Source organism: Aquimarina sp. TRL1 (genome assembly GCF_013365535.1).
GTDB lineage: Bacteria > Bacteroidota > Bacteroidia > Flavobacteriales > Flavobacteriaceae > Aquimarina > Aquimarina hainanensis.
The window spans coordinates 1076200-1191542 of sequence record NZ_CP053590.1 but is presented as its reverse complement, the minus strand read 5'-3'; the positions used below and the strand labels follow the sequence as shown (position 1 = coordinate 1191542).

The window sequence follows — 115343 nt, the reverse complement described above, 5'->3', positions numbered from 1 at the left end:
TTAAATAAAGGCGATTATTACTTCTATTATCATTGGCTTCCTGCATTAACTCTTTGACTCTGCCCCATTTTCGATCTTTGTTTGCATCACAATTTGTAAAGGGCCACGATAAACAAGAATCGATACCCAAATCATAATAATTATTAACTTTAATATAAGGATTATATATAGGTTTTGCTCCTTTTGGGTATGGAAACTTGCGTGTATTTGCGACCGAAGTAACATTATCTTCATGCTTATAATGAATACCTGGTACATGATTAAGTTTTTTTGTAATTAATAATATTTTACCTCTTAATTCTTTAAGTTTAGGAAGTCTATTGTCCGTGAAAAACAAATTACTATATATAGGGTCTTTAATTATATTTTTGAGTTCAGTTGCAAGTTTACTTGCACTTCCTTGATCGCTTTGGATAGTCATAATAAGTGCTTCGTTTTTATTTTCATTAAAAAACCTTTTGATAGCACTTAGTACATCTCTTTTAAATCTAGTATGAAATTTTATGATACCATGAACAATTATAGGATCTCCAGGTATATGAGAGTCGCTTTCTTTCAATCGAATGTCAAAAAAACGTATTCCGTTATTTAATTGCTCATAAAACGATAAATTTTGGGTAATGTAAGTTGAGTGATGAATGATATTCTGAACCCCTGTTAAATCGGCTTTTCCATAGGCTCCAGTATCATGTGTACCCGGAATTGTTATGTTAGAAACATTAGTTTCTGGATGTAAATAACTCATCCAGTCATTTCCTTGTTGGCTAAAAATTGATAAAGATTGACAGAACAGAATAATGGTTAAAACTTGTTTGAAAATTAATTGTTTCATGTTCTAAAATTTTATAATTAATAAATGACCTCCTTTAGAGTTGGTGTTTTAAGCGTTTCATACATATTGTATTGAAAAGTTTCTTCCCGTAATTGAACTGAAAAGCGTTTTAAATCATCTATTACGCCTCTATTTAGTCAAGAAATTAAAATCTTCTTCCACTAGGTTTAAAAGGGATTGAATTTTTTTTCTTAATGAAATTGATTATTGCAACAATTATAAGTTAATATTAAAAGTAAAAAGCTTTTAAAAACCGTCACAACAAAACCAGGTATTCCAATCTTGGGATTTGATATGTTTTTAATGATTATGAGTTGAAAAGATGTCTTCGAATCTCACGATTTATGGTTAATAAAATTAGTGTCAATAATTAATCTATTTTTACTTTCTTCTGCAAAATCCATTAAGATCGATCCATATCTGCCACGTGGACTATGACGGAAATAACTTGTTAGTTCTTGGTTAATTTCATTGGCGACACTGGGGATATTGGGAATAAGACCGGAATACCCACTGGTAAAGTTAATGTACATTACGTGGCGATTGCGGTCATTTAGAGCTTCAGAAAATAAGCCTATTATATCACTCCATTTTTGGTGAGTATCTGATACCTCGTATTCATCCTGAACTCGTAAAATTTGGGAACCATTAAATATGAAAAAAGAGGAGTTGTTTTCCCAAAGAGAAGGGTTAGCGTCTATACCTTTAGGTGTTCTAGCCGCATGAAATCTTCTTACTAATACAATTCGTCCTCTTGCAATCTCTAATATGGGGATATCTTTTCCTAAATACCACATTGTAGGGTTTTTATTAATATAAGAATCAAAAATAGCTTCAAATGACATATTGCTATTACTAGGAGTGTGCTCTTCTTTTAAAGACATAATAATGGTCTCTGAAGGGTTTTTGTTTAAAAAATCATAGCAATAGTCTAGTACATCTGTAAAATTAATTTTTTGATAAACAGGTCCATGATGTATAGTAAAACGATTATTAATACGTCTACATCTGATATCTAGAAATCGGGTGCCTTGCTTTAATTGTTCTCCGATTGTTAAATCTTGGCATTTTGCTGTACCAGAATAATATGGAGAATCGTATCTTGCTCCAGAATCATGTGTTCCAGGAATACTCAGTCCAGAAAGTTTCATGTGTCCAGGCATCTCATCCATCCATCTTGATAAAGAATAATGAGGTTTGTTTTTTTTGATATTATTAGTTTTAAGTGAGGAATTAGAAATAATGGAGTCTACTTCATCATCCTTTTCACAGGATTGAGATAATAAGAATACTATTATCACCAAAATTGCCTTAGTGATAAAATTGGTTTTCATAAATTGTTTTTTTAAGGTTTTATTTTTGTGTGATCATGAGATCGAATGTAATTATAAAAAGGATATTCTTCCTTTTTTAGATCTTATTTCATATTTTTTTAACTATTGTTTGTGTTTTTTAACTTTTTCTTTATTGTTTTTTACAAATAATCTATTTTATGGCTTTTGTTTGATTTTTGTGTTAATTAAATAGCTTTTTATTGTTTTTTTATTGTTTTTTTGTTGCTTTGTTTTGATTTTGTTTTGAAGGTAAGCTTGTTTCGTTTAATATGTAAGAAGTGATTTTACCCCCTCGATATATTCTGGTTTTATAATGTAACTTTTTTAAAACGCCTTAGATAGGTGCTTTTTTGTTTAGTCTGATTTGTCTGTTTTGAAGATTTTTGAATTAAAGAATTGTATGGTTTATATTAACTGAGTAGACTTGTCAATTTTTCTTTTTATTGATGCTTAGAATCTGTTGTGACAATAAATCTCTTTTTACTAACTGCTTTAATCCCATATTTTCTCATCAATCGACTACTCTGTGTCTAGATACCTTAAACCCTTTTGCTTTGAGTTCCTCTGTAATTCTAGGACTACCTAAGTAGATTTACTTCGCTTACAAATACGGTGAATATCAGAAAGTAACATACCTTTTTCTCCATCTCTATCTGATGGAATATAATTCTTACTCCAGTAAGAACTATTCTTGCTAATTTTAAAAAACGTTACACATCTTCCCAATCAGATATTTTCTATTGTGATCTTTGATAAATTTCAATACTTCCGATCGCTCTTGGAGAAGATGCTCACGGCCTTTTTTAAGATATCTCTTGCCATGGTGACATCCTTGAGTTGTTTACGTAATTGCTCTAACTCTTTTTGATCTTCTGTTAATTGTTTAACTCCGTTATCACTAAATACTAAATCAGGATGAAGTTCTAACTCTCTACGCCACCTGTAAATGAGATCTGAACTGATGCTCAGCTCCATGGCAATCTCTTTGGTGTTACCTTGAACATTGCTCAATTCTACTGCTTTAATTTTAAACTCTTTACTGAGTTTTCTTCGTTTCATTTTGCTAAGTTATTTAAGATAAAAATGAGCTTAACTTATTGTGCCAGTAAATCTAACAACTTCAAAATGGTCATGTTATCTTATTTGGTTTTAGATAGCTTTGTTTTATCTTTTTATTTTACAAATTAGTGGTGCTAAAATCATTTAGAGTGCAGTATTATTGTATACCTATAACGACATAGTTTTTAAAATTAAAAGAAGATTCCTTTTAGATCTTTAGGTGGGGCTTTTTTTACATGTTTTTACAATTTTTAAAAATACGAAACATTGATAATTATGGTATTTAAGGGTGTGATTTTCGCCCTCATAACCCGAAGGTCACAGGTTCGAGTCCTGTTCCCGCTACTTTCAGGGTGTTTTTTTCTCGAGCGAGACAATTTTGTCTGATTTTTATTTTATGAGGTTAATTACCCCCAAGGTTTGTCTCGCAGAAACAATTTAAAGTGGTTTCCTCTGATCGCAATAGTAAGATTGGAGATGATAGTTAATAAATTAGATTTTCTTCTATTTCCTTCATAATGTGATTGTTCTTACATGTCTTTTTTTAAATAGTAAATTCTCTCTAATCTAAAATTTACGAAACCGTTCAAAAGGCTAGATAAATTAAGATTTTATTACCAAAATTTTAATAGAATTTAATCAGGGTCAGATATGTATTTTCAGTCATTATATGAAATTCTTAAAATCAAAAATATTGAAAAACGAAATACACCTTGCGCAGCAAGAAATATACTACGGACAAATAATAAATAATAAAAGTTCTTTATATAATGTAGGAGGTTATATCTCTCTAAAGGGAGGTATTGAAACTAAATTATTAATAAAAATTATTCAAGAATTACCTCATAAATTTGACGTTTTTAACTTCGAATTTGATTTAGATAAAGAAATTCCTCAGTTTCAATTAAAAGAAAAAGTTGATAAAATTCATGTAAATGAGCTAAACTTTTCAAGAGAAAAAAATCCTGAAAAAACAGCAAAAAATTGGATGCAAAATCAATTTAACGCAGCATTTAATATATATACTGATGATTTATATAGGTACACTCTTATAGAAATTGCTGAAGATGAACATTGGTTGTTTATGTGCTTTCACCACTTATTGGTTGATGGATACAGTTTTATGATTAAAAATAATTATATAGTTCAGGAATATGATAGGCAAAAAATAGGGGAAGAGAAAATTGAAGATAAGCAGATACCCTTATACTATGATGCAGTTATAAGAAGTTCGAATTATCATAAATCAGAGGACTATATAAACGATAAGAACTTTTGGAAGACAAAGTATGAGAACATCCCGAATTCACTTCTAAATCATTCAAAAAAGAGAAAAAATAATGGAGGAAATCGCATTTCTTTTTCTATTCCAGAATCTGATAGATCTCTATATGAAAAATTAGTAAAGAGTACAAAAGTTAGTTTACAACAATTTACTTTGGCTTCATTAATTATATACTTTGGTAAAAGTACTAAAAATGATGTTTTTTGTTTTGGGGTACCAATACATAACAGAGGAAGCAGAGAGGAACGGAAAACGGTAGGTATGTTTTCTTCTGTACTTCCATTCAAAGGAGAATATGATGAAACTCAAACATTATTAGAGTTAATAACAACAATAAAACAAGCTCAACGAAAAGACTATAGGCATCGTAGGTACCCTATTTCTCATTTAAATCGAGAACTTGGTTTAATGAAGCAAAATAGGCATCAATTATATGATATTGTTGTGAATTACGAACCTTTTGATTTTCTGGAAGAGCTTTCTTCTGGGGTGACTGTTGTTACTAAACACTTGACTAGTGTATCTAATTTAGAAGCGCCAATATCGATCCGCTGGTGTGATTATGGAAAAAATCACCCTTTAGAATTACAAGTGGATTATCAGGAGGCATATTTTAATCAAGAAGATATTGAAGGATTAATTAATAGTTTGTTCCATGTCTTGAGACAGTTTGAGGGTAATTTAAATGAATTATTGACTAGTGTTTCAATTGTACCAAAAAATCAGGAAAAGCTGTTATTAGAAAAGTTTAATAACAGGGAAGTATCATACCCTAGCGATAAGACAGTTATAGACTTGTTTAGAGATCAGATTAAAGCATTTCCAGAGGCTATTGCTTTAGAGTTTGAAGGAGCTACAATGAGCTATAGGGAGTTAGAAGAGAGGTCGAATCAGCTAGCGCATTATTTAATAGAACAAGGAATTGGAAAAGAGACATTAGTTCCTATATGTATTGATAGGTCATTAGCCATGGTAGTTGGTATCTTAGGAATTATTAAGGCAGGAGGGGCTTATGTTCCAATAGATCCTTCATACCCACAGGAGCGTATTGATTTTATTTTACAGGATACAAATGCGAGTTTGGTTGTCACACATTCTGATGTATTACACCTCTTCAAAGAAAACAAGCTGGTAAAGACCTCTGTTTTACTGGATCAAGGAGAACAAATATTACAAGGACAAAGTGTATCGATTCCAGAGGTTAAAATAAGTCCAGATCAGTTGGTGTATATAATATACACTTCTGGAACTACAGGAACGCCTAAAGGGGTGATGATAGCGCATAAGTCATTAAACTCATTTTTGTGTAATATACAAGATGTTTACCCAATTAATAAAGGAGATAAAATTCTGCTAAAAACCAATTATACTTTTGATGTGTCTGTCCATGAGTTATTTGGTTGGATAAAAGGAGGAGGGAATTTGGTAATTCTTCCAAATGGAGTAGAAAAAGAAAGGCATGGAATCTTAAATAGGATAGAAAAGCATAAAATAACACATGTAAATGTTGTTCCTTCCATGTTTTCAATTCTTTTAGAAGAGCTTAGTACATATAAAGAACTAAAATTACCCTCTTTAAAGTATTTTCATGTAGCAGGAGAAGTATTACCTGCTAATATGGTAAAAAAATACAATAAATTAAATATAAGTGCGCTTGTAGAAAATGTTTATGGACCAACAGAAGCGACAATATACAGTACGCATTACAGTACAACTAATTTTGAAGAAAAAGTAGATAATATTTCTATAGGTTCTCCACTTCCTAATACTTCTGTTTATGTTTTATCGGAAGACTTATCACTATTACCGATTGGAGTCACAGGAGAATTATATATAGGAGGTACTCAATTAGCTAGAGGATATTTAAATCGTCCGGATTTAACGGCAGAACGATTTGTAGCCCATCCTTTTAAGAAAGGAGAACGGGTTTATAAATCGGGAGACTTAGCCAGATGGCTACCTGATGGCACCTTAGAGTTTATAGGAAGGAAAGATAATCAGGTAAAGATTCGAGGTTACCGAATCGAATTAGGAGAGATAGAATCAATCATAGCCACCAAAGAAAGTATCCAGCAATCTATAGTAGTAGCTATACCTGATAATAGTGGTCATAAGCGATTAGTTGCTTATATCAAAACAGTTTTATCGGACGATATTGAACATCAGGAGTTAAAGCGTTATTTATCAGAAAAGCTTCCTGATTATATGGTTCCCGGGGTTTATGTTTTCTTAGAGGACTTTCCTTTGACACATAATGGGAAGATAGATAAGAAAGCATTACCAGCACCAGAAACTTCTTTTAGTAGGATTAATAACTATGTAGCTCCAACCACGGAAGAAGAAAAAGAATTAGTATCAGTTTGGGAAGAGCTTTTAGGTATAGCAAAGATAGGAGTTGAGGATAATTTCTTTGAATTAGGAGGGGACTCTATAAAAGCGATTCAGTTAGTTAGTAAAAGTAAATCATTAGACATACACTATCAGGTTAAAGATATTTTTGATTATCAGACAATATCCGGTATTTGTTCGAATTTACAGTTGGCTTTTGATACGGTAACAGAAGAGGGGCTTTTATCAGGAGAGGTACCTTTGCATCCTATCCAACATTACTTTTTTGAACAAGATTATAAGGCATCGAATCATTATAACCAATCACTTATTCTTACAATTCCTAAGTCTATATCTATTGATAGGTTAGCAGTATGTTTTCTTCAATTATTTCATCATCATGATGCCTTACGTTTAAAGTATGATTTCTCCTTAGAAGGGGTAGAACAGCGTTATAGTAATTTTATAGGAAAGCCATCAGCATGTAGTGTTGCATCATTATCCGAAATACCTGATTTGTGTAATAGCTATCAATCAGAATTAAATATCAAAGAAGGGGATCTTTTACGAGCATTACTGATTCATACGCCACATACAGAAAAGAAGAATAGATTATTTTTAACCATTCATCACCTAGCCATAGATGGTATTTCGTGGCGAGTTTTACTTGAAGATTTAGAGGTTTTATTATCTAAAGAGGCTATAGAGGGTTCAACTATTTTACCGGCAAAAGGGACTTCTTATCGTCAGTGGACAGAAAAATTACAAGAGTATGCCGTTTTACCATCCACACAATTAGAATATAGTTATTGGAAAGAAGTGCTGTCTAAGTATAGACCTTTACCTGTTGACTTTTCTAGTGATATAGAGACAACTTATGAGCAAACGCATACAATTCAAACACGATTATCTAGAGCAGATACAACGTCTTTAACACAAGAGATTCACCATGCCTATGGGACAGAGATTAATGATATCTTATTAAGTGCTTTGTCAAAAACCATGGAAGGATGGATTTCATCATCTGAGTTTGTTATAGGTTTAGAGGGGCATGGACGGGAAGAGTTATTCAGAGATGTTGATTTGAGCAGAACAATAGGTTGGTTTACTAGTTTGTACCCTGTTTGTTTATCGGTTCCTTCATCAGGCACGGTTAGTTATGAAGATCTTATTTCAAGAACAAAAGATAGCCTTAGAGAAATCCCTAAGAAAGGGATCAATTATCCAATATTGCGATACCTGTCAGAGGAAGAAATAAGAGAAGAATTGTCATTGCAGTATGAAGATCTTATTTTTAACTATTTAGGTGATTTTGATCATTATAATGCATCTGAGAACTCTGTACTATCGATATCCAACGAAAATACAGGAGAAGTAGTTGGTTTAAAAAATCAGAATCCTAATAAAATTGCAATCAATAGTATTATAGTTCAGGGGCAGTTAGAGATAAACTGGAGTTATGATAGTCATCGATACGAGGAAAATACAATAAAAACGTTGTCCGATAAATTTGATAAGATTCTACGATCAATTATACATCATTGTAAAGGTCTTTCGGACAGAGAAAAAACACCAGGAGATTATGGGTTACCTTCAAAAATTTCCTATACGAATCTGGTAAACTTTAAACTGGGTAGAGAAAGGTTACTTAATTCTAAAATAGAGGATATTTATCCGTTGACGGCTTTACAACAAGGGATGCTATTTCATAGTTTATACAATCCTGAGGATACGGCTTATTTGGTTCAACTTCACTGTGATCTAGTAGGTAATTTTTCAAAAGATTCTTTTCTGAAAAGTTGGAAGGTCTTAATGGACGGACACAGTACTTTAAGAAGTTGTATTTATGCCAATGAATTAGCTATTCCCGTACAATGTGTATATGAGTCAATGGAACTACCTGTTCAGATGTATGATTATACGTCCTATTCAGCAGGGGAGAAAGAAGTAGCGATTCAATCATTTTTGGAAAAAGACAAACAGACAAATTTTGATTTTGAGAAGGAACCTCTTTTCAGAATAACACTATTTAAGGTAGATTCCGATACAGTTCGTATGGTTTTTACTAATCACCATATATTATGGGATGGTTGGTCATTTGCCAAGTTGATGAGCAATTTTATAGAAGTTTACCAGCAAATGGTAAATGGTACAGAGTTGACAGTATTGAGTACGGATAATTATCGTTCTCATATAGATTATATAAATAGTCAAAATAGAACTGAAGGGCTAGCTTATTGGAGAGGATATCTTTCGGGTATAGAGCAAGCTACTTATCTTCCTTTTACTGGGAATGTTTCAGAAAGAAATAAAACATTTGGGAACTCAGAGAGGACTTTGTTAATTTCTAAAGAAGTTAGTAATCAGATAAATAGTTTTGCAGAACAGAACCATATTACCACTAGCACGGTATTGCAGGGGACATGGAGTTATTTGTTATCTAAGTATACAGGGATTTCAGCTGTTACTTTTGGAGCAACAATATCAGGTAGGAATTCTGATGTAGAAGGAATTGCAGACAAAGTAGGATTATATATAAATACTATTCCAGTATGTAGTCATATAGAAAGTCAGGCAAATATTGTAGATTGGTTACAAGAATTACAGCGAGGTCACACAATAGGAAGAGAGGATCATGGTTATTTATCATTGCTAGAGATAGAAAAGCAGTCTGTTGTATCGAGTCCTTGTTTTGATACCCTTATGGTTTTTGAAAATTATCCGATAGAAAATTTGGATAATACTTCTTTTGATTTAACCATAAAAAACATAGAAAGTAAAGGAAACACAAATTATACATTATCGCTCTGTGTTTTTGATACAGAAGAAGGAATATCAATAAAGCTGACTTATAATAATACGATACTACCCGATGATGTGGTAGTAATGATTGAAAAACACATTTATCAATTATTAAGTAGTATTACAAGTGGAGTAAAAACTTTAGGAGAGTTAACCTATTTAGGTAAAGAAGAAAAAGAGGAATTACTAACTCTTTTTAATAACACGGAAGTATCATACCCTAGTGATAAGACAGTTGTAGACTTGTTTAGAGATCAGGTTAAAGCATTTCCAGAGGCTATTGCTTTAGAGTTTGAAGGAGCTACAATGAGCTATAGGGAGTTAGAAGAGAGGTCGAATCAGCTAGCGCATTATTTAATAGAACAAGGAATTGGAAAAGAGACATTAGTTCCTATATGTATTGATAGGTCATTAGCCATGGTAGTTGGTATCTTAGGAATTATTAAGGCAGGAGGGGCTTATGTTCCAATAGATCCTTCATACCCACAGGAGCGTATTGATTTTATTTTACAAGATACAAATGCGAGTTTGGTTGTTACACATTCTGATGTATTACACCTCTTCAAAGAAAACAAGCTGGTAAAGACCTCTGTTTTACTGGATCAAGGAGAACAAATATTACAAGGACAAAGTGTATCGATTCCAGAGGTTAAAATAAGTCCAGATCAGTTGGTGTATATAATATACACTTCTGGAACTACAGGAACGCCTAAAGGGGTGATGATAGCGCATAAGTCATTAAACTCATTTTTGTGTAATATACAAGATGTTTACCCAATTAATAAAGGAGATAAAATTCTGCTAAAAACCAATTATACTTTTGATGTGTCTGTCCATGAGTTATTTGGTTGGATAAAAGGAGGAGGGAATTTGGTAATTCTTCCAAATGGAGTAGAAAAAGAAAGGCATGGAATCTTAAATAGGATAGAAAAGCATAAAATAACACATGTAAATGTTGTTCCTTCCATGTTTTCAATTCTTTTAGAAGAGCTTAGTACATATAAAGAACTAAAATTACCCTCTTTAAAGTATTTTCATGTAGCAGGAGAAGTATTACCTGCTAATATGGTAAAAAAATACAATAAATTAAATATAAGTGCGCTTGTAGAAAATGTTTATGGACCAACAGAAGCGACAATATACAGTACGCATTACAGTACAACTAATTTTGAAGAAAAAGTAGATAATATTTCTATAGGTTCTCCACTTCCTAATACTTCTGTTTATGTTTTATCGGAAGACTTATCACTATTACCGATTGGAGTCACAGGAGAATTATATATAGGAGGTACTCAATTAGCTAGAGGATATTTAAATCGTCCGGATTTAACGGCAGAACGATTTGTAGCCCATCCTTTTAAGAAAGGAGAACGGGTTTATAAATCGGGAGACTTAGCCAGATGGCTACCTGATGGCACCTTAGAGTTTATAGGAAGGAAAGATAATCAGGTAAAGATTCGAGGTTACCGAATCGAATTAGGAGAGATAGAATCAATCATAGCCACCAAAGAAAGTATCCAGCAATCTATAGTAGTAGCTATACCTGATAATAGTGGTCATAAGCGATTAGTTGCTTATATCAAAACAGTTTTATCGGACGATATTGAACATCAGGAGTTAAAGCGTTATTTATCAGAAAAGCTTCCTGATTATATGGTTCCCGGGGTTTATGTTTTCTTAGAGGACTTTCCTTTGACACATAATGGGAAGATAGATAAGAAAGCATTACCAGCACCAGAAACTTCTTTTAGTAGGATTAATAACTATGTAGCTCCAACCACGGAAGAAGAAAAAGAATTAGTATCAGTTTGGGAAGAGCTTTTAGGTATAGCAAAGATAGGAGTTGAGGATAATTTCTTTGAATTAGGAGGGGACTCTATAAAAGCGATTCAGTTAGTTAGTAAAAGTAAATCATTAGACATACACTATCAGGTTAAAGATATTTTTGATTATCAGACAATATCCGGTATTTGTTCGAATTTACAGTTGGCTTTTGATACGGTAACAGAAGAGGGGCTTTTATCAGGAGAGGTACCTTTGCATCCTATCCAACATTACTTTTTTGAACAAGATTATAAGGCATCGAATCATTATAACCAATCACTTATTCTTACAATTCCTAAGTCTATATCTATTGATAGGTTAGCAGTATGTTTTCTTCAATTATTTCATCATCATGATGCCTTACGTTTAAAGTATGATTTCTCCTTAGAAGGGGTAGAACAGCGTTATAGTAATTTTATAGGAAAGCCATCAGCATGTAGTGTTGCATCATTATCCGAAATACCTGATTTGTGTAATAGCTATCAATCAGAATTAAATATCAAAGAAGGGGATCTTTTACGAGCATTACTGATTCATACGCCACATACAGAAAAGAAGAATAGATTATTTTTAACCATTCATCACCTAGCCATAGATGGTATTTCGTGGCGAGTTTTACTTGAAGATTTAGAGGTTTTATTATCTAAAGAGGCTATAGAGGGTTCAACTATTTTACCGGCAAAAGGGACTTCTTATCGTCAGTGGACAGAAAAATTACAAGAGTATGCCGTTTTACCATCCACACAATTAGAATATAGTTATTGGAAAGAAGTGCTGTCTAAGTATAGACCTTTACCTGTTGACTTTTCTAGTGATATAGAGACAACTTATGAGCAAACGCATACAATTCAAACACGATTATCTAGAGCAGATACAACGTCTTTAACACAAGAGATTCACCATGCCTATGGGACAGAGATTAATGATATCTTATTAAGTGCTTTGTCAAAAACCATGGAAGGATGGATTTCATCATCTGAGTTTGTTATAGGTTTAGAGGGGCATGGACGGGAAGAGTTATTCAGAGATGTTGATTTGAGCAGAACAATAGGTTGGTTTACTAGTTTGTACCCTGTTTGTTTATCGGTTCCTTCATCAGGCACGGTTAGTTATGAAGATCTTATTTCAAGAACAAAAGATAGCCTTAGAGAAATCCCTAAGAAAGGGATCAATTATCCAATATTGCGATACCTGTCAGAGGAAGAAATAAGAGAAGAATTGTCATTGCAGTATGAAGATCTTATTTTTAACTATTTAGGTGATTTTGATCATTATAATGCATCTGAGAACTCTGTACTATCGATATCCAACGAAAATACAGGAGAAGTAGTTGGTTTAAAAAATCAGAATCCTAATAAAATTGCAATCAATAGTATTATAGTTCAGGGGCAGTTAGAGATAAACTGGAGTTATGATAGTCATCGATACGAGGAAAATACAATAAAAACGTTGTCCGATAAATTTGATAAGATTCTACGATCAATTATACATCATTGTAAAGGTCTTTCGGACAGAGAAAAAACACCAGGAGATTATGGGTTACCTTCAAAAATTTCCTATACGAATCTGGTAAACTTTAAACTGGGTAGAGAAAGGTTACTTAATTCTAAAATAGAGGATATTTATCCGTTGACGGCTTTACAACAAGGGATGCTATTTCATAGTTTATACAATCCTGAGGATACGGCTTATTTGGTTCAACTTCACTGTGATCTAGTAGGTAATTTTTCAAAAGATTCTTTTCTGAAAAGTTGGAAGGTCTTAATGGACGGACACAGTACTTTAAGAAGTTGTATTTATGCCAATGAATTAGCTATTCCCGTACAATGTGTATATGAGTCAATGGAACTACCTGTTCAGATGTATGATTATACGTCCTATTCAGCAGGGGAGAAAGAAGTAGCGATTCAATCATTTTTGGAAAAAGACAAACAGACAAATTTTGATTTTGAGAAGGAACCTCTTTTCAGAATAACACTATTTAAGGTAGATTCCGATACAGTTCGTATGGTTTTTACTAATCACCATATATTATGGGATGGTTGGTCATTTGCCAAGTTGATGAGCAATTTTATAGAAGTTTACCAGCAAATGGTAAATGGTACAGAGTTGACAGTATTGAGTACGGATAATTATCGTTCTCATATAGATTATATAAATAGTCAAAATAGAACTGAAGGGCTAGCTTATTGGAGAGGATATCTTTCGGGTATAGAGCAAGCTACTTATCTTCCTTTTACTGGGAATGTTTCAGAAAGAAATAAAACATTTGGGAACTCAGAGAGGACTTTGTTAATTTCTAAAGAAGTTAGTAATCAGATAAATAGTTTTGCAGAACAGAACCATATTACCACTAGCACGGTATTGCAGGGGACATGGAGTTATTTGTTATCTAAGTATACAGGGATTTCAGCTGTTACTTTTGGAGCAACAATATCAGGTAGGAATTCTGATGTAGAAGGAATTGCAGACAAAGTAGGATTATATATAAATACTATTCCAGTATGTAGTCATATAGAAAGTCAGGCAAATATTGTAGATTGGTTACAAGAATTACAGCGAGGTCACACAATAGGAAGAGAGGATCATGGTTATTTATCATTGCTAGAGATAGAAAAGCAGTCTGTTGTATCGAGTCCTTGTTTTGATACCCTTATGGTTTTTGAAAATTATCCGATAGAAAATTTGGATAGTACTTCTTTTGATTTAACCATAAAAAACATAGAAAGTAAAGAAAACACAAATTATACATTATCGCTCTGTGTTTTTGATACAGAAGAAGGAATATCAATAAAGCTGACTTATAATAATACGATACTACCCGATGATGTGGTAGTAATGATTGAAAAACACATTTATCAATTATTAAGTAGTATTACAAGTGGAGTAAAAACTTTAGGAGAGTTAACCTATTTAGGTAAAGAAGAAAAAGAGGAATTACTAACTCTTTTTAATAACACGGAAGTATCATACCCTAGTGATAAGACAGTTATAGACTTGTTTAGAGATCAGGTTAAAGCATTTCCAGAGGCTATTGCTTTAGAGTTTGAAGGAGCTACAATGAGCTATAAGGAGTTAGAAGAGAGGTCGAATCAGCTAGCGCATTATTTAATAGAACAAGGAATTGGAAAAGAGACGTTAGTTCCTATATGTATTGATAGGTCATTAGCCATGGTAGTTGGTATCTTAGGAATTATCAAGGCAGGAGGGGCTTATGTTCCGATAGATCCTTCATACCCACAGGAGCGTATTGATTTTATTTTACAAGATACAAATGCGAGTTTGGTTGTCACACATTCTGATGTATTACACCTCTTCAAAGAAAACAAGCTGGTAAAGACCTCTGTTTTACTGGATCAAGGAGAACAAATATTACAAGAACAAAGTGTATCGATTCCAGAGGTTAAAATAAGTCCAGATCAGTTGATATATGTGATATACACTTCTGGAACTACAGGAACGCCTAAAGGGGTGTTATGTGAGCATAAGGGGATTATGAACTTAGCTGTAAGCCAAATTACAGAGATTGGATTAAATTCGGAAGATCGTATTTTACAATTTGCTTCAATATCATTCGATGCTTTTGGTTTCGAGTTATATCCCTGTTTACTCTCTGGAGCAAAACTTATTATTGTTAATAAAGATACTGTTCATTCTAAAGATGATATAGGAAAAGTGATTAGTGAACAAAAAATTACTGTAGCGACTCTTCCTCCAACATATCAAGAAATTTTACAAGATCACCTATTTTCTCTTAAAACTATTATTTCTGCTGGGGAGGCTATTATAATTTCTTTGGTTGAAAAATTTCAGGCTCAAGGAATAAAAGTAATAAATGAATATGGTCCAACAGAAAATAGTGTTGCTACATCTATGTCTAGTAGTCCTTTATATAAGGGGACAATAGCCACTATAGGTTCTCCACTTCCTAATACTTCTGTTTATGTTTTATCGGAAGACTTATCACTATTACCGATTGGAGTCACAGGAGAATTATATATAGGAGGTACTCAATTAGCTAGAGGATATTTAAACCGTCCGGATTTAACGGCAGAACGATTTGTAGCCCATCCTTTTAAGAAAGGAGAACGGGTTTATAAATCGGGAGACTTAGCCAGATGGCTACCTGATGGCACCTTAGAGTTTATAGGAAGGAAAGATAATCAGGTAAAGATTCGAGGTTACCGAATCGAATTAGGAGAGATAGAATCAATCATAGCCACCAAAGAAAGTATCCAGCAATCTATAGTAGTAGCTATACCTGATAATAGTGGTCATAAGCGATTAGTTGCTTATATCAAAACAGTTTTATCGGACGATATTGAACATCAGGAGTTAAAGCGTTATTTATCAGAAAAGCTTCCTGATTATATGGTTCCCGGGGTTTATGTTTTCTTAGAGGACTTTCCTTTGACACATAATGGGAAGATAGATAAGAAAGCATTACCAGCACCAGAAACTTCTTTTAGTAGGATTAATAACTATGTAGCTCCAACCACGGAAGAAGAAAAAGAATTAGTATCAGTTTGGGAAGAGCTTTTAGGTATAGCAAAGATAGGAGTTGAGGATAATTTCTTTGAATTAGGAGGGGACTCTATAAAAGCGATTCAGTTAGTTAGTAAAAGTAAATCATTAGACATACACTATCAGGTTAAAGATATTTTTGATTATCAGACAATATCCGGTATTTGTTCGAATTTACAGTTGGCTTTTGATACGGTAACAGAAGAGGGGCTTTTATCAGGAGAGGTACCTTTGCATCCTATCCAACATTACTTTTTTGAACAAGATTATAAGGCATCGAATCATTATAACCAATCACTTATTCTTACAATTCCTAAGTCTATATCTATTGATAGGTTAGCAGTATGTTTTCTTCAATTATTTCATCATCATGATGCCTTACGTTTAAAGTATGATTTCTCCTTAGAAGGGGTAGAACAGCGTTATAGTAATTTTATAGGAAAGCCATCAGCATGTAGTGTTGCATCATTATCCGAAATACCTGATTTGTGTAATAGCTATCAATCAGAATTAAATATCAAAGAAGGGGATCTTTTACGAGCATTACTGATTCATACGCCACATACAGAAAAGAAGAATAGATTATTTTTAACCATTCATCACCTAGCCATAGATGGTATTTCGTGGCGAGTTTTACTTGAAGATTTAGAGGTTTTATTATCTAAAGAGGCTATAGAGGGTTCAACTATTTTACCGGCAAAAGGGACTTCTTATCGTCAGTGGACAGAAAAATTACAAGAGTATGCCGTTTTACCATCCACACAATTAGAATATAGTTATTGGAAAGAAGTGCTGTCTAAGTATAGACCTTTACCTGTTGACTTTTCTAGTGATATAGAGACAACTTATGAGCAAACGCATACAATTCAAACACGATTATCTAGAGCAGATACAACGTCTTTAACACAAGAGATTCACCATGCCTATGGGACAGAGATTAATGATATCTTATTAAGTGCTTTGTCAAAAACCATGGAAGGATGGATTTCATCATCTGAGTTTGTTATAGGTTTAGAGGGGCATGGACGGGAAGAGTTATTCAGAGATGTTGATTTGAGCAGAACAATAGGTTGGTTTACTAGTTTGTACCCTGTTTGTTTATCGGTTCCTTCATCAGGCACGGTTAGTTATGAAGATCTTATTTCAAGAACAAAAGATAGCCTTAGAGAAATCCCTAAGAAAGGGATCAATTATCCAATATTGCGATACCTGTCAGAGGAAGAAATAAGAGAAGAATTGTCATTGCAGTATGAAGATCTTATTTTTAACTATTTAGGTGATTTTGATCATTATAATGCATCTGAGAACTCTGTACTATCGATATCCAACGAAAATACAGGAGAAGTAGTTGGTTTAAAAAATCAGAATCCTAATAAAATTGCAATCAATAGTATTATAGTTCAGGGGCAGTTAGAGATAAACTGGAGTTATGATAGTCATCGATACGAGGAAAATACAATAAAAACGTTGTCCGATAAATTTGATAAGATTCTACGATCAATTATACATCATTGTAAAGGTCTTTCGGACAGAGAAAAAACACCAGGAGATTATGGGTTACCTTCAAAAATTTCCTATACGAATCTGGTAAACTTTAAACTGGGTAGAGAAAGGTTACTTAATTCTAAAATAGAGGATATTTATCCGTTGACGGCTTTACAACAAGGGATGCTATTTCATAGTTTATACAATCCTGAGGATACGGCTTATTTGGTTCAACTTCACTGTGATCTAGTAGGTAATTTTTCAAAAGATTCTTTTCTGAAAAGTTGGAAGGTCTTAATGGACGGACACAGTACTTTAAGAAGTTGTATTTATGCCAATGAATTAGCTATTCCCGTACAATGTGTATATGAGTCAATGGAACTACCTGTTCAGATGTATGATTATACGTCCTATTCAGCAGGGGAGAAAGAAGTAGCGATTCAATCATTTTTGGAAAAAGACAAACAGACAAATTTTGATTTTGAGAAGGAACCTCTTTTCAGAATAACACTATTTAAGGTAGATTCCGATACAGTTCGTATGGTTTTTACTAATCACCATATATTATGGGATGGTTGGTCATTTGCCAAGTTGATGAGCAATTTTATAGAAGTTTACCAGCAAATGGTAAATGGTACAGAGTTGACAGTATTGAGTACGGATAATTATCGTTCTCATATAGATTATATAAATAGTCAAAATAGAACTGAAGGGCTAGCTTATTGGAGAGGATATCTTTCGGGTATAGAGCAAGCTACTTATCTTCCTTTTACTGGGAATGTTTCAGAAAGAAATAAAACATTTGGGAACTCAGAGAGGACTTTGTTAATTTCTAAAGAAGTTAGTAATCAGATAAATAGTTTTGCAGAACAGAACCATATTACCACTAGCACGGTATTGCAGGGGACATGGAGTTATTTGTTATCTAAGTATACAGGGATTTCAGCTGTTACTTTTGGAGCAACAATATCAGGTAGGAATTCTGATGTAGAAGGAATTGCAGACAAAGTAGGATTATATATAAATACTATTCCAGTATGTAGTCATATAGAAAGTCAGGCAAATATTGTAGATTGGTTACAAGAATTACAGCGAGGTCACACAATAGGAAGAGAGGATCATGGTTATTTATCATTGCTAGAGATAGAAAAGCAGTCTGTTGTATCGAGTCCTTGTTTTGATACCCTTATGGTTTTTGAAAATTATCCGATAGAAAATTTGGATAGTACTTCTTTTGATTTAACCATAAAAAACATAGAAAGTAAAGAAAACACAAATTATACATTATCGCTCTGTGTTTTTGATACAGAAGAAGGAATATCAATAAAGCTGACTTATAATAATACGATACTACCCGATGATGTGGTAGTAATGATTGAAAAACACATTTATCAATTATTAAGTAGTATTACAAGTGGAGTAAAAACTTTAGGAGAGTTAACCTATTTAGGTAAAGAAGAAAAAGAGGAATTACTAACTCTTTTTAATAACACGGAAGTATCATACCCTAGTGATAAGACAGTTATAGACTTGTTTAGAGATCAGGTTAAAGCATTTCCAGAGGCTATTGCTTTAGAGTTTGAAGGAGCTACAATGAGCTATAAGGAGTTAGAAGAGAGGTCGAATCAGCTAGCGCATTATTTAATAGAACAAGGAATTGGAAAAGAGACGTTAGTTCCTATATGTATTGATAGGTCATTAGCCATGGTAGTTGGTATCTTAGGAATTATCAAGGCAGGAGGGGCTTATGTTCCGATAGATCCTTCATACCCACAGGAGCGTATTGATTTTATTTTACAAGATACAAATGCGAGTTTGGTTGTCACACATTCTGATGTATTACACCTCTTCAAAGAAAACAAGCTGGTAAAGACCTCTGTTTTACTGGATCAAGGAGAACAAATGTTACAAGGGCAAAGTGTATCGATTCCAGAGGTTAAAATAAGTCCAGATCAGTTGATATATGTGATATACACTTCTGGAACTACAGGAACGCCTAAAGGGGTATTGTTAACCCATACTAATGTGGTTCGTTTATTTTATAATGAAACTTCATTATTTGATTTTGATCATAATGATGTTTGGACCTTATTCCATTCTTTCACTTTTGATTTCTCGGTCTGGGAAATTTATGGAGCACTTCTTTTTGGAGGAAGACTAATTATTGTACCGACTCAACACACTAAAGATCCTGAATTATTTAGTAAGTTAATTGAGGAAGGCGGAGTTACTGTCTTAAACCAAACCCCAACTAATTTTAATGGTTTACAGGAGTATATTCTCAATAAGAAAAATATTTCTACAATCAAATATGTCATTTTTGGAGGTGAAGCTTTACATCCAATCCACCTAAAAAGATGGAAGGAAAACTATCCTCTTTGTAAATTAGTAAATATGTACGGAATTACAGAAACAACTGTACATGTTACCTATAAAGAAATTGGGGATGAAGAAATAAATAAAAACCAGAGTAATATTGGCGTTCCGATTCCAACGTTAGGAGTAGTTGTGTTAGATGATGATTTGCAGCCAGTTCCTAAAGGAGTTACAGGTGAATTACACGTAATGGGAGCAGGGGTAGCAAAAGGATATTTGAATAGAACAGCTCTGACTAAAGAGAAATTCATAGATCTTGATTTGGTTTCAGGAAACAAACATAGGTTTTATAGAAGTGGTGATTTAGCAAGAATAACGCATTCTGGAGAATTAGAATACCACGGGAGAAAAGATCATCAAGTGAAGATACGAGGATACCGTATTGAATTAGGAGAGATTGAATCTTTACTTGAAAAAATAACCGAAATAAAACAAGCACTTGTTTTGGCCAAAGAAACAAATGGTACTAATAAACAACTTGTAGCTTATATAGTAACAGAAACAGCTATAGATGAGCAAGAAGTTAAAAGTTGCTTAAGTGAATGCTTACCAGGGTATATGGTTCCTAATTTTTACGTTTTCCTTGAAAAGTTTCCTTTGACAAGCAACGGGAAAATCGATAGAAAAAAACTGTTATCGTATACAATTAATAATTTGTCACAAGAAGAAAAGATTGAGCCTAGAAACAAAATTGAAAAAGCAATAGCTGAAATATTTAAGGAATCATTATCTATTAACACGATTGGGATTAATGATGATTTTTTTGCTTTAGGAGGAGACTCAATAAAGGTAATACAACTTATTAGTGCCTTAAATTCAAAATTTGATACCATATTTTCTATCTCTGAGTTTTATAAAAAGCCTACAATAGAAATGCTCGCTAATTTGATTTCTGAAAAAGACTCAAGCTCTGATTCGGTTCAGGAGTTAGAGGAATTGGCGTTAAAAGAAATTGAAGAGATCACTTCAATGGTATTGAATAAACATAATTCGCCGAATGTGATTTCAGGAATATATCCAATGACAGATATTCAATTTGGGATGGTATATACTGCTAATTTGATGCATGAGAAAGGTACACCGGGAATATATCACGATCAAATGGTTGTTCAAGTTGGTACATTAGATATTGACTTAATGCAACAAGCATTGGATTTATTAATCGAAAAGCATGAAATTTTACGGACATCACTTCATTTGTATACTTATGAAAAACCAGTTCAAATTGTACACAAAAAGTCATCTTCTAAAATAGGATATGAAAATATTGAGGGATTAAATAAAAAAGAACAAAAAAAATATATAAATGATTTCTTGATCCATGAAAGAGAAAATAAGCCTTTCACCGCAAATCAATCTTCACTGTGGAGAATGAATATTTTTAAGATAGGAGCAGATGATTCGATTTTTGTTTTTCAATGTCACCATGCAATTATCGATGGATGGTCAGATAAAAGTTTTAGGTTAGAATTACTCGAAACATATTTTACGCTTAAAAAAGATAAAGAATATAAGCCCAAAAAACTGCTAATAGGCACTAAAGAAAGTGTTATTTCAGATTTTATTGAACAAAATAACCAAAGCCATAAGAGATTTTGGGTAGAAGAATTAAAAGGATTCCAGCGACTAGATGTACTGGGTAATACACCGTATTATAGTAATAAAAATAAAGTTTATTCTAGACAATTTTCAGAGAGAATTCTTGAGAAATGTAAACAAGATAATATTACTCCAAAAGCACTGTTTATTTCTGGGTACCTATATATCCTAAAGCTATTATCTCCGGAAGAAGATATAACAATTGGATTGGTTGCTCACCGACGCCCTATGATTGAAGATGGAGACAAGTTATTAGGATGTTTTTTAAATACAGTACCATTCCGGGTTCAGATGAATGAATGTTTAGGAGAGTCTTGGCTGAGTTTTATCACTGCAATGGAGTCTAAATTGAATGCGATAAAAGGTAAAGATAGATTTTCGTTGCTTGAAATTTCTAAACTTCATGGAGAGAATTCTGCTAATCCTTTTTTCGATATCATCTTTAATTATGTTGATTTTCAAATAATAAATGCATACGCTCAAGATAAAGATATGAGCGAAACTTTAGAGAAGATCAAAGAAAACGATTTTTCTGATCAAAGTCATGCAGAGACAAATACTTTTCTCGACTTAACGGTAAGTTTAACAGGAGGAAGTGTTGAAGTTTCAATAACTCAAAACAGAGAATTAAAATCGGAACGTTCGATTTCAGATTTATTGACATATTTCGACGCGTTTTTGAATACTTATTTGGAAAGTGATAACGAAAAAACAAATAGTGTACATATTCTAACAAAGGAAGAACAACAGAAAATTGTATATGATTTTAATGATGGGGACTTGTTATCCAATAGTAAAACAGGTACAATTTTAAACTTGTTTGAAAATCAAGTTCAAGAAACTCCAGAAGCGCTTGCTGTTTTCTTTGATGAAGAAACAATAACATACAGAGAACTTGATGAAAAAACAAATCAATTAGCAAGGTATCTTCAAAATCACGGAGTAGGAAAAAATACTTTGGTACCTATTTGCATAGAACGGTCTGTTGAAATGATAATCGCAATTATAGGGGTATTAAAATCAGGAGGAGCTTATGTTCCAATAGCCCCTAAATATCCACAATCCAGAATTAAATTTATTCTAGAAGATATTGATGCAAGCATTGTTTTAACACAAGAAATACATCACTTAAAATTTACGAGTAATGAAGTAACAATCCCTACTGTATTCTTGGATAAATGGTCAGATGAGATAGCTGAGATTTCTTCAGAGAAATTAGAGACAATAGTAAAAGAAGATCAACTAGCATATATTATTTATACTTCTGGAACTACAGGTGTGCCAAAAGGAGTAAAGGTACTTCATGGATCTCTTTATAATTTAATTGTCCATCAATCAGCTTATTATTCAATTAATGAAAAAGAACGAATCCTTTTATTTTCTAATTATGTTTTTGATGCATCTATAGAACAAATATTTATTAGCCTAGCGAATGGAGCATCATTATTTATTGCCAATGATTCCTCTATTTTAGATCCCCAAAAATTAGAGTCTTTTATAATAGAAAATCAGTTAACTCATGTAGATACAACACCTAGCTTTTTAGAATTATTAGATACCACAAAACTGAAAAGTGTAAAAAGATTTGTGTCAGGAGGGGAGTCATGCTCGTTACAATTAGCCAAAAAGGTAGCTGAAACACATGACTTCTATAATGCATATGGTCCAACAGAAACCACTATTACCTCCATAATACATAAATACAACAATGAAGATGTTATGTATATTGGAAAGCCAATAGCAAATACCCAAATATATATTTTATCAGAAGATCTCAATATAGTGCCTATAGGAGCCGTTGGAGAATTATTTATCGAAGGTACAGGGGTTTCAAATGGGTATTTGAATCAAGCAGAACTAACACAAAAAAGTTTTATTCAAAGTCCTTTTAATGAGCATCGTCTTTTATACAGAACGGGAGATTTGGCTAAGTGGTCTTCGGATGGAGTAATAGAATACATAGGGAGAAAAGATGATCAAGTAAAAGTCAGAGGGTATCGTATTGAGTTAAAAGAGATAGAATATGCGTTAAATCAGATAGAACAAATTAACCAATCTATTGTTTTAACACATGAAAAGGAAAAGACAGGAAAACAAATAATAGCATATTTTACAACTAATGAAAACATAAGTTCCAAAAAAATTCAAAAAATATTATCAGATAAATTGCCTGATTATATGATTCCAAGAACCTACATAGAATTGGATTCAATTCCGGTGACAATTAATGGAAAAGTTGATAAAAAGGCATTACCAAAACCAAACATATCAAATTCTTTAAAAGAAGATTATGCAGCCCCATCAAGTGATATGGAGCAGCAGTTAGCAGAAATATGGAAAGATTTATTAGAGGTAGAAAAGGTAGGAGTTCATGATAATTTCTTTGAATTAGGAGGTCACTCATTATTAACGGTTAAATTAAAGAATGAAGTAAATTCTAGATTAGGAATAGAGGTTAGTATTCAGCAAATATTTAATACTCCCACATTAGAAGCCTATAGCAATACAATTTTTAATGATATAAATGAAGAAGATTATCAAATTTCCCTTGATACAGAAGCTGTTTTTTCAACTCCATTAAGGATTGAAAAGAAGGAAAATATATTATTAACTGGAGGAACTGGTTTTGTAGGGATACATCTGTTAAAATCATTATTAGAAACTACTAATAAAAAGATTTTTTGTCTAGTTCGTTGTGAAACAAAAGAAAAAGGGTTTACGCGAATTAAAGAAAAAATGATAAATAATAAGATATGGCAGATTTATTATGAACAAAGAATTGAAATCGTTCAGGGAGATTTAGCTAAACCTATGTTAGGTATTGAACTCCAGGAATATTTAAAGTTGTTAGAAAATATAGATATGGTAGTTCATAACGCAACTTATATGAACCACCTGACAACCTATAAAGATTCAAAAAACATTAATGTTGAAGGGGTTGAAAATGTGCTGCATTTTTGCACCTTAGGTGTTGTGAAACCATTGCACTTCATCTCAACAATTGATGTCTTTAGTTCTCATAATCTAAATAAAGATAGGGTTATTACAGAATTAACATCAATTGATAATGAAGTTCATTATAATTCGGAAGGGTACTCTTCAAGTAAATGGATTGGAGAGAAATTAGTAAAAAAAGCATCCGAATTAGGATTGCCTACAACAGTCCATCGTTTAGGGCTAGTGCTTTGGGATACAATCCATCATCAATACGATTCTAATCAATGGCTTTATCAACTTGCAGAAAGCTGTATACAATTAGGGGCATACCCGTTTGCTTTTGGTGATAAATCAGACTATTATACCATTCATGTAGATGAACTTTCTGACAATTTATGTACGTATATTAATAATCCTTCTTTAGAAAAAAAGAAAAATTATAATGTGTTGCATCATTTTTCTGAAGGGTCAAAGAGATTGTCTGATTTATTAGAGATGTATTTTGATACCCAGAAGATAAGCCTAAAAAAAATAGGTCTTAAAGAATGGTTAAAGCTCGCTATTAACAAAGAACTGCCGATTTCCTGGAGGTTGTCTGAAATAAGAGAAGAACGGATAGATGATATAATAGAATCGGATCAGAATAAACAACATTATTCATTGAAATATTCTAATGGAAAAACAAATGAAGTGTTGAATAAAAAAACAATCATTTTACAAGATTAATCAATAGAAAATGAAATTAATAAAATTTTTATTTCAAAATTCCAGTACTGTAAAAATAGGAGCCTTATTTATCTTAGGCTCCTGTACTGGTGTAATAAGCACATCAATAATATATTTAATTAACGACTTTATTGATGATGTTCAAAGCGTAACTATAGAAAATAGTATTCTATACTTTTCTCTAATTATATTATATGTAGCCGTCAGTGTTGCATTTTTTAGAGGACTGATCAAAATTTCTGAAAGAATGATAAAAGAGATTAAAGAAAAAATTTTCCAAAAAATTCTTAATTCAGATTATCTCAATCTTATGAAACACAAAGATTTGGTGTATACAACCTTATCAAGTGATATTAATTTGATTGCAGAAAGCTTAATACATATGGTATATATCGTTGTTTCATTATCAACTATAATCTGTTGTTTTATTTATATGAGTATCTTATCGTGGAAACTACTGTTAGCAACAATATTAGTTTTTTTGTCAGCAGTGTTAGTATTTGCATTAATATTAAGAGTAGCGCATCCTAAATTAAAAAAGTCTAGGGATATTCAGGATGATATTATTTCTGTTTTGAACGAAATCTTAAACGGATATAAGGAACTTCTAATGTATCCTTTAAAAAGAAGAGCATTAAAAGAAATGACCCATAAGTATTTGGATGATTCGTATGACAATAGGGTAAGTGCTTATTCAGGTTTGTCTGTAGCAGGTATTTTGGGGGAAAGCTTTAGCTTTGTCTTTTTAGGAGTGTTACTGTTATTTTTTCCGATTTATTTCCCAGAAGAAAGGGGAGTAGTTATAAATTTTGCTTTAACATTTTTGTTCGTATTAAAACCTATTGAAGTTCTCAGTAGTCTTATTGGTAATTTATCTAATGCAGAAATATCAACCCAGAAAATATCGAAGATTCTAACCTCTTTTGTCGTAAATAAAAAAGAGGAAACCAAACAATTGAGCAGTGTTGTTAATTTTGATACAATCTCTATTAAAGAATTGACATATGAGTATGACTCAGACTCTAGTTTTAAAATTGGACCTATTGATATCGATATTAAAAAAAATGAAATTATATTCATACATGGAGGGAATGGAAGTGGAAAAACAACATTTGTTAATACACTTTTAGGAATTTATTCTCCAAAAAATATTAATGTAACTATTCTTGATCGTTTATATAAAACTATTGAATGGTCGAATCTTTCAAAAAGCCTTTTTGCTCCTGTGTTTAGTGATTTTCATTTATTTGAAAAAAATTATGGAATACAAAAGAATAAAGAAAATAAGGTAAGTAACTTATTAAAGTTATTTGAAATTGACCATAAAGTAGTGTATGATGATGCTGTTGGGTTTTCTACAATAGATCTGTCTTTGGGACAACGTAAAAGATTAGCTCTAATATATGCAATATTAGAAGATAGACCTATTTTAGTATTAGATGAATGGGCTGCTGACCAAGATCCTGTATTTAGAAAAAAATTCTATTTAGAAATTCTTCCTTTTTTAGTAAAAAATGAAGATAAAACGATTATTGCGATTACCCATGATGATAGTTATTATGAATATTGTGATAATTTATATAAAATGGATTACGGGAGTCTTAAAATAAATAAAGGCTTTCCTAAAACAGAGGAGACAACACTTTTCAATCTTGAAGAAAGCTAGAAAAATAGCACTAAATTTATAAGATATTCGACTTGGGTTACCTACTATATTTAGTATTACTACTTTTTAAGATGGATATTCTATTAATATTATTAATAAATAAGAGTATAGCCCATATGAAGCAGTTAATAATGTAGAATGGGTTTTTATAAATACAGGATTTTCAAATAAATCGTGATATTTCGATCTCTTTCATGACAACAAGCCGGATGTATTCATCTGGCTTTTTTATTTCAAGACTTAAGTATGAGACTAAATAATATGATATTGACATAAAAAGTTCACGTTATTCATAGAAAAGCCTAATCTTCTATAGTATGTACTGCTTTAATTTTACATTCTGTTTCGAAAGAATACGTTCTATTTTCTCTTAATACAGGGAGTCGATTATCAATACACATATAGCGATACTCACAAGTCTTACATTCTGTTATTAGATCTTTATTAATCTCCCAATATTTTTGAAATGAAGGGGATTTTATGATATCATAAAGTTCGTCATTGGAAACGTCAGTGATTTTTCCAAATGTTTCCTTTGTTTCAGGGGCATTTTTTATTGTACCTTCTTGATCGATATATAGTTTTCGGTTAAAATACACATTGTGTCCCTGAGCTTCTGTAAATAAAGAAATATTAACTCGAAAGAAGCGTTCTTTTCTGGTAATGAAATCCTTAGGCGTAGAGAATATTATTTTTTTAGAATTCGTTTTTTTGATTTCATTAGTTAATAAAAAAAGAGTGTCTACACGATTATTATTATCAATTAGCGTTTCATAATTTTTTATTTTTTGATGAACTCCTAACTCCACTTCAAATACAATTGAATATACAGGAGCGGTTTCTAAAAGATGTAAAATTGTTCGGAGTACTTCTATGGGGTCTTCCATCCTGATCCTGATATATAAATGCTCACAACCTAAAGATATAATACCCTCAACAATTTTGTTTAAAACAGGGAATGTTAGGTCGCTTATTTCTAAAATCATATTTGTGATCTGAGAAGGATAATCCCATATCATGTCTAATGTCGGAAATAATTTTTGCTGACCTTTATCCACCAGAAAAGCCACTTCTTCCTCGATTAAAAACTGTATGTATTCATGTACTGTTTCATAATTTTCTGCCCCTCCCAGTTCATACAATTCCGATACATTATGCGTATCAAAAAAATGAGTGAAGTCATATAAATCATTAGGAATATCTATAATCTTATTTCGTTGCAGATCATAAATTGCAGATTTACTTTGTCCCTTAACAGGGATGCAATTAGCGTATAATATTATGTGTTGTTCATTCATTATTTGTATCTAGGATGTTGAAGAGAAATCGCTTTATAAAATGTTCTTTTAGAGGCATACCTGTCACGGTATTGAGCAATATGTATTCTATTGGTTGTTTTTTTTAATGAAAAAGCACTAATAGACGTCATTTCTGACAAATGTAATATGACAGGAATTTTTTTATTCTTATTATTTTTAATGCTTTCTAAAATATCTTCTGCTTCTTTTTTAGGTATCATATTGTATAAGTTTTTGGGCTACTTTTTTTTCTAAATTGTAATTACATGGGTATGAAACCATCCCAAATTGACCAATGGGATTGACCTCGAGAAAAACATATTCTTTTGAAGTTGTATATATTAGATCAAAAGAACAACTGTTTAAACCTAATTTTTTGGCTAGCTTTTTAAGCTTTGATGCTATTTCTTCCGGTAATTGGTATGGGACTGTTCGATTAGGTTTTTCATGATTGTATTGCCTAAAGTCTGTTTCTGTTTTTTGATCTGCTTGTGAGAAAATTGCCATGGAATAGAATTCTTCTTCTAATAGGTAACTACGTATCTCGAAAGTTTTACGTATGTTTCTCTGGAACTGACTTATCCCAAAGGTCTTATCCAGAGAAGCAACCACTTTTTTATTAATTATGGTAGTGTAATTAGGTAACCAATACGTATCTCCATAAATCCCTATTGGGTTATTAATTGCCTTTGTAATAAGTTCCCTTTTCTGTAACTGCTCGTTTAACTCTTTTTTCTGATTGGTAATTATAGTTTCGGGAATATTCAATCCCAGATGTTTAGCCATTGTTAGTACAATGAGTTTATTAACTTTTTTACCATTATAATTGTTAAGAGAGAATTTTTGATCTAATAGAAAGTGTAAATATTCAAAAAGTTCTCTTTGCTCTTTTTGTACAAAAACTTCAATTTTATCTGAGACAAAGTTACTTTCCCAATCGTTTTTTTTGATTTTAAAGTTTCCTCTTCTATACCAGATTGATGAAATTTCATTAAAATTAATTGTTGTTCCAGAACAATTAAGAAACACCTCTGCTGTAGTAACATTAACAGTAATATGGTCGATGATATCATTGTTATTGAATACAATGTATTTTTTTCCTAAATGGTTTAACCATTTGATGATGTTTATGGTACTTTCGTCTTGTTCTATGGATATAATGAGTATCATAAATACATATTATTATACCCACTCAACAGATATAAATTGAGTGGGTAAGTTTTAATTAGTTATGATCCTCATACGCATCTGTCCCTTCTCTCATACCATCTACATAAGTACCAACATCTCCACTACCAGTACCTTCATCTATTTGCCATAGTGTTATTCCCCAACCATAATAGAGACCCCCAGTTGTGCTTTCCATTTGTTTTTTAGATACTTCAAAGTTTTTTAACGATTGCATTTTTTTAGTGCTCATAATTTTAATAATTTGTTTTGCTTACTCTTTTTTTATTGGATTTTTAGCTTCCTCCTATTTAGACCGATCTATACTCTAGTGCATCTGATTAAAATTCATTACCCGTTTCGGGATACTACTTTTTCTATATAGAGAATAATTCTTGTCATTTTTAGGAAAGTTTTTATGGAGGAGTATAAAAAAAACGAGCATTTTGTTTTCAAAATTGAAAAGTTTGAAAACTCCATTGTTTATAGGCTTTCGCATTGATTTTTGTTTTTTTTAGAGAAACTTTTTACTGCAAAGACAGGAAAAAAAAGTAAAAAATAGAGGCTAATTTTATACGGATACTACCTTTGATACGCTAGATAATATCGAACGAGATATAGAAGGCAAAAAAGCAATTAATCATTGCAAAATCACACAATAGAGAATCAGTTTATGATGCATTCGAGCTAGACAGTTGTTTTATAGTTCAGTGCCGAACACATATTCTCTGAAGGCAAAATTATACGTAACTAAAATTATAACGACCCACTATGATTCACTCCATACGGACTAGTAAATTTTCAAAGGTACTAGCTAGTTATCTCTCAATACAATTGTTTATCAGTACCATTCAGCCATCTAATTTATTCGCACTTACGGGGGGACCCTCTCAACCCGAATTTACAGCTTTTACACCAATAGGTACCAGTGATATGGTAAACCTATCCTCAGGAAACTTTAATTATAATATTCCTGTAATGGATGTAGGGGGATATCCGTTAAACTTAGCCTATGACTCGGGGATAACAATGGATCAGGAAGCTTCTTGGGTAGGATTAGGATGGAACCTCAATGTAGGGCAAATTAATCGACAGGTACGAGGACTTCCAGATGATTTCAAAGGAGATGAGATGATATATGAAAGTTCTATGAAGCCTAATGTAACTGTAGGGGTAAGAGCAGAAGTAGATTTTCAGCTTTTTGGGTATGAAACAGTAGATGAAGTTAATAAACTTACAGGAGGTGTTGGAGGAAATGCATCTTTAGGAGTAAACTTAAAGTATAACAACTATACAGGAATATCATTTGCTCCTTCATATGGAATTTCTTTTAACCTGGCAGATGTTGTTACGGTAGGGATGGATGTAGAGACCTCAGCAACAGAAGGAATTTCTGTGTCTCCTAAAGTTGGAGCCAGTGCATTATTAGGTAAAACAGGGAATATGGGAGTAACAGGTTCCCTTAATGCAGGGATATCTTATAACTCTAATCGGGGATTATCAAATTTTAATGTTTCCAGTTCATTAGGACTAACAGGAATAAAGGATGCAAGTAATAAAAAATATAATAGTGTAAAAGGGGTAAAATCTCAAACTGCTTTGGTAGGGCAGGGGAGTGGCTCTATTTCATTTAACAATATTGCAATGACTCCCCGAAAGAGAACCGCATTCATCAATAATAATGGTACGGTAGCAGTATCCCTTGGAGGAGATATTTTTGGAGCTGATGTAGAAGGAGAAGTTTCAGCAATGGGAGCTGTACAAAAAGTAAAAGAAACCATAAAAAAAGAAAAAGCGTATGGATATGAATTTACAGGCTATGCTACTCCAGATGATATAAAGGATTATAACAGGGAAAAAGACAATATCATCAGTAAAACAACACTGATGCTTCCTGTAGCTAATTATACGTATGATCTATACTCCGTACAAGGACAGGGAGTTGGGGGGATGTTTCGCCCTTTTCGTAGCCAAGTAGGGCAGATTAATGACGATCTGGTAGAAGATGAGAGTTCTAGTCTTAGTCTGGGAGTAGAAATAGAACCGGGAACTGGATACCATTTTGGAGCCAATTTTACAAATGCCCCTTCTGTTAGTAGAACCGGAATCTGGAAAACGAAAGCATTACAGCATTTCAAACAAGAAAGAGAAAATACCAGATCTTCTGATGAGAAAATAGATTATGAACCTGTATATTTTAAGTATATAGGGGAGCCAAGGGTAGATCATGATCAGCAAATGTTTAAGGGTTTAGGAGAATATGCTCCTATAGCATTAGAAATTGGAGGGAGTAAAAGCAGTTTTAATAAATATGCTAATAATAACTTTAGAATCAAAGAGTATGATGCAAACAAAAAACCTACCTACCGAAGTTTACCCGGATTTAATACTAAGTTCAAAAGAAGTAAAAGAGATGTACGAAATCAAAACGTACAAAAGATAAAAGTAAATGAACTTGCCAAGTTTTATAATGAAACCTACGCGAATAGCCGGATTAACCCGAAGGCGGCACCTCATCATACCGCAGAAATAAGAATACAAAAAGCAGATGGGGCTACCTATGTTTTTGGAGAAACAGCTTATAATACAAGAAAAAGAGAAGTCACTTTTGCTACCAATAGCAGCTCTTATAACTGTGCAGAAGGTGTAGTAACATATCTAAGTGGAGAAAATTCCATAAACAATAAAAGTGGGATTGATCATTTTTATGATGCTGTAGAAACTCCGGCATATGCACATAGCTATTTGTTATCTACAGTATTATCATCAGATTATGAAGACCTAGAAGGAGATGGACCAACAGATGATGACTTAGGAGCGTATACTAATTTTATTTATAAAAATAGAGGAGGTATTTATAATTGGAGAGTACCATACAGTAAAACACCAAGGCAGGCATCTTATAATGAGGGATTAAATACCGATAGATATGACCAAAAGGGAAGTTATATCTATGGAGAGAAAGAAATTAAATACTTAGATAGGATTGTAACTAAAACGCATGTGGCATTATTTGACCTTTCCCCTCGTAAAGATGGTCGGGGTGCAGCAGGAGAAAATGGAGGAGCGCTTTCATCCGGACAACAAATGTATAAAATCGATAAAATCAGATTATATTCCAAACCAGAAGCCCTGAAAGCAAACATACTAGATAATGATCCTACAAATGATTTGCCAATTAGCACTATAAAAACAGCTCATTTTATATATGATTACTCTCAATGTAAGGGAATAGAAAATAACCTAAGAGGGGCAGCCAGTGCCAATGAATTAAACAATCAGGGAGGAAAATTGACCTTAAAAAAGGTCTACTTTACTTATAGAAACTCTAACATGGGGAAATATACTCCTTATGAGTTTAACTATGAAGGAAGCAACCCTAACTATAATTTAAAATCATATAATATTTGGGGCAGCTACAAACCAAATACCTGTAATACGCCAGATTCATTAACGACTCCAGAATTTCCTTACGTAGCCCAGAATGATAAAACTATAGAAGACTCTTATGCTGCAGCCTGGTCGTTGACATCCGTTAACCTTCCTTCCGGGGGGAAAGTAGAACTCACATATGAGAGTGATGATTATCAATATGTACAAGACCGAAAAGCGATGCAAATGTTCAAGGTGATTGGAGCAGGAGAGAGAGAGATTCCCGGGAATCCCAGGGAAAATCAAAAACTCTATAAGTCAAATGCACTGAATGTTTTTGATGGGGATGCGGATTATTTATATGTTCAATTACCATCTGATGAAACCATTACAACAGAAGCTGCTTTTCGATCAAAATACTTACAGGGAATAGGAGATAAACCGATCTATTTTAGGTTTTTAATGAATATGACTAAGAAAGGAGCAAAAAATACTGCAAGCGCAGATTATGATTATGTAACAGGGTATTTCGAAATATCAAAAAACAAACCCATTAAAGTGTTTAAAACACAAGATGGGAAGGTATATGCATCTATCCCTATGAAGATGACAGATTTAGAAGGAGGGATTGCTGGAACAAAAAAAGTAAATCCGATTACTAAAGCCGGATGGTACTTTGGAAGGAAATACCTTAATAGCCTGATATATGGGTTAAATGCTAATTATAGAACTGAAAATATACAGTCAATAGCAAAAAAAGTACTGAGTAGCTTTAAGGCTAATGTTGATATCCTTACAGGACCCAATGGAAAGTTGAGAAGTAACAGCATTTTATGTGCACAGCGATTTATTCCAGAAAAATCATGGATCCGATTATCAACCCCTAAAAATTATAAGTTGGGAGGAGGTGCCAGAGTTAAAAAATTAGTGATGAAAGATCAATGGAATAAGATGGTGGATGCTACAATTCCTGATACAAATACCAAATACCTCAAAGAATATGGGCAAACCTATCAATATACATTAGAAGATGGTAGTTCTAGCGGAGTTGCTACTTATGAGCCAAATCAGAGTAAAGAAAACCCATTGGTAGAACCATTTTATAATAACTCCGAGCGTTTGATTGCTCCTCGAGAAGTTAATTATGTAGAGAAACCATTCGGTGAATCTTTTTTCCCATCAGCCAATGTTACCTATAGCAAGGTAACCGTTCTTAATCTTGCAAGAGAAGGGATTACCAAACATGCTACAGGAAAAGTTGTATCAGAGTTTTTTACTTCTAAGGATTATCCGACTCAAGTGGATTATACTGATATAGATCATCCTAATAATTATGCGACGAATCAGAATCAGTTTTTAGAGAATATGCTTAAAGGGCTTTTTGGAGGAGAAGTAAAATCCAGGAACGAATATGCCTTGTCACAAGGGTTTGTAATACATACCAATGATATGAATGGGAAAATGAAATCCCAAAAAGTATATGGAGAAGGACAGGAGAAACCAGTGTCGTCTGTGACGTATAAATACAGTACCAAAGAAGGGGATGAAACACGATTAAAAAATAAAGTTGTAGTAATAAATAAGGATGGTACGGTACGTAAAGACCAGCAAATAGGAGTGGATTATGACGTAGTTACGGATTTTAGAGAAAGTTATTCGAATTCTAAAACAGAAGGCGTCAAAGCCAATGTTGTTGCCTTGGTATTTGGGATAGTAGTAATACCTATTCCGACAATAGTACCCTCTCGAACGGAACTTGAAAATGTAGCATATTCTACAACAACGACAAAAGTAATTCATACGACTGCCATACTAAAAGAAAAAATAGCGACAGATTTGGGGGCGAAAGTTTCAACTATCAATGAAGCCTGGGATGCGGAGACGGGACAAGTATTATTGACTCGTACCATTAATGAATTTGATGATGAATACTACAATTTTAATTTTCCTGCTTATTGGAGCTATGACAATATGGGGCAAGCATCCCGTAATATTGGATTAACAGGGACACTACAAAAATCAGGAAACTTCTTTACGATGCCAGAGGCTAACAGATATTTTACTTTAGGAGATGAAATGATTGCTACCTATGGAAGAGCAAAATTAAATGAACGTCTATGGGTTGTTGGGTTTAACCCTGCCGGAGATGGAGTGATGCTCATGAAGCGTAATGGAGTAGTAATTAATGTTTCTAACGGAGCAGAAATTAACGATACGATCAAATTTAAAATTATAAGATCAGGGTATAGAAATCAGCAAATGGCAAATATGGCAGCTATTACAATGATGAAGAATCCAATTTTGAAGAGTGATGGAAACCATGTTACAAAAATAGATGCTGCTACATTTTCCTTAGGACAGCAGACTCCATTGGCTAATAACCCTAGGATTATAAATGCAAGTGCAGTTGCGTATAATGATTTTTGGAATTGCCAATGTGAGAGTAATTTAGAGTTTGCTCCCGAACCTTTAAGTGGAGGAAAGTTAACAGATATCTCTCAAGAAGATTACCCATTCGAAAACCCTTTTAACCCGTATGTATACAATGCCAAAGGCGAATGGAGAGCTAAAAAATCGTATGCCTATTTAACAGAGCGTACTAATGTGAATGAAGGAGTCCCTACTAGAGTACACACACGTAGAGAAGGATATTTTAAGAAGTTTACACCTTATTACAGTCCGACGCAAAATGGATGGCAGAAAGCTACAACAGCAGATACAGACTGGACCTTTGCTAGTGAAGTTACTCAATACAGTCCTTTTGGGGCAGAATTAGAAAATCAAGATGCTTTAGGAAGATACTCTGCTGCTCAATATGGTTACAATTACACATTACCTACAGCTGTAGGCTCTAATAGTAGATATAGTGATATGGGAATGGATGGGTTCGAAGAATATGCATTTATGAATGTAGATAGTGCGCATTTTAATTTCAAACACTCTGTAGATAAAGATGGTTTTGAAGGGATTCGTATTACCGATCAGGTAGCACATACGGGTAGCAATAGTATTCTGATTCCTGCCAATGACAAAGCAACTTTGGAACGTCACTTAATAGGAGAAACACCAAAAGATGAAGATTATGATGGGGATGGAATCATAGAAGAAGATAATTGTCCGTATACCCCGGGAACAAACCTTAGTGACTATGATGGAGACGGAATTGGAGATATATGCGATGATGATGCTGTTCCTCAAATTACAGGAAGATATACTACAAATGAAGTGTTGTATTTGGCGGGTAGTAGAAAAGAATGTGTAGGTAGAAGTGCTGAGTTTACCATACATGGGAACCCAAATGACACAATACAATATGGAATTGTTTTCCATCGGACGAATTATAGACAAATGGCACTGAGTATAAATGACAAAGTAGTTTTTAATCATGATGATGTTAGAGGAAAAGAAGGAGAGCGTTTTATGTTTAATGATATTGTATTAGATGTTACAGGGAAAAAATACATAGACCTTGACTTTGATGTGGTTCGAGGAGGATCAGGAGAAGGAAATAATACCTGGGAAATGGAATTTATGATTCTTAATAAACACACAGGAAGTCCTCTACACGGAGCTTCGTTTAATTTGAGATCGGAAGGAGAAAGAATAAAAGAATGTGGGGAACCAGAGTGGGGAGATATTGACCAAATCAAACATTAATATTTAATTGACACAGATATAAAAAATCATCTAAATCTATTTAGAGAAATGAAAAATCTAAAATATATAATACCATCAAAACATATAAAATATGTTTTGGTATTGCTACTACTTATAGTTAATAGCAGCACCTTAATTGCACAAGTTTCTCCTGAAGAACGACAAGCCTTAATAGATTTTTATACGAGTACAAATGGGGCAAACTGGAAAAATACTGTAGCGAATAATAAACCTTGGTTAATCAATGATCCTACCTCTTTGGTTAGTTCCTGGTATGGAGTGACAGTCAGTAACAATCGGGTAACGAAGCTTAGCCTGTCTAAAAATAATGTAACCGGGACATTGCCGAATTCAATTGGTAATCTGTCTAATTTGACACAACTCATCCTTAGTTCCAATGAAATAAGGGGAACATTGCCTACAACTCTGGGACAAATGACTGGTTTAAGAGGAATTCATATAAGTAATAATAATTTTTCTGGAACACTCCCTGTAGTATCATTAAAAAAGATCCCCAATTTATCGCACTTATATTTCGATAGAAATAATTTCACCGGAAATATCCCAACAGAATTAGGACAATTGAGCAACCTGCTATATATTAATCTGGGGAATAATCAGTTTACCGGAGGGATCCCTGTAGAACTTACACAGCTTTCAAAACTTTCTTCTCTCTATTTATCCAATAATCAATTGACAGGAAATATCCCAACAGAAATAGGGCAGTTAACTAATTTAGGGAATCTGGGGCTATCAGGAAATCAATTGACAGGGGTGATTCCAGAGAGTATAGGATCTTTGACTAAATTAGGAAGGGTATCATTGGATAATAACCTGTTAACAGGATCAATCCCTACAACAATAAGTCAGCTAGTCAATGTAAGGCAAGTAAACTTTTCCTCTAATCAATTATCAGGAGTACTTCCTTCTGCTTTAGGACAGTTAACAGCATTAGAAAATTTATTTCTCAATGACAATCAGTTAACAGGAAGTATTCCTGCGGCTATAGGGCAATTAACCAGATTGAAGTTTTTAGGGATTAGAAATAATCAACTTTCGGGAAGTATTCCTGTAGAGTTAGGACAATTAAGTAATATAGAAAATATCCATCTGCATAAAAATCAGCTGACAGGATCAATTCCCGAATCTTTTGGGCAATTGGTTAAACTGAAAGCCTTATATCTATATACAAATAATCTTTCCGGGAAAATTCCGACAAGTATTACTGCCCTGCCAAGCCTTACTAATCTAGGGATTTCAGGGAATAAATATGTGTTTTCGGATTTTGAAACTGATTTTTTAACAATTAAGACAAACATAGCAAGCTTTACTTATAATCAACAAAAAAAGGCAGATATAGAAGAAACCTTAAACGTTGTTCCAGGAGGAAGCATTATATTAAGTTCTAATGTATTTACCAGTCCTAACAATACATATCAATGGTATAAGGGAAACCGAGCTATTGCAGGAGCCACGAGCAAAGAATATACAATTACAAATGCTAAAGATACAGATGCAGGGATCTATAAATTGCTTGTTAGAAATACGGTTATAGATAAACTTTTTATTTATAGAAATGATATTACACTTACAGTAACAGCTCAGGATGCATGTGGAGTTTCTGCTATAGAAAAGCAAGCTTTGTTAGATTTTTATACTAGTACAGGAGGAGCAAGCTGGACTAATTCTACTACAGGAAATAGACCGTGGAGCTCTAATACACCTGTCTGCGATTGGTTTGGAGTAACAGTAGAAAATGGAAAGGTTACTAAATTATCCTTAGTTAATAATAAACTAAAAGGTCCAATACCAGCCTCATTTGGAGATTTGACAAATCTTACTTTTGTGAATTTAGCAATTAATCAACTTTCAGGAGAACTCCCCGTTTCTGTGGGTAATCTAACAAATGTACATACATTTACGGTTGAGCGGAATGCTATTACAGGAATCATTCCGGTATCCATAGGAGATATGGCCTCATTAAGAAGTCTGAATCTGGGATCCAATCAATTATCAGGAACCATTCCTCCCGACCTTCAGAAACTTACAAATCTTACGATACTAAGTTTATTCAGAAATTCATTGACAGGGTCCATTCCAGCAGAATTAGGAAATCTGATAAATCTGGAAGCACTTAATTTATTTAGTAATCAATTGACAGGAACAATTCCTGCTTCTATCGGAGGATTATTGAAACTAAAAAAATTAATGTTATACATCAATCGATTAGAAGGACCGCTACCTCCTGAGTTAGGGAATATGCAAGTTCTGGAAGAACTTCACTTAGAACGAAATGTGATAACAGGTGCTATTCCAATAGAGTTAGGAAATCTATCTTCATTACAATATGCAAACCTTGGAAATAACAACCTAAGTGGAAGTATTCCTAAAGAATTGGGGAACCTACTAAACTTAAAAGGCTTATACCTCTTCTGGAATCAATTAGAGGGAGTGCTTCCTGCGGAGATAGGGAATTTAATAAATTTAGAAGTTTTAAGCCTTACACGAAATAGATTATCAGGGAGTATACCTGTTAGTATAGGACAATTACCTCGTTTGAAAAATGTAGGAATGGGAATCAATAAGTTCTCAGGAAATATTCCTTCCGGTTTCTCGACACTTGCTTCTTCAAAAATATTAACTTCATTTAGTTTTGAAAATAACGATTTTATCTTTAGTAATTTCGAACAGGAGTTCCCGGCATACCAATCTAACTTAACTACTTTTTCGTTTCAGCCGCAAGCAAAAGTCGATCTGACAGAAACTCAATCGGTGATCGTTAATAATACAATAGTTTTAACAAGTCAGGAGCTAACTAGTACGAATAATAGTTATCAGTGGTATAAAGATGGAGTACTTATCCCAGGAGCAACAAGTAAAGAATTAGTAATTGCGAATGCCAAAGAGACTGATGCTGGAGTATATCATTTTACAGCGAGTAATACGATTATTACTGGATTGACACTCACACGTAATCCCATTACATTAACTGTAAATCCAGTTGGTTCTTGCGTAGTCTCTGAAGCGGAAAAACAAGCATTAATTGATTTGTATAACACTACGAATGGAACTAATTGGACTCATCGTACGAATTGGCTGACCAATGCACCGGTTTGTGATTGGTATGGAGTGACAGTAACCAATGGAAAAGTAACAGAATTAACACTAATCAGTAATAACCTTGTTGGAGAGATTCCTTCTTCTATTCGGGGATTGACTCATTTAATAAAATTAGACTTAGGGACGAATCAATTAACAGGAACAATTCCTTCTACTATAAATCAATTGAGAAATCTGGAGTTTTTATCATTGAATCAAAATGATTTATACGGGGAAATTCCTATATCAATAGCAGATATTAATACCTTACGATCGTTATACTTGGGGCATAATAAATTAACAGGTACGATTCCTGATTTGATAGCTCAATTAAAAGAACTTAGGTATTTACACTTACAGGGGAATAAATTAACAGGTACGATTCCTGCTGTTCTATCAACCTTATCCAATCTTACGGATTTAAACCTGTATAGTAATGAGTTAACCGGGGCAATTCCTTCTGAGTTAGGTCAATTAAATAACTTAAAAACATTACACCTTGATAATAATCAATTAACAGGAGAAATCCCTGTAAGTTTTGGAGGGTTATCTAGTTTAGTAGACCTTAATTTATACAATAATATCCTAACAGGAAGTATTCCTGCAGAGTTGGGACAACTTTCAGCATTACAATCTCTGTATGTTTACAACAATCAACTATCAGGAGATATACCTGCAGAATTAGGACAATTAGTACAGCTAAAAGCATTAGATATCCACGGAAACCAATTATCAGGAAAGCTTCCGGAAAGTTTCATGCAGCTAAGTAGTTTAGAATCATTATGGGTTCATGATAATCAGTTCTCAGGAACTGTTCCTGCTGCAATAACTACCTTGCCAAACCTTCGGTTATTTAATATGTCTGGAAATCAATTTGTGTTTTCAGATATAGAGTCAGAATTTACAGCATACACCTTAATGCTAGGTTCAGGGTTTGTATACATACCGCAAGCCAAAGTCGATGAAGAAGAAACTTTACCAGTTATAGCAGGAGAAAAAATAGTATTGGGAACACAGGAATTGAGCAGTATTAATAATCAATATCAATGGTATAAAAATAATGTAGCTATTCCAGGAGCAACCAATGCAACTTTAGAAATAGCTGCTGTTAGTTCTGGTGATGCAGGAATATATCATTTTACAGCTACCAATACGATTGTACATGATTTAATCTTAGAACGCCACCCGATAGAAGTAACGATTAGTTCTGATCCTTGCTCCGTTTCTGCAAGGGAAAAACAAGCACTTATTGATTTTTACAATCTTACCGGAGGGAATGCCTGGACGAATACTACAAATTGGTTGACAGATACTCCAGTATGTAACTGGTATGGGGTGACCGTAGAAAAAGGAAAGGTAACAGGAGTAAATTTAGCGGTAAACAACCTGACAGGAAACATTCCTGATGTAATTTCAAACCTGACGTATTTGAGACAATTAGATATATCAGGAAATCAATTGACAGGAGAACTTCCGGTTACTTTGAGAAAACTTATATATATAGAACAGTTACTGCTTAATACAAATGCTTTAACAGGAAATCTTTTCCCTGAAATCGGGCAATTAACCAAGTTAAAGACACTTCGGGTAGCCAACAATCAATTAACAGGAGAAATTCCTTTGACATTTAATCAATTAATTGGGATAGAGATAATTGACTTAAGTAATAATATGCTATCAGGAGGAATTCCTTCAGGAATGAACCAACTACTTGGATTACAAAACATAGATATTTCGGGGAATCAGTATATATTCTCAGGATTAGAACCAGAATTTGTAGCATTGCAAGCACAATTAGGAGCAGGTTTTATTTATGCTCCACAGGCTAAAGTCGATGAAGCATTTACGCGTTCTGTAGCGATTGGAGAGACGATTACCTTGACTACAAACACTCTAACCAGCATTCATAATAGTTATCAGTGGTATAAAGATGATGTCATCATTGCAGGGGCAACCACCAAAGAGTATGTAATTCCTACAGCAACTGCATCGGACGCCGGATTATATCACTTTACAGCTACTAATAGTATAGTTACGGGGTTAACATTAACCCGATATCCGATACAAGTAGAAGTAGGAACTTCCTCTTGTGAGATTTCAGCCGAAGAACGTCAGGCATTAATTGATTTTTATCAGGCTACTAATGGAGCTAACTGGGCTAATACAATAGCTAATGATAAACCATGGAAGATTAATGACCCAACATCTAAAGTCTGTGACTGGTATGGAGTAACTGTTCGTAATGGAAGAGTAAGTGGAATACGATTGGAGAACAATCAAGTAATAGGAACATTTCCTCCTTCCATATTTAAGTTAAAAGCATTAGAAGAAATCTGGTTGATGAGCAATCAGCTTTCAGGGATACTTCCTGATGAAATTATAAACTTGCGGGAACTACAAGTTTTGAACCTAAACAATAATAATTTAGAAGGGGATATAGTAGCAGACATAGGAACGCTTCCTAACCTGAAAAGGCTGTTTTTATCAAATAATAACTTTACCGGGAACATTCCGTCTACATTAGGACAAGTGACGAATTTAGAAATACTGGGATTAGACAGTAACCAGTTATCAGGAATATTGCCTGCTGGTTTGGAACAATTAGTAAATCTAACCGGAGTTACCATTTTCGATAATCAATTTATCTTTTCAGGAATAGAACCAGAATTTGACAGGTTAAAAACAAAGTTAGGTACAGGCTTTATCTATGCACCACAAGCCAAGGTAGATGACGTAGTCTCCAAGACAGCTGTAACAGGCATTCGTTTAATACTAACATCAGATGTGCTAAGTAGTCCCAATAATAAATATCAATGGTATAAAGATAATGTGGCAATTCCTGGTGCTACTGCAAAAGAACTAGTGATAAATAGCGTGAGTGCCAGTGATGCCGGAGTATATCATTTTGAAGCTACTAATACCGTGGTTACCGGATTAACATTGTTGCGTAATCCAATAACGATCTCGGTAGAGCCGGCAGATAGTTGTGGAGTATCTCCGGAAGAAAAACAAGCTTTGATCGATTTTTATCAAGCTACAAATGGAATTAACTGGACAAATCGTACACATTGGTTATCACCTACGGTACCAGTTTGTGATTGGTATGGTGTTACGGTGATTAATGGAAAAATCATTGAACTTTCACTACCTAAAAATAATGTTTCAGGAACTATTCCTGCTGCTATTTCAGGCTTACAGCACCTTACACGATTACGATTAGATGACAATAAACTATCCGGAAATATCCCGACAGCTATTGGAGAGTTATCCAATTTACAGGAAATACAATTTTCCTGGAATCATTTGACGGGAGAGATTCCCTCTGTATTGGGAGGGTTGATGAACCTAAGAGTGCTGGAGGCGATGGGGAACCAGCTTACCGGGGAGATTCCTTCAGCTTTAGGCACTTTGACAAATTTAGAACGATTGAGTTTATATCGTAACTTATTAAGAGGGACGATTCCGGTTGAGTTCGGGAACCTGTCAAAATTAAAATACCTGTCACTTAGTGATAACCAGTTAAGTGGTAGTATTCCGGTTACATTAGGAAATCTGATGCAATTGAGAGAGCTTAGTTTATTTAGAAATCAACTTTCAGAAACAATACCAACACAGTTAGGGCAACTAAGCAACTTACAGCACTTATATTTGAATCACAATCAGTTGTCAGGGAGCATTCCTAATACTTTTGGAAATCTTACGAATCTTCAGTTTCTATGGCTAAGTGATAACCAGTTGAGCCATACTATTCCTGGCACCTTGGGAAGCTTGAGAAAACTACAGGATTTTAAAGCAAATAATAATCTGCTTTCCGGAATAATTCCTCAGGAATTAGGAAATGTAATAAGCCTTAAGTACCTGGAGTTAGCAAACAATCAGCTGTCAGGGCCAATACCTTCCTCTTTTGGAAGTCTGACACACTTACAGCAATTATACCTTAGTAATAATCAGCTTTCAGGAAGAGTTCCTCCAGCTTTAAGTCAGCTGGCTAGTCTAAAACATTTAATGATTGATAGCAATAAATTTGTTTTTTGGAATGTAGAACCAGAGTTTACGGCGTATCAAACAAAGCTTACAAGCTTTTTATATATACCACAGGCAAAGGTTGATAAAAGAGAATATCATAGCATTTATATCGGAAAAGATATCACTTTTAGTAGTGAAGCATTGATTAGTGCCAATAACAGTTACCAATGGTATAAAAATGGAGTTGCTATTGCCGGGGCGACTAATAAAGACCTGATTATTACGAATGCGACAGCAGCAGATGCAGGAGATTATTACTTCACCGCTACCAATAGTATTGTTACAGATTTAATATTGACACGTCATACGATCACGTTGGCTGTTATTGTACCGAATTGGGATACAGTCCAATCATTTTGTAGCTCCGAAAAAACACCCACAGTAAGTGATTTGGTATCTCCTATTGTTAATACTCCGGTTGTAAGCTGGTATACAACACAGACAGGAGGTGTCGCACTTCCGGGAACCACTTTATTAGATCCTGTTGTTTATTGGGCAGAAGGGAATACAGCAAACCCCAGAGTTGGAGTGAAAGTAAACCTGAATGAAGGAGCTCCGGGGAATGAAGAGACAGAAGGGTATCAGGAATTTTCAATTATTTCGAATTCGAAAATAAAAGATCTTCAGATTACCGGAACTTCCATTGCATGGTATTCGACCCCTACAGGAGGAACACCATTAGATGTAAATGCCCTTTTAGAAGATGGGAAATCATATTACGCACAACAGGGAACGGCAAGTTGTAGGTTTGAAGTTGTGGTAGCAATAAAAGTTCAGGATCCAGAAGGAGATGGGTGGCAGTATTTCTGTAAATCAGTTAATGCTACCGTAGCAGATCTTAGTGCCAGATATACGCTTTTGCCCAATCATACATTGCTATGGTATAAAGGAGCGACAGGAGCTGAAACATATGCTCTTACAGAAGGATTGACTGATGGAGGAATTTATTATGCAGTACAAAGAGATCCATTGCAAAATGAAAGTGCCAGACGAAAAGTAGTAGTCTCTATTTTTGATGTTCCTCCTCCGGTAGTCACGAATACACGGCAAACTTTTTATACCAATGAAACAGCAACTGTTTCGGACTTAATAGCTGTAGGGAACAATATTATATGGTATGATGCTGCTTTTGGAGGAACCGCCTATAATCCTACAGAACATTTGGTACATGGACAAACCTATTATGCAGCACAAACAACGATCAATTGTAATCCAGAGGATATCGGTTGTTGTGTGAGCTCATTTAGAGAAGCTGTAACCGTGTCGATATTGGATGAAGTACCACCTTCTTTGATAGGTTGTGAGCGATTCAGACCACAACCAGGAGCGCATTATGTAATTAGCGCCTGGGTGAGAGAAGATGGGCTAAAAGCGATTGACCCGGTGACTAAAAACTTTAGTGAAGTAAGTGATGTATTTGTCAAGTTATTAAACCATCTGAAGGATAAAGTCATTGAAGGAAGTCATATTCCACAAAAATATATTCCTAATCCGGAGAGCAGAGAGTTTGATGTACTCATTCCTTTTATAAAAAATGCAGTAGATAAAAATTTAACAGTATATGATTTTACGTATGTAAAAGGAAGCCAGCATGAAGATAATTTAGGACGTCCTATCGGACCTGTTCGAACCATTGGGTTTAAGTTTTCTTTGACTCCGGGAAATGAACAATATCCTCAGTTCTTATATCGCACACCGCTAATCAGAAGATATGCAGATGAGGAACATCGCTACCCATTACGTCATAATCCGACACTAGTGCTAAACTTTACAGATGCCTCTGTTTGCGGAACGAATTTTTGTATGACCTCGTCTTTTAAAATTGATGGAGGAGACCTATCCTATAACAGGACGAATATTGTTGATAGAGGCATTGTTTCCTCTGCGATAGTACCGAGCATAACGACATATACATATATTCCTGATCCAGCATATCAAGTAATGGATTATGCCAATTCTCTATTGAGATTGCGTTATCGCAATCAGGATGGAGTAGATATTGTACCACCTGATAATGCAGCTATAGAGTTTATGCCTAAAGGAGCTATTGTAGATGGATGGCAGCGAATCACAGCAGATTTTACGATTCCTGTAGATGCAGTAAACATGCAGATCCATTTAGAGAGCAGAATCCAGGGGAATAGTACAGAACAATTGAATGTCTATTTTGATGATATACGAATGCATCCTTTCGAAGGAAATATGAAGACCTTCGTCTATGATCCAATCACTCAACGATTAAAATCAGAATTGGATGAAAACAATTATGCGACCTTCTATGAATACGATCAGGAAGGAGGACTGATTCGAGTGAAAAAAGAAACAGAAAGAGGGGTCTTTACAATTCAGGAAACCCGCTCAGGAAATATAAAGCGAAACCATTAAAACAAAAGCCTGTAGAAACTGATTTAAGAAGAATTTTTGATCAGTTTCTATAGGACAAAGGAACCACATAAACACAATGAATAATTTATCTATATATAAAATCCTGCTTATATGTTGTATAGGGGCTATACAACTCGGGCATTCACAAAATACGGGAGTAAAAGAGCTCTTAAATAAAGCCTTAGCATTTTATCAGTCAGAAGAACAATATCAGGTGGATATGACGTATACCATGTATCAGGGACTGACGGGAAGTAAAGCTACAGAATCTTACCAAGGAAGCATTATAAAAAATAAAGCAGTATCTCAGATAAAAATGCTGAATACAGATATACTTCAATTCCCGGAAGGACAATTAACCATTAATCATACCGAAAAAACAGTTGTGTATACGATTCCGGAAATATCTTCTATAGAAAGACAAGTAGTACAGCTTAATACGCTGATGAAAAATTATACGCAGGGAAAGACTACCGAAAAAGGAGACGTCATTTTATGTGAATTGACAGCTGATTCGCAATCCAATCAAAATCCATATAGCAGAGTAATACTACATATTAATAAAAATACATATCGCTTGGAGAAACAAGAATTGTTTTTCTCCAGACTGATTCCTTTTGTAGGAGATAGAGGAGTAAAGAAACTGGATCATGGTCGTCTGATCATCACTTTTGAGTATTCAGAAGGCGTTTTGTCAGAAGGAATAGATATCAAAGATTATATCGTTTTAAAGTCATCTGAAGATGTTTTCCTGACTGGAGATTATCAAGAATATCGTTTAATTAATCGTTCACACTAAAAAGGAGTATTCATGGGAAAAAGAATTCATCATCTATTTGTCTGTTGTATCTTTTTATTCTTTATAGATTCGGGTTATAGTCAGGATAAAGTTATTTATGATCCGTCAGTTATCGCTGGAGCAATCAATTCAGGCACTGGGTTAGAGTTTCGCCCAGATCTGAGTATGTTCAGTAGTGGAGTTACGGTCTCTTCTGGTACTGATTTACGATTATCTGTGGCTTCGGATCAGCCTCCTTATGGATGGTTTAGTTATGAGGTTCGCCTTCGGGTGACTCCCCGTTTATCGACCGGAGTTTTTGATCCTACTCAGAGTTATGTTGTTACGTTATTAGTTTCCAGTAATAGTGTTGCAGGATCAGGGCAGCATAGTATTGATGTTCGGGAACATCGTATTGGGGATAGTTATGGGGCTCATATAGTTGTAGAAGAGGGTCGCTATCAGAATCTATCGACTTCATCGGTAGATGTTAATGGATATATCCCAGAGAATATTACTTTATCAGCTAGCTTATGGGTATCACATTATGGAGTTTTATCTGATATGATTCCCACTATTGGAGCTACATTTGATGGAGTTAGTAATGAATTATCGTTTGCATGGGATAATATTTCGGGAGCGGATCATTATCAATTAGAGTGGAGCTGGGTTGATAGTTATGGGGATCGTTTTAATACATCTTTAGGAGCGGATCAGATAGCTTTTAGCACTCTTGATTTTAAAGGTAATAGTACTCGTATTCAGACAAAGGCTACTGGTTATTCGATTCCTTTAATTTACAGCAAAGGCTATTTGATTTACAGAGTTCGTGCAGTGGGACATTATACGTCTAACATTTCAAAATACCAATACGGTCGTTGGAGCAGTGGGGTTCTTCCTAAAACAAGTGTTTCAGATTGGCCTGATTATTATACAATTACTTCGGATCATGAAGAAGGCAAGAACTGGCAGTTTCAGGCGAGTTATGCAGAAGAAGGGAAGAAGAAGGAAGTGGTTAGTTATTTTGATGGTACGTTGCGTAATCGTCAGACAGTTACCAAACTCAATACGGACGATCATGTTGTTGTTGGCGAAGTTATTTATGACGCTCAGGGTCGATCAGCCATAGAAGTGTTGCCAGTACCTACGACTTGGTCACAATTAGGGTATGTTCGAGATTTCAATCAGAGTTCATTATTGCCTGGAGCTCCCTATGATTATGAAGATTTTGATTTGGATCATCAGAATATTTTGGATCAGCCAACGACAGATAAGGGGATGGATCCTTCCAGTGGAGCGAGTAAATACTATGGATTGGCAAACGATCTGACAACTCCTTTTCGTTCTCGTATTGCAGATGCAGGGGGTCATCCGTTTTCACAGATAGAATATATGCCTGATAATACAGGTCGTATCCGCAGAAAAAGCGGGGTAGGAATCACCCATCAGCTAGGAAGAGGCAAAGAGATGGAGTATTATTATGGTACCCCCGAACAGAAAGAATTAAACCGTTTGTTTGGTTATAATGTAGGTCATCACGGTCATTATAAGAAGAATCTGGTCATTGATCCTAATGGTCAGGCAAGTGTTAGTTATCTCGATCCTCAGGGTCGTACCATTGCTACGGCTTTATCGGGCGATGCAGCGGGGACAGGGTTAACGGGGCTTTCAGAAGAGCAAGACACAAGTCTTCATCAGGAAATGACGGTTGATTTACTGGGCAAACTCAGTCGCGGAGCAAAGGATACGGCTTTAGATAATACTATTAAAACGAGCACAGGGGGATTTGGTCCTTTATATGACGCGCTGGAATATGGAGGGACGAAGGTTTCAGCCTTTGATAGGGGCTATCGATTTAATTATACACTATCGAATGCTCCTTTTTTTGAAGATAATTGTAGTCCTACTACGGTTGTTCAATATCCTTTTGTTTATGATCTGGAAATAGCTATTGAGGATTTGGACGGGGTTTCTTTACTCGCCACTCCAGTGGTAGAAAAGGTAGATATGAGTAGAGTGACTTCAGGAACTTTTATTTTGCCGGAAGCGACGGCTTCGGTTCCAAGAGGTAGTTATACCATAAGCAAGAGTTTGTCGGTCGACAGAGAAGCCTTAGCATCTTATGCAGATGCCTATGTAGCCAGGCTTCAGGATGCTAATGATGCGTGTTATATCAGTCCGGAAGAAGTGAGTAACCTTCCTGTTCTTAGTTTCGAAGGTTGTTTTATGACCTGTAGTGAATGCGAGGCAGCCCTGCTATCGGATTATGGGAGCAAGTCTCAGTATGTGACCACCCAGGTAGAGGCATATGATTATTCATCCTTATCCCATTTATCAGCTACTGAATTAGAGGAAGAAAAGACGCGTTTAGCTGCTGTTTTTGCTATACAGTGGGACGCTTTGATCAGAGCCTGTAATGCTCCCTGTCAAGAGGGTGTTTTAGATGGAGGTGCCCCTTCAGATGTTGTTAGTTCATCCTCGCTTAGTTGTAGTATTTCCCATTCGATTTTAAGGAATGATATGAAACCTTTAGGTCAATACGGGGCATATAGAGGAGCTGTTTATAATGATCAGACCACAGGAGGCAGTGGTATAATAGAAAATTCCAGCGTATTATCCATATTTAGTACATCTAATGAATTGATAAGCACGCGTACTTCATCCGGGGAACATAACAGTTGGCGAAACCCTCGTCATGAAGCGCATGATCCGGCTCCTTCCGGGTCTGGGTTGTATACCTCGGGTCATTACTATACAGAAGATGGACAGATTAGTTATATCAAAGTAAAACAGCTAATAACTACACGTATTGTAGCAGGTCAACCGACAGAAGAAATTACCTATGACCCTATGCTTATTGAAGGGGCTGTTGTTCGGGAGTCGGCAGACCGGGAGTATGTATATACAGAGCCACAAAATCTGGCTTTGGTTACGGATTTTTTAAGAGATGATATCTGGCAGGACAGTTGGACTTCTTCCCTTTTGGTGTATCATCCGGAGTATTGTTATATAACATATAACCGGGCAGTTTGTGGTATGACCAGTACGGTTTCAGGAGGCAAGATGAACTCTGATGGATATGATGCATATTTAGGATCAGTTAAGAGCTATGCAGCAGCAAAGGCAGCAGGTTTGTTAGGTAGTTTGGAATCCTTATCGGCATCGGATCCTTATTTTAGAGGGACTATCCCAGCGGTAGAGAATAGTACATCCAGAAATGCCCGGGAGTCAGTAATTCGTGAATCCCTTCTGTCGAATTATAATGGTAGTGGAATGAGTGCGATGGCATTTTCCTATGGTACTTTGGTTTGTAATAGTATAAGCAGTTGTGATTTGGGATTAGGAAGCAGTCCTACTGCAGCGAGTATTTTAGGAAAGGTAGATGGTTTTAGTGATGTATCGAAACAAGATCAGTTTTGGAATACATATAAAGCGAACTATGGAGTTGCCAAACAAGTTGTACAAAGCTTATTTTCGAATATTTACGCCAGGAACAATGGCTGTTACAATGGTTGTATAGGGGAACAAGCGCCACCGACTACTTTGTTAACGGTATTATCAGGATACAGTACCTCTGTCAATAATCAGGTAGGAGGATTGATTCAGGGGGGTGCAGCAGGAATCTGCGCGGATCTTCACAGCGAATTATATAAAGAAAAGGAAAAACGATTTAAGCCTTCGGATAACCTATATAGTTCAGGAGATAATGGAGGAGATATCTATAATGACCTGGCTAATTTCACTAATTACGAATATTATATTGCTACAGGAGTATGTCCTAAGGCTCGGGATTTAGAGATGTACTTAAATTACTATTTTAAGGAGTATGGTTCAGGTATTCCTGCTAGTAGCACCTATAGAGGAGGATACCTGACTCCGGCATTATTTACAGATTTAGGAGGGAGTCATCCTACAGATGCAGCAGTAGAGATACGAACGAACCTTACAGCTGCCAATAAGACATTAGATATTCGTTTTTATCAAAACAATCAGGCAGTAGGTACTATTCCTATTAGTGTTAGTTTACCTGCAAGTTTTAGCAATACCTGGCAGAACTATGGAGCAGGCACCTGGCAGATCACTTCTGTAAAACAGATTTATTCGAGTTATGATGCCAGCAGTGAGCGTTTTCGTTATCAGGTATTGGCAGAGGTGACTATTGGAGGAACTACGACTCAGGAGATTGTTCTTAGTGGTCAGACCCAGGCACGTATTGCAGCGTGTAGTATCACAGAAGCTGATGGTGTTGGGGAGTATATAGGAGATGGTAGTGGTACAGATATTTCAGGCTGTAATAATACGACCCGTTTTGAGACAGCCCTTCGGGATGTGATGTATGAATTAGAACAACGGGGAACTCTAAACAATGGGAGTGTTTCTTTGAATAGTATGTCATCTTATTCGGGAAGTTATCTGGCTACATTTTTTGGAGCAGGAGCTGCTCTTTGGAAGGCAGATGGTAGGGGTACCTATGAGCTTACAGTTGGGGGAGTAACCAGATTAACGATGGAATTGGGTCAGGTATTAGATCCAGCCGTTATAGAGGTGATAACAGGGGCAAATGTTAACTATCTCTATAATGATAAGGGGCAGATAACCCAGCAACAGTTAAATATTACCTATAGAGAAGCGGATCATTTCCCTAAAATAGCCACTGCCAGGTTATATGAATCCTGTGATGTAGTTACCGGAGTATGCCGACTGATTAATTTATTGTGTTGTGGGGATATTAATGATTTGGTGGGGGGAGATAACCAGGTTATATGTATTCAGAATCAACAGGCAGAAGAGACCTTCGAAGCAGGACTATTGACCTTATTAAATGAAGGGATTCTCAATGAGAACCGATTAGATACCCCTTATACGATAAGTTCGCCCCTGACTAGTGACTTTTTAAATAACACAAAATATCGGGAACGAATTTCCCGCTATACAAAAGATATTCCTGGCATTAATGTTTCTACGGATTTTAACAGTTGTTTTTTCTTGCGACGATCCAATCATTTTGAGGAATTAATGTTGATTTTCTCAGCAGATCCAACAGCAGATGCGTCCGCTATTGCTCATCATACAAACTCAACCCAATGTGGAGACTCTAATTGGGCTATTTTTAGAATACAACAACGGAGAAGTGATGGGGCTAACGTGTTGAATATAGGAAGGATTACGAAGTTGGATATCCAAAAAGAGGGAGTATTAGCATTTACACATACAGATCGTAGTACCAATCAGGAGATAGCAACAACCGGAAGTATTGCAAATCTGTTACCAATGCGGACCAATACAGTTTGTCAGGTTAGTGGATTTAGACCGGATTGTCAGTTTTTTGAAGATCCTCCTGTGGATTGTATAGGTGAAGCAATAGCAGAAGCAAATCAATTTGCAAATGATATTAAACACCTTGTTAATGCCGTATTTCGGAATGTTGATTTAGCAGGAATAGGTATAAATCAGGGAAGGCTTATAAATTTACAAGGATATCCTGAATATACAAATTTTATACAGAAAGTACTGACTGTAAAAAGTGCTCTTCCTTGTACAACTTGTTATGATAAGTTTTTTGATTATTCGATTAAAGAACATGTCAAGTTTTCTATTACACGTACATCTTCTAATGTGTATGCTCTGAGTATAAACTTGTCAGATATACACCAGGTATCAATTCCGTTGAATGTACCTTCCGGTGAAATACCAAAACAAATAGATAGTATCACACATAGCTCTAATGGAAGATTCACTGTAGTTTCTACTGATTTAAATGGTAAACAATATACCTCCTTGCATAATTTTAGAGGAGTAAAAATAAATGACCCTAATGATCATAAATCTCCTATCTTATTTCAATTTTTTTGTAATACAGATTATAATGCTACTTCATTAGCACAAAATCCGGATAATTTAGATAATGAGAATATAGATGGTATTTGTGGAGATGCTGTATTAGAAAATAATTTAGAGCATGCTTTAAAAATAGCACTTAATGAGGGGATTACATCAATGAAAGAAAATAGACCTGTATCAAGTACTATTTTTGATGAATTGTTTTTTGGGAATGTGAATCTTCAAAAGAGGATAGAAAACCATTTTGGCTTAACGGATCCTACATCTGTATATGACTATCAATTTGATTCTGCAGAAACAGAACCAATTTACCATAGATTTGCTACTGGTCATATACAGACTAGAGGAACTATGCATTTGATCCTTACTAGATCTGGGGGATATATAACAAGCATAAAACTTAGTTTAGAGGAAGACTTTTTCGATATTTCAGAAATAATAGATATTGAAATTGTTCGCTCTAATATAGAATTAACCCAAGGGGTTAATAATTCTATTTCAGGAGGAACATTTTGTACAATCAATTACAAAGATAGTCTAGGTGGTCTTAAACAAGCTAAAAATGTAATTATAACTTTTTCAGCTTCAGATCTACCTCGAACATATGAAAATCAATTTCTCTGTGATCTATTATCATGGCCTGTATCTTTGGTACCTACGAGAATAGTATCAGAACTAAATGAGAATGAGACCTTATCAACATCAACATATGCACGAGACCTAAACAACTCAAAAAAATCAAACCCACCCTCTGCCAAATCCACGACAATTGCGGATGAGACTATTCCTTGTGGTCCTACCGTTTGTATTCCTCCTGTAGTGGAACCACTAAGTTGTACAACGACCTATTCTGCATATACAGGGGTGATGAGTCGGATAGGGGATACGGAGGCAGAGGATATTGTTAGTGCAGAAGATTTTTGTCAGTACTCGTTGCAATACCTGGTAGCCGATTATGAGTATTACCTGACCAAATTAGGGATAGTATCGACACTAGATCTTTACTATCTGACCATCAGTGAATTTGGTGCTACAGAGTTTAACTATGGATATCCGGGGATGCGTAGGACTTATAAGGGGCGTTCTGCTGTTATTGATCTGTATCAGGCTCATGTGAGCAGCAGTGGCGATAGCGCCAAAAGCTGGACTGCTTTTACCACGGATTATCTGAATACCTCCGGGAATGAAGATATCTGTGTTCCCCGTCCATTTTTCACCGATTTTACAGAAGTTACAGTGACGATTCCTGATGACACGGATTGCCAGCAATTTGTCAAAAGTGTTCGGGCGGCATATACCCGGGATGTATACGATAGTTATATAGCAGGTAAGCGGGCAGAATTTATAGCTGAGTATTTATCACAAGCGATAGACAATGCAGTAGAGACCTTTGATATGACCTATTATGATAAGGAATACCAATACACCTTATATTATTACGATCAGTCGGGGAATTTACTACAAACGGTTCCTCCGGAGGGAGTTGATCGTTTTACGGATACAGAATTACAGGCATCAGATGCTTCCGGGGAATCCCTTAATAGCCGTATCAATCAGCATCGAACTAATGATATCGCCCGGGAGAATAGTAGTTTATTACCAGCACATGAGCTATTGACCAAATACCGATATAATTCTCTGAATCAACTGGTATGGCAGAAAACTCCTGATGGAGGGATTACCCGTTTTGCCTATGATGAGCTGGGAAGAATTATCGCTTCACAGAATGCCAATCAGTTAGCCGCCAATCAATTTAGCTATACCACTTATGATGCTTTGGGTCGGATTGTAGAGGCAGGAGCACTTACTCCAACCGTTGGGATTTCCATCCGGGAGAAGACAGGTACACTGGTTTATACAGCTACGGGCAATGTGGTATCGACCCGTGTAGAAGATCAGTACCCTCAGAATATTTCCAGGGATCGGGTAGAGGTCACCCGTACCCGTTATAACGATCTTTCGATAGGAGCGGCGGAGATTTTTGAGACGGTATCAGATCAGTCGATCTATCGGAGTACGACCCGCAACCGGGTGGCAGGAATTTACTACTATGATCAGTATAGCAGTACGACCTTAGAGCGACAATACGACCATGCGATTTTCTATCACTATGACATCCATGGGAATGTTAAAGAGCTGGTGCAGCACGATAAACAGATGGCATTGACCCTGGATGATCCTACCTCAGGGATGAAGCGTACCCAATACGAATACGATCTGATCAGTGGTAATGTTCATAGGGTAACCTATCAAAAAGGGAAGGCGGATCAGTTTATCCATCAGTATCGCTATGATGCAGACAACCGTATTGTAGGAGTATCGACCTCAGATAACGGCCGTATATGGGAGGAGGATGCCCGGTATGCATATTTTTCACACGGACCTTTAGCCAGAACAGTACTAGGATCCAGGCAGGTACAGGGTCTTGATTACGCCTATACCCTTCAGGGCTGGTTAAAAGGCGTTAATGGAGAGTCCTTAGACCCGACGGCAGATATGGGAGGAGATGGATCTTCCGCTTCTGATGTGGCTAAAGATGCCCTGGGATATTCCTTAAGTTATTATGAAGGAGATTATCAATCGATCGGTACTACTACAGGGAGCTCTTTTGTATACAGTAACAGTCCCGGATTAGAGAGTACTAAGAATTTGTACAACGGGAATATCAAGCAAATGGTCACCAGTCTGATAGACAACAATGAATCGATGTTGTCCTCCCAGATCAATCACTATGAATATGATCAGTTAAACCGTATCAAGAAGATGCAGGGATCACAGCTGACCGGGATGACAGCAACACCTTCATACCACAGTAGTTATAGCTATGATAAGAATGGGAACTTACAGCAGTTGCATCGGGCTACGGTCAACAGTCAGGGATCGGTTGTGGATATGGACGCCTTGCAATATACCTATAAGACAGTTACTGATCCGGAGACAGGGCAGCAAGTGCGTTCGAATCAGTTAAGCCATGTAGACGATACCATTGCGGGGAGTACATTTAATGATTTGTCGGATCAGAATCCCGGGAATTACAGTTATGATGCGATAGGTCAATTGATAGAAGACAAGCAGGAAGGGATTCACAATATCGAATGGCGGGTAGATGGTAAAGTAAAGAAGATCCGTAAGAGCAATGGTACAGAGGTATCTTTCTATTATGATGGACTAGGGAACCGTATTGGTAAGCGGGTACTGCCGGAGAACAAGACAACCTTATACAGCAGAGATGCTCAGGGGAATGTATTGGGGGTATATCAGGCAAATACCAGTGGGGCAGTTGCTACGGATATGCGCTTAAAGGAACATCATATCTATGGGAGCAGTCGACTGGGTATTGAAGAAAAGAACATTGCTCTAAGCAGTGATCAGGCTGTAGCAGAAGCTACAGTGGGCAATACAGTTGGGGATAAGCGATATGAGCTAAGCAATCACTTAGGAAATGTAATGAGTGTGATAAGTGATCGCAAGACTGCTACTGTTACAGGGAATTTAACTACCTTTACTCCGGATGTTCTTTCATTTAGTGATTATTATCCCGGCGGTATGCTTTTACCTAACCGACATGGGAACTCTTCAGATTACCGTTATGGCTTCCAGGGACAGGAAATGGATAATGAAATCAAAGGGGAAGGGAATAGTATAAACTACAAGTTTAGGATGCACGATCCTAGATTGAACAGGTTCTTTGCAGTTGATCCTCTTACACACGAATATCCTAATATATCTCCATATGCTTTTAGTGAAAATAGACTTATTAATACAATAGATAGAGAAGGTCTAGAATCAACCTTTTATTTACTTGGTTTAAGAGAAATAAATGGAATAGAATATTTAGTCCCTATTAAAGCATTTGAAGTAGAGAACAGTATAACTATCATTGGAGGTAAAAAGATACATCTTGACAAGTCTAACAACTCATTTATATATGGAACAGATGGTAGATGGCACAGAATGTCTCAAGAACAGGCTAACCAAAGTTTATACGCTTTAGGTGATACGAATGAAGAAGTTTTAGAAGCTATAAATGGAATGGAATATGCTGATAATGAAGCTAAAGCAGCAATAGTCCATAATAATATAGAAGTAGGGGCAGAATATATTTTAATGGTTGCTGCTATATATGGGAATTTACAAATTAGCAGAGCTTTTAAATCTAATTCAATAACTAAAAATACTAAGTCCACTAAAACTCCTGCTACAACGGGGATAGCGGTAGAACAAGTTCCTAAAGTTAAGGCTCAAATCAATAGTAGGCATATTTTAAATTCAGATAAAATTGGAGCAAAAAATGCAAAAACAAAAGCTTCAACTGTAGCACCTGATGAAATTTTAAAGAGGGATTTAGATGATTTTAATTCTGGTAACTTTAAAAAACTAAAAGACGGTAATATTGATATCAATGGAAACATTTATGGGGTAAAAAATGAAGGAGCAACTCTATTCCCTATATCAGGAGAAGGTTTTATGAAGTTAACACAAGGGCAAATAAAAGCGATTAAATTAATAAAGAATGTTCCTGCGGATAAATTACAAAAAGCAGCTACAGGTGCTGGAATATCTACAGAAACTTTGAATTTTGCTAAAGAGTTTGTTAAGAAATACTAATATGAATCAACATTTTGTTTTTTATTTAGATTATGAAATTACTTTGCTAGAAGTAAAAAAAAGTCTAGGATTGATATTTGAATGTAAAGAAGATCAGGTAGGAGAATTATTAGAAGAAGGAGAGTTTTTGATTAGATGTGAAAAATCTTATTTAGATGACCTAAAAAAGTGTTTTTATCTTGAACTTAATGTATATGTCGATATTGATGTTTTAACCAAAGTAGGTGCATATAATAACCTACTGTTAGGCTTAGAAATAGTGACTTTATTGCAAAGAAGTATACTGATTAATGATGAGAGTAATGATCCGTATCAATGGTTATTATTGGATAAATCTAGAAGGTTATACTTGGTAGAAGAAATTGATAATGAAATAGAAAGTATTTGTTTAAAGGAAGAATATTTAGAATTATCTCTGATTAAGTCTATGAAATTACTACCAAATTTTTCCAAATTAAATAATAAAGATATTGTCTATTTTGTGGACTCTCCAAGTTTATGGAGAGAAGTTCAAATAGTAAAGTAATTATCGATTAAAAATAACCAGAAAAGCTACTGTAACAGGTAGCTTTTGTTGTTTTATAGATTAGCCAGGTTTTTTAGATTGTCTTTTAACTTCTTTTTAGAGACAAGCGAATCAATCAGGGTATATATAGATTTTTTTTCATCCTCATCAAGCATATCGAGTAGTTGTAGTTTTTCTACGAGTGTTTTATCGTGAGAGTTGGCATCCCTGATGATGCTAATTTGTCAGAGTAACGGCTACCGCTAGCATTTGCTAGTGGCGGTACAGTAAGGAAATGTATACTATATAAATAAAGAGAGCTACTTAGTTTTTATACTGGGTAGCTTTTTTTATGCCTTAAAGTGAAGCTGCGTTTTTATCAAAGAAATCCTTAAACTTCTTATTGGTAAGCATTTTATCAATGATTTTAAAGATGGTAGATTTATCTTCCTCGTCTAGCTTGTCAATCAATTTTAAATGTTCATCTTGTGTTTTATCTTTTTGGGATGCTTTTACCCAATAGACATGGGAATAGTGGGAACTACCGCTACGGCTTCCAGGGTCAGGAAATGGATAACGAGATCAAAGGAGAAGGAGACAGGGGTGTCTGAACGGGCTAAAATACGTACAGAACGCTCCGATAGTTGTTCACTATGCCTTATAGGTCGTTAGGAAGATCCAAATCCCTGTTTTCTTCCGGGATAGCAGAACTACGCCCCGGAAACTGACTCGATAAATCCTTATAGGTACTTGTAGTACCCGCTACATTCTGCTGGCTGATCAGCTTAATATTGCGATAATAAGTAATTGCCGCATTATAAATATCAGTACTAAGTAGTTTAGAAGTATTATCCAGACTTTCATATACAGAAGTAATTCATCGCAGTATCGGTTTGATATCCTCAAGGGCTTTCACATCTTTATCAAATTCTTTCTTATCCAGATAAAAAGGAATGAGCTCAGGTTTTTGATCCATATATGCCCCCCGACTTTTTTAACCCAGTTTTCCGTATAGTTGGCGTTCTTCCGTCGTGAGATTAATCACTTTGTCACTGATAATCTTTTCAATAGTAGCAATAGATGCAATAATACTGTTTACTTCCTCAGTAGAGAATGCAGTTGAAATTAAATTGTTGGTTGCCATATTGTTTTTATGCCATCCCGAAAAAAGGAGGGCGATGTTAATAGAAACGAAAGTAGTGATTATCAGAGGGCTTTCTGTGTAGGAGCTTGTAATATAGAGGTTTAAAAAATTTTTCAAGAGGTTTTATATGCTTTTTGAAGAGGATGCAGCCATATATCCCCCTAAAAAATAACAGGAAAAACAAAAGAAAAGTTATAGATAAGAGAATGGGATGACAGGAAGGCAATTATCAGGGATTACATGCTCCAAAAAGAGCCGGGGATGGTTGCTTTTCGAAAAATCTACTGCAAAGACAGAAAAAACCGGAGGACAAAAACCTGATTTTTTAGTATAAGATCTACTTTTGACAGTCGGAATTTAAAAACAACGCGTTTCAATATCCCTGAAGAGTACTTCAAAATAGGGATAAAATAAAAAGCAGTGCAGGAGTCTTGATGTATGTGTAGTGTCTTGTTTTTTAGTTGATTGTGTTTGTTTTGTGATATGTCCATTTGTAAATGGACATGAGTGTTTTAAAAAAAGAGAGGCAGGTTGGATATTTTTGTAAGATACTAAAGAAGGTGCATCATTTTTTTTTCGAAGGATTAGGGAATATATATTGAGGATATAATGGACATATTAAAAAAAGGAATTGCAGGAATTGCAGTGATTATTTTTTTTCTTTCGTGTACGGGAGAATCCAAAAAAGGCGAATTGGTAGAAAAGGATACCATGTATCAGTTAAAAGAGCGAGGATGGACCTCCAGATCCATGACCCGTTTATACGAAGGGCTTTCGTATAAGGCAACACAGGTACCGGTTCCCTTTTATCTGGCAAAACAATTTCCGGAGAAGGACCTCCGGGAGATCGATTCTATCTATCAAACAGTAAAAACTGAACGCATTGTTGAGATCAATTTCGAACAGGAAAAAGGCAAAGATCTGCTGGAGGAAACCTTCACCCGAATGGATTATGAATCAGGAGTAAAATATATGGCCTTCGAGATTCAGAAAGATTTTAAAGCCATTACCCAATCAGGGGATAGTATTCGCTGTTCGGGAGTGACTTTTGAACGCAATTTTAAATTAGCACCTTATAAAAAAGTGCTGTTATATTTTGAAGGAGTTCCGGAAGGGGAGTCCATAGAAATACTTTATGAGGACTTGCTTTTTGGGAATGGGCTGATCCGATTTCAATTTACCGATCCTCCAATTGCTTTATAAAGAAATCACCAACCTGATAAAGACCAAATCATTATGAGATTATTGCTGTTAGTACTAATAGGAGGGCTGTGCTCTTTCCAGTTTCTTTCTAAAGAAACCCGAAAGATCATTTCGGATGATCAGTACAATTATGAGTTTTATGTAACCGATCATAAGCTAACTGTGTTTAAAGAAAACCGGCAGTATTACTGGTATCGGCTTGGGGAGATTCATCAAAGTCAGTCAGGAGCTAATGGAGCGTTACTACAGGGTCGGTATACCAAGAGTTACCGAGGAGCAGGTATCGCAGAAGAAGGTTTTTTTGAAAAAGGAATCAAGCACCATCGCTGGAGTAGCTGGTATCAAAACGGAACGCTAAAAGAAGTAACCTACTGGCGGGAAGGATTGCGTTCTGGTACATACACAGCCTACTCAGATCAGGGAGTAGCCCGTATCAGCGGGAAATATTCCCGAGGAAAAAAACACGGACGCTGGATTGATTACCAGACACAGGATACAACTTATTTCAAACAAGGAGAAAAAGTAGTCGAAAAACCCAAAAAGCGAAACGAAAAGACAGAGAAGCCCAAAAAAGAAGGGTGGATTACAAATAGCAAAGCCTGGTTCCAAAAGGTATTTAGAAAAAAAACAGCCGCAGAAAAAGCCGCAAAAAAAAGACAACGGGAACTAAAAAAACGCGCTAAGAAACAACAAAAACCCAAAACGAATATCCCGCCAAAACAAAGTAACTAATGGTAAAAGCAGGCTCTTTATTATATGCAATCTATGTGTGTTTGATCATCGCGATTTTATGCAGTGGATTGGTATACCTGTTTACCGCCTATATCAGTAAACATAGTAGGGAGCAATTACAAGCCAGTTTGATCGATCGCTGCGAGAGCTGTTTTACATACTTCTTAGCACAATCGCAACAGCCGAATAGGGATAAAGGAACTGAAATTAAACTGTTTGAAGATGGGATTACCTGTACAGTATCCAGAGTTCCATGGGGGATGTATGAGCGGGTTGTCGGAAAAGCGTATTTTAAAAAAGATACCATCCGCAGTTGCTATATCGTGGGAACAAAAAGAAAAAAAGAAATGCCGGCACTCTATGCCTGCGATTATGGAGAAGAAATTAAAGTGTCCGGAACTGCTCAGATAATAGGTGCCATGCAATTACCGGAATTGGGATATGAAATAGCTCATATCGGAGGAAATGAGGTGAAAAATAATCCCGTCATCAGAGGAAAAATTGGACGATCTGCTTCCAAACTACCTCCGCTGCGGGAGATACCGAGAATAGCAAGTACGGAGAAAAGAGAAATTCCGGTACGTGGAAATCGTTTTTCTGAACGGAATATCTATCAAAGTTTTCAACAACCGCTAAGAGAAATTTTTGTTGCCAAAGGAGAAAACCTAGATGGGCTACAGGCACGGGGTCATGTGATTATCAGAAGTGCAGATACGCTGTATATCAATAAAGAAACCCTATTAGAAGATGTGATTATCCAGGCGCCAAAAGTGGTGATAGGAAGTGGTTTTAGAGGAAGTATTCAGGTACTGGCCGATAAAGAAATCGAGATTGGTACCGATGTGATCTTATCCTATCCCTCTTGTTTGATTATCCCGGCTTCTGGGATAAATACTGAATGCAATATTCATATTGCTAAGGGAGCGACAATATATGGAGGTGTGGTGATGGATAGCAAGAATTTTGAACAGAGTCAGCAACAAAAAGTAATCATTGAAGAAAAAGCGGTGATTACCGGCGATGTGTATGTCGATGGATTGCTACAGTTAGAAGGCGTTGTTCGGGGAAGTGTATACGTACATAAATTCGAACTCATTACAGAAAGCGCTCAGTATGAGGATATGATTTTTAACGGGGTGATTACTACCGAAGATATTCCGGCAGATTTTGCTGGACTTCCTTTGTTCGATTCACCAAAAAACAACGGTTTTGAGCGGATTAAGCAAGTACAGTAACTATCGGGTTCCAGCCAGTTCACTCCTGGAATCAGTGATTGCGATCACCATTATAGCAACTTGTTTGCTGATTGCGATTCGGTTGTATGTACAGGTACTCAATAGCAGCCCTTCTGCGGTGGAGCTAAAAATGCGGTTGGCAGTAGATAAGGCATATATCGAGTTGCAAGAAACACAGGATTGGGAAGAGGGGATGATAACTCAGCCCTCTTTTAGGATAGCTAAGCGCATCCTGCCTTATGGGGAGACAGGAGTGCGACAAGTAGTTTTTACGGTACTAAAAGATCAGGATACCGTACAGGTATATAATTATTTAATAGAAATGGACGATGAGCAATTATAGTATTAAAGCCTTTACCATTTTAGAGATGCTGGTCAATCTGGCTATTATGTCTATTATCCTGGGATTGATCTATTTTGCATATTCGACATTTGTCGATCAGATCCGTTTATACAGGGAATCCATGGAGCAGCAAGATAAGCTGTCGGGAATGTACCTGCGAATGAAAACAGATTTTTATGAAGCGGTAAAAATAATAAAGACCCCTGAAGGGTTTTCCGCGATTGGATATGATGAGAGTAGTATAGGGTACACCGTTCAGCCACAGCAGCTGATTCGTACTCAGGGAATGATCAAAGATACCATCGCTATAGAAAAAGTGGTTTTGTTTTCGGAAACGGACAAAAACACAGGAGAAATTTATATCCACAAGGCAGAGATCCGAACGACTATGTTTGAAGAGTCACTGTCTCTATGGGTAGCAAAACAGTATAAGGCAACCACACGAATGAATTTTTGATGGAAGTAGATTTATCGACATTATCCGGAAAAAATAAAACCAAAGGTCAAGACCGTATTGGGAAGGGGTTTCTGCACCAGGAAATCGGGCTGACCAAAAAGTTTGGCGCCAAGGAAAAAGAAAAACTGTATAAGGACCTGGCGACCTTACTGGGGGCAGGGGTAGATTTTAAAACAGCACTGGATATACTGGCGAATCAGCAGAAAAAAGAATTTATCAGAGACCTGATCTTGGGGATAAAAAATAAGATCATCAAAGGAAAGAACTTTTATGAGGCGCTGGAAGAAACCAACCGGTTTTCTCCCTATGAGTACTACAGTATTAAAATAGGAGAAGAAACCAAAAAACTGGATGCGGTACTGATGGAGTTGCATAAGTATTTCAAAAGGCAACTCAAACTGAAAAAACAGATCATATCAGTAATTACCTATCCGTCTTTTGTCTTGCTACTCACCGTAGGGGTACTGTATTTTATGCTATCCTATGTGGTACCTATGTTTGGTTCCGTGTTTCAGCAGTTTGATGGCGAATTGCCTGCATTGACCAAAAAAATCATGCTGCTGTCAGAAAAATTTCCATTGATTCTGGGAATCGGCATCGTAGTACTACTGACGGTAGTACTGCTGATCAGGCTGTATAAAAAACATCCGACCTACAGGAGGTATCAGGCACAAGTATTACTTAAAATTCCCTTTTTTGGACGCTTGATCAAAATGGTATATCTGGCTCGGTATTGTCAGTTTCTGGATTTGTTGCTGACTGCCAGAACACCCCTGACCGATTCTCTGGAAATGGTAAAAAAAGTAATTGGGTTTTATCCCATCGAAACATCCATAGATACCATCCGAACCGATGTAATTCGCGGAACGTCGTTTGCAGCGGCGATGAAGAAGCACCGTATCTACGAATATAAGCTCACATCGATGGTGGCTGTGGCAGAAGAAATCAATCAATTAGATACTATGTTCGCCCGTTTGGCAGATGAATATGATGAAGAAGTAGAACATAAGACCAAAATGATAGGAGTAATTCTGGAACCCATTATCATTATTGTGATCGGACTCATCGTAGGTGTGATTATGGTAGCAATGTATGCTCCGATGTTTGATCTCAGTAAGATTATCAGAGGAGGATAAATATTGATACTCCAATTATTGGGGAGAAGGAATAAATAACCTGTAAGAACAGGGAAGATGAACGATAAAAAATTGTGAATACAATAGAAAAATAAGGAACACGAAGATTATGGTTATAAAAAAACATCGACAGTTAAAAAAAGGATATGTAGCCGCATATTCGATGACAGAGATTCTGATCGTCTTGTGTATTATAGGCATATTATTACTCATGGTACTGCCCAGTCAGACCTCTGTGATTGCCCAGGCGAAGTCCATCGAGGCGCAGAGTATGCTCAATCACCTCTATGGTTTAGAGAAAAACTACTTTTACCGACACTCACGCTATAGCAGTGATTTTGAAGCATTGGGATTCGAGCCGGCATTGACCATAGAACAAGGGGGGCAGGCCGTATATCAGATTCAAATTATCGAAGCAGGAACCAATAATTTTAAGGCAACTGCAACTTCGTTATCTGATTTTGATGGAGATGGAAATTTCAATACCTGGTCGATTGATGATAAAAAGCAATTAAAAGAAGTAGTGAGGGATTAATGGAGTATCAGGAATTACTTATAGAAGTAGGCGTATTGGTGCTTTTGGCATTGATTTTCTGGCAGGACTATCGCCATAGAGCGATCCATATAGCACTTCCTATTGGGATATTTGTACTGGGAGCATACCAGTTTTACCTCAGGGGATATGAAGTGAAAATGGCAGGATATTCTCTGTTGTTTTTACTATTGACTCTGGGAGGGGGCTATCTGTATATTCGTATTCGCAACACAGCAGCTACAGATCTTTTGGAAATGATCGGTCTGGGAGATATATTATTTCTGGCAGCTGTAATTCCCTTTTTTAGTCCGTCTAATTTTATACTGTTTTTTATCAGTGGACTGCTCTTTTCTATTGTGGTGTTTACTGCAATTCCTACCCTTAGAAAAACGGCTTTGGTCCCTTTAGCAGGATTATTGGCACTCTATATGCTAGGGATACGCGTGTTTCAAATATGCTGGGAGTCCGATGTTTTTTATGCTAAACTGAGTGTGTTATGAACGGAGAGAATATCATCGAATTAACAACAGAGCTACAACAGCGGATTCCGGCAGATCTGGCACATCACCTACAGGTGATTCCCAAAGAAGATCAGGGAGATGCCCTTTGTTTCTATGTAGCAGCAGATAAAGATTCCGAAATGGTTCGGGAAGAGCTCACACTATTATTAGGAACAGCTATAGAAGTAGCTCCGATTTCTTCTGCAGCGATCAAAAAAGCATTGATCCGATATTACCGCAGAGGAACAGAAATAGAGACAACTGCGACAGGAGAAACAGCAGCAGCTAAGACAATACAGGGAGGTCAGGATTTTCTGGATGAATTAATCCTGGAAGCCAAACGCATCGGGAGTAGTGATATTCATTTCGAAGTGTTTAGTGATGAAGCCAGAATTCGCTATCGGATTGATGGAAAGCTGATTGAAAAATTTAAAATAGAAAGAGAAAATTATTTGGAACTGGTCAATAAAATAAAGATCAGATCCAATTTGGATATTACCGAAAAACGATTGCCACAGGATGGACGTATTAATTACGAGGCATTTGATATTCGGGTATCGATACTGCCGACTTTGTACGGAGAGAAAATAGTTATGCGATTACTGGGGAGAGATACGACCCATGTAAGCATTGATGCACTGGGAATGGAATCTACAGAGAAAGAACAATACCTGGAAGCCTTAAAAGCTTCTAAGGGAATCATTCTGATCAGTGGACCAACCGGATCAGGAAAGACCACCACCTTATATGCCAGCCTGAAACTACTGAATAAAATGACCAGTAATATTGTCACGATAGAAGACCCGATAGAGTATACCTTAAAGGGGATTAATCAGGTACAGTTGAGAGAGGATATAGGGCTTTCTTTTTCGAGTGCCTTGCGGACCTTTTTACGACAAGATCCGGATATTATTATGCTGGGAGAGATCCGGGATGGGGCTACTGCAGAAATGGCTATTCGTGCAAGCCTTACCGGGCATTTGGTACTGTCTACCATTCATACCAATTCTGCTATAGGAACCATCTCCAGACTGATCGATATGGGAGTTCCTGCTTTTTTGATAGCAGAAACCTTAAAAATTTCTGTAGCACAGCGATTGGTACGAAAACTATGTGAGTGCTGTAAACGAGAAGAAACAGTACGAGAAGAAGCATATAAGCATCCTTTATTCCGGCAGTTGAAAACCCATTATGTAGCAGTAGGGTGTGATCAATGTTATTATACAGGTTATAAAGGAAGAACTGCTATTTATGAAATGATTCCTGTGGATTATGAATTAACACAGGCAATAAAGACAAATTCACAACAATTAGAAGAACAATTCTTACGAGATAAAGAAAATAGATTATCCGTAAAAGCACTACGATTAGTGTCTAAAGGGGTTACAACGATAGAAGAAGTGTATTCTATTATAATAGAAGGGTAAAAATGATACGAAGAATCATATTTTTTGGGGTATTGCTGATGCTACAACAACTGGTAGCACAATCGGATTATAAAACCGTGGAAGCACAATTAAACGAAATGGCTCAGACCAAAAAGGGCTTAAACGAAGTAACACAGCTGGATGTATCCGGGTTGACACTCTTTGAGATTATTACCTCACTGGCAGAGGAGCATAAAATCAATGTAGATGTTGATCCTAAACTCAACCAACAAGTGGTTAGTAATTTTTTTGAAGTTCAGGTCAAGGAAGTATTTATGTTCCTGATTCGCAAGTATGAATTACAGGTTCAGTTTATGAATGGGATTATTCTTTTTAAGCCCAAAGAAGAGGTAAAGGAACTACCAAAACCTGTTCCGCCAAAGAAATTACAGATTAGTTATAACAAGCAAAATGACTTTTTATCACTAAAGCTAAAAAAAGATTCATTAGCTGCAGTGGCAGCTTATATTACAGAACTGTCGGATAAAAACATTGTCCTGGGACCTGATGTCAAAACCATGAAAGTCTCTGCTTATATTGTAAACAGACCTTTTGATCAGGTTGTTAATATGATGGCAAAGTCCAATCAATTATTGGTAGATAAAGACGAAAATGGGTTCTACTTTCTGTCTAAAGATCAGGAAGGAGCATTGAATACTAAACCATCGAATAAAAGGAGAGTGCGTACCAAAAACAGGGGGCAATTGGAGCGGGGAGACTTACAATTAGAGCTCAAAAAAAATGGATATTTGTATATCAAAGCTACAGAAGCAAGTGCGATGGCAGTTATTTCAGAAGCCGCTGAATTGCTTAAGGTTGGCTATACGATGTATGATCTTCCACAAGAAGTAACCACTACTATTTTTGCCGAAGAGATTGATTTTGACAGCTTGTTGGAACATATTTTTAAAGGAAAGAAATACGCCGTAAAAAATACAGATGGGTTTTATATTATCGGAAGAGAATCTACCTCCGGATTGCGAACCACAGAACTGATACAACTGGAAAACCGAACCATAGAATCCGTATTAAGTACCTTGCCCAAAGCCTTGTTACAGGATGTAGATGTCTTGGAGTTCGTAGAACTCAACGGATTGTTAGTCTCTGGCTCCAAACCAGTGATAGAAGAGTTGCAACAGGTGATTCGTAAGCTGGATAAGGTAGTGCCACTGGTACAAATAGAGGTGATGATCGTACAGTATAAGAAAACGTATGATATACAGACAGGATTAAAAGGCGTTCTGGGAGATGGAACAAAGAAGGTCGTTACTAAAGGGACTATTTTTCCTACTACGGAGGTTACCCTGAACTCCACTTCTATCAATAAATTAATTAATGCCTTTAATGGATTAGGAGTGATCAATATTGGAAAGGTCACTAAGGACTTTTATGCGAATTTAAGCGCATTAGAAAACAATTCAATCATCAACCTGAAATCAACACCTAAAATTGCTACACTGAGTGGTCATGAAGCAAATGTCTCTATAGGTGAGACGAGTTATTATTTCGAACAGCGAAACCAGATTCTTAATAATACGGTGAATAATCAAATTGTACAGTCAGGACAGTGGAAAGCAACAGAAGCAAATCTGAGTGTGAATATTAAACCCTTTGTTTCTCTAGATGAACATGTAACTCTGGAAATCTCTGTAGAAAAGAGTGCCTTTTTAGGACGAGCAGGAGAAGGAGCCCCTCCAGGGAAATCTACACAGAAATTCGAGTCCCTGATTCGGGTAAAAAATGATGAGATGATCTTATTGGGGGGACTCGATGAATTAGAGAAAGAAAACTCAGGAAGCGGCACTCCCTTTTTATCCAGAATACCGGTAATTAAATGGTTTTTTAGCAGTAGAAAGAAATTGAGAGATAAGTCAAAATTACATGTGTTTATTAAGCCTAGTGTAATATACTAATGATAAAGGAAGCAGTACATACAGCAATTACGGGAACGACCTACCAATCGCTCCATATTCATATGGAAGGCGGGCAGCGTAGTTATCGGGTATTAAAAATTGCCCGTAAAAAAACGGCGATTCGCCTGGTTAGCGAGACTGTATTGGATAAGCAGGAGGCGCTCTGGACAGTATTGTCTAAAAACCATCCGATATTGGTTTCTTTCAGCGGGCAGGGGATTATCACAAAAAAGGTAGCAAACTCAAAAAATTACCAGTCTGAGATTATATACAATGCTGCTCCGGAACAGTTTTTTTGGTTTGAGTATGTCGAAGAAGATTCGAGATATGTGAGCATCGCCCGAAAAGAGCTTATTAATGAAGAGCTGACAGCGATTTCCGAAAAAGGATTTTATACGCATGATGTCAGTATCGGACCGTTGGTTTTGGTTGCGATAAAACCCCTGCTGAATGTAACGGTGATTCAAAACTTACAACATCAATTGCATTTTGATACAGAAGGGTTACAACAAATTACCAAAATGACATCAGACGAAACCGTACGTTACCATTTTGGAGAAGATTTTATTGATAATGCATCTATTCAGGGAGTTGCTCAGGTGGTTCAGCATTTGTTCCCATCTCCTCATCTTCTTACTGAAGAGCCAGAAGCAGTTATGGCTGCCAGGAAATTATTTGTCTATAGAAAGTTGTTTAATATTTCCGGAGCTTTTGTGCTGGGATTCTTTTTGCTGAGCTTATTGGTTAGTTATTTGCTATTACAGTTTTATCAGGAAGAGTATCATACGACACAGGTGAAACTGGGAGAACAAAATATAACCTATTCGAAATTGGTTTCTCTGGAGAAAGACGTAAAGAATAAGACCGCCATATTAACTGAATCAGGATTGGATAACACCAGAGGGGTTTCTTTTTATAGTAATGCGATAACCAAAGACCTTCCGGGGGAAATTCGCCTGAATGACGTAAAACTGTTTTTGCCAAATCATAAAATAAAACAAGGGCAACGCATCAACTTTGCTAAAGATGAGATTTCGATAGAAGGAAGTGTTGCTTCATACGCAGTGTTTTCGGAATGGATAAAACAGCTAAAGAAAAAACCGTGGATCCAAAAGCTGGAGATCATCGATTTTCAGGGAACGGGTAGGGAAAATGTTTTTGTAATAAAGTTAAAAGTCCGGTTTAATGTTTGAGAAGATATCATATCAAAAAAAGCTGTTGATACTTGTGGGAATAACCATTATGCTGGGATATACTGCTAATAAGAGGTCTTTTGCTATAACCAGAGAAGCAAGAACAGTATTACTGGAGTCCAGAGAAAAACTGGAGAAAGCAACAAATTCCAGACAGCGAATTAATGGTTTGACCAAAGAACTAGCTTATCTGGATGAGGTCATCGGGAAGCAAGCAGCAAATCCTGACATTGTACAACAGGAAATTATTAACACCTTTACCAAGGTAGGAGGGCAGATAGAACTCGTAAAACTAGAAGAGGTACACACGGCTCAGGATGCATACTTTAAGGTGTATAGCAATCGGCTTGTTTTATCAGGAGATTATGAAAGCTTGATCAGAGCAACTTATGCCTATGAGAAAGATTTTGAATACTCCAGAGTTGTTAGTTGTCACTTTTATGTAGTAAAAGATCCTCGTACGCAAAGAAAAAAATTATATGAACAAATTATATTTCAGAACTATGAAAAAATACATTAATTATATATTGATCCTGGCAGGAGTGGGCTTTGTCGCCTGTGATGATGTGATCGAAGATGATATTACGGATGATGTAATCACGACGATTGTTCCCGAAAATGGAATCGAGATAGAAGGAAATACGGTTCAGTTTAGATGGAAGGGGATAGAAGGAGCGGATTCCTATCGGATACAGATTAATGAAGGTGCTACCCAACGAATCATACTAGATTCGCTGGTGTCTGAAACTGTCTTTGATTATGCGATGACGCCAGGTGACTATCAATGGCGTATCAGAGGAGAGAATTTTGCGTATCATACAGCCTATTCTTTCCCAAAAGAATTCAGCATTGTATCCTCTGAAGACTTATCAAAACAAACAGTATTGCTAAAAAAACCAGATAATGAATTGTATAAAAATAGCCTGGCAATAAATTATTCCTGGGAAGGGATTGTAACGGCTACTCATTATAAATTTAGAGTGGTCAAAGTAGAAGGAGATGCAGAAACAGTAGCTTTTGAAAATCCCAATGTGCTAGACACGTCTATTACTCTGACAGATACGGATGTCACATCGGGGGATGCGAAATATATATGGCAGGTGAGTGCTTATAATGATTCGAGCCATTCTGATTTTTTTGGAAGGGTCCTTTATCTTGATACGGAGTTACCTCCGGCACCTAATTTGATAAAACCGACCAATAATCAAAATTTTACAACGGGACAGGAAGTTACCTTTTCATGGAACTTTAGTAATGATACAGGGGTTATAAAATCTGGAATTACTGCAACATTGCAGGTAGCCTCTGATGAGAATTTTGGGAATATAGTCGCTACTCAAGAAGTTGCCTCCGAAGAATATAAACAAGCGTTTACCACAACGGGAACGTATTATTGGAGAGTAAAAGGACTGGATGCGGCAGGGAATGAAGGTCCTTTTAATAGTTCCGGAGTTTTTAAAGTAAACTAACACAGGTGAAAAAGAAGCGTATAAATATCTTTTTAGGAATTGTTTTACTGGTCATTTGGGGGCTTGTGGGAACCAAGCTACTACGGTCTTTCTTTACGGAAAAAGAAGTGGTGATTACGTCAGAGGCTCTAGTAACTCCTACAGTAAGAATAGAACGGATAAAAGATACATTTTCTTTGGATATACAAGATAGGGATCCTTTCTTAGGGAAAATAAAAACCAGAAAAAAGAGGGCTCCGAAAAAGAAAGCACCTTCTTATACAGGAATTCCGAAAGTAAAGCAAGTAACGCAATGGCCTGCTATTACCTATCTCGGATTTGTGAAATCTTCCGGACATAAATATCGCTTGGGATTATTGCGGGTAGATGGGGTTTTAAAAAGAGTGAGAGAAGGAGGGGTGATAAAAGGTGTACAGGTACTCAAAGTAGAGAAAGAACAGCTAGTTGTACGATTAGGAAAGGAACTTCGCAAGATTAAAAAGTAAGAAAGGGAACATTCCCCTCCTTGCTTGTTTTTTCTCCAGGGATAGTGTACAATTACGCTATTCATTCCATTCATTCTTATTAAAACGAATTCTCATGTGACGATGTTTGAGTCCCACTTCTTCAAAAGGAGTTCCGTAGATAGAAAATCCGGATTTTTTATAAAAATCAATAGCTGTTTCCCGGGCATGACAGCAAACTTCTTCGATTTGATTTTCACGACAGAACTGCTTAAGCGTATCGATTAATAATTTTCCTATCCCCTTTCCCTGATAAGCAGTATCAACAGCCATCTGTATCAATTGCGTTTTGTTTTTTTGGGTGTTTAGAGGTACCAGTACAAAACAACCGATTACTTTGTCTGCTTTGACAGCAACGAAGTGCCAGGAAATAGCATCTTTCTTTTCCCAGGCATGATCCGGAAGACCAATCGGTCGCAAAAGAACCTTGTTACGTAGATTACGCTCCGATTCGTATAAAGGATGATGGATATCAATGATTGCCACAGTTGTTTTTTGTGAGGATCGCATCAAATCTGAATGGTCAATGCGTTTTAGAAGCTGCTCCCGATCTCTTTTCTTAGCCTCCTGAAATAAAGGAAGTACGTTATTGTTCATTTTTTTTAATTGAGATAACAGATGTTGATACTCCTCTTCAGAGAATCCCTGATTACTGACATTGCTGATAAACTGTTCATTCCTGATAAGAAAAGAACAGGTCTTTTCTCCTTTGTCTGTCAGGTATAGTAGTACATTACGTTTATCCTCTGGGTTTGTCTGCTTTTTGATATATCCTTTTTGAATGAGTTTACTCACAGCTTTGCTAACAGTGGTTTTGTCCAGTAGTAAGATAGCAGATAATGTTTGCTGATTAATACCAGGATGTTCGTATATCCGGGTTAAGAATTGATATTGCCCTTTTTTTAGATCGAGAGGCTCGTATAAAAAATCGACAAAGGTATTGATAGAACGGTATATTTTACCAATTTCCCGAAGGATTAGATGATCCATAAATTTAATAGATGAAAGTTCAACTAAGTCAAAAATAATGAAATTAGTTGAATGCTCATCTATATTTTTAATAATTAAAATATATACAATGATTTTCAATTACAAGAGATAAAAACAAGAAGTCGGTTAGCGTACTATTGACAAGGAATTCCTACTAAAAAAGAACTTGTCTTAGAATAGATATGTTAAATAAAAAATATTTTTTAATGTAAAGCTCTGATAGGTAAGTGAATATTTTTTTCTATATTTAAGAAACTAACTGAAAAATCAAAACTATTATGGGAGGATTATTATACTCTATTTTGATTGGAGCTGTTGCCGGATGGTTAGCAGGTAAACTAATGAAAGGAGGAGGCTTTGGGCTTCTTATCAATATTATTCTCGGGATTGTAGGTGGATTAGTAGGAGGATGGTTATTCCATACACTGGGAATCCGCTTATTTGATGGGGTTCTTGGAGATCTTTTAACAGGAGTTATTGGAGCCTCGGTAATATTATTCGTCGCGGGATTATTTAAAAAATCGTAAAACTAAAGGCTAATTTAGGTCACATGTATAATGTGTAGCATAACCGTTTTCTGTAGCTTCAGAAAACGGTTATCTGTTTTTTTAGGGATAAAAAGTTGATATTTTGGGAGTTACTGATGTGTAGGTGTTATTAGAAAAGTAAAGTTTCAATAATAACTGGGATAACATAAAAAAAGCTGTATCTTTGCAGCGAATATCGCGGGATAGAGCAGTAGGCAGCTCGTCGGGCTCATAACCCGAAGGTCACAGGTTCGAGTCCTGTTCCCGCTACAACGGATAACCTCTTGATTTTCAAGGGGTTATTTTTGTTTGAGGAAGTCTGTTTATAAGGTGGGTTCATTGAGTTTTGGAATAAAGTACCGTTACAAAGTACCGTTTTTGTTGTTTTTAATCTCCGAAAATGGTCATCTCAGCTATTGCAGAACTTATTACTTTCTCGTCTATATAGTGTTTTTGAAGTACTGCATCGGTAGTATGAGAGGATAGTTTTTTAGCATCTCCTTTTAAGGCTTTATTCAGATGCGTGAGATATGTTTTTCTAAGGCATTTTAGTTGTAATTCTCTATCGGTTTTTAAACGTTTGTAGAAATGAGTAAACCCCTTAGATAAATTATCCATAATGGTTCTGGTAGATATATTGGATCTGTCAGGGCATAGCAGATAATTATTTGTATTCTTGTTTTCATAATACCCGAGTCTTACTAATAAATTTCTTAAACTTGCTGTTACAGGGACTATACTAGCGTTTACATTGTCATTGAATCCTTCTCCTAATGCTCGTTCAACCTTAAGATTTTTTAGTTCAATAAATGCTATTTTACCGTCAATTTCGTGAATCATATCCCAAGTGAGTTCTACTACTTCTTCTCTGCGACCACCTGTATGTAGGCATAGCAGTATTCCATCGGCAAGAAAGTCTCGATATATATTTCTTCTTTTTGCTGTTTTATTGTTAATGGATACCCATCCATTTTCCTTACACATGTTTTTTGGGCTTATTAATTCTTTGAACTCTTGTTCAGTTATCGTTTTTTTTTCCGTTTGAACAGATCGGTGTTTTGCTTTCTCAAATGGGTTTTTCTGATTAATGTTATAATTTTCTATTGCCCATCCAAAGAAACTTTTTACCGATACCATTTTATTATTGTAGGTTTTGTTTTTGTAATTTTTGTCATTCAAAAGATAGGTATGAAAATATCCAACGTGTATGTTTGTTATTCGATGAACAGGAGTTACTTTCTTATTTACTTTATTTTTGGACAATGCTTCATTAAATAGAGTTAAACATTTCATTTGTTCTTTAATGTGGCTGTCTGATCGTTGTACTTTTTCGTGTTCTGGAACGCCGATGTTGTCTAAAAAATCAATGTAAGCTAGTTGCGCATCAAATAAATAGGCACTGCGTTTTTCATTATGAGAGTCATTGTCTTCTATAGTGTTGATGTCTTGTAGAAACTTTTTCTTGAATTTGATAGTTTCCACTACGGCATCTGCATATTGTGTAACATCAAAGGTTTTGCTTACTTTGGAGTCTTTTGAGCCAGGTACGTGAAGTCTAGCTTTATATCGATGCTTGTCAAAGAATTGGCAGTTTGAAAATTTGGAGTTTGACTTACCGCATTGAGGTTCAATCTTTGTAGTCTTTCCGTTCTTTTCTCGCTTAACTTTCTTTGTCCAGAAGTAATGCTTTTGACATTCATTGCAGTAAATACATAAGCCTTCGTGTTTTTGAAGCGGTAGTTTTTTACGTCTATTCATATGATTTATATTAGGTTAATAATTAAATTAGTCTTTGGCAAATTCTTTTGCGAATCTTGATCTTGGTTTTACATTGGTATCTATTTTAACTGTATTTGGTGCTTCTTTTTGTATTGCCATTAGGTAGCTATAGTGATCATTATCTTTATAATAATTATACAACTCTTTCCAATTGGACGGGTGTTGTTTTTTAAGAGCTTTAAGCAATCGATTCTCTAAGGCTGTTTCAGCTAGAAACCTATAGGTTACTCTGTTCTTTCCAATTGGAATGATTGGGAGGTTATAGTTATTACACCATTTAACTACAGATCTTGAGTCTCTGGCTTTGATAATTTTTGATAATTCAGTTAGTTCAATAAACAGTTCATTTTTCTCATCTTTGATCATTTTAATACTTAATTGCTGTAGATCCGATTGTAGCGTCGGTAAAAACAGTAGTTAATAAGTGATGCATGACTTGTAGCGGTCATCTTGCGTTAATAATTATTTTTTAAAGTCAGTTCTCACCAGCCTGTGGGCAACAGTAACTTTATCATTGTTTTGTTTTACTTCTATGTTTTGGTAATCCCCATCCCTAAGCATTTTTTCTATTCTCTCTGCATCTTCTATTCTTTCTGTACCTTCTACACAATCCATCTCACCGTTTTTTTTCAAAACTCGAATTGTTTTGTATTCTTTCATTCTTATGATTTCAATGACCTTTAATTCATCGTCTGTTAAACCAGCTAGTTTGCAAAAATCAGGTATGTTGTATACAGGCTCAAGATTGGTCTTTATAGCCTTGTGTAAGCATAGTGTAGTGTGGTTTTCGATTTCCCCGGATTTTAGCTTCGAGAAATAATCTTTTTCATCAAGTATCCAAACACTTTCCATTGCTTTGTTATAGGTAATGACGATGTATATGGGTTGGTTGTAAAGTAGTACCAAAAAAGAATAGTACTCAAGAGCAGGGTATTGTTTTCCGTCCTTGGTTAAGATTGGAGCAAGTATAGCTTCTTTACAGGCTTTTGTCTCAGCGTGAGAGAATCGTAAAGTTTTCATTTGATTTAGGATGCCAATAAGAATTACATCTAAAGCACTGTAATAATTGTATCTGTTTGCGCTTTTAGGGTCTCTTTTATCATCCAATATCCCTTTTAAGTGCCAAGTGTGCAGAGTCATTCTGTTTACTCCTACCATAGCTTTGCTCTCGAAAATTAATTCATTTAAGGCTTGGCTATGAGCTGTAAAATCTTCTTGATGTGATTTCATTTTTTTTGCTTTTGTTATTTTGTCTGCTAATATACAAATAAACTATCACGTAATGTTAACGTGACGCTTTTAATAAATATAAGTTTATAGTCAGTTCCATATTTTACGGTTCTTTTACTTTGTTGAGCTAAGGTAGATTGCTATTTGGTCTATATGTTTATTGTTATGTGTTGCTCTTTAAGGCTAATAGTTCTTTAAGAGCCTGAGTCTGTCCTTTCTGAGCTTCAAAAGCCATTTTGTGACAATCTGTTAATTCCTGATTAAGTTGAAATACTTTTTTAAGAAGGTCGTCATTTTCTTCTTTGTATCGACTTATTTCTTTATTGAGTTGTTCAAAGTTCTGTGAGCTTTCTTGGGATTGCGCCAAGTTTGGATTATTGGTTAGTAGGGCATCTTTAGCTTCCATGTTGAGATTGTAAAAATAATTAAAGTCTACATTGAAATGTCTGGCGATATTAATCATTAGAAGTTGTGGTGCGTGTTTTGGTTTTGATCCTTTTTCTCTGCTTTTCCTCATCTCCTGAACGACATACTTGTTATTACGGTAGAATCTGTATCCAAACGTATAATCCGTTTTGAATTCCTGATTTGTGCCTGTTTTCTCGTGTATTTTAATAAGGTAATCGATCAGTTTTAGCACTTGTATGTCTATAGTATCAAACTCGCTCATGTTAAATTTATATTAAAAAATAAATTATAACCCCTGTATAACAGATGTTTAGTGTTGTTAAGCAATCGAACAAGATACCGAATAGTTATATTATAACTAAATAATATCTAAATTTGTTTTCAATCAGGTGTTTTATGTTTATTTATTAGTTAGCAAAGCTTACTTTTTATGTTATCTGAGACAAACATACAAATAATAACTGATATGTAACTATTAAATACCTTAAAAATTTATTAATCATTAAAAAAAATATTTGAAAATGTACACAAAAAAAGACTTTAAAGCTCAGGTAGATTTACTTTATCATTATTACAGGGAGCCTATAAAATTGCTAATGGATCAATCAGGTCTGGCTAAGCCAACGGTATGGCGATTTTTAAAAGGAGAAAAGCTAAGAACCTACAATCAAGACAAGCTGATAGAATGTGTTATATGTTTAAATGAAAAGGCAATAGCCAAACGAAAATCCTTAAGAGATAGAGGAAATAAAGTCATTCAATTAGAATTGGACTTGCTTAAGAGTAAAAAGATTAATAAGGGAATTCACAAAATTTAAAGTTTGGAAAAAGATGAAAGTATTAAAACTTGAAGAATCTAAAAGAGCCGAGGTGCTTGGTAAGATTCATACTGTTTTTAAACGAAGGAAACGACCAACCACTACCCATATACATCATATAAAACTGGTGTTTACAAATAAGCAATAAGCGGATTAATTTTTAAACAGATAAAACAGCAGTAATTGTTTGAGGTATAGGTAGGGATGAGGGATTTATTTTCTGTTTTTTCAATAGGATGTATCACTAAGATTATGATTATTAACTATTCCATTTCATTCCAGGCATTGGACAGGTTTGTCTTCCGATTTAATAATGATCAGGAAGCGATAGGTAAAAAGGTCAGGCAATCTATGATTGCTACAGCAAAAGAAGTCATTAAAATTTATGGTGTTTCTTTGGTGAAATCAAATAAGGTATCGCCTATAGACCCGTGTAATTTACCTTCTTTACGGACTAATAATATACAATTAGCAAAGATTACTCAAGCTAGTGGCAGAACTATCCAAAGGCATATAGATCGTCTGTTAGACTGTGGTATATTAACTAAAAAGATATGGCATGGTTCTCATTCCAGTTATGAGCTGTTTATAAACCCAAAAATTCTGTGGATAAAAGGGGTTGGGAGTGTTGATAAGATACAAAATAGAGAAAAGGATGTTGAAAATTTAAGCATTGAAAATCAGGTTATTAAAAATGATAAATTGACAAAATGTCCTCATTCATACACTAATAAAAAGACTAATAAAAGAAATAATAGAATAATAGCTGTTGAAAAACTTCAAGAGAGTTGGGAAGTGAGTTTGGATGAAGGCTTGAGCTCGACTCAAAAAACAACTCATAAAAGAGCTAAAAAACCAGAAGAAAGGAGTTCGCTCCCGCTCACGGTTGATGATAGAACTGAAAAAAAAGCTAAAAAAGAGACAGAAAAAACACGAAGGAAAGACCTTTTTGAAGAAAAAGCACGAAGGAAAGATGCTTGGCGGGGAAAAACCGGGCTTGATGAAAAAACTGCGCAGGGTAGGCAAACCAGCGCGGAAAAGGTCAGCATTGGAGCAAACAGGAAGGGAACTGCTCCCTTTTGTGATGCATCCCGCCACGCTTTCCTATCGAAATATGTCCATGAGTTATGGGGATTGGCAAAAGAAGTTCTGTACAAGGATGTATGGCTTAATAAGCGTCAAAGTAATCTGGCTCTGACCCTTTTGTATCAATGGTATGAACCTGTTTCAGATGAGAAAATGGATTATGTTCACCAAGTATATAAAACCCGAATTTATATCGCCCGGGACTATGTTGATCGAGATCCGGATCATCGTTTTATCAAACTTCCTTATGAATATTTTAATCCGAAATCCAAAGGAGGTTTTGCAGGAACGAAGCCTTGGTATGAGGCAGATAAACGCCACAAAAAGGGCTTAAAACTAAAAAAGGTTTTAGGTGAACAAGTCAGAAAATTCAGGAATAACGAAAAGAAAGATACAGCACAGGCACGACCGCGTTTGACGGTTTTCAGGGAGTGTGAACAACGCATTGGTAAATTGGGGATACCTGAGTTGTTAAGCAAATTTTATGCTGCTGTTTTAAACCCGGAATTAAAGGAATATTAACATAATAAGAGTAAAAAAATGAAACAAAAGATAAAAAAGACACGCTCAGGATTGGCTGAAAAATTAAAAAATGCTGTTCAGAATTTGAATGTTGATGTATTTGGATATGAGTCAAAAGTAACCAAAAACATCCTCCGTTATTTTTCAAAACTATCTAAAGAAACTGACCTGGTACAAGAAGAATTAGTAGTACGTATTTTCAAGGATTGGTTGACTATCAATGTGGCTGTTTATAATCAGGGAAGACCAGTTAAAAAGATTTCTGTGAAGGAACTCATTACCCTATTTACAAATTCAGAACCATCGGGGTTGTTTAATCTCGAAGCTAAAGTGGTACGAGGAATCGAAAATTTTATGAGTGAGTTGTCTGACAATCACCATATAGAAGTTGAGCAATTACAGATTTGTATTGTTGCAAGTTCCGATAAGGTTTGGGTGAAGGGATATAAAGGTCTTACCCATATTCAAGACATTCCATTAGGTGTTTTAATTAAACACTTTACACAATGAAAACTAGAAAAAAAAGAAAGCGGTGGAACCCTAAAGAACATTCCAGATATAAAATGGTGGTGTATTTCAAAGATAAAGAAGCTGTAGACCCTTCAGAGGATGATCAATCCAGTACATTTTATTCATTTGATTGGAAGAGTGGATACTCAAGATTTCTTGACCCTCAAAAAGGGTTGACAGGGTTACATAAAAAAGTCCGGGAATACGGGGATAAGGCCAATTTTATATTGATCTATGACCGAACTACTGATAGGCTGATAGAAAAATATTTTGAAGGAGAACCTTTAGAACTCTAATGATTAAAAACGGTTGTAATAAAAAACAAAAAAATGAAATGAAAAAAGTTATAGACTTATTAAAAAAAACAGAAATAAAAGAAGGTTTGGAGGGTAAAAAATCTTCTCCCGATACGGTACGGCTATTGTATGTCTCACCACTCTTGAATTCAGACGGATATTATCGAATGATTCTTCCATACTTGGAATTGGGAAAGGTAAAAGGGTTTGAAACAAGGGTAACTTCGATTACCAAATGGGATTTTTCAAAAAAATTCACTATCGGAACAGATACTATTGAAGAGGAAGAAATACGATGGGCTGATTATATCATTTTTCCAATGCTTATAGAAAACTATAGGTATTTGTTTCAGGCGATCAGGATATTAAATCCTAAAGTATATTTAGTTATGGATATTGTCAGACAGATACACAAAATCCCTAAATCACATGCAGATCACGGAATATATAGTAAGTTTAATACAGAACAATTATTAGGCAATATAGTTGAAATGGATATGATCACTACGCCATTAAAAATGCTTTGTGAACTGTATAGAAAATGGTTGAATATGTATGTGGAAACAGAAAGAGAAGTAGCGGTTTTTTTGTTGCCATCATTGATCTCCAGTATTGGATTTGAGGGTATTACTTCGATCCCTAAACCTCAAGAAGAGATCGTACGAGTTGGGATGATCGGAACACTAAAAGCAGCAAAGGACTTTAGATACTTTCTTCCTTTGTTCAAAAAGATTAAGGAAAAATATAAGGATAAAGTAGAGCTTATTATTTTCGGATGGGACGGTAAAAACCAAAGTGGTAATGAGTCTTTAAAAGGGGTAGAGATAACCTTTCATAAATCTGTTAGTTTTCTAAACTACTATCAAACATTGAAAAATTTGCATTTAGATATCTTATTGATACCGATGCGTTCATTGCATTATTACACCTATTCTAATACGATAAAGTTTTTGGAAGCTGCTGCTTTAGGGATTCCTGTTATTGCACTTGCTCATTCATCATTTGATGATGAAATCAATGATGGAGAAAATGGAGTACTTGCGTGGAAGTTGCCAGAATGGGAAGAAAAGCTGGTAGCATTAATAGACAATCCAAAAAATAGAATAGAACTTGGTGAAAGAGCAAAAAAATGGGTTTGGGATCATCGTGTTTATGATCAGAATAATCTTTTAATTTTTAAGAGCATATTTATTTAAGACAGAAATGTTGGTTAAGGCTTTTCTTTGGTGTAAATAGGGGCAATCTTATTGGTTGTCCCTTATGTTTTTTATGTATTGGGAGGGCTTGATTTGTTCACTTTTATAAAATGCTCTTGCAAATCCTTCTGCTCTTGTGTATCCAATTTCTAAAGCAATAGCTTTCAAGGTATAGTTTCTAAATTTTTCATCCTCTTTTAATCGATCTTTTACGTAATTGATTCTTAAATCATTAATATATTGAGTAAAAGACTTTCCTTTATAAGTATTAACTATTTTAGAGAGATATCTTGAATTTGTACCAAATCTTTTAGCCAATATACCAATTGTGATTTTTCCCTTCAGGTATTGCTGATTATCTTCAAATTCCCGAAGTTTTTCTACAATGTCTTTAATGAGATCATCCGCTATCAACATATCCTCATGAATAGGTTGGTTCTTTTTTGAAATTTGAGATAAAATGATGGCTTCTTTTTGAGCTTGCGAAATAAGGTTGATGATATAGGTAATCATCATCACAACAAATCCAGAATTAAGAACAGAAACTTTCAGCCATTGGTAATTTGCAAAGAGAAGAATTGTAGGCAAACAAGCAAGGGTAAATAGTCCGAAGTAGCTAGAAATAACTCTATATCTATAGAGTTTAGAGTTTTCTTCTAAATCTTTAAATTTGAACTTGATAAGGGTTTTGGTAACCTTCACCAGGAATGCTAGTCCAATAAAAAAAGGAATAATCAAAAATAAAGATCTAGCCCTGTCTAAATTCCCAGATACTGAATATGGGAATATAAAAAGAATAACAAAAGCTCCGGAAAGTGTAAAGCCCAATCGTTTTGCTTTAAAGAAAGAATGTTTTAAAGGACGAATATTAAATTCTGTTTCGATGTAACGAATGAAGTAAAGCGCGAGAGCTGTACAGGAAATAAAGGTCAAAATGTATTGTGACATAATGCTTATACTAAATTCTTCTGAAGGAAACAGTCCGGCAAATAGATTGTAAATAATGTAGGCGAGAATAAGTAATAAGAAGCGCAATCTTGATCTATCATTTGGTCTTGAGAATACAAACAATAATTGTGCAAATAATACAAGAGTTTGAAAGATTAAGATGACTAAAGTAACTCTCTGAATTTGTGTATCGAACATATAGTTAGTATATAAGAAAGAGAAAAGTAAATAGTATAAAGTCTAATATTATCAGACAACCTAAACAATTTTGTTTGAGTTCTCTACCGTTATGACTTATTGAAATATCCATGTGAATTAGTTTGCAATGGTCAAACAATAAAACCATCGCTCTTTGATTTTGAAGTACACCGTATCTTTTTCTGATCCTGTTTTAGGATGTGATGAATTGACATTAATATGATGTCAATTATATACTTTTTGTTTGCATTAGTAGCTAGCCCCATTTAGCAGTAATGAATTATATGTGAATAATTAAGTTCGTGTTTTCCGTATGTGTATAATAGTGGCTATATCAACGAAAATGTTACCTCCTAATTAACAGTTTTATAAGAAGTTTGTTTCAATTTAATACTAAATCAACATAAAATTACTGCAAAACCTATGGTAAAACCGTAAAATTTGTCGCTTTTCATGAAAACAGGGTGATTTTTCAAGAAAAGTCATATATACTTTTTGTTTTTCATTAGATTATGGTCTTAAATTTACAAGTGCCTACCCCGCCTAATACAACTACCTAACCCCAAAACTCAATAGTGTAAGCAAGATATTTTTTTCCTGCTTATGTCTATCAAATTAGTAAATCAGTATTTATAAATGCTAAAGGGGAACAGCATGAAAAATTTAATAGAAAAAGAAGTATTTGGAATCTTTGCAATGGTAATTCTATTGATTCCACAGATTGCTCATACATTGTATGTATTTGAAGCTAATAGCCACTACGATCATCCTTGGTTCTCTTGGTGTTATGCCTTAGGAGTTGATCTGGCTATTTTAATCTTCACCGTCAAGGGATGGTTACGAACCGCTTTTATTTATCTTTTTGTCACCCTAGCACACAATCTGGTATATCAATTTATGCCTGAAGGGGATGTAAGTAGTATTCTAATAAGTGTCGTTCAATCCACGACACTTTTCAGCTTTTGCCATCTTTTTTTTAAAAACAGCAAAGAGGATCAAACATCAAAAAAAACGGATGCACCACTATCCGATGAAGCTTTAGAAATACAACATGCTATCGAAGCTGGGGTTCATTTTAAACCACACCCGTATATATGTCCAGAATGTAATATGTCGTTTCCTAATTCAGAGCAATTAGAGGTACATATTTTGGAACATAAAACTCAAAAGGATTGGAAACCTGAAAGATATGGTGCGTGGGAGTTGGAGAATGATACCAGATATAACTACTGTAGCAATTTTAGGGTCAATTAGAGAGAACTATTATTTTTTAGTTTCAGGGGGAAACTAATACAATCATATAAATATTAATTAACAATGAAGGTACACTTTAGTATTAATTGGAGTAAGACAAAATTATATAACGCAGGGAAGCGTGATCTTACAATCTATTGGAAACAAGGGGAGGGAATTCCAAGAATAGGGGAAGCTATTAACATACCAAAGTTTATAGAAGGGAACTATGAGCCTAATGAAGTATTTAAGGATAGCAATACTGAATTGAATGTGTTCGATTGTGTAGAGACTAATTCAGGGTGGGAGGTTAAAAAAGTGATATGGGATCATAATAAAGGAACTCCTTTTGTCCATGTTTTGGTTGGTGATAAAGGGTAATTCTATAGTATATAAGCCTATTTTATAAAAAATTAAATCAAAAAACAGTCCTATGAAAATTTATAAGTATATCATAAAAGATGAATCAACTAATAAAATAATTGAATCAGGAACAGGGGATTTATTTGATCTTCAGCCCATAATTCCAATTGAAATATTATCCATTCTTGAGTTATATGAAGATGAAAAAGGAGAGATGACTGTTAAAGTTAGAGCTGGGAATCTAGAGTATGATATTATCAAGATTAGGTCAATATGTGCTTAGTTTTCTATATCACCTTAAATTACTTTTACTACAGTTTAGGAAAGTGAATTTATATAGGGGATAAATTGGGAAATAGCACTATTGTTGAGTTAACTGGATTTTCACTATTTTTTTAACTTTTCATTACGCAACGATAGCAGGATTGGGGAAATAGAAAATTAAAAAAGACTAGCTATATTTGAGGGTGTAAATTATTGTTTTTAGATGTTTTACAGTGATTTATGGTTGTTTTTTGTTACAAAATCATCAAGGAATTACTCCCGCTACAAGGATGATTCCGAACTATTTTACTGATCGAAAAGATCAACTACGTTATCTACATTTTTACTCCCGCGACAAGGAGATTTCTGTACACATTTTGAGAATGAAAAAGTAAACACTCATAGAGGTGGTTTTTTGCTATTCCCTATAGCGATGAGCTGTAACTTTTCTCTATAGGGATGAGCTGCAACTATTCCCTATAGGAGTGAGCTGTAACTTTTCTCTATAGGAGTGAGCTAGAACTATTCCCTATAGCGATGAGCTGTAACTTTTCCCTATAGGAGTGAGCTAGAACTATTTCCTATAGCGATGAGCTGTAACTTTTCCTTATAGCAATGAGCTGTAACTTTTCTCTATAGGGATGAGCTAGAACTATTCCCTATAGGAGTGAGCTGTAACTTTTCTCTATAGGGATGAGCTGCAACTATTCCCTATAGGAGTGAGCTGTAACTTTTTTCTATAGGGATGAGCTAGAACTATTCCCTATAGGAGTGAGCTGTAACTTTTCTCTATAGGGATGAGCTGTAACTTTTCTCTATAGGGATGAGCTGCAACTTTTCTCTATAGGGATGAGCTGCAACTATTTCCTATAGGAGTGAGCTTAAACTTTTTCCTATAGCGATGAGCTGTAACTTTTCTCTATAGGGATGAGCTAGAACTATTCCCTATAGGAGTGAGTTGTAACTTTTCTCTATAGTGATGAGCTGCAACTATTCCCTATAGGAGTGAGCTGTAACTTTTCTCTATAGGGATGAGCTAGAACTATTCCCTATAGGAGTGAGCTGTAACTTTTCCTTATAGCAATGAACCAGAACTATTCCCTATAGAGGAAAGCTTAAACTTTTTCATCCAATAATTTGACAAAATAAAATTTGAATGAAATTATCGATTACATACAACAAAGAGAAAAACGGTATTGAACTAATGTTTGTACCAAAACTATCTGATAAAATATTGGAAGGATATTTAATTGATTTAGGTTTTAAAAAATCTAATTCCAAAGATGGTATGTGGTATGTAATTGATCGTCCATCTTATAATAATTATGCTAAAAAACTTCAGGAAGCTTTTAAAGAAGGAATAGATCCCAAAACAATAAAAGTAGAACCATCTTTTGATGTAGATAGAAATCATATAGATCATTACCAATTTAGTCTGGTCAATATTAAAACCGATGATGACAAGGATGAGACTAAAGGGGTAGACTATGTAGTTTTCGATGATATTAAGAAAACAGCTTTGGATATCGCAACCCGTTTTGCAAATGCGAAATATGGAAGCAAGCTGAATTCGGTTAGTGTAAGTCCAAGAAACTTTAAGAGGCGGGCCAGAAACGCATTTGATGAAGGGCGAATCATAACCGGAATTTCTAAGGCTAAAGAAACTGATAGAGATATTGACTCTAAGAAAAGTAATGAGAAGTTTTTAGAGAAAATCCAAATTCCTATTCCAGAGGATGCTAAATACGAAGCTTCATTTACGATAGAGCCAAAGGAAGCTCCTGAAGCAGAAGCAATAGAATCAGAGGAAAAGTCAAAAGCAGTATTCCCTTTATCAATAGAAGAAGAATCCAAAAAGAAAGAACATGACAATGTAAAAACTCTACACAGGCTAAATGAAGATGTAGGTTTGATTGTTGATGAGTTAAGTGAATTGGAAACCGATGTGGATGATAAAGGGATTGCTTTTAACATAGGAAATGCCAAGATAGAATTAGATGAGATCTTAAAAAATGTAAAAGGGGAATTTCTTATTACCAGACTTAAAGAAAGTTTGGTACAACTTATCGATCTGGCTGAAAGTATGCCAAAAGGAGAATTTCGAGATCGTTTAGTAAAGATATCTAAAAGATTTGGGTTACATATCGGTGCTATGCCTAAAGATAATGATAAGGTATTGACTACTGTCAAGGATATAGTAAGGTATGACAAAAAAGTACCAAACGTTTTAATACCAAAGGTAATTAATCCCCCATTTGATTCGGGTGGTCTTTATATTGAGGATGCCAAAAAAATTAAAGAGAAAGCACCTCATTTATTAAAAGTTTTAGATGCGCATATTTCAGAACTTGATGCAAAAACGATGTTTGAGTTATCTCAAATGGATCATCCTAATGATTATGGTTTTTCGATTTCAAGATCAGCATTGCTTAGAGAGTGGGAAAAGAGAGGGTATCAATTATTTCAAGATTTAGGTTACCCGACTAACCCTCAGTATCCCTATGTAAATATTGCTACTGGATACGGTAGTGTATACCCGCTTGATAAATTTGTTAACTCAGCAAAAGAACAGAAAGAATGGTGGCACGTAGTAGAATTGTATAGACCTATTGCAGATTTACCGAAAGCGTTACAATTTTTAGATCAGGAAATTGAAAATCTGACTACTATTAGTGATACCTACACCAATCCGAAAACAGGAAAGCCTAAGAGTAAAAAAGAAGATAAAAAACAGTATCGATCACTAACTTGGGACATAGAATCTTTTGAAAGCTCCAAACAAGTTATCAGACATTATTTGGATCTTAAAAAAGCGGATTATTCCGCTATTCAGAATCAAAATGAAGTTAAAGAAGTAATAGAGTCAGAAACTACTGAAGCTCCCCCCCGAGATAACTTTTCAAATATTATTGTTCCAGAAAGAGTAATCGCCCCGTTTGATAAAGGGTATATACCACCAGAGGAAGCTGTAGAACTCAAAGAACAATTTTTCTATTTATTTGAATATACCTATAGAAATGTGCATTGGGCTTCTCCAGTTGAGCTGTTTATGTTTTTGCAGTTTACGAATTTAAAGAAGTCTGGTATATCGCTTAAAAATGAAAGACTATATCGAATTTGGGAAAAAGACGGACGATCGTTATTCAATCAATTGAGGTATCCTACAGATCCAAAATACCCATATATCAATCTTGAAAAAGGTTTTTTGGAGATTCTACCATTAGAAGTTATTATTTCTACTTTACCAGATAAGACTATCTGGTGGTCAGCTGTAAAACACTATCGACCTATTGCAGACATATCCAAAGCTCTTAAAGATATTACTGAACAACAAAATATCCTAGCTAAGAAATTAGAGAATTATTCTGCTTCACAAGATAGTTTGGATCAAAGGAAAAATGATAATAATGAAGAATTTCTGAGTCTTTCGAGTGACATCACTATGTTAAAGCATTCCAGAAACCATTTGGAAGCTTATTTAAAGACTACTGAGGAGACCTCAAAAGAAAGATCCGATTTAAAGGATGATACATTATCAACAGAAGATTATTTGTTGATTTCAGCAGGGGAAGCAGCTCAAATTCGAAAACAGTTTACAGCTAAAGGATTCAAAGTTTCATTTACAGGAAAAGAAGCTTTTAATCGAAACCTGCCTGTGGTTGAGTTGGGTTTACGTTTGGAGTACAATCAAGCAAAACTTGATGAAAAAATAGAAAAGGAATTTAACCCTTGGATCAGTATTCTTGAGAAAGAAGTTAAGATTTTAGAAGAAAAAGAGGATAGAAAAAGTAAACAAAGAAAAGCATTTAGGTTAGAGAATATTTCTGCATTAAAACGGGGATCAGAAGATGTGTCAGAATTAGTTGAGAAAGAGGGAGAAGTATTTCAGGATGAATTGTTTTTAGAGGTTATAATGAGAGCGAAAGTATTCGGCTATGTCATATCGGGTGCTGATATAGCCGACTTTCGTGATTTTATTATGGACAACTTATTTAGAGGTCGGATTGCAGAAAACTATCCGGATGAACCATTAGGTAAGATGGTTAGAATTCTTATTGATGACTTCTTTACTACTCATAAAACGGAGAAAAGTGAACAATCGCGGAACTCAGATTATTTGGATAAAGTCGTGGCTATTATGCACGATCATTATATTAAAAATGAACGATTAAGTAAAAAGAAAATTGAAGCAATTAAAGAAGAAGCAGGCGCACCTAATTTAGGTGCTCTGTGGGAAGCGGTAGAACTTAGTTGGCTTTTATGGTATAAGCAAATCTATAACCTTCCTATTTCCTTTGACAGGCGTTTGGATCAAATGATCGAATTCTGGAATACAGTACAGCCTACCTATGCTTATTCCGATAGTAGTAAGGAATTATTCAAGCAATATTCTACCCCCTGTCCTATAGGAGCAATGGTTGCAGAATATACAAAAATGCCCAGTGCGGGTCGTACTTTTGAACCTAGTGCAGGCAATGGTTTGTTAGTGTTAGGCGCAGATCCAGAAAAGACACATGTCAATGAAATAGATAAGAGTAGGAGGTATTCTCTGAAGCAGCAAGGGTTCGATAAGATTACTCACTTGAATGCAGCAGAACCATTTCCTTCAGGGTTCACGCGCTCCTTTGATGTGGTGGTTACCAACCCTCCATTTGCTAGTTGGGAAGACTCCAAATTTGATAAGCAGCGTTGGGCTCAAAAGTATTTTAACAGCCAAATTGGAGTGGCTCAGCATATGCGTTTAGAGCATTTTATGGCAGGATTAGCCTTAAACACCCTTAAAGATTCGGGAAAAGCAGCCATTATAATTATGGGTCATGTGTATTTCAGCTCGGACGGATATATCGCGAAATACAAACCCTTTTTCAATTGGTTGTACCGTCATTACCGGGTGGATGATATTATTAATATGGACGGCTATAAACTTTACAATAAGCAGGGAGCTGTAACCAAGACGATGTTGATCCTTATCAATGGAAGAAAACAAACTCCGGAAGGGGTTGCCCCCACTAGAAGAGAAAACCCGTCAATAGAGCAAATGGTCAATACCTTCCCTGAATTATGGGAGAGAATCCATTCCCATATAAAAAAACCAGTAACATATTTATTAGAGGTGATTATCACCCAACTTAAAATAGAATTAGGACTATGATATTTTTAAACAATCAACTAATGCCGTCAGAGGATAGTGCCACCCTATTTATGGTGAGTAACCCTATACCTTTTGAAAACTTTGAAGATCATCAGGCAGGGGTTTATATCCGATTACACAATTTAATAGCCTGGTCAATGGAGGAAGGGGATGATCCTATTGCCCTTATTGAAGAATATTTGGAGACTGTTTACACCGATAGCAAATCGGTAGAGGAAATTGCGAACTTTTTGATGTACCATGATAAAATGCAAAGTGCTCTGTGGGGACTTAAAGAAAACTGGAGTAATCTGGATGATACTGTACCAGAAGATTCCTTAATGTATGGAGGAGTGGAAAAAGGTGAAGCAGTCCAAATGTATGCAGATACCACCCTTAGAAGATACTTAGAAGTATTATCAAGATTTGAAAACGTGTAACCATATATAAGTAGAAGTACCCCAAGGAAGTAAAAGAAATTCTTTTAAAAATAGAGTTATGGATAATATTGAATTGCAGGAAGAACCAGAGGGGTTGACCAATGAGTCAGCACAAATAGCAAAATTGGCAGCGCAACAGACAGCTCTTGTTCCATACGTGCCAAAATCAAATGCAAGTTTTAAGATGGATACTCTGATTCCCAGGAATATGGCTTTTGAAGTACAAAAGGCGTTGAACCGCATTGTAAAGGAAAAAGGGAATATTGATAATTATGTCCGTAATGAACTAAAATATATCTCGACAGCTACCTTATGGAAGGCATTTGCAGCAGAACAAGTGGATTCGATAGCCTTGTATCTTAAACAATTTGAGCGTAGGCAAGGGATAATCATTGGGGATCAAACAGGTATTGGTAAGGGTAGGCAGGCAGCAGCTGTGATTCGCCATGCTGTAATGCAAGGATATTTACCAATTTTCTTTACCAAAAGCTCAAGTTTATTTACTGATATGTACCGAGATTTAAAAGCAATTGGTTTTGAAGATATCCACCCCTTTATTGTCAACTCCAGTTCAGATACCGGAGCAAAGATAAAAGATGCTGATGGGAGCGTAATTTTTACCCCCTTATCGGGTAAAGCTCAGGAAGAGTTACTTACCAATACAAGAACCTTTGCTACGGAAAGTAGAGAATCTATTGAGTGGCATAAAAAAACAGGTAGGAAATTACCAAATCCAGAAACTACCCCAACTATAACGATCTATGAGAACATTGATTATTTACCAAGTGGATACGATATGGTTTTTACTACCTACAGTCAGATTCAATCTGTTAGTTATTACAAACGTTCCTGGATAGAGAGTGTCTGTGATAGTGGAATGGAAGGGAGTAAACGTTATAAAAAAGTAGTGTTTATTTTGGATGAATCCCATAGCGCAGGAGGGTTTGATTCTATTATCGGGATGTGGATGCGTAGGGTATTGCCAAAAGCCCATTGCTGTTGTTTTTTAAGTGCAACTTTTGCTAAGTATCCTGAGGTAATGCCATTTTATGGAAAAAAAACAGCCATATCCGAAACAGGTTTAACGGATAGGGCATTTGTAACGTCTATGCGTAGGGGAGGATTGGCGCTTCAGGAAATCGTAGCATCTAACCTTGCCGAAAGCGGTCAGCTTATCCGAAGGCAACGTTCCAATGAAGGTATTAAAGTGGAGTATATCACCTTAGATGAAGAGCCAAGTCGAAGTAAAAACAGAGCTAGTGTAAACCGGATTATTGAATTGATGAATGAAGTAGTTCGATTTGAAGAAGAATATATAGCACCAGTATTGACACTAATTCACGCGGAGGCAAAGTCTCAGGGAGAACGAATGGAAAATAAACCCAGGGGTTTAGGGGTAAAACAAGCACCTTATTTTTCAAGGGTATTTAATATAGTAGACCAAATGCTTTTTGCATTGAAAGTTGAGGAAGTTGCTAAAAAAACGGTGGCACTTTTAAAGCAAGATAAGAAAGTGGTGATTGCTTTTAAGTCTACAATGGGATCATTTTTAAAAGACCTGAATCTTTCAAGTGGAGATGTTATCCCCAAAGAAGAATTGGATTTTGTACGAACTCTTATCAAAGGATTAGACAGTGTTTTTCTCTACAGTTACACCGATATAGATGGAAAAAAAAGCAGGAAACGTATAACATTAGCCGAATTGTCAAGAAAAGGACAGGAAGAATATAACAGGATTAAGAGGGCAATGCTACAGGAGAGTTCAGGGCTTAGTATATCCCCTATTGATCAACTGGTAGAATTAATAGAAAAAGAAAAAAAGCCTTCTTATATCGGAGGACATGATGAAAAGTATTTCAAAGTAACGGAAGTAACAGGAAGAACCCAAAGGGTTAATTATAATGAAGAGGATGAGGAAGTAACAGTCACTTCTTATAGAAGTGATACGGAGAAGTCATTTCGATTGTTTAATGCAGGTGATTATGATGTGCTGTTAATTAATCAAAGTGGTAGTACAGGTTCATCAGCTCACGCATCCAAAGATTTTGCAGACCAGAGACAGCGAGCTATGATCATTCATCAGTTTGAGCTGGATATCAATATCGAAATACAAAAGCGGGGTCGTATCAATAGGACGGGTCAGGTAAACTTGCCTGAATATTATTATATCACTAGTGATATTCCTACAGAGCGAAGGCTGATGACTATGCTAAAGGCAAAATTAAAATCTTTGGATGCCAATACAACAGGATCTCAAAACACCAATGACGATACTCTTAAAAGTGCAGATTTTTTTAATAAATATGGGGATAAAGTTGCTTGGCAATGGGTTAATGAACATCCTGAGATGATGCAAAAATTAGGGCATCCTACCTACCATCGTAAAACAGATTCAAAAACAGGTAATAAGTACTATGCTCGTAATGAAGGGAAAGAAGGGGCTATAAGACAACTTACCGGACGTGCAGGATTACTTTTGGTAGAAGATCAGGACAATCTGTACAATGTTTTATTGGAACGTTATGAACATCAAATCAAGCTTGAGAAACAACAAGGAACCTATGATCTGGAAACCGAGTTTTTACCTTTGGATGCTGAGATTAAGAAAAAATACCTATTTAAACAGGGTAATGGAGGAAACACCCCATTTGGAAGAGATACTATTCGGGAAGTAAGCATTGTAAATAATCTAAGGAGACCACTAACCAGACAGGATGTTGAGAGTCGGATCACCAAATCTTTGGGGGGAAGAAAACCAGAGGTTGTCAAATCGGACTTAGTCCGCGATATCAATGATAAATTTCCACTGCTTATTGAACATCGCAGGGAGAAACGCATGGAAGTTATAGGCCACCTTCGGGAGGAATTAAGTGATTTACCTGATATAGGTAGTGGCAGGAACGATGAGGAAAATGAAAAAATAGCAAACGATAGGGAGAAACTTCAAGAGTTGATTGAAGAAAAATTAAGAGCAGTAAATGAGTATATACAAAAGCTGGAGTATGCTAAAAAACAAATTTTAAAACATGTGAGTTATTTTGTTGTAGGTCAAGTGATTAAAATGCCGTTTTTAAATACAATTAAAGAGCCTTCCTGGGGTGTTTTTTTAGGGGTCTGGCTAGGGGCATCTGCCAAAAACCCATATACCTATGGTAACATACACTTACGATTTGCAGTAGCAGATTCCCGCAGGCTCATTTCATATTCATTACAGCCTGAAGAACATGCCTATATGAGTTTGATTTACACATTGAGTAAGGATATTTCTGAAGAAAAAGGTAAACAAATTCTAATAGAATGGAATGAGCTAATTAAAAAGGCATCGTCCAAACGGGAACGCAGGCACATTTTAACGGAAAATATCGTTGCTGCCTCCTCGGCAATCGGAGGACAAAACAAACTAGTAAAGTATAATACCAAAACCGGGATTATCAAAAATGGTATTTTGATGGATAAAGAATTTGGTAAAGATGGTATCAATAAAGCCTTATTACCAATGTCAGAAGCCTTTAATAGTATCAAAGCCCTTTCGATTGATGAATTCTTTTCAGATCAAAAAAATCAGCTTCGCTTTAAACGAATTGGCGAGAATTTCTTTCAGGTATATATCCATAAAGGAGAGAATTATAAAATGGCAATCGACCCTAAACTTCGGGAGTTGATACAAAGGTCAGAAGGTCAGACGGAGGATGAGTTGCCGGATTTTGTACAAAACGGGGGTGAAATGACTGGGGTAGTTCATCTAAAGAACCTAAAGGCTTTTTTAACACAATTGGACACCTATGGGTTACAGTTTTTAGGAAAAGCAAAGGAACTAAAAGATTGGGAAATCGAAAATCAAAAAGATTGGGATCGCACTACCAAAGAATCTGAAGGGAACTATACCTATGAATTGGGTAGGCCGTACGGACAAGGTAGTAATCCAATAACAGGTTTTAAAGGATACAAAGAACCAGGAGATACCAAGTACCCATTTGGTACGGTATCCTATAGACGTCCCCTAAGTGATAAAGAGAAATTTAACTATTCCCTTATTCCTATTTTCAAAAATGTAGTGGTTCCATACAGAGCTTGGAAGCAAGCAATTGGTGGTACACCTGTAGAGAAAGAGTTTGAGGATATGGTAAGAGAAGTTTTAAATCAATCTCTTTATGAAGCTAAAGAATCTTTAGGTTTTTTTATCACTAATAATCCGCACGAAGATGGAAATCCAGAGTTTGTTTTTGGCAGATACACCGAAGAGGAGTTAGGTAGAGCAGCCTATGAGGATATGATTGGACTTATAGAGGCTATAGATATTGTACTAGATCAATTAAGACTTTATCATAGTCTTCAAACCGCATAAAGAGTATTTGTAAATAACATTATAAGTGATATGAAAAGAAGAACATACACCTTAGATATTCCAGAAATAGATCAGATTCCAAACTTTATGAAGGTATTGGATGATTTAAGTAGTGGGAACAATGTATTTCTTGTAGGGAGTGCAGGGACAGGTAAAACCACTTTAGGAGAGAAGGTGGCCTATGCTTTATTTGGCAGAACTGAAAATGATAAAAAAGCCTTGCCCTTTGTGGTAGTGAATTGTAACCAGTGGACATCACCTATTGATATTAAGGGAGGTCAGACCATTACGGGATATAAAGAAGGTGCGCTAATAGAAGCCTGGAGGGATGGGAAAATACTCATCCTTGATGAGATGCCCAAATTAGATGCCAATACCGCAGGGTTATTAAATGATGCGTTGGCAAAGAGTTCCAAGCCCGAAGCTATCATTTTTAATGGTTTGAATGACCCGATTGTCAAGCACCCTGACTTTGGTTGTATTGCAACTGGTAATGTTATAGGCAAAGGAGCAAGTGGAAATTATGTAGGAAACAATAAGCAGGATGCATCCCTTTTAGACCGCTTTAGCGGGTGCATTTATAGGGTAGGATTTAATGAATTATTGGAACGTCAATTGGTCTATGCTCCGGTAGCAGATATATGTATCAAAATACGCAAAGCCATTTTAGCCTATGAAGGAAAAGAAATAGGAGATGACGATACAGAGGATATCATGACCCTCAGAACCATGCTTAATATGGAACGGGCGTATGAATTGGAGATGAAAAGGGTTACCGGAATGAAAGATGAATACGGAAATCCCTATCGTAAAGTACGCAATGGTAAAACGCTAAAGGATGCATTGGAGAGCTACTTTATGGTGATGAATGTTGACAAGGCAAAGAAGATCAAACTTGAAGTTAATCTGGAAGGTTTTCTTAATTCCTATAAAGGAGTTGTGATGATCAATGAGTTCAAGACAGAGTACAAAAAGAGATTAGGATAACATATTTCTATGGGTGTAACCAAGATACATATTAAAAAGAAAGAAGGAAGAAGGACTTACTACTCTTACTTCGATAATGTACAGTTGTTTAATGATTTTGTAGATGAGCAAACTACTAGTTTGAATAACTATAATCGCGGTGTTTTAAAACAGATGAATCAAAAGACAGCTTCAACAATTAAAAAAGGTAGTAGGTGGTATGGGTCTCCTATCCCAAGAGATGTAAGTGAATTAAATGCGCATAAGTATTTTCTTGGAATGGAATTATTGCGAACCATCAGTGCTAAAATTAAAGATAAGTTAAATCAATACATAAAATTAATGGGCAATCAAATCCTTTCAAAACCGAAGGTAGCATATAATGATAGAGGTCTGGGAATGTTTTGCTTTGACCGTGCAGCAATGGGATTATATCGATTACAGCCTACAGTGGCTAAAAGACCAATAGAAAATACTATTAACCAACTTCAAATAGAATTAGATACTTCCAATAAAACGACTGCTGTCAAAAGTGTGTATGCTTATTTCAAAGACAGAAAATCATCCTATCCAGCATTGAAATTATATCTGATGGCAGGGGGTAATGCAGCAGTAGAAGGCGATGCGCTTTTATATGTTGGTTTGGCTTGTGCTGAATTAGTAGAGTTTATGGAGATACGCGGGGTGGCGGTAGAAGTCAATGCACTGTTGGGAACTTCTTTCTACAGCAATGTAGTTATGGGTGTTATTCGCATCAAGCGATTTCAGGATAGATTAGATAAAAATCAATTGTTATTGATGACCAGTGACCCAAGATATTTTCGCTATAGGGGGTTTAAGTCATTAATAGCCCTAAGTAATCATTTTGGATTAGATATACCTGCTGGATTAGGATCAATGAAGGTGAATATGGGTAAAGACTTTGTAGAAGAAGTAATGGATAAACAAGAAGGTTATGCTGTTTTTGAACAAAGCTATTCTATAGATGCAGCGGTAGGTGAAGTTACACAGATTATAGAAAATTATACGCAACAAACAATCAAGAAATGAAAAAGAAACCTCAAGCTATTAAGCAACATATTATCAATGAGATAATGGGTAGGGCAATAATGATTAATAAGCAATGCAAGGAACATTGTAGGGATTTTAGGATTATGGTGTCAGGGACACAACCAGATACTTTAATTCTGCGTTGGATAGAGATTGACATTAGTAATGTTGACCGTCCTCTGCAATGCTATCGTTACCAGTGTTTTGATATGGACGGTACGCCCCAAAATTGTTCTATTCATTACTCTGATCAGGAAGAAGCAAATGAGTTTTTTATGAGTTTGACTACCCTTTATAAACAAGAATTTTCAATCGATCACACCCTGTAGATTATGTACAAAATAAAAGATACCAACGTAAAAGAGCTAAAAGCAATTGAGATTCAAAATCAGGAAGAAATTTTAGCAAGAACCAAAAGAAAACTTGATCCGGTTGAAGCTTTTGAAGTGATTAAAAAAGAATCTGATGATTTTAGTAAATCTAGTGTTAAAGCTCAAGAAGCTGATGAACTTTTATATCGCTTATTGAATCGTGATGTAAAAGGAGCTTTAACTCCGACTTCTAGCAAAAAAGAATCCTCAAAAAAGGAACTATCCGTAGAAGAAATACAGATTCAGGCAAGAGCGAGAGCAAGAGCATTGGAATTGCTTGAACTGGAACTAGAGCTAGACCTAAATACAAAGAGTGCATAACTTTAAAAACAAGAAAATGGCAACAATACAAGATTTATTACAACTAGACCTTTCTAAAGTACGACCACAAGCATTGCAGGATTCTGTAAAAGGAATTATTAAAGACTACAATGATATAGAAGCTAAACAAGTATTTGAAAAGGAAGAAGAAGCAAGTATCAATAAGATATATCAGATGGTAACAAAAGTATCTCCGGATGCTATCGCGGATAATCCTTGTGTAGATCCCCAGGAAGAAAAACCTAAGAAAAAGCCTACAGAAAAGAAAAAGAAAACTACTACAAAGAAAAAGGCAAAAAAAGAAACTCCCCAAAAAATAACAATAAAAAAAGAATTGGATGAAGTCTTAAATGAGATCAAGCAATGTCGCGTCAAAATTAGGAAGTACAATGAGCAAAAGAGAAAAGAAGAAGGGCCAAAACCGCAACCTACTCGATATGCTAAAATCAAAGGGCATATTATTTCATTAGGAAATCTAATTCCAAAAGGATTAAAAGAAGATCTGGAGGTGCAGAAAGAAGCAAATAGACTTTTAAGAAGTACCCATCGGTCTTTGCTAAAAATTTATAAGATGACTTCCGTTAAAGGAGAAAAAGATAGCAAAGAACTTAAAGAGCGATACGAGAAAATCGAAGAAAAACTAGAAAAATAATAAAAGGCTAAAAATGTAAAGAATGAAAGTAGATAAAACAGTAGTGATTATAACGGGTGTAGGATTAGCAATTGGTTTTGCTGAAGCACTGGTGTATTACAATCTTGGAACTAACGCCAATAAAAAAGGGTTCAAATTCGGTATTCCAAAAGGTAAAGAACTAGCTAAGAATATGGCAGTTGTACTTACAACTTCTGCCCTGACAGCACTCATTTCCTATCAAATAGAAAAATCATTGGAAGCAAAATCGATGGCAGTAGTCCCTGCGTAATTAGTCATAAACATTTAAAAACTATAAAAATGAAAGAAGTAAAGTTTAAAGTTTTCTTAGAAGCAAACAAAGTGAAGAAAACAGACCTTCCCAGACCTTTAGTAGAAAAGATTGGCATATTCTGGAAACTGCATAAGCTTCTGGATTCTATTCAGGACTCAGATCGTGATGATTTATTGGAGCAACTTGAGCAATTAGATTATGAAATCCTTGGAGAGATTGAGGAGGAATATGAAGACCAGTTAGAAAATAATGATAGACTCGAAGAAATACTAAAATCTCCTTTGGTTAAAAAGTCCATTAAGGATAAAGCCAAATCAAAAATACGCACTGATGAATCGATACTTCAGGAACTGGTGACGATGGGAAGAATGAAAAATATTAGAAGGTCAGTACTTAAAAGTTTAGGAGTGAAGTCTAAAATCGAGCATGATACAGTCATTGGAAAGTACCAGTTAAAAAGAATGTCATTTTTCTTCCATGTATATGGCATTGTTCCTTTAAAAAAGGGAGCGTAGAGAAGTATTGATTTTATAAAAGTTTTGGGTATGGAAAATATGGCTAGAAAAGAGTATACAGAGTTGCAACAGGGAGTAGATAAGCTTGTAGGGAAGTTTGGAATGGAAAAGACTTTAAAAATAATAGCTCAACTATCAGGGACATCAAAGATGCGTACACGGCAGAAAGAACAAACCAAGTTGATTACCACTTTTGTTGTTTCCGAAGCCTTTAAAGTTTTTAATGTTACAGAAGCACTTAAAAATAGAGTTCGCTCACTAGAGTATAGGGAAGCTCGAATGGCGAGTTATCATCTTTTAAATAAGTATACAGAGCTAAGTTATAAGGAAATAGGAAAGCAATTCAATCAAGGAAGGTTTGGAGTGTATTACCATGTTAAGAATTGTTCTGAGTTTCTTTCCATTCCAAAATTCAACAAGTCTTTTGTCAGTCGATACGAGGTTCTGGAGGAAAACCTCATACAATTTATAGCAAAGATAAACTAAGAGGATATGAAGAAAGAGTTAGAGAAGGAGGTTGTAGAAGTATTAAAAAATCCAAATAGTGTTGATTTTGAACATATACAGGATGAAGAATTGAGTCCGCTCAATAAAGCTGTTATCGAAAAGGAAATAGCCGGTGTTACAAAAACAAAGGGTTGGAATATTTGGAAAGGAGGAAGTCCAATACAAGGAGATAATATGAGTGAAAAGAAAATAGACTCAAGCAAAGTTATGGAACAAGAAGCTTACAAGGTAAGGAATGAGACACCTTTAGATGCACCTGAACAGGAAATAGGAGAGGGGGTTGATGATGATTCAGATATGGGTGATGAAAACCTAAATCCAAACAATGAAGGAGATAAAGAAGAATTTGAACTACCAACAGATGCAGCTAAACAAGCTGCGGATAGCATTTTTGGAACGGTTAACAATCTCATAGACCTTGGAGGAGGGTATTTTGTTAAAATCAAAAAACACAAAGAGTTTTATGAGTTTGATGAAATCATTGAACTCATTGATCTACAAAATCAGAAGAACATAAAGCGAATACGATTAGATAAGGAAGACAAAGCAATATTAAAACCCTTATTGGTTCAGATACTCAAAAGAAAGGCAAAAAAGCTTACCCCTGAACGGCAATTAATGGCTGTGGTATTATCTATTCTCTTTAAGAAAGGTCGGGCGGTTATGGAGATAAAGGCTGAGAATGATCTATTGGTAGAGCGTATTCTGGATATCGTAAGGGAAGAAAAGGGATATTCAGATAGAGACATAGAATCGGAAGATGATGAAAGAGATATTCTTGATACGGCTTATGAGGAAATCAATGGCAAGCCAGAACCTAAAAAAGAAGAAGTACCCCTTAAAGAAAAACAAGTAATAGATCCTTTAACTGTTGATGAAGAATATGATGAAGAACCAAGAATGGAAAGCTCAATTATCGAAGTGGCAGAAGATAGCGCAAAATGATGGTGTAATTGCTACAAAGGGAAAGCCAAAAAGAAGGTCTACAAGGGGCAGGAAACCTATTGTTTACAGTAATGAAGATTTAGAACGTGATCCTTTTGTGATGTTGATTATAGGTGAAATGGGAGTTGGAAAAACCTTTCGTACCAATCAGGAAATCAAATACTATATGATGGATAATACTGAAACAGGTAAGAAAGGAAGAAAAGTCTTAGCCTTTGATACCAATGGTCACGATTACCCGACCTTTCGTACGGTAAGCCCAAATCATATCAAAGCATTGACAAAGGTTGCAGCCAGAAGGATTCTTCCATTTAAAAAGGGAGGTAAGGCAATGAGTAATATTGAAAAGCGTGAAGTGGCTGAGAAAATTGTAAATCACTTTAAAAATGGTCTTGTAGTGCTGGATGATACTGATAGTTATATGTCAGGTGCAAAAGGTCAATCTTTGATCGGTGCATTAACAACAGTAAGGCATAAGGGGATAGATATTTTGTTTTCTCATCAATCGTTGGGTAAAGTAACAACGACACAATTTCAAGCTTGTACCTTCATAAGATTACATCATCAAGTTGATCCTGTCACCAAATACAAAGAGCGAATTCCAAATTACCCTATAGTTAGAATTGCACAACTAATTGTTAATGAGCAGTATGATTTATGTTCAAAAGCAATGGATGAAGGAAAGTTTGAAACAGAATCGGAATATAAGAAACAACGAAGTTTTTTTGTCTATATCGATATGCGTAGACGAAAGGTTAGCGGATGTACAAGGGCAGCTTACATTCGGGCGTGTAAACGATTTATCGATCAAGAAGAAAAGTCTACTATCAGGATGATGCTTAATGAGAGAGATTTTTATGACAAACCCATTTATCCGAACCGGAATGCTGCCATCATCAAATTGATTGCTGATTATTTGCGTTATCACGATAGTAAACTACAGCATCCCACTTTGTAACTTAAAATGATATGGAACATAACATTATTTCATTAGGAGCTGGTACACAGTCTACAGACTTACTATTGCGTGGACTTGAAGGGGAATTTGGAGAAATACCTACCCATGCCATTTTTTCTGATACAGGGAATGAGCCTAAAGGCACCTATGCTTATTTGGAGTGGTTGATAAAATTTGTATAAAAGGAGGTAATTCTTTTTTCATGAGGATTTCTATTTAGTTGCGTATTAGGAAAGTAATTTGAGAGTTAAATTAGTGGAAAGGAGGGTATGAAGCTTTCCAAACTCCATCAGTTTTAACAAAAGATAATATTTCATACCAAGGGGTACATCCTCCATAACCTAATAAATTATATGCTACCACCAAAGAGATATTACCTTGTTTGTTAAATACCGGATATGAAAAATACATTAATGATTTCATGTCATATTTATTTAGTATTGCCTTCCATTCAGGAGAAAATTCTTTGTACTTTTTTGCATAGTATCTTATATCAATTAAATCTTCCTCACAAAAATAGTCGGAGATTTGATGGAGAAGCTCCCGATGTGCTATTAGATAATTTCTTTGTTTAGAAAGATATTTCAAATCCTCTTCCTCGAAATATTCGAATTCGAATTCTGCACTATCATTACTTACATCAACCAGCGGATTATTATGCTTCAACCATGATGGAGATGGAGGGGTTCTTACTGTTTTACTAATTTTTATAGTGGTGCGTTTTTGGGAGTAAAAAGAGTGTTTTAAAATGTTAAATACATCTTTTACGTCCTCTTTATGGGGTTGGTTATTGCAGCCAATACAAAGCAATATTAAAATGGTATGGTAATATTTCATTATCTGTGTTTTAAAAAGTAGTTTATAGTATTTCGGTATATCCCATATAATAAAATCTATTAGGTTCTTTGGATAGCCCGGGAATTTTTGGAGCGGATATAAAGTTTTCCTCTATTATAGGAATACCTGTAATCTCACCAGTATTTTTATCAATTATATACGATGATCCCTTATATACGCTATTGGGGTTTTCTGATTTTTCTTCAATGTGAAAAGTCTCTTTAGTCTCATAGATGGTCATTTTTGTTTCCCATAGATAAGCAGAAAGACAGCTACCTCCATAGATAGCATGAAGAACACTTTCTATTGTTTGTTTTTGTTCTACTGAAGGGAAGAAAAGCTTCGTGGCACAGTTAAAAGAACTGCCACTTTGAGAGTAGAAATTCCCTTCATTACCATAGAAGTTATTGCGATAATGTGTGTTCCTTATTTTTCCACTTGGTAGCTCCAATTCAATTCCATAATAGAATCTCGAATATAAAGGCACTAAAAGCACATTTTGCTGTAATCGAACGATAATATTCTTTTGATTGGTCAGTACTTGGATGTAATCAAAACAAAAAGGATTAATAGAAGTATCAATACTTTTTTTCTGCCGAATTAGCTGTATAGCGATATTTACAATAGCATCTTTTCCAAGCTCAATAAGGTCAGAGATATTGTATGTTTTTTTGGTTTTTTGAAAAAGACAAACGTTGTCTTTTTCGAGAGATATTAGTGTATCCATTGTATGTGTTTTTCATCTGGGGTGATTATTATTGTTATCGTTTGTAAATGTTCCATATAGCAGTATGCAGATTAATACTATGAATCCATATGTCATAGGCATACCTTAAATGAGGCTTATCCAAAAAATTATGTTTTAAAAGCAGTTCAAAACAAAGGTTTGAAAGCGTTTTCGGTGGGAGTTGTTCTAAATAACTAGGAAGTTTTGTAATGTCAATATGACCAAAGCATACCCTATTGTTTTGAGAGTGATCAATATGGTAATAGGCTAGATTCTCATAAGGAGAATAGCAGAAATAAATATATAAGTTACAAGGAGAGTGCCTTTTTGCATGCTTGTCAAAAAGTGTTATCTGGAATTTGTCATTACATACGATATACCCTTCTGTATCAAATACAATAATGGAAGGGCATAAAAAGGCCTTATTTAAGCACATGTTTCCAATCGAAATTAAAGAACCAAATAGCCCCCCATAACAATTCGCCTTATCGTTATTAAAAGGATGTGTCATTTCAGAAGCAAGAACACCCTGTATAAGACTGCTGTCAAGATGAACTTTAAAATCTGGAGACAAACAGTCTTTTAGTATTTGATTTATTAAAGTGTCATTCATTTTTTCTTTTTTAATGTTGTTTTTTGATATGATGATTTTTAAAATTAGGAAAGAGAAGCCCAGCTCTTTAATATTAAAGAGTTGATTATGAGTGCTTTTTGGTTTATTATGTTTTAGATACTAATTCTCTACTATAAATAAAGTTTTAAGTTAATTTTACCATCCTCCGATACGCTTACGTTCAGCTTGTTGCTCTGGGGTTGCTTCAGGGGTTGGGACTTTGCTGAAATATAAGGGTTTGGGGAACCCTGCTGCTTTTCGCCTTTCAAAATCCTGTTGGCGGTAAGGGTCAAAGGCATCTCCCGGAGGTAGAGGTCTGTTTTTATCCATAAACCAAGTGATAAAAGACATATCTTCATAGCAATCTGCCCCACCAATAACAAATAAACAAAATGTATAACCTTTGGTAGGTCTTATAGTCTGTAAATTGAATGCTCCTATCGTATTATCCCCCCCAGTAGAATAAGCAAAAATTGCATCATCAAATCGCATGGTGATATTTGGTTGCCAATAGAATCCTGGAAATGTAATTAAGCCATCTTTTCTGCTTAGAATGTATTCTTTTTTTGGCATGGTAAAATAATATATAGCAAAGAATATGGTTGATATCAGTGAAATAATAAATATCATGATCGGAAACCAACCTGTTTTTTCATCTAAGGTTATAAAGAAACCAATAACCATTATTAAAGAGATACCCCCTGCATAAAGAGGAGCGACTTTGGATGTAGTCCCTTTTTTAAAATACTTATCATCAAGATCGTAATAATTGTCTTTTAGTATTTCTTCTTTAGTGAAAGTAAAGAAATGATATCCGTAAATATTCTTAGCAACTTTATGATAATATTTTTGCAATCCTATCTCTGCTTTTCCATAACCTTGATGGGTAATTTTTCGCTGATAATCTATTGCCATGCCTGTGGTGTTTTAAGTTGATCTAAAGTACTAATTACAAACTTTTTTTCCATGCTGTAATCAAACCCATAATGATTTCCTGCAATTTTAAATAAAGCTCCCAACCAACGCGGTTGATTTTTTTCTAAAGTATACGGAAAATAGTGCTCTAATCCCTGATCCATTGTTAATCTGGAAATAAAGAGCATATCAGATTGAGAAGTACTGCTTTTTTGTATCGTTTTAGGGATTTCAAATTTGATTTGGACAGAAGGTCTAATGGCTTCATTTAAAACAATGGTCGGTTTATTTTGATTTGATAGTTCCTGTGGATTCCCTTGCCAAATTCCATTTTCGAAATAATATATTTTGTAATCTAATTGTTCTGGTTTATTAAAAAACTTTAAAAAAGTCATCTGTACCGTTATTTTTTCTGCATGAATGATCAGAGATGGACGACGTGAGTGTTTTTTATGTTGTAAGTTTTTTTTGTAGGATGCTATTTTTACCAATGCGTGATTACAAACTGTTATATCCAGTAGGGTAGCACTTGCTTTATATGGATCTGATAAGGTTAGATAATCTGGAGATATTTTATCTACCAGTAGTTTTCTGTTTTGATAGAGTCTTTCTATATATTCCATAGGGGATTCTCCTTCTATGACAGGGAAGTCTTTATAATCACTGAAGAGATAATGCTTAAAATAATACTCTAGATCTGTATCGGTAAGTATTTCTGAGACAATCAATAGTCCTACACCTACAGCGGCAGCAATCCATCCTACTGGTCCAGTAAGCCCAAGAGCAGTTCCTATTGCAGCGATGGAAGTTGTTCCTACTGTAGCAGCAGCAGCTGTTATAGAGACTCCTGCTGCAACGGTAAAAGCTACCCCTGCTCCTATAAGGGCAATTGACTTATCATCATCTTTTTTACCATAAGCTTCTGTAGCATCCCAAAAACACATGGTTGCGGTAAATATTGCTCCAACAGCACCTGCCATACTTGAAATATTAGAAACTGTTTCTAATGTTTTTTTACTAACAGTATCTCTAATAAAAGTTTTCGTTAAGTTTAGAGAAGCCTCAGAAAGTTTTACGGAGGCACTAGTAATATTAAATACATCTTTATAACGCAATTCATTTTCAACTTTAAGGATCGCATTACTGAAATTATAGACTTCCAGAATAGCAAACACTCCATTAAATGCACGTCCATTTACCATCTTGGCTAATCGTTCGTGCCTGGCGTTTTTAAGGATGGTTTCTTCATCTATTTCTTTCATTGTTCGAAGGGCTAATAAATGTTTACCCTTTTGACTTTGTCTGAGTTCTATACCTTCTGATTCTTTTAGAATTCGCCAAACATCAACCTTTTTACCTGTATATTTTCCTGATTTCACATACTTAGGGTCAATCTCAACACCTAATTCTTCTAAACGAAGGTGAATCTCACTCTTTCGTACCTCAAACATTTCTTTTCCATAGACTTTTAGATTTTTGTTGAGTTTTTTTACGGTAAATTCAACCATCTGATCTATCTCCTGAAAACTTTTACCTCCCTGTTCTCTAGTTGTAAAAGCTAAACTTGCCAAATGCTTTAATCGTTTGGTATATACTCCAGCTATTTTCTGACTGGTTTTAAATTTATCTCCTGCAATGTTTTCAAGATTTAACCCTACCCCTAGCAGACCATATAGGGGATCTATTCCTTTAAAATCATCAGCATTACTATTTCCTGAATGCTCACTTTCATTATCACTATCAATAATACTCCATACCCATCTTACCCATTGATCTGAGTTGGTGTATTCTCTGGGAAGTAATAAATGTCGTTCATAGATCATTGGAGTAGTTCCTAGATGATCTAATAGTTCCATACAAGTATCCCTTCCTTCAACACATTTTTCTGTACCACTGTGCAGGTAGTCATCAAGGGTAGGTTTAAAGTAATCACTTTGTAGTAGGGTCGCTAAGTCTTTTCTATAACTATTAACAACACTTCTGGTTTGTGCTCTTTGATTGATTCCTAATATGCCGTGGATTTTTTCTCGATTCACACCATGTCCTAATGCAATTTGATAATTCTTGCTAGTAGAGATAGTTCCGGCTTTGGTAATCCGTCTGTTAATGGTAAAATCTCCTGGATGCACCTCAAAAAAATCTTTTCCCTGACCTCCTCCATCATATTTCTGAATTGTTTCAGCATCATTATATATCATCTGATAGGTAGTTAGTGCCAAAGAGTAAATATGCCCATAGTAGGCTTTCTTGGGGGTAGGAGTTTCTATATCACCTTTTGATATTCGATCATAGGCTTTTTGTTGTGTTTCTCCACTTTGTATGGCAGCTATTAATGCTTGATGATGTAATACCTTATCAGAAAGAGCTTCATTCATATCTTTGGCACAGCCTAATGGATCATCAAGGATGATGAACATATCTTCAAGGGTTTCGTTATTTCCTCTTACTTCTTCTGCTCTTTCTGTAGCATATATCTGTTGTAATGTTTTATGATATGAGCCGCTATATGCAGATTCTTTATCAAATACAGCATCTGCTTTGTAGTAGGGTAAAATATGTGGGTCTTCTGTTTGTTCTTCTCCTTTTGTAAAACCAGTACAGGCAATACGCTTCATTCGTTTTTTTCTATAATCTGTATCAGTGGTTACTTTTTGCAGGTATTGGAGTCCCCACTGTACAGGGGAGTAGCAAATAGACCAGTTACTGCCTTTTTTTACAGTAACATGTGAAACTGGTTTTTTAGATGCGGTTCTATATTCTTTGTAGTTTCCATTGGTGTCTTTATTCTTTTTGAAGGAAATAGTGTGTAAAAAACCTAGCGCATCAATTTCGTATTCTAAAAAGTTATTTTGTGGATCAGCTTCATCAATTAGATATAGATATCCCTCTCGCATAGCAGTTCTGGCAACATAAAAATTATCATTTTTAGGCAGTTCTTTTATTCCAAGAACAGTAACTTCTTCTAAGTTTACCGTAGGATAGTAGGTATTAAGCTGTTGGTCTTGTCTAAGGGGGATTTCTAATTCGGGAGTACCATTGGTCATACGAATCACACTCCCATGTGTGTATGGAGTAATAGTAGGACTTGCAGGAGCATCTACTTCTATATCACTATCAAAAGGAGTATTACGATCAAAGAGACCGTATCTTAGAAAATGCAAATGTATTCCCGCTTTATGTACTTCTATTACCGGGCTAGGCTGACTAACGATATCACCTACCTGACATGTAAAAGTGTATGTATTTACAAGGGTGTTATATTCCTTGTCCTGATTTTCTTCTAAAGCATTATTTTCTTTCATATTGAAGTAGGTTTTAAGTGTATTACTTCTTTTTTTTATTATAGAGAGGGTTGTTTTTATTCGACAATCGATATTTAAATTGTTCCAGAGATTCACTGGTAAAACGATAATACCCTTTATGGAGTTTGATAGCCCCTCTTATAGGAGGTATTTCTTTTGCGATAATAAGATCAGTAGTATCAGACATTGGAGATGATAGTATAAGAGTAAGCATCCTATTTTTAGCAATCCCCCATGAGATATAACACCCCTCTTTTAAAAGTGTTATTGTATCACCTAACAGGTCTTTTGATAGACTATATGCTATTTCATTTTTTATAGCACCCTTTTGTTGTTGTATCCATCTTTTTTTATGTGTTTTAAGAGATAAGGATATTGAATCTTGTTTTTTTGTTTTCTCTAATAATTCGATGATGTTTTGAGAATCCATATCTGTGAGTTTAGCCCATTCCTCTGCTAAAAAAGTTCCATTACTATCAATAGCTACCATTTTTAGATATACATTGGTATCTAATACTCCGGGAAGTAATAGAAATTCAGAAACGGAAGAAGTTTCTGTTAAAGAGAGTATTTGCTCTTTAGAAAGAGTAAATACCGGATCTTGTTTTTGTAGTATTTTTATAGAAACTGCTTGTTGCCAATTGGTATAATAAGGATCAATTCCTATGCTTTCTTTCTTTGAATCAGTTTGTTTTTGTTGTGTACAGCAGATAAAAAGTAATAGTATTATACCATACCACTGCATGTTAATATGTCGTAACATTATTTGTTTTTTAGCATTACAATCCCTTTCCCTATTAATAAGAAATTAGGAATATAATAGTGATACATTGTATATGATATACTCTATCATATACGCTATTAGTGGGGTGGTGAACTTTGCTATCTATCTACTTGTCGATATAGCATTGTGGGGAGTACCTCGGTAGATGTACTGAACTACCGAGGTGTTAAGGTTAAAAAGTTATTTATAATCTGGATGGAAGCATAATGTCATTATCTATTAATGATTTAAAACTCAGCATTACACCTTCCATTTTCTTTCTATAAGTACTAAACTCTTTTGATTTACTCGAAAAAGTTAAAATAAATAATTTGTTGTTGGCAATTAAACTATGTTGCAGGATAGTTAATTGAGTATTGTTTTCTTCTATTTCAAAAATCATCCTATGAGTTTTTATACCATTATTATTTATTATCTCAGTTCTTTTTATTCTTGCGACTTTTCTAATCTCTTTGTTTGCATATTCGACATAACCTTTTAAATTAGAATTATAATTATTGTGAATAATTAGATTAATATTTTCTATAAAGTTGTCATTTTGAGATGTTTTATCTGTAAACAGCATAAATTCAGTGCCATCTGTTTTGCTCTTGTCTAACTTGAGATCAGAGGGATAAAATATAGAATATGTGTCTGTTTTAAATTCTATTAACTTTCGTTCGTTCGTTTGACAGGTTAGTGTCAAACATGCAAAAAAAATGAAATATAGTTTCTTGGCCATAATACTCTATATAGGAACTACTTTTAAAAGTTTAAAATAATTTTAATTTGAAAGTAAAAGACTAATATATAGATTAGAGTGAATCTAATAAAATCAAAAATTAAGAGGACATTTTTTTTTGGAAGAGAAAGGCTCTCTGTTTTACTAGATTTTTCTATAAAAAAGAAGATTAACGCTTTACATCCGAAATGAATAAAAATGATGTTTAAACTATAAAAAATAAGATTATAAAAAGTTTCACTATTTAAATATAGGTTTTTGAAATAGAAGGTTTGTATTAAAAAAAGACATGATAGTAATATAAGTAAGATTATAATAACTTTGTTTTTAACTTTTAATTTTTTAACTAAAAAATAGAAGATTAAAAAATTAAGTAGAGTGAAAAAAAGTATATAAAAGATTTTTATCATTTTTATTTAATTTTATTTATCCCTTTAGTAGAATAAGAGAATCCATATTTAACTCCTACACCATACCCAAAATGTCCTTGAGCCTTAAAAGTTACAGCTCCATTTTTCTTTTTTGAAAAATCAACTGTTCCACCAGCATGAGCACTTGCAAATGAAGCACCTCTAGTTACGCCGATTTTAACTCCTCCAAGTAGTGGAATAAAATCAGGAACAATTAATGATGATGAAACGTCACCTTTCGCTACATATGCCCCAGCTTCTAATTTAGCTATAAAACCTTCTTTATCGTCTATATTATTATAAGTTCCTAAAGCACCATCTATTCCAGCATTAAACAAACTTCCTGATATGTTTGTTTCGACTAGCTCATTTTTAGAGTCAATTTCTCCTTTTATACCGTAAATATTAGCCTCTGCGCTTAACAAACCAGGTTCAGTTTTATCCTCATAGCCTATACTAAATCCTGAAATATTTCCGCTGTTTTCAGTTTTAAACCAGTCATTAACCTTATTTTCACCTTCACCTTTAAACCCATAAAACCTCCAACTTTTGTCTGTTTCTATAATATGGCTCCCCTTAAAATATCCTGTGTTCTCTGTCTTTTTTGAAGCTTTTACTGTAACTTCATCAAGATTAATACTTGTAACTGCCATCCCTGCATTCATAATACTTTGATAGTTTATAGGCATCATCCCATCAGGATCAATAAAATAAATAGGATTATCAAAAGCATAGTTGTAAGGAGAATGTCTACGCATTTGATCTGCTAATGGATCAATATTCATCCATCTACCTAAAGTAGCATCATAGTTTCTAGCACCAAAATCATAGGTGTCTAAATCCATTTCTTCCGAGAACTCTTTTCCGTTATACCCATAATTATGTTTACGTCCGATTGTTGGTGCTCCATATCCACGATTTTCCGAGCCGAAAGGATAGTAATGTTTTTCCTGTTTAATCTCAGAAGTTGAGATACTCCCATTGTTATTGGTATCTGCATAGGAGAGTCTGATGTTACCTAAATGGTCTTTATACTGGTATACATAAGTATATCCATTTGTATCAGGTTCTACATAGCCCTCAGGATGGTTAAAGAACTCCAGATTACCATTTTTATAGGTGTAGTTCCCTGCGTAATCGGTCATAGTGGTATTATTTCCTTCCTTTACTATTTTTCGTTGTTTTACTCCAGTGGCGTCATAAATATAGCTAATATTCCCCTTACCGGAAACATTTATTCTTTTAGGAAGGTTTAGGTGATTATACACCGTCCCGGAAATCCCCTTGTTGTTGTCAACTGTTTGATTTCCGTTGGCATCATATGCATAGTCATTCCCCGTATTACTACCATCAGTAAATCCAAAGGTTTTATTTCCGCTATCCGTTACCTTTAGTAATTTGTTTCCTGCATTATAGGAATACACTAATTTATCCATTGCTCCAAAGGTAGTAGCTGCTGCGTTGGTATGCCCGTTTCTGTTAAGGGTCTGGATATTCCCATTTTTATCATAGGTAACCCCTAATAGGTTATAACTTCCTATATTGGCATATCCGGCAGTGATCCGGTTTAAATCATCATACTGATAGGAATAAGAACGTTTGGTATTGTCACTGGCAGTTTTCCAGAGCGTCTCACTGATATTTCCATTGTATAGCTTATCAGCTCTGGAAGCATTTTCGGTCACCCTGTTATAATTAATCCCAAAGGCAAACAGATCTGATCCCAGATTGTTGACATCATTAATCCCGGTAAGCCATCCCCGTACATTATAGCTGTAATCTACTGTTTGCAAGTTATTCCCTACTTTTTTAGTTTTTAACTGCCCTAATGCATCATAGGTATTACTGACAATGGTCTGAGGTGAATCTCCATTAATAGACTGCTGATGGGTAAGCATTCTTCCCATATGATCATAACTAAAGGTATCTATGGTAATAACAGGCGCATTTCCTTCCTTTTGATGCAGTGTTTTGGATTTTTCTACCCTTCCGGTAAAACTCAACAGGGATTCTGTCATCTCATTTGTTTTTAGAAAGGTATTTCTGGAAGCTGTGGTAATAACTCTTGCTTTTTGGTCATAGCCAATAGCAGTTTCAATCCAGTGGCTGGTATCTAATATTCTGGTTTGTGAAAAGGTAGGCAGTCCCTTTACATTCCGCCTCAATGTTACTCCAAAGGAGTTTTGTGCAGGCATGGTATTCCCATGTAATAGCTGAGGCGCTTTATAATCATCGTAATACTGTATTGTATGTAACTCACTTATAGAAGTCGGATATGTCTGATTGGTATAATATACCGAGGTGGCATGTAATGTTACCGGAGTATCTACTCTGGACTCAAAAATATCTCCTGTAAAGTTATTTACTCTGTTTTGTAATACTTTTCGGGAAGCTCCATTGTTTGTTATCCCTGTATAGATTATTCTTCCAAAAGCATCGTATTTGGTAAATCTCCACTGATTATACGCTTTTTCTGAGTTTTCTTTTCGCAGACTAGCATCTTGAGTAAGTATGGGTTGATCTAATTTATTATAGATAATATACTCCCAATCTTTTCCGGGAACTTTCTTTTCGATAACTCTATTTCTGTTATCATATCGATATTGATAACACAGTTCTGCTAGTTCTGTAGCAGAAACCCCGTCACTAACAACTACCTTGGGAGGTAGTACAAAACTTAAATTCCCAAATCTATCATATACATAATGAGTATCGTGCGCTTCTGCTGCATTATAGGTTCTTTTTAGAACAATCTGTCCCTGCTTGTTTTTATATTCTCTGGTGGTATGATTATCTCCATCAGCTCTCGTCCAGTTTTCATCTTTGATAATGGTAACCAATAATTGACTGGCAGCATAGTTCCTATTTTTGCGAAGTACTGGTTTTTCAGTATCCCCAGCTGTAAATGTAACCTCAAACAAGGGAATATCTGCCTGATTTGTCGTCCAGTCAGTTTTGATGGTATGATCAGCTGCCATGGCACTGATCTCACTGTTAGCTTTCCAGGCTGTTCCCGGAGCTGCCTGTTTGACCACCCGGCTTAAAGGAGAGGCTTCAAAAACACTTTCTGAATAAGCATTAACACTAGTGCCTGTAAAATCCTGCGGGTAATTATTTTTATAATAAGCATCAATATCTGTAGCTACATTCACTGTTTTATAACTTCCCGCTACTGTTTCAGAAACAAAGGGTAGATACTGTTTGCCTTGTCTTCCATAGCTGTCATAGGTGATATGTGTTACAATATCCTTATGACTGGGGGCTGCTTTAATAGCCGTCTGTTGTTTAGGTCTTCCTAAATCATCAAAATAAGTAATGCTTTCAAATACATCTTTATTATAGCGTATGTCCTGTGATCGCTTTAAAGGAGTCTGATAGGTTTTAGTATAGATGTAGTTTTCATTATCTGATACTTGTGTTTGATATGGCAGATGCACACATCCGCTATTGGTTCCAAAGGTCTGCGGACATTTATCATCCTTATTAGCTACATATCCTTCAGGTTTTTGACATGCATTTTTAACATGCTGTGGATCTCCAAACCCATCATTATCCGTATCGGCATACCAGGCAGTAGGACGTTGTATCGTATAAGAAATACTACGAGCAGTACTCCAACATCCAGTCTGGTTATTTCTAGCTCTTAGGTAATAAGTAGTTCCCGTGGTATGGGTACTGGTTGTTTGATAGGTATCGGTGCTGGTTCCCGAAGATGTGCTCTGCCAATACCAGGTAACCCCGGAAGGAGGATTGCTTCTGGTTAGCACTGTTTTATTACACTGCCTGTCAATAGCTGGTAAAGCAGGTACAGCAGGCGGGGTACTATGAATAACATAATCAATCTTTAAGGCAGGACTCCAACACTGTCTTTGAGCATCATAGGCTCTTAGATAGTAGGTATTCCCACTGTCTAGTGTAATTGAATTTCGTCCTTCTGCTTTACTGACTCCCGTAGGTGTTTTTTGCCAAAAAAGATCATATAAGGCATTTCGTCTTCTAAGGGTGGTACTCCCACAGTGATATTGTTTAGAAATCAGACCACTCTGCGGAGTTGGGACTGTATGTAAATTATAAGATACCGCTCTGGCAGCACTCCAGCATCCTGTTTGATTATTTCTGGCTCGTATGTAATAAACATCTCCTGTGGTTCTGGTAACTGTTTTTGAGGAATTCGCTGTACTGGTTGCAGATGCAGAGCTCTGCCAATACCAGGTAATTCCAGAAGGAGGATTGCCTCTGGTTAGTACAGACTTACCACATTGATCAGAAACAGTAGGAAGTGAGGGGCTAGGTGGTATTGTTTTGATAGAATAGGTTATTTTCACATAGCCTCCCCAACATCCATTACTGTTATTTCTTGCTCTTAGATAATAGGTATTTCCACTGGTTCTTGTAATTGTTTTACTGGAATTGGCTGTACTGGTTGCAGATGCAGAGCTCTGCCAATACCATGTAATTCCAGAAGGAGGGTTGCCTCTGGTTAGTACAGACTTACCACATTGATTTGATACAGACGGGCTTTGAGGAGCCGAGGGAACAGGTTTTATAGCATAGTTGACTACTCTGGAAGTTCCCCAACATTTTGTTGTATTATTAAAAGCCCTAAGGTAATAACGAGACCCATTTACTCTTGTAATCGTTTTTGCGTTACTGGATCTACTAACTCCAGAAGCTGCACTTTGCCAGTACCAGATAATCCCAGAAGGAGGGTTACCTCTGGTAAGTGTAGCCTTTCCACATGAATTAACTACTGTTACAGCGGCAGGGGTAGCAGGTTTGGGAGATTCATCTACCTTTGCATTACAATTATTATCAATCCCATCACAAATCTCTAAAGCTCCGGGTTTTATATCAGCCCTGTTATCATTACAATCTCCGGCTCTTGTCACATAGCCTGAAGGTCGTACACTACGATATACCTTTGCATTAGGATTTCCATAGGTGTCCTTATCTACATCTTTGTAGAAGTTTCTGGGAGCAATATTGGTAATGAGTGCTGTCCCATCATTATAATCATCATCATTTCTAACATATCCTGAGGGTTTGGTACATTGTTTTTTTGTATTGTTTTTGTCTCCAAACCCATCATTATCCCTATCAGCATACCAGATGGTATTAGGATTAATGGTTGCATTACCATCGTTACAATCTCTGTTGTTAGAAACATAGCCCGCAGGTTTGGAGGTTTTACAGGTTGCCCGTCCTGGGTTTCCAAATCCGTCTCCATCTTCATCTCTATAGTACCAGGTACAGTTTCCATCTCCATCTCCTGGAATTCGAATAGAGGGATCACTTATCAGTTCAGGGGTTTGCTCAGGCTCAGGAGTCTGTCTTTGCTGTGCAAAAGAGATAGTGGATATGCATAAAAATAAAATCAGCAGTGATCCTTTATAATAACTATTTTGTAGTTTTTGATATGACTGTTTCATTTTTATTGGTTTTTATAGTGGTATTTGTTTTCTGAAATAAGGTTTCCATCGGCATCTTTTATAGAGTGAAGGCGTCCCAGAGAATCATAACTGTAATAAGTAGTTATTCCTTTGGGATCAGTAGTACTGGTTACTCCTATCATTGGATCATAGGTATAGGTAGTGATCAAGGCATCTGGTAATTGATCCCGCAATGCATTGAGTTTGTTTCTTAGAAGTTGTTCTTTACAATCCGGCTCACTACAATGGTCTGTATCTGCATTAGAAGCTGTTTTAATAGCGGCTACATAAGTCCTTACCTGACTATAGGTAGCATTCTCTATTTTAGCAACAGGCAGCTGATCCTGATATCCATAGATATATACGATATGACTAGCTAAAGGTTTAGAAAGTTCTAAAAGATTCCCTTTGCTATCGTAGGTATGATAATACAATCGGTCTTCGAGTGCTGTTTTATTGTTTTTTGCTTGCAGAATAGTTTTAGGCAATGCTTTACCATCATTGGTATAGCGTATTCTTTGAATAGCCGTTAGTTTTTCTGATTGATTGTTTGTGATGGTATAAACTTCATTTTGGATAGGTGTGGCTAATCGATATTGATCTATAAGATCCTGATAAGCCGTTTTTTCCTCTTGACTTAATCCGGTTAATGAGGTATACTCCTCTGGGTAAAAGAAGCGTTGTCGTTTGGTTTGCTGCTGATTATAAGTTGTCTTACTTTTTACCTTTTGTAAGGCTGTATTGTAGGTAAACTCACTGGTAACAGTATAAGGCTCTCCCTTTAGATACTCGGTAGTTTCTGCTTTTTTTCGCTGGCTGTGTGCCATTAAAATACGATACCTGCCAATGGTAAAGTTTTCCTCCCCTAATACAGCTCCTCCTTTAAAATCAACTTTTAGCGCATTGGTTAAATGTTCTTTAAACTGATAGCTGTGTTCCTGCTGTTGTAAAGTTTCTCCGTTTCTATTGGAAGTTACAGAAGTGATCACCTTTCCATTGGAATGTGCTCTGTCAATGGGTGGAGGAAATGGAAATTCCTGATCGATGATATTCGTTGCATTTATAAAAGTTGTACTAACAACTCCATTGGGAGTTTGGTGGTTATCCTCACCTTTTTGAATGCTACTGACCTTACTGTATCCTATATGAGACCCGTTGGTGATTCCTAAAGCAGACCTGTCGGTATCCAGTGCTACCATATATTGACAAGAAACATTGGTTCCTCCTCCTCCTGTTCCAACCCATTGCAGGGTTTGTTTTTCAAAAAGGTAATTAGGTTCCTGATGTATCATTCCCGAGGAGTATCCTTGAGCATCTTTATATTGATATTGCTGAGAAAGAAGTAGTTTGTTATTAGCATCGTATTTTTTAATAGATGCTACCCGTACTCCTCCTGCTTTTTTTTCATATAAAGGAATGTTAGTTACTTTATGATGAATCAGGGTTATAGTGGCGCTAT

General features: G+C 35.4%; 70 protein-coding genes and 1 tRNA gene (2 of these 71 only partly in view). 48 read left to right on the top strand and 23 right to left on the bottom strand.

Annotated elements, in window-relative coordinates:
- From HN014_RS04620 to HN014_RS04610, 3 genes are all read right to left on the bottom strand, one after another.
- A protein-coding gene (locus HN014_RS04620; RefSeq protein ID WP_176027720.1) for a phosphatidylinositol-specific phospholipase C domain-containing protein crosses the window boundary here: on the bottom strand, nucleotides 1-832 show its 5' portion. It extends 542 nt beyond the left edge of the window; only the first 832 of its 1374 coding nucleotides appear in the window; its start codon is at nucleotides 830-832; its stop codon lies beyond the left edge, outside the window.
- Between the two features lie 335 nt (nucleotides 833-1167).
- The gene (locus HN014_RS04615) at nucleotides 1168-2133 is read right to left on the bottom strand and encodes a phosphatidylinositol-specific phospholipase C (RefSeq protein WP_176027719.1); all 966 of its coding nucleotides are present in this window, start codon (nucleotides 2131-2133) and stop codon (nucleotides 1168-1170) included.
- Between the two features lie 792 nt (nucleotides 2134-2925).
- Nucleotides 2926-3225: a transposase gene (locus HN014_RS04610; protein ID WP_176027718.1), complete on the bottom strand. Its 300-nt coding sequence runs from the start codon at nucleotides 3223-3225 to the stop codon at nucleotides 2926-2928.
- 694 nt (nucleotides 3226-3919) lie between these two features.
- Here HN014_RS04610 and HN014_RS04605 point away from each other — a divergent pair.
- Nucleotides 3920-25111 carry a non-ribosomal peptide synthase/polyketide synthase gene (locus HN014_RS04605; RefSeq protein ID WP_176027717.1) on the top strand — a complete coding sequence of 7064 codons (21192 nt, stop codon included), beginning with the start codon at nucleotides 3920-3922 and terminating at the stop codon, nucleotides 25109-25111.
- A gap of 10 nt (nucleotides 25112-25121) precedes the next feature.
- Nucleotides 25122-26777: an ATP-binding cassette domain-containing protein gene (locus tag HN014_RS04600; protein WP_176027716.1), complete on the top strand. Its 1656-nt coding sequence runs from the start codon at nucleotides 25122-25124 to the stop codon at nucleotides 26775-26777.
- Nucleotides 26778-27079: 302 nt separating this feature from the next.
- Here HN014_RS04600 and gwsS read toward each other — a convergent pair whose 3' ends face one another.
- Genes gwsS through HN014_RS04580 form a run of 4 tightly spaced genes read right to left on the bottom strand, consistent with a single transcriptional unit; the run spans nucleotide 27080 to nucleotide 29495 of the window.
- Nucleotides 27080-28075 carry a grasp-with-spasm system SPASM domain peptide maturase gene (gwsS, locus tag HN014_RS04595; RefSeq protein WP_176027715.1) on the bottom strand — a complete coding sequence of 332 codons (996 nt, stop codon included), beginning with the start codon at nucleotides 28073-28075 and terminating at the stop codon, nucleotides 27080-27082.
- A complete protein-coding gene (locus tag HN014_RS04590) occupies nucleotides 28075-28296 on the bottom strand; it encodes a hypothetical protein (protein WP_176027714.1) in 222 nt (73 codons plus the stop codon). The genes gwsS and HN014_RS04590 overlap by 1 nt, the downstream gene beginning before the upstream one ends.
- Nucleotides 28286-29245 (bottom strand): grasp-with-spasm system ATP-grasp peptide maturase, encoded by a 960-nt coding sequence (gene gwsG, locus HN014_RS04585; protein WP_176027713.1) that lies wholly within the window; start codon nucleotides 29243-29245, stop codon nucleotides 28286-28288. Before gwsG ends, HN014_RS04590 begins: the two co-directional genes overlap by 11 nt.
- A gap of 55 nt (nucleotides 29246-29300) precedes the next feature.
- On the bottom strand, nucleotides 29301-29495 hold the full coding sequence (locus tag HN014_RS04580; protein ID WP_176027712.1) for a hypothetical protein: 195 nt from the start codon (nucleotides 29493-29495) through the stop codon (nucleotides 29301-29303).
- A gap of 518 nt (nucleotides 29496-30013) precedes the next feature.
- On the opposite strand from HN014_RS04580, the gene HN014_RS04575 reads away from it, so the two are divergent.
- The 6 genes from HN014_RS04575 (at nucleotide 30014) to HN014_RS22550 (ending at nucleotide 58185) form a co-directional block, all read left to right on the top strand.
- Entirely contained in the window at nucleotides 30014-36271 is a 6258-nt protein-coding gene (locus HN014_RS04575; RefSeq protein WP_176027711.1) for a hypothetical protein, read from the top strand.
- A 48-nt stretch (nucleotides 36272-36319) separates the two neighbouring features.
- On the top strand, nucleotides 36320-45781 hold the full coding sequence (locus HN014_RS04570; protein ID WP_176027710.1) for a leucine-rich repeat domain-containing protein: 9462 nt from the start codon (nucleotides 36320-36322) through the stop codon (nucleotides 45779-45781).
- 76 nt (nucleotides 45782-45857) lie between these two features.
- Nucleotides 45858-46580 carry a hypothetical protein gene (locus tag HN014_RS04565; RefSeq protein ID WP_176027709.1) on the top strand — a complete coding sequence of 241 codons (723 nt, stop codon included), beginning with the start codon at nucleotides 45858-45860 and terminating at the stop codon, nucleotides 46578-46580.
- Between the two features lie 12 nt (nucleotides 46581-46592).
- On the top strand, nucleotides 46593-57008 hold the full coding sequence (locus HN014_RS04560; protein ID WP_176027708.1) for an RHS repeat domain-containing protein: 10416 nt from the start codon (nucleotides 46593-46595) through the stop codon (nucleotides 57006-57008).
- A 70-nt stretch (nucleotides 57009-57078) separates the two neighbouring features.
- Nucleotides 57079-57534, top strand: coding sequence for a hypothetical protein (locus tag HN014_RS04555; RefSeq protein ID WP_176027707.1), 456 nt, complete (start codon nucleotides 57079-57081; stop codon nucleotides 57532-57534).
- 504 nt (nucleotides 57535-58038) lie between these two features.
- Nucleotides 58039-58185 carry a hypothetical protein gene (locus tag HN014_RS22550; protein WP_217704364.1) on the top strand — a complete coding sequence of 49 codons (147 nt, stop codon included), beginning with the start codon at nucleotides 58039-58041 and terminating at the stop codon, nucleotides 58183-58185.
- A 322-nt stretch (nucleotides 58186-58507) separates the two neighbouring features.
- Here the strand turns inward: HN014_RS22550 and HN014_RS04550 are convergent, their stop codons facing one another.
- Nucleotides 58508-58657, bottom strand: coding sequence for a hypothetical protein (locus HN014_RS04550; protein ID WP_176027706.1), 150 nt, complete (start codon nucleotides 58655-58657; stop codon nucleotides 58508-58510).
- A gap of 211 nt (nucleotides 58658-58868) precedes the next feature.
- On the opposite strand from HN014_RS04550, the gene HN014_RS22715 reads away from it, so the two are divergent.
- The 15 genes from HN014_RS22715 to HN014_RS04480 all read left to right on the top strand — a co-directional run bounded on the left by HN014_RS22715 (nucleotide 58869) and on the right by HN014_RS04480 (nucleotide 71285).
- Nucleotides 58869-58991: a hypothetical protein gene (locus tag HN014_RS22715; RefSeq protein ID WP_303246388.1), complete on the top strand. Its 123-nt coding sequence runs from the start codon at nucleotides 58869-58871 to the stop codon at nucleotides 58989-58991.
- Between the two features lie 275 nt (nucleotides 58992-59266).
- Nucleotides 59267-59860 (top strand): hypothetical protein, encoded by a 594-nt coding sequence (locus HN014_RS04545; RefSeq protein WP_176027705.1) that lies wholly within the window; start codon nucleotides 59267-59269, stop codon nucleotides 59858-59860.
- 33 nt (nucleotides 59861-59893) lie between these two features.
- Nucleotides 59894-60592 carry a toxin-antitoxin system YwqK family antitoxin gene (locus HN014_RS04540; RefSeq protein ID WP_176027704.1) on the top strand — a complete coding sequence of 233 codons (699 nt, stop codon included), beginning with the start codon at nucleotides 59894-59896 and terminating at the stop codon, nucleotides 60590-60592.
- Nucleotides 60592-61827, top strand: coding sequence for a hypothetical protein (locus HN014_RS04535; RefSeq protein WP_176027703.1), 1236 nt, complete (start codon nucleotides 60592-60594; stop codon nucleotides 61825-61827). The genes HN014_RS04540 and HN014_RS04535 overlap by 1 nt, the downstream gene beginning before the upstream one ends.
- Nucleotides 61802-62170, top strand: a complete 369-nt coding sequence (locus tag HN014_RS04530; RefSeq protein WP_176027702.1) for a hypothetical protein — start codon at nucleotides 61802-61804, stop codon at nucleotides 62168-62170. Before HN014_RS04535 ends, HN014_RS04530 begins: the two co-directional genes overlap by 26 nt.
- Complete coding sequence (locus tag HN014_RS04525; RefSeq protein ID WP_176027701.1) at nucleotides 62157-62627, top strand: type II secretion system protein J; 471 nt, start codon at nucleotides 62157-62159, stop codon at nucleotides 62625-62627. Before HN014_RS04530 ends, HN014_RS04525 begins: the two co-directional genes overlap by 14 nt.
- Complete coding sequence (locus tag HN014_RS04520) at nucleotides 62627-63763, top strand: type II secretion system F family protein (RefSeq protein ID WP_176027700.1); 1137 nt, start codon at nucleotides 62627-62629, stop codon at nucleotides 63761-63763. Before HN014_RS04525 ends, HN014_RS04520 begins: the two co-directional genes overlap by 1 nt.
- A gap of 109 nt (nucleotides 63764-63872) precedes the next feature.
- Nucleotides 63873-64298: a type IV pilin protein gene (locus tag HN014_RS04515; protein ID WP_176027699.1), complete on the top strand. Its 426-nt coding sequence runs from the start codon at nucleotides 63873-63875 to the stop codon at nucleotides 64296-64298.
- Nucleotides 64298-64798: a hypothetical protein gene (locus HN014_RS04510; protein WP_176027698.1), complete on the top strand. Its 501-nt coding sequence runs from the start codon at nucleotides 64298-64300 to the stop codon at nucleotides 64796-64798. Before HN014_RS04515 ends, HN014_RS04510 begins: the two co-directional genes overlap by 1 nt.
- A complete protein-coding gene (locus HN014_RS04505; protein WP_176027697.1) occupies nucleotides 64795-66225 on the top strand; it encodes a GspE/PulE family protein in 1431 nt (476 codons plus the stop codon). The genes HN014_RS04510 and HN014_RS04505 overlap by 4 nt, the downstream gene beginning before the upstream one ends.
- Nucleotides 66226-66227: 2 nt before the next feature.
- Nucleotides 66228-68138: a type II secretion system protein GspD gene (locus HN014_RS04500; RefSeq protein WP_176027696.1), complete on the top strand. Its 1911-nt coding sequence runs from the start codon at nucleotides 66228-66230 to the stop codon at nucleotides 68136-68138.
- On the top strand, nucleotides 68138-69331 hold the full coding sequence (locus HN014_RS04495; RefSeq protein ID WP_176027695.1) for a hypothetical protein: 1194 nt from the start codon (nucleotides 68138-68140) through the stop codon (nucleotides 69329-69331). The genes HN014_RS04500 and HN014_RS04495 overlap by 1 nt, the downstream gene beginning before the upstream one ends.
- Nucleotides 69324-69851: a hypothetical protein gene (locus HN014_RS04490; RefSeq protein WP_176027694.1), complete on the top strand. Its 528-nt coding sequence runs from the start codon at nucleotides 69324-69326 to the stop codon at nucleotides 69849-69851. The genes HN014_RS04495 and HN014_RS04490 overlap by 8 nt, the downstream gene beginning before the upstream one ends.
- Nucleotides 69835-70800, top strand: a complete 966-nt coding sequence (locus HN014_RS04485; RefSeq protein ID WP_176027693.1) for a hypothetical protein — start codon at nucleotides 69835-69837, stop codon at nucleotides 70798-70800. The genes HN014_RS04490 and HN014_RS04485 overlap by 17 nt, the downstream gene beginning before the upstream one ends.
- Before the next feature lie 5 nt (nucleotides 70801-70805).
- Nucleotides 70806-71285: a hypothetical protein gene (locus HN014_RS04480; RefSeq protein WP_176027692.1), complete on the top strand. Its 480-nt coding sequence runs from the start codon at nucleotides 70806-70808 to the stop codon at nucleotides 71283-71285.
- Nucleotides 71286-71342: 57 nt separating this feature from the next.
- On the opposite strand, the gene HN014_RS04475 is transcribed toward HN014_RS04480, so the two are convergent.
- On the bottom strand, nucleotides 71343-72293 hold the full coding sequence (locus tag HN014_RS04475; protein ID WP_176027691.1) for a bifunctional helix-turn-helix transcriptional regulator/GNAT family N-acetyltransferase: 951 nt from the start codon (nucleotides 72291-72293) through the stop codon (nucleotides 71343-71345).
- A 278-nt stretch (nucleotides 72294-72571) separates the two neighbouring features.
- On the opposite strand from HN014_RS04475, the gene HN014_RS04470 reads away from it, so the two are divergent.
- Together HN014_RS04470 and HN014_RS04465 are read left to right on the top strand one after the other, a co-directional pair.
- Complete coding sequence (locus HN014_RS04470; RefSeq protein ID WP_176027690.1) at nucleotides 72572-72820, top strand: GlsB/YeaQ/YmgE family stress response membrane protein; 249 nt, start codon at nucleotides 72572-72574, stop codon at nucleotides 72818-72820.
- Between the two features lie 197 nt (nucleotides 72821-73017).
- Nucleotides 73018-73090: transfer RNA gene (locus HN014_RS04465), tRNA-Met, on the top strand.
- Nucleotides 73091-73207: 117 nt separating this feature from the next.
- On the opposite strand, the gene HN014_RS04460 is transcribed toward HN014_RS04465, so the two are convergent.
- The 4 genes from HN014_RS04460 to HN014_RS04445 all read right to left on the bottom strand — a co-directional run bounded on the left by HN014_RS04460 (nucleotide 73208) and on the right by HN014_RS04445 (nucleotide 76499).
- The gene (locus HN014_RS04460) at nucleotides 73208-74578 is read right to left on the bottom strand and encodes a hypothetical protein (protein WP_176027689.1); all 1371 of its coding nucleotides are present in this window, start codon (nucleotides 74576-74578) and stop codon (nucleotides 73208-73210) included.
- A 27-nt stretch (nucleotides 74579-74605) separates the two neighbouring features.
- Nucleotides 74606-74965, bottom strand: coding sequence for a hypothetical protein (locus tag HN014_RS04455; RefSeq protein ID WP_176027688.1), 360 nt, complete (start codon nucleotides 74963-74965; stop codon nucleotides 74606-74608).
- A 96-nt stretch (nucleotides 74966-75061) separates the two neighbouring features.
- Entirely contained in the window at nucleotides 75062-75829 is a 768-nt protein-coding gene (locus tag HN014_RS04450) for a hypothetical protein (RefSeq protein WP_176027687.1), read from the bottom strand.
- Nucleotides 75830-75992: 163 nt separating this feature from the next.
- Nucleotides 75993-76499 carry a hypothetical protein gene (locus HN014_RS04445; RefSeq protein WP_176027686.1) on the bottom strand — a complete coding sequence of 169 codons (507 nt, stop codon included), beginning with the start codon at nucleotides 76497-76499 and terminating at the stop codon, nucleotides 75993-75995.
- 259 nt (nucleotides 76500-76758) lie between these two features.
- On the opposite strand from HN014_RS04445, the gene HN014_RS04440 reads away from it, so the two are divergent.
- The 6 genes from HN014_RS04440 (at nucleotide 76759) to HN014_RS04420 (ending at nucleotide 80665) form a co-directional block, all read left to right on the top strand.
- The gene (locus HN014_RS04440; protein ID WP_176027685.1) at nucleotides 76759-77055 is read left to right on the top strand and encodes a hypothetical protein; all 297 of its coding nucleotides are present in this window, start codon (nucleotides 76759-76761) and stop codon (nucleotides 77053-77055) included.
- A gap of 13 nt (nucleotides 77056-77068) precedes the next feature.
- Nucleotides 77069-77203, top strand: a complete 135-nt coding sequence (locus HN014_RS22710; RefSeq protein WP_303246387.1) for a hypothetical protein — start codon at nucleotides 77069-77071, stop codon at nucleotides 77201-77203.
- 104 nt (nucleotides 77204-77307) lie between these two features.
- Nucleotides 77308-78663 carry a hypothetical protein gene (locus HN014_RS04435; protein ID WP_176027684.1) on the top strand — a complete coding sequence of 452 codons (1356 nt, stop codon included), beginning with the start codon at nucleotides 77308-77310 and terminating at the stop codon, nucleotides 78661-78663.
- Nucleotides 78664-78681: 18 nt separating this feature from the next.
- Complete coding sequence (locus HN014_RS04430) at nucleotides 78682-79173, top strand: hypothetical protein (RefSeq protein WP_176027683.1); 492 nt, start codon at nucleotides 78682-78684, stop codon at nucleotides 79171-79173.
- On the top strand, nucleotides 79170-79469 hold the full coding sequence (locus HN014_RS04425; RefSeq protein WP_176027682.1) for a hypothetical protein: 300 nt from the start codon (nucleotides 79170-79172) through the stop codon (nucleotides 79467-79469). Before HN014_RS04430 ends, HN014_RS04425 begins: the two co-directional genes overlap by 4 nt.
- A 38-nt stretch (nucleotides 79470-79507) precedes the next feature.
- Nucleotides 79508-80665, top strand: a complete 1158-nt coding sequence (locus HN014_RS04420; protein ID WP_176027681.1) for a glycosyltransferase — start codon at nucleotides 79508-79510, stop codon at nucleotides 80663-80665.
- Nucleotides 80666-80713: 48 nt separating this feature from the next.
- Here the strand turns inward: HN014_RS04420 and HN014_RS04415 are convergent, their stop codons facing one another.
- Nucleotides 80714-81811, bottom strand: coding sequence for an AraC family transcriptional regulator (locus HN014_RS04415; protein WP_176027680.1), 1098 nt, complete (start codon nucleotides 81809-81811; stop codon nucleotides 80714-80716).
- 654 nt (nucleotides 81812-82465) lie between these two features.
- Here HN014_RS04415 and HN014_RS04410 point away from each other — a divergent pair.
- From HN014_RS04410 to HN014_RS04330, 17 genes are all read left to right on the top strand, one after another.
- The gene (locus HN014_RS04410; protein WP_176027679.1) at nucleotides 82466-83065 is read left to right on the top strand and encodes a C2H2-type zinc finger protein; all 600 of its coding nucleotides are present in this window, start codon (nucleotides 82466-82468) and stop codon (nucleotides 83063-83065) included.
- 63 nt (nucleotides 83066-83128) lie between these two features.
- The gene (locus HN014_RS04405; protein WP_176027678.1) at nucleotides 83129-83425 is read left to right on the top strand and encodes a hypothetical protein; all 297 of its coding nucleotides are present in this window, start codon (nucleotides 83129-83131) and stop codon (nucleotides 83423-83425) included.
- 52 nt (nucleotides 83426-83477) lie between these two features.
- Entirely contained in the window at nucleotides 83478-83690 is a 213-nt protein-coding gene (locus HN014_RS04400) for a hypothetical protein (protein WP_176027677.1), read from the top strand.
- Between the two features lie 1137 nt (nucleotides 83691-84827).
- Complete coding sequence (locus tag HN014_RS04395) at nucleotides 84828-88823, top strand: N-6 DNA methylase (protein ID WP_176027676.1); 3996 nt, start codon at nucleotides 84828-84830, stop codon at nucleotides 88821-88823.
- Nucleotides 88820-89242 carry a hypothetical protein gene (locus tag HN014_RS04390; protein WP_176027675.1) on the top strand — a complete coding sequence of 141 codons (423 nt, stop codon included), beginning with the start codon at nucleotides 88820-88822 and terminating at the stop codon, nucleotides 89240-89242. Before HN014_RS04395 ends, HN014_RS04390 begins: the two co-directional genes overlap by 4 nt.
- A gap of 58 nt (nucleotides 89243-89300) precedes the next feature.
- The gene (locus tag HN014_RS04385) at nucleotides 89301-93587 is read left to right on the top strand and encodes a strawberry notch C-terminal domain-containing protein (RefSeq protein WP_176027674.1); all 4287 of its coding nucleotides are present in this window, start codon (nucleotides 89301-89303) and stop codon (nucleotides 93585-93587) included.
- A gap of 30 nt (nucleotides 93588-93617) precedes the next feature.
- Nucleotides 93618-94574, top strand: coding sequence for an AAA family ATPase (locus HN014_RS04380; RefSeq protein ID WP_176027673.1), 957 nt, complete (start codon nucleotides 93618-93620; stop codon nucleotides 94572-94574).
- A 9-nt stretch (nucleotides 94575-94583) separates the two neighbouring features.
- Nucleotides 94584-95603 (top strand): hypothetical protein, encoded by a 1020-nt coding sequence (locus HN014_RS04375; RefSeq protein WP_176027672.1) that lies wholly within the window; start codon nucleotides 94584-94586, stop codon nucleotides 95601-95603.
- Nucleotides 95600-95932: a hypothetical protein gene (locus HN014_RS04370; RefSeq protein ID WP_176027671.1), complete on the top strand. Its 333-nt coding sequence runs from the start codon at nucleotides 95600-95602 to the stop codon at nucleotides 95930-95932. The genes HN014_RS04375 and HN014_RS04370 overlap by 4 nt, the downstream gene beginning before the upstream one ends.
- Nucleotides 95933-95935: 3 nt before the next feature.
- A complete protein-coding gene (locus HN014_RS04365) occupies nucleotides 95936-96295 on the top strand; it encodes a hypothetical protein (RefSeq protein ID WP_176027670.1) in 360 nt (119 codons plus the stop codon).
- A 16-nt stretch (nucleotides 96296-96311) separates the two neighbouring features.
- Nucleotides 96312-96947 carry a hypothetical protein gene (locus HN014_RS04360; RefSeq protein WP_176027669.1) on the top strand — a complete coding sequence of 212 codons (636 nt, stop codon included), beginning with the start codon at nucleotides 96312-96314 and terminating at the stop codon, nucleotides 96945-96947.
- A 22-nt stretch (nucleotides 96948-96969) separates the two neighbouring features.
- Nucleotides 96970-97218 (top strand): hypothetical protein, encoded by a 249-nt coding sequence (locus HN014_RS04355; protein ID WP_176027668.1) that lies wholly within the window; start codon nucleotides 96970-96972, stop codon nucleotides 97216-97218.
- Between the two features lie 29 nt (nucleotides 97219-97247).
- Nucleotides 97248-97736, top strand: a complete 489-nt coding sequence (locus HN014_RS04350) for a hypothetical protein (RefSeq protein WP_176027667.1) — start codon at nucleotides 97248-97250, stop codon at nucleotides 97734-97736.
- A gap of 30 nt (nucleotides 97737-97766) precedes the next feature.
- Nucleotides 97767-98222, top strand: coding sequence for a hypothetical protein (locus HN014_RS04345; RefSeq protein ID WP_176027666.1), 456 nt, complete (start codon nucleotides 97767-97769; stop codon nucleotides 98220-98222).
- A gap of 6 nt (nucleotides 98223-98228) precedes the next feature.
- Entirely contained in the window at nucleotides 98229-99188 is a 960-nt protein-coding gene (locus HN014_RS04340) for a hypothetical protein (protein ID WP_176027665.1), read from the top strand.
- Nucleotides 99127-100146: a zonular occludens toxin domain-containing protein gene (locus HN014_RS04335; protein ID WP_254884101.1), complete on the top strand. Its 1020-nt coding sequence runs from the start codon at nucleotides 99127-99129 to the stop codon at nucleotides 100144-100146. The genes HN014_RS04340 and HN014_RS04335 overlap by 62 nt, the downstream gene beginning before the upstream one ends.
- An 11-nt stretch (nucleotides 100147-100157) precedes the next feature.
- Nucleotides 100158-100328 (top strand): hypothetical protein, encoded by a 171-nt coding sequence (locus tag HN014_RS04330; RefSeq protein ID WP_176027664.1) that lies wholly within the window; start codon nucleotides 100158-100160, stop codon nucleotides 100326-100328.
- 70 nt (nucleotides 100329-100398) lie between these two features.
- Here the strand turns inward: HN014_RS04330 and HN014_RS04325 are convergent, their stop codons facing one another.
- The 9 genes from HN014_RS04325 to HN014_RS04285 all read right to left on the bottom strand — a co-directional run.
- Nucleotides 100399-100983: a hypothetical protein gene (locus tag HN014_RS04325; protein ID WP_176027663.1), complete on the bottom strand. Its 585-nt coding sequence runs from the start codon at nucleotides 100981-100983 to the stop codon at nucleotides 100399-100401.
- A gap of 22 nt (nucleotides 100984-101005) precedes the next feature.
- A complete protein-coding gene (locus tag HN014_RS04320) occupies nucleotides 101006-101710 on the bottom strand; it encodes a hypothetical protein (protein WP_176027662.1) in 705 nt (234 codons plus the stop codon).
- 34 nt (nucleotides 101711-101744) lie between these two features.
- Entirely contained in the window at nucleotides 101745-102323 is a 579-nt protein-coding gene (locus HN014_RS04315; RefSeq protein WP_176027661.1) for a hypothetical protein, read from the bottom strand.
- A gap of 156 nt (nucleotides 102324-102479) precedes the next feature.
- A complete protein-coding gene (locus tag HN014_RS04310) occupies nucleotides 102480-103238 on the bottom strand; it encodes a hypothetical protein (RefSeq protein WP_176027660.1) in 759 nt (252 codons plus the stop codon).
- A complete protein-coding gene (locus HN014_RS04305; RefSeq protein ID WP_176027659.1) occupies nucleotides 103229-106540 on the bottom strand; it encodes a toxin VasX in 3312 nt (1103 codons plus the stop codon). Before HN014_RS04305 ends, HN014_RS04310 begins: the two co-directional genes overlap by 10 nt.
- A gap of 22 nt (nucleotides 106541-106562) precedes the next feature.
- On the bottom strand, nucleotides 106563-107303 hold the full coding sequence (locus HN014_RS04300; protein WP_176027658.1) for a hypothetical protein: 741 nt from the start codon (nucleotides 107301-107303) through the stop codon (nucleotides 106563-106565).
- Between the two features lie 205 nt (nucleotides 107304-107508).
- A complete protein-coding gene (locus tag HN014_RS04295; protein WP_176027657.1) occupies nucleotides 107509-108045 on the bottom strand; it encodes a hypothetical protein in 537 nt (178 codons plus the stop codon).
- 412 nt (nucleotides 108046-108457) lie between these two features.
- Nucleotides 108458-113884 (bottom strand): DUF6443 domain-containing protein, encoded by a 5427-nt coding sequence (locus HN014_RS04290; RefSeq protein WP_176027656.1) that lies wholly within the window; start codon nucleotides 113882-113884, stop codon nucleotides 108458-108460.
- Nucleotides 113885-113886: 2 nt separating this feature from the next.
- Nucleotides 113887-115343, bottom strand: the final stretch of a protein-coding gene (locus HN014_RS04285) for an RHS repeat domain-containing protein (RefSeq protein WP_176027655.1). Its footprint extends 1813 nt past the window's final position; the window shows 1457 of its 3270 coding nt (coding positions 1814-3270); its start codon lies beyond the right edge, outside the window — the gene reads right to left on this strand; its stop codon occupies nucleotides 113887-113889.

What these genes read in the sequence shown, in the direction of transcription:
- HN014_RS04610 (WP_176027718.1), bottom strand. Translation starts at nt 3,225, where the DNA reads ATGAAACGAAGAAAACTCAGTAAAGAGTTTAAAATTAAAGCAGTAGAA.
- HN014_RS04600 (WP_176027716.1), top strand. Translation starts at nt 25,122, where the DNA reads ATGAAATTAATAAAATTTTTATTTCAAAATTCCAGTACTGTAAAAATA.
- gwsS (WP_176027715.1), bottom strand. Translation starts at nt 28,075, where the DNA reads ATGAATGAACAACACATAATATTATACGCTAATTGCATCCCTGTTAAG.
- HN014_RS04590 (WP_176027714.1), bottom strand. Translation starts at nt 28,296, where the DNA reads ATGATACCTAAAAAAGAAGCAGAAGATATTTTAGAAAGCATTAAAAAT.
- gwsG (WP_176027713.1), bottom strand. Translation starts at nt 29,245, where the DNA reads ATGATACTCATTATATCCATAGAACAAGACGAAAGTACCATAAACATC.
- HN014_RS04580 (WP_176027712.1), bottom strand. Translation starts at nt 29,495, where the DNA reads ATGAGCACTAAAAAAATGCAATCGTTAAAAAACTTTGAAGTATCTAAA.
- HN014_RS04575 (WP_176027711.1), top strand. Translation starts at nt 30,014, where the DNA reads ATGATTCACTCCATACGGACTAGTAAATTTTCAAAGGTACTAGCTAGT.
- HN014_RS04570 (WP_176027710.1), top strand. Translation starts at nt 36,320, where the DNA reads ATGAAAAATCTAAAATATATAATACCATCAAAACATATAAAATATGTT.
- HN014_RS04565 (WP_176027709.1), top strand. Translation starts at nt 45,858, where the DNA reads ATGAATAATTTATCTATATATAAAATCCTGCTTATATGTTGTATAGGG.
- HN014_RS04560 (WP_176027708.1), top strand. Translation starts at nt 46,593, where the DNA reads ATGGGAAAAAGAATTCATCATCTATTTGTCTGTTGTATCTTTTTATTC.
- HN014_RS22550 (WP_217704364.1), top strand. Translation starts at nt 58,039, where the DNA reads ATGGGAATAGTGGGAACTACCGCTACGGCTTCCAGGGTCAGGAAATGG.
- HN014_RS04550 (WP_176027706.1), bottom strand. Translation starts at nt 58,657, where the DNA reads ATGGCAACCAACAATTTAATTTCAACTGCATTCTCTACTGAGGAAGTA.
- HN014_RS22715 (WP_303246388.1), top strand. Translation starts at nt 58,869, where the DNA reads ATGACAGGAAGGCAATTATCAGGGATTACATGCTCCAAAAAGAGCCGG.
- HN014_RS04545 (WP_176027705.1), top strand. Translation starts at nt 59,267, where the DNA reads ATGGACATATTAAAAAAAGGAATTGCAGGAATTGCAGTGATTATTTTT.
- HN014_RS04540 (WP_176027704.1), top strand. Translation starts at nt 59,894, where the DNA reads ATGAGATTATTGCTGTTAGTACTAATAGGAGGGCTGTGCTCTTTCCAG.
- HN014_RS04535 (WP_176027703.1), top strand. Translation starts at nt 60,592, where the DNA reads ATGGTAAAAGCAGGCTCTTTATTATATGCAATCTATGTGTGTTTGATC.
- HN014_RS04525 (WP_176027701.1), top strand. Translation starts at nt 62,157, where the DNA reads ATGAGCAATTATAGTATTAAAGCCTTTACCATTTTAGAGATGCTGGTC.
- HN014_RS04520 (WP_176027700.1), top strand. Translation starts at nt 62,627, where the DNA reads ATGGAAGTAGATTTATCGACATTATCCGGAAAAAATAAAACCAAAGGT.
- HN014_RS04515 (WP_176027699.1), top strand. Translation starts at nt 63,873, where the DNA reads ATGGTTATAAAAAAACATCGACAGTTAAAAAAAGGATATGTAGCCGCA.
- HN014_RS04510 (WP_176027698.1), top strand. Translation starts at nt 64,298, where the DNA reads ATGGAGTATCAGGAATTACTTATAGAAGTAGGCGTATTGGTGCTTTTG.
- HN014_RS04505 (WP_176027697.1), top strand. Translation starts at nt 64,795, where the DNA reads ATGAACGGAGAGAATATCATCGAATTAACAACAGAGCTACAACAGCGG.
- HN014_RS04500 (WP_176027696.1), top strand. Translation starts at nt 66,228, where the DNA reads ATGATACGAAGAATCATATTTTTTGGGGTATTGCTGATGCTACAACAA.
- HN014_RS04495 (WP_176027695.1), top strand. Translation starts at nt 68,138, where the DNA reads ATGATAAAGGAAGCAGTACATACAGCAATTACGGGAACGACCTACCAA.
- HN014_RS04490 (WP_176027694.1), top strand. Translation starts at nt 69,324, where the DNA reads ATGTTTGAGAAGATATCATATCAAAAAAAGCTGTTGATACTTGTGGGA.
- HN014_RS04485 (WP_176027693.1), top strand. Translation starts at nt 69,835, where the DNA reads ATGAAAAAATACATTAATTATATATTGATCCTGGCAGGAGTGGGCTTT.
- HN014_RS04475 (WP_176027691.1), bottom strand. Translation starts at nt 72,293, where the DNA reads ATGGATCATCTAATCCTTCGGGAAATTGGTAAAATATACCGTTCTATC.
- HN014_RS04470 (WP_176027690.1), top strand. Translation starts at nt 72,572, where the DNA reads ATGGGAGGATTATTATACTCTATTTTGATTGGAGCTGTTGCCGGATGG.
- HN014_RS04460 (WP_176027689.1), bottom strand. Translation starts at nt 74,578, where the DNA reads ATGAATAGACGTAAAAAACTACCGCTTCAAAAACACGAAGGCTTATGT.
- HN014_RS04455 (WP_176027688.1), bottom strand. Translation starts at nt 74,965, where the DNA reads ATGATCAAAGATGAGAAAAATGAACTGTTTATTGAACTAACTGAATTA.
- HN014_RS04450 (WP_176027687.1), bottom strand. Translation starts at nt 75,829, where the DNA reads ATGAAATCACATCAAGAAGATTTTACAGCTCATAGCCAAGCCTTAAAT.
- HN014_RS04445 (WP_176027686.1), bottom strand. Translation starts at nt 76,499, where the DNA reads ATGAGCGAGTTTGATACTATAGACATACAAGTGCTAAAACTGATCGAT.
- HN014_RS04440 (WP_176027685.1), top strand. Translation starts at nt 76,759, where the DNA reads ATGTACACAAAAAAAGACTTTAAAGCTCAGGTAGATTTACTTTATCAT.
- HN014_RS22710 (WP_303246387.1), top strand. Translation starts at nt 77,069, where the DNA reads ATGAAAGTATTAAAACTTGAAGAATCTAAAAGAGCCGAGGTGCTTGGT.
- HN014_RS04435 (WP_176027684.1), top strand. Translation starts at nt 77,308, where the DNA reads ATGATTATTAACTATTCCATTTCATTCCAGGCATTGGACAGGTTTGTC.
- HN014_RS04430 (WP_176027683.1), top strand. Translation starts at nt 78,682, where the DNA reads ATGAAACAAAAGATAAAAAAGACACGCTCAGGATTGGCTGAAAAATTA.
- HN014_RS04425 (WP_176027682.1), top strand. Translation starts at nt 79,170, where the DNA reads ATGAAAACTAGAAAAAAAAGAAAGCGGTGGAACCCTAAAGAACATTCC.
- HN014_RS04420 (WP_176027681.1), top strand. Translation starts at nt 79,508, where the DNA reads ATGAAAAAAGTTATAGACTTATTAAAAAAAACAGAAATAAAAGAAGGT.
- HN014_RS04415 (WP_176027680.1), bottom strand. Translation starts at nt 81,811, where the DNA reads ATGTTCGATACACAAATTCAGAGAGTTACTTTAGTCATCTTAATCTTT.
- HN014_RS04410 (WP_176027679.1), top strand. Translation starts at nt 82,466, where the DNA reads ATGAAAAATTTAATAGAAAAAGAAGTATTTGGAATCTTTGCAATGGTA.
- HN014_RS04405 (WP_176027678.1), top strand. Translation starts at nt 83,129, where the DNA reads ATGAAGGTACACTTTAGTATTAATTGGAGTAAGACAAAATTATATAAC.
- HN014_RS04400 (WP_176027677.1), top strand. Translation starts at nt 83,478, where the DNA reads ATGAAAATTTATAAGTATATCATAAAAGATGAATCAACTAATAAAATA.
- HN014_RS04395 (WP_176027676.1), top strand. Translation starts at nt 84,828, where the DNA reads ATGAAATTATCGATTACATACAACAAAGAGAAAAACGGTATTGAACTA.
- HN014_RS04390 (WP_176027675.1), top strand. Translation starts at nt 88,820, where the DNA reads ATGATATTTTTAAACAATCAACTAATGCCGTCAGAGGATAGTGCCACC.
- HN014_RS04385 (WP_176027674.1), top strand. Translation starts at nt 89,301, where the DNA reads ATGGATAATATTGAATTGCAGGAAGAACCAGAGGGGTTGACCAATGAG.
- HN014_RS04380 (WP_176027673.1), top strand. Translation starts at nt 93,618, where the DNA reads ATGAAAAGAAGAACATACACCTTAGATATTCCAGAAATAGATCAGATT.
- HN014_RS04375 (WP_176027672.1), top strand. Translation starts at nt 94,584, where the DNA reads ATGGGTGTAACCAAGATACATATTAAAAAGAAAGAAGGAAGAAGGACT.
- HN014_RS04370 (WP_176027671.1), top strand. Translation starts at nt 95,600, where the DNA reads ATGAAAAAGAAACCTCAAGCTATTAAGCAACATATTATCAATGAGATA.
- HN014_RS04365 (WP_176027670.1), top strand. Translation starts at nt 95,936, where the DNA reads ATGTACAAAATAAAAGATACCAACGTAAAAGAGCTAAAAGCAATTGAG.
- HN014_RS04360 (WP_176027669.1), top strand. Translation starts at nt 96,312, where the DNA reads ATGGCAACAATACAAGATTTATTACAACTAGACCTTTCTAAAGTACGA.
- HN014_RS04355 (WP_176027668.1), top strand. Translation starts at nt 96,970, where the DNA reads ATGAAAGTAGATAAAACAGTAGTGATTATAACGGGTGTAGGATTAGCA.
- HN014_RS04350 (WP_176027667.1), top strand. Translation starts at nt 97,248, where the DNA reads ATGAAAGAAGTAAAGTTTAAAGTTTTCTTAGAAGCAAACAAAGTGAAG.
- HN014_RS04345 (WP_176027666.1), top strand. Translation starts at nt 97,767, where the DNA reads ATGGAAAATATGGCTAGAAAAGAGTATACAGAGTTGCAACAGGGAGTA.
- HN014_RS04340 (WP_176027665.1), top strand. Translation starts at nt 98,229, where the DNA reads ATGAAGAAAGAGTTAGAGAAGGAGGTTGTAGAAGTATTAAAAAATCCA.
- HN014_RS04335 (WP_254884101.1), top strand. Translation starts at nt 99,127, where the DNA reads ATGATGAAGAACCAAGAATGGAAAGCTCAATTATCGAAGTGGCAGAAG.
- HN014_RS04330 (WP_176027664.1), top strand. Translation starts at nt 100,158, where the DNA reads ATGGAACATAACATTATTTCATTAGGAGCTGGTACACAGTCTACAGAC.
- HN014_RS04325 (WP_176027663.1), bottom strand. Translation starts at nt 100,983, where the DNA reads ATGAAATATTACCATACCATTTTAATATTGCTTTGTATTGGCTGCAAT.
- HN014_RS04320 (WP_176027662.1), bottom strand. Translation starts at nt 101,710, where the DNA reads ATGGATACACTAATATCTCTCGAAAAAGACAACGTTTGTCTTTTTCAA.
- HN014_RS04315 (WP_176027661.1), bottom strand. Translation starts at nt 102,323, where the DNA reads ATGAATGACACTTTAATAAATCAAATACTAAAAGACTGTTTGTCTCCA.
- HN014_RS04310 (WP_176027660.1), bottom strand. Translation starts at nt 103,238, where the DNA reads ATGGCAATAGATTATCAGCGAAAAATTACCCATCAAGGTTATGGAAAA.
- HN014_RS04305 (WP_176027659.1), bottom strand. Translation starts at nt 106,540, where the DNA reads ATGAAAGAAAATAATGCTTTAGAAGAAAATCAGGACAAGGAATATAAC.
- HN014_RS04300 (WP_176027658.1), bottom strand. Translation starts at nt 107,303, where the DNA reads ATGTTACGACATATTAACATGCAGTGGTATGGTATAATACTATTACTT.
- HN014_RS04295 (WP_176027657.1), bottom strand. Translation starts at nt 108,045, where the DNA reads ATGGCCAAGAAACTATATTTCATTTTTTTTGCATGTTTGACACTAACC.
- HN014_RS04290 (WP_176027656.1), bottom strand. Translation starts at nt 113,884, where the DNA reads ATGAAACAGTCATATCAAAAACTACAAAATAGTTATTATAAAGGATCA.